The organism is Tenacibaculum bernardetii (assembly GCF_029125915.1).
Taxonomy (GTDB): domain Bacteria; phylum Bacteroidota; class Bacteroidia; order Flavobacteriales; family Flavobacteriaceae; genus Polaribacter; species Polaribacter bernardetii.
In genome coordinates this window covers 1-115,343 of sequence record NZ_JAQJCU010000007.1, presented here as the reverse complement: position 1 = coordinate 115,343, position 115,343 = coordinate 1, and the positions used below count along the sequence as shown (strand labels likewise).

The 115,343-nt window shown below is 30.9% G+C and carries 112 protein-coding genes and 1 tRNA gene (1 of these 113 running past the window's edge); 41 read left to right on the top strand and 72 right to left on the bottom strand.

Going from position 1 to position 115,343, the window contains the following annotated elements:
* The 31 genes from atpA to P2G10_RS07695 all read right to left on the bottom strand — a co-directional run.
* Positions 1 to 213: the start of a F0F1 ATP synthase subunit alpha gene (gene atpA, locus P2G10_RS07845; protein WP_218771950.1), read on the bottom strand. Its footprint begins 1,368 nt before the window's first position; 213 of the gene's 1,581 nt are visible here — the first part of the coding sequence; its start codon is at positions 211 to 213; its stop codon lies off the left edge, out of view.
* A 19-nt stretch (positions 214 to 232) separates the two neighbouring features.
* Complete coding sequence (atpH, locus tag P2G10_RS07840) at positions 233 to 790, bottom strand: ATP synthase F1 subunit delta (protein WP_218771949.1); 558 nt, start codon at positions 788 to 790, stop codon at positions 233 to 235.
* Between the two features lie 7 nt (positions 791 to 797).
* A complete protein-coding gene (locus P2G10_RS07835) occupies positions 798 to 1,295 on the bottom strand; it encodes a F0F1 ATP synthase subunit B (RefSeq protein ID WP_218771948.1) in 498 nt (165 codons plus the stop codon).
* Between the two features lie 87 nt (positions 1,296 to 1,382).
* A complete protein-coding gene (locus P2G10_RS07830; RefSeq protein ID WP_218771947.1) occupies positions 1,383 to 1,571 on the bottom strand; it encodes a hypothetical protein in 189 nt (62 codons plus the stop codon).
* Positions 1,572 to 1,616: 45 nt separating this feature from the next.
* On the bottom strand, positions 1,617 to 2,738 hold the full coding sequence (gene atpB, locus P2G10_RS07825) for a F0F1 ATP synthase subunit A (RefSeq protein WP_218771946.1): 1,122 nt from the start codon (positions 2,736 to 2,738) through the stop codon (positions 1,617 to 1,619).
* Between the two features lie 139 nt (positions 2,739 to 2,877).
* Positions 2,878 to 3,258, bottom strand: a complete 381-nt coding sequence (locus tag P2G10_RS07820; protein WP_275316001.1) for a DUF6168 family protein — start codon at positions 3,256 to 3,258, stop codon at positions 2,878 to 2,880.
* Positions 3,251 to 3,481, bottom strand: coding sequence for an AtpZ/AtpI family protein (locus P2G10_RS07815; protein ID WP_218771944.1), 231 nt, complete (start codon positions 3,479 to 3,481; stop codon positions 3,251 to 3,253). Before P2G10_RS07815 ends, P2G10_RS07820 begins: the two co-directional genes overlap by 8 nt.
* Positions 3,450 to 3,857: a bactofilin family protein gene (locus P2G10_RS07810; RefSeq protein ID WP_218771943.1), complete on the bottom strand. Its 408-nt coding sequence runs from the start codon at positions 3,855 to 3,857 to the stop codon at positions 3,450 to 3,452. The genes P2G10_RS07815 and P2G10_RS07810 overlap by 32 nt, the downstream gene beginning before the upstream one ends.
* A gap of 19 nt (positions 3,858 to 3,876) precedes the next feature.
* Positions 3,877 to 6,105 carry a type IX secretion system periplasmic lipoprotein PorW/SprE gene (gene porW, locus P2G10_RS12800; protein WP_275316000.1) on the bottom strand — a complete coding sequence of 743 codons (2,229 nt, stop codon included), beginning with the start codon at positions 6,103 to 6,105 and terminating at the stop codon, positions 3,877 to 3,879.
* A gap of 177 nt (positions 6,106 to 6,282) precedes the next feature.
* Positions 6,283 to 6,978: an ABC transporter ATP-binding protein gene (locus tag P2G10_RS07800; protein WP_218771941.1), complete on the bottom strand. Its 696-nt coding sequence runs from the start codon at positions 6,976 to 6,978 to the stop codon at positions 6,283 to 6,285.
* A gap of 26 nt (positions 6,979 to 7,004) precedes the next feature.
* Positions 7,005 to 8,471 (bottom strand): DUF5687 family protein, encoded by a 1,467-nt coding sequence (locus P2G10_RS07795; RefSeq protein ID WP_275315999.1) that lies wholly within the window; start codon positions 8,469 to 8,471, stop codon positions 7,005 to 7,007.
* Between the two features lie 115 nt (positions 8,472 to 8,586).
* Positions 8,587 to 9,084: a DUF1761 domain-containing protein gene (locus P2G10_RS07790; protein WP_218771939.1), complete on the bottom strand. Its 498-nt coding sequence runs from the start codon at positions 9,082 to 9,084 to the stop codon at positions 8,587 to 8,589.
* Between the two features lie 91 nt (positions 9,085 to 9,175).
* Positions 9,176 to 10,168, bottom strand: a complete 993-nt coding sequence (locus tag P2G10_RS07785; RefSeq protein ID WP_218771938.1) for a DUF4837 family protein — start codon at positions 10,166 to 10,168, stop codon at positions 9,176 to 9,178.
* A 27-nt stretch (positions 10,169 to 10,195) separates the two neighbouring features.
* The gene (locus tag P2G10_RS07780) at positions 10,196 to 11,722 is read right to left on the bottom strand and encodes a lytic transglycosylase domain-containing protein (protein ID WP_275315998.1); all 1,527 of its coding nucleotides are present in this window, start codon (positions 11,720 to 11,722) and stop codon (positions 10,196 to 10,198) included.
* A gap of 9 nt (positions 11,723 to 11,731) precedes the next feature.
* On the bottom strand, positions 11,732 to 12,493 hold the full coding sequence (locus P2G10_RS07775) for an exodeoxyribonuclease III (RefSeq protein ID WP_275315997.1): 762 nt from the start codon (positions 12,491 to 12,493) through the stop codon (positions 11,732 to 11,734).
* Positions 12,493 to 12,723, bottom strand: a complete 231-nt coding sequence (locus P2G10_RS07770; protein ID WP_218771935.1) for a hypothetical protein — start codon at positions 12,721 to 12,723, stop codon at positions 12,493 to 12,495. Before P2G10_RS07770 ends, P2G10_RS07775 begins: the two co-directional genes overlap by 1 nt.
* Positions 12,724 to 12,951, bottom strand: a complete 228-nt coding sequence (locus tag P2G10_RS07765; RefSeq protein ID WP_218771934.1) for a hypothetical protein — start codon at positions 12,949 to 12,951, stop codon at positions 12,724 to 12,726.
* Between the two features lie 15 nt (positions 12,952 to 12,966).
* A complete protein-coding gene (locus P2G10_RS07760; protein ID WP_218771933.1) occupies positions 12,967 to 13,623 on the bottom strand; it encodes a CoA transferase subunit B in 657 nt (218 codons plus the stop codon).
* Between the two features lie 4 nt (positions 13,624 to 13,627).
* Positions 13,628 to 14,329: a CoA transferase subunit A gene (locus tag P2G10_RS07755; protein WP_275315996.1), complete on the bottom strand. Its 702-nt coding sequence runs from the start codon at positions 14,327 to 14,329 to the stop codon at positions 13,628 to 13,630.
* 60 nt (positions 14,330 to 14,389) lie between these two features.
* Positions 14,390 to 16,687 carry a transglycosylase domain-containing protein gene (locus tag P2G10_RS07750; RefSeq protein ID WP_275315995.1) on the bottom strand — a complete coding sequence of 766 codons (2,298 nt, stop codon included), beginning with the start codon at positions 16,685 to 16,687 and terminating at the stop codon, positions 14,390 to 14,392.
* Positions 16,687 to 17,175, bottom strand: coding sequence for a gliding motility lipoprotein GldH (locus tag P2G10_RS07745; protein WP_218771930.1), 489 nt, complete (start codon positions 17,173 to 17,175; stop codon positions 16,687 to 16,689). Before P2G10_RS07745 ends, P2G10_RS07750 begins: the two co-directional genes overlap by 1 nt.
* Positions 17,162 to 18,727 (bottom strand): regulatory iron-sulfur-containing complex subunit RicT, encoded by a 1,566-nt coding sequence (locus tag P2G10_RS07740; protein WP_275315994.1) that lies wholly within the window; start codon positions 18,725 to 18,727, stop codon positions 17,162 to 17,164. The genes P2G10_RS07745 and P2G10_RS07740 overlap by 14 nt, the downstream gene beginning before the upstream one ends.
* Before the next feature lie 224 nt (positions 18,728 to 18,951).
* Positions 18,952 to 20,640: a glutamine--tRNA ligase/YqeY domain fusion protein gene (locus P2G10_RS07735; protein ID WP_275315993.1), complete on the bottom strand. Its 1,689-nt coding sequence runs from the start codon at positions 20,638 to 20,640 to the stop codon at positions 18,952 to 18,954.
* Between the two features lie 325 nt (positions 20,641 to 20,965).
* Positions 20,966 to 22,813, bottom strand: coding sequence for a M1 family metallopeptidase (locus tag P2G10_RS07730; protein ID WP_275315992.1), 1,848 nt, complete (start codon positions 22,811 to 22,813; stop codon positions 20,966 to 20,968).
* Position 22,814: 1 nt separating this feature from the next.
* The gene (locus tag P2G10_RS07725) at positions 22,815 to 23,219 is read right to left on the bottom strand and encodes a DUF2101 family protein (protein WP_218771926.1); all 405 of its coding nucleotides are present in this window, start codon (positions 23,217 to 23,219) and stop codon (positions 22,815 to 22,817) included.
* 64 nt (positions 23,220 to 23,283) lie between these two features.
* Complete coding sequence (locus P2G10_RS07720) at positions 23,284 to 24,927, bottom strand: S8 family peptidase (RefSeq protein ID WP_275315991.1); 1,644 nt, start codon at positions 24,925 to 24,927, stop codon at positions 23,284 to 23,286.
* 10 nt (positions 24,928 to 24,937) lie between these two features.
* The gene (locus tag P2G10_RS07715) at positions 24,938 to 25,783 is read right to left on the bottom strand and encodes an MBL fold metallo-hydrolase (RefSeq protein ID WP_275315990.1); all 846 of its coding nucleotides are present in this window, start codon (positions 25,781 to 25,783) and stop codon (positions 24,938 to 24,940) included.
* 82 nt (positions 25,784 to 25,865) lie between these two features.
* Positions 25,866 to 25,936, bottom strand: a tRNA-Cys gene (locus P2G10_RS07710).
* Positions 25,937 to 25,991: 55 nt separating this feature from the next.
* On the bottom strand, positions 25,992 to 26,354 hold the full coding sequence (gene folB, locus P2G10_RS07705) for a dihydroneopterin aldolase (RefSeq protein WP_218771923.1): 363 nt from the start codon (positions 26,352 to 26,354) through the stop codon (positions 25,992 to 25,994).
* Between the two features lie 54 nt (positions 26,355 to 26,408).
* Complete coding sequence (locus tag P2G10_RS07700) at positions 26,409 to 26,621, bottom strand: zinc ribbon domain-containing protein (protein WP_218771922.1); 213 nt, start codon at positions 26,619 to 26,621, stop codon at positions 26,409 to 26,411.
* Positions 26,622 to 26,677: 56 nt separating this feature from the next.
* Positions 26,678 to 29,494 (bottom strand): VPS10 domain-containing protein, encoded by a 2,817-nt coding sequence (locus P2G10_RS07695; RefSeq protein ID WP_275315989.1) that lies wholly within the window; start codon positions 29,492 to 29,494, stop codon positions 26,678 to 26,680.
* 146 nt (positions 29,495 to 29,640) lie between these two features.
* Here P2G10_RS07695 and P2G10_RS07690 point away from each other — a divergent pair, with 146 nt between their 5' ends.
* The 10 genes from P2G10_RS07690 (at position 29,641) to P2G10_RS07645 (ending at position 37,155) form a co-directional block, all read left to right on the top strand.
* Positions 29,641 to 30,552, top strand: coding sequence for a RimK family alpha-L-glutamate ligase (locus tag P2G10_RS07690; RefSeq protein ID WP_218771920.1), 912 nt, complete (start codon positions 29,641 to 29,643; stop codon positions 30,550 to 30,552).
* Positions 30,533 to 30,814, top strand: a complete 282-nt coding sequence (locus tag P2G10_RS07685) for a succinylglutamate desuccinylase/aspartoacylase family protein (RefSeq protein ID WP_275315988.1) — start codon at positions 30,533 to 30,535, stop codon at positions 30,812 to 30,814. The genes P2G10_RS07690 and P2G10_RS07685 overlap by 20 nt, the downstream gene beginning before the upstream one ends.
* Before the next feature lie 44 nt (positions 30,815 to 30,858).
* On the top strand, positions 30,859 to 31,167 hold the full coding sequence (locus P2G10_RS07680; RefSeq protein ID WP_275315987.1) for a M14 family metallopeptidase: 309 nt from the start codon (positions 30,859 to 30,861) through the stop codon (positions 31,165 to 31,167).
* Positions 31,164 to 31,436, top strand: a complete 273-nt coding sequence (locus P2G10_RS07675; RefSeq protein ID WP_275315986.1) for a succinylglutamate desuccinylase/aspartoacylase family protein — start codon at positions 31,164 to 31,166, stop codon at positions 31,434 to 31,436. The genes P2G10_RS07680 and P2G10_RS07675 overlap by 4 nt, the downstream gene beginning before the upstream one ends.
* Positions 31,437 to 31,701: 265 nt before the next feature.
* Complete coding sequence (locus tag P2G10_RS07670; RefSeq protein WP_218771917.1) at positions 31,702 to 32,409, top strand: hypothetical protein; 708 nt, start codon at positions 31,702 to 31,704, stop codon at positions 32,407 to 32,409.
* A gap of 28 nt (positions 32,410 to 32,437) precedes the next feature.
* The gene (locus P2G10_RS07665) at positions 32,438 to 33,028 is read left to right on the top strand and encodes a porin family protein (RefSeq protein WP_275315985.1); all 591 of its coding nucleotides are present in this window, start codon (positions 32,438 to 32,440) and stop codon (positions 33,026 to 33,028) included.
* A 457-nt stretch (positions 33,029 to 33,485) separates the two neighbouring features.
* Positions 33,486 to 33,632, top strand: a complete 147-nt coding sequence (locus P2G10_RS07660) for a hypothetical protein (protein WP_255554376.1) — start codon at positions 33,486 to 33,488, stop codon at positions 33,630 to 33,632.
* Positions 33,633 to 33,907: 275 nt separating this feature from the next.
* On the top strand, positions 33,908 to 35,218 hold the full coding sequence (locus tag P2G10_RS07655) for a DEAD/DEAH box helicase (RefSeq protein ID WP_275315984.1): 1,311 nt from the start codon (positions 33,908 to 33,910) through the stop codon (positions 35,216 to 35,218).
* A gap of 7 nt (positions 35,219 to 35,225) precedes the next feature.
* On the top strand, positions 35,226 to 35,795 hold the full coding sequence (locus tag P2G10_RS07650; RefSeq protein WP_275315983.1) for a Crp/Fnr family transcriptional regulator: 570 nt from the start codon (positions 35,226 to 35,228) through the stop codon (positions 35,793 to 35,795).
* 67 nt (positions 35,796 to 35,862) lie between these two features.
* The gene (locus P2G10_RS07645) at positions 35,863 to 37,155 is read left to right on the top strand and encodes an aminopeptidase P family protein (RefSeq protein ID WP_275315982.1); all 1,293 of its coding nucleotides are present in this window, start codon (positions 35,863 to 35,865) and stop codon (positions 37,153 to 37,155) included.
* A gap of 74 nt (positions 37,156 to 37,229) precedes the next feature.
* On the opposite strand, the gene P2G10_RS07640 is transcribed toward P2G10_RS07645, so the two are convergent.
* The 3 genes from P2G10_RS07640 to P2G10_RS07630 form a co-directional block, all read right to left on the bottom strand.
* Positions 37,230 to 37,592 (bottom strand): cupredoxin domain-containing protein, encoded by a 363-nt coding sequence (locus tag P2G10_RS07640; RefSeq protein WP_275315981.1) that lies wholly within the window; start codon positions 37,590 to 37,592, stop codon positions 37,230 to 37,232.
* A gap of 38 nt (positions 37,593 to 37,630) precedes the next feature.
* The gene (locus P2G10_RS07635; protein ID WP_275315980.1) at positions 37,631 to 38,188 is read right to left on the bottom strand and encodes a carboxymuconolactone decarboxylase family protein; all 558 of its coding nucleotides are present in this window, start codon (positions 38,186 to 38,188) and stop codon (positions 37,631 to 37,633) included.
* A gap of 675 nt (positions 38,189 to 38,863) precedes the next feature.
* Positions 38,864 to 39,700, bottom strand: coding sequence for a helix-turn-helix domain-containing protein (locus tag P2G10_RS07630; RefSeq protein WP_275315979.1), 837 nt, complete (start codon positions 39,698 to 39,700; stop codon positions 38,864 to 38,866).
* A gap of 84 nt (positions 39,701 to 39,784) precedes the next feature.
* Here P2G10_RS07630 and P2G10_RS07625 point away from each other — a divergent pair, with 84 nt between their 5' ends.
* The 7 genes from P2G10_RS07625 to P2G10_RS07595 all read left to right on the top strand — a co-directional run bounded on the left by P2G10_RS07625 (position 39,785) and on the right by P2G10_RS07595 (position 46,297).
* A complete protein-coding gene (locus P2G10_RS07625; RefSeq protein ID WP_420833283.1) occupies positions 39,785 to 40,408 on the top strand; it encodes a DUF6973 domain-containing protein in 624 nt (207 codons plus the stop codon).
* Complete coding sequence (locus P2G10_RS07620; protein ID WP_275315977.1) at positions 40,408 to 41,094, top strand: alpha/beta fold hydrolase; 687 nt, start codon at positions 40,408 to 40,410, stop codon at positions 41,092 to 41,094. The genes P2G10_RS07625 and P2G10_RS07620 overlap by 1 nt, the downstream gene beginning before the upstream one ends.
* 92 nt (positions 41,095 to 41,186) lie before the next feature.
* Entirely contained in the window at positions 41,187 to 42,251 is a 1,065-nt protein-coding gene (gene corA, locus P2G10_RS07615) for a magnesium/cobalt transporter CorA (protein WP_275315976.1), read from the top strand.
* A gap of 21 nt (positions 42,252 to 42,272) precedes the next feature.
* Positions 42,273 to 42,680 carry an NUDIX hydrolase gene (locus tag P2G10_RS07610; protein ID WP_275315975.1) on the top strand — a complete coding sequence of 136 codons (408 nt, stop codon included), beginning with the start codon at positions 42,273 to 42,275 and terminating at the stop codon, positions 42,678 to 42,680.
* A 143-nt stretch (positions 42,681 to 42,823) separates the two neighbouring features.
* Positions 42,824 to 43,516, top strand: a complete 693-nt coding sequence (locus tag P2G10_RS07605; RefSeq protein WP_218773521.1) for a succinate dehydrogenase cytochrome b subunit — start codon at positions 42,824 to 42,826, stop codon at positions 43,514 to 43,516.
* Positions 43,517 to 43,528: 12 nt separating this feature from the next.
* Entirely contained in the window at positions 43,529 to 45,541 is a 2,013-nt protein-coding gene (locus P2G10_RS07600) for a fumarate reductase/succinate dehydrogenase flavoprotein subunit (protein ID WP_275315974.1), read from the top strand.
* A gap of 9 nt (positions 45,542 to 45,550) precedes the next feature.
* Positions 45,551 to 46,297 carry a succinate dehydrogenase/fumarate reductase iron-sulfur subunit gene (locus P2G10_RS07595; protein WP_218771903.1) on the top strand — a complete coding sequence of 249 codons (747 nt, stop codon included), beginning with the start codon at positions 45,551 to 45,553 and terminating at the stop codon, positions 46,295 to 46,297.
* Between the two features lie 52 nt (positions 46,298 to 46,349).
* On the opposite strand, the gene P2G10_RS07590 is transcribed toward P2G10_RS07595, so the two are convergent.
* Positions 46,350 to 46,733 (bottom strand): DUF1573 domain-containing protein, encoded by a 384-nt coding sequence (locus tag P2G10_RS07590; protein WP_275315973.1) that lies wholly within the window; start codon positions 46,731 to 46,733, stop codon positions 46,350 to 46,352.
* Between the two features lie 110 nt (positions 46,734 to 46,843).
* Complete coding sequence (locus tag P2G10_RS07585; protein WP_275315972.1) at positions 46,844 to 47,728, bottom strand: thioredoxin domain-containing protein; 885 nt, start codon at positions 47,726 to 47,728, stop codon at positions 46,844 to 46,846.
* 575 nt (positions 47,729 to 48,303) lie between these two features.
* Between P2G10_RS07585 and P2G10_RS07580 the strand changes: the two genes are divergently transcribed.
* Both P2G10_RS07580 and P2G10_RS07575 read left to right on the top strand, forming a co-directional pair.
* Entirely contained in the window at positions 48,304 to 48,888 is a 585-nt protein-coding gene (locus P2G10_RS07580) for a sensor histidine kinase (RefSeq protein WP_275315971.1), read from the top strand.
* Positions 48,885 to 49,571, top strand: coding sequence for a LytR/AlgR family response regulator transcription factor (locus P2G10_RS07575; RefSeq protein ID WP_275315970.1), 687 nt, complete (start codon positions 48,885 to 48,887; stop codon positions 49,569 to 49,571). The genes P2G10_RS07580 and P2G10_RS07575 overlap by 4 nt, the downstream gene beginning before the upstream one ends.
* A gap of 30 nt (positions 49,572 to 49,601) precedes the next feature.
* Here P2G10_RS07575 and P2G10_RS07570 read toward each other — a convergent pair whose 3' ends face one another.
* From P2G10_RS07570 to P2G10_RS07560, 3 genes are read right to left on the bottom strand one after another with little or no spacing between them, the layout of a single operon-like run.
* Positions 49,602 to 50,960, bottom strand: coding sequence for an endonuclease (locus P2G10_RS07570; RefSeq protein WP_275315969.1), 1,359 nt, complete (start codon positions 50,958 to 50,960; stop codon positions 49,602 to 49,604).
* Between the two features lie 16 nt (positions 50,961 to 50,976).
* Complete coding sequence (locus P2G10_RS07565) at positions 50,977 to 51,591, bottom strand: NAD(P)/FAD-dependent oxidoreductase (protein WP_218771898.1); 615 nt, start codon at positions 51,589 to 51,591, stop codon at positions 50,977 to 50,979.
* Positions 51,592 to 52,173, bottom strand: a complete 582-nt coding sequence (locus P2G10_RS07560) for a MarC family protein (protein ID WP_218771897.1) — start codon at positions 52,171 to 52,173, stop codon at positions 51,592 to 51,594. It abuts the gene before it with no gap.
* Positions 52,174 to 52,283: 110 nt separating this feature from the next.
* Between P2G10_RS07560 and P2G10_RS07555 the strand changes: the two genes are divergently transcribed.
* Positions 52,284 to 52,853, top strand: a complete 570-nt coding sequence (locus tag P2G10_RS07555) for a DUF3109 family protein (RefSeq protein ID WP_275315968.1) — start codon at positions 52,284 to 52,286, stop codon at positions 52,851 to 52,853.
* A 73-nt stretch (positions 52,854 to 52,926) separates the two neighbouring features.
* Here P2G10_RS07555 and P2G10_RS07550 read toward each other — a convergent pair whose 3' ends face one another.
* From P2G10_RS07550 to trxA, 7 genes are all read right to left on the bottom strand, one after another.
* Entirely contained in the window at positions 52,927 to 53,634 is a 708-nt protein-coding gene (locus P2G10_RS07550) for a fibronectin type III domain-containing protein (RefSeq protein ID WP_275315967.1), read from the bottom strand.
* The gene (locus tag P2G10_RS07545) at positions 53,631 to 57,863 is read right to left on the bottom strand and encodes a thrombospondin type 3 repeat-containing protein (RefSeq protein WP_275315966.1); all 4,233 of its coding nucleotides are present in this window, start codon (positions 57,861 to 57,863) and stop codon (positions 53,631 to 53,633) included. The genes P2G10_RS07550 and P2G10_RS07545 overlap by 4 nt, the downstream gene beginning before the upstream one ends.
* Positions 57,864 to 57,974: 111 nt before the next feature.
* Positions 57,975 to 59,312, bottom strand: a complete 1,338-nt coding sequence (locus tag P2G10_RS07540; RefSeq protein WP_218773520.1) for a deoxyguanosinetriphosphate triphosphohydrolase — start codon at positions 59,310 to 59,312, stop codon at positions 57,975 to 57,977.
* A gap of 11 nt (positions 59,313 to 59,323) precedes the next feature.
* Entirely contained in the window at positions 59,324 to 60,061 is a 738-nt protein-coding gene (locus tag P2G10_RS07535) for a hypothetical protein (RefSeq protein ID WP_218771893.1), read from the bottom strand.
* Positions 60,062 to 60,778: 717 nt separating this feature from the next.
* A complete protein-coding gene (locus P2G10_RS07530; RefSeq protein ID WP_275315965.1) occupies positions 60,779 to 63,178 on the bottom strand; it encodes a ribonucleoside-diphosphate reductase subunit alpha in 2,400 nt (799 codons plus the stop codon).
* 177 nt (positions 63,179 to 63,355) lie between these two features.
* The gene (locus tag P2G10_RS07525; RefSeq protein ID WP_218771890.1) at positions 63,356 to 64,327 is read right to left on the bottom strand and encodes a ribonucleotide-diphosphate reductase subunit beta; all 972 of its coding nucleotides are present in this window, start codon (positions 64,325 to 64,327) and stop codon (positions 63,356 to 63,358) included.
* A gap of 295 nt (positions 64,328 to 64,622) precedes the next feature.
* Positions 64,623 to 64,982 carry a thioredoxin gene (trxA, locus tag P2G10_RS07520; protein WP_260587305.1) on the bottom strand — a complete coding sequence of 120 codons (360 nt, stop codon included), beginning with the start codon at positions 64,980 to 64,982 and terminating at the stop codon, positions 64,623 to 64,625.
* Positions 64,983 to 65,146: 164 nt separating this feature from the next.
* On the opposite strand from trxA, the gene P2G10_RS07515 reads away from it, so the two are divergent.
* From P2G10_RS07515 to glpQ, 3 genes are all read left to right on the top strand, one after another.
* The gene (locus P2G10_RS07515) at positions 65,147 to 67,303 is read left to right on the top strand and encodes a prolyl oligopeptidase family serine peptidase (protein ID WP_275315961.1); all 2,157 of its coding nucleotides are present in this window, start codon (positions 65,147 to 65,149) and stop codon (positions 67,301 to 67,303) included.
* 60 nt (positions 67,304 to 67,363) lie between these two features.
* On the top strand, positions 67,364 to 69,445 hold the full coding sequence (locus P2G10_RS07510) for a M13 family metallopeptidase (RefSeq protein ID WP_218771887.1): 2,082 nt from the start codon (positions 67,364 to 67,366) through the stop codon (positions 69,443 to 69,445).
* 70 nt (positions 69,446 to 69,515) lie between these two features.
* On the top strand, positions 69,516 to 70,544 hold the full coding sequence (gene glpQ / locus P2G10_RS07505) for a glycerophosphodiester phosphodiesterase (RefSeq protein ID WP_338056310.1): 1,029 nt from the start codon (positions 69,516 to 69,518) through the stop codon (positions 70,542 to 70,544).
* Here glpQ and P2G10_RS07500 read toward each other — a convergent pair.
* The 6 genes from P2G10_RS07500 to aspS form a co-directional block, all read right to left on the bottom strand.
* Positions 70,534 to 72,309, bottom strand: coding sequence for a chloride channel protein (locus P2G10_RS07500; protein ID WP_275315958.1), 1,776 nt, complete (start codon positions 72,307 to 72,309; stop codon positions 70,534 to 70,536). The genes glpQ and P2G10_RS07500 overlap by 11 nt on opposite strands.
* A 31-nt stretch (positions 72,310 to 72,340) precedes the next feature.
* Positions 72,341 to 73,579 carry a hypothetical protein gene (locus P2G10_RS07495; RefSeq protein WP_275315956.1) on the bottom strand — a complete coding sequence of 413 codons (1,239 nt, stop codon included), beginning with the start codon at positions 73,577 to 73,579 and terminating at the stop codon, positions 72,341 to 72,343.
* Positions 73,566 to 76,040, bottom strand: coding sequence for a DUF2339 domain-containing protein (locus tag P2G10_RS07490; RefSeq protein WP_275315954.1), 2,475 nt, complete (start codon positions 76,038 to 76,040; stop codon positions 73,566 to 73,568). Before P2G10_RS07490 ends, P2G10_RS07495 begins: the two co-directional genes overlap by 14 nt.
* Positions 76,041 to 76,179: 139 nt before the next feature.
* Positions 76,180 to 77,001: a tetratricopeptide repeat protein gene (locus P2G10_RS07485; protein ID WP_275315953.1), complete on the bottom strand. Its 822-nt coding sequence runs from the start codon at positions 76,999 to 77,001 to the stop codon at positions 76,180 to 76,182.
* Positions 76,973 to 77,527: a hypothetical protein gene (locus tag P2G10_RS07480; protein WP_275315951.1), complete on the bottom strand. Its 555-nt coding sequence runs from the start codon at positions 77,525 to 77,527 to the stop codon at positions 76,973 to 76,975. The genes P2G10_RS07485 and P2G10_RS07480 overlap by 29 nt, the downstream gene beginning before the upstream one ends.
* A gap of 134 nt (positions 77,528 to 77,661) precedes the next feature.
* Positions 77,662 to 79,416: an aspartate--tRNA ligase gene (gene aspS / locus P2G10_RS07475; RefSeq protein ID WP_275315949.1), complete on the bottom strand. Its 1,755-nt coding sequence runs from the start codon at positions 79,414 to 79,416 to the stop codon at positions 77,662 to 77,664.
* A 156-nt stretch (positions 79,417 to 79,572) separates the two neighbouring features.
* Here aspS and P2G10_RS07470 point away from each other — a divergent pair, with 156 nt between their 5' ends.
* From P2G10_RS07470 to P2G10_RS07460, 3 genes are all read left to right on the top strand, one after another.
* Positions 79,573 to 81,324, top strand: coding sequence for a M28 family peptidase (locus P2G10_RS07470; protein WP_275315948.1), 1,752 nt, complete (start codon positions 79,573 to 79,575; stop codon positions 81,322 to 81,324).
* Between the two features lie 4 nt (positions 81,325 to 81,328).
* Positions 81,329 to 81,676 (top strand): HopJ type III effector protein, encoded by a 348-nt coding sequence (locus P2G10_RS07465; RefSeq protein ID WP_275315947.1) that lies wholly within the window; start codon positions 81,329 to 81,331, stop codon positions 81,674 to 81,676.
* Between the two features lie 244 nt (positions 81,677 to 81,920).
* The gene (locus P2G10_RS07460) at positions 81,921 to 82,853 is read left to right on the top strand and encodes an ABC transporter ATP-binding protein (protein WP_275315946.1); all 933 of its coding nucleotides are present in this window, start codon (positions 81,921 to 81,923) and stop codon (positions 82,851 to 82,853) included.
* 185 nt (positions 82,854 to 83,038) lie between these two features.
* Here the strand turns inward: P2G10_RS07460 and P2G10_RS07455 are convergent, their stop codons facing one another.
* The 10 genes from P2G10_RS07455 to P2G10_RS07410 are packed head-to-tail and all read right to left on the bottom strand — an operon-like array spanning position 83,039 to position 90,754.
* Entirely contained in the window at positions 83,039 to 83,488 is a 450-nt protein-coding gene (locus tag P2G10_RS07455; protein ID WP_275315945.1) for a 3-oxoacyl-ACP synthase, read from the bottom strand.
* Positions 83,478 to 84,050: a 4'-phosphopantetheinyl transferase family protein gene (locus tag P2G10_RS07450; RefSeq protein WP_275315944.1), complete on the bottom strand. Its 573-nt coding sequence runs from the start codon at positions 84,048 to 84,050 to the stop codon at positions 83,478 to 83,480. The genes P2G10_RS07455 and P2G10_RS07450 overlap by 11 nt, the downstream gene beginning before the upstream one ends.
* Complete coding sequence (locus P2G10_RS07445) at positions 84,043 to 84,294, bottom strand: acyl carrier protein (RefSeq protein ID WP_218771874.1); 252 nt, start codon at positions 84,292 to 84,294, stop codon at positions 84,043 to 84,045. Before P2G10_RS07445 ends, P2G10_RS07450 begins: the two co-directional genes overlap by 8 nt.
* 1 nt (position 84,295) lies before the next feature.
* The gene (locus P2G10_RS07440) at positions 84,296 to 85,570 is read right to left on the bottom strand and encodes a beta-ketoacyl-[acyl-carrier-protein] synthase family protein (RefSeq protein ID WP_275315942.1); all 1,275 of its coding nucleotides are present in this window, start codon (positions 85,568 to 85,570) and stop codon (positions 84,296 to 84,298) included.
* Between the two features lies 1 nt (position 85,571).
* The gene (locus P2G10_RS07435) at positions 85,572 to 86,015 is read right to left on the bottom strand and encodes a 3-hydroxyacyl-ACP dehydratase FabZ family protein (protein ID WP_275315941.1); all 444 of its coding nucleotides are present in this window, start codon (positions 86,013 to 86,015) and stop codon (positions 85,572 to 85,574) included.
* Between the two features lies 1 nt (position 86,016).
* A complete protein-coding gene (locus tag P2G10_RS07430) occupies positions 86,017 to 86,688 on the bottom strand; it encodes a hypothetical protein (protein WP_275315939.1) in 672 nt (223 codons plus the stop codon).
* 29 nt (positions 86,689 to 86,717) lie between these two features.
* A complete protein-coding gene (locus P2G10_RS07425; RefSeq protein ID WP_275315938.1) occupies positions 86,718 to 87,770 on the bottom strand; it encodes a type III polyketide synthase in 1,053 nt (350 codons plus the stop codon).
* Positions 87,771 to 88,481 (bottom strand): methyltransferase domain-containing protein, encoded by a 711-nt coding sequence (locus tag P2G10_RS07420; RefSeq protein WP_275315936.1) that lies wholly within the window; start codon positions 88,479 to 88,481, stop codon positions 87,771 to 87,773.
* On the bottom strand, positions 88,478 to 89,644 hold the full coding sequence (locus P2G10_RS07415) for an NAD(P)/FAD-dependent oxidoreductase (RefSeq protein WP_275315935.1): 1,167 nt from the start codon (positions 89,642 to 89,644) through the stop codon (positions 88,478 to 88,480). The genes P2G10_RS07420 and P2G10_RS07415 overlap by 4 nt, the downstream gene beginning before the upstream one ends.
* A complete protein-coding gene (locus tag P2G10_RS07410) occupies positions 89,645 to 90,754 on the bottom strand; it encodes an NAD(P)/FAD-dependent oxidoreductase (RefSeq protein ID WP_275316031.1) in 1,110 nt (369 codons plus the stop codon).
* A gap of 130 nt (positions 90,755 to 90,884) precedes the next feature.
* Here P2G10_RS07410 and P2G10_RS07405 point away from each other — a divergent pair, with 130 nt between their 5' ends.
* The 4 genes from P2G10_RS07405 to P2G10_RS07390 all read left to right on the top strand — a co-directional run bounded on the left by P2G10_RS07405 (position 90,885) and on the right by P2G10_RS07390 (position 94,334).
* Positions 90,885 to 91,316 carry a hypothetical protein gene (locus P2G10_RS07405; RefSeq protein ID WP_275315933.1) on the top strand — a complete coding sequence of 144 codons (432 nt, stop codon included), beginning with the start codon at positions 90,885 to 90,887 and terminating at the stop codon, positions 91,314 to 91,316.
* Positions 91,317 to 91,399: 83 nt separating this feature from the next.
* Positions 91,400 to 92,305 (top strand): hypothetical protein, encoded by a 906-nt coding sequence (locus P2G10_RS07400; protein ID WP_275315932.1) that lies wholly within the window; start codon positions 91,400 to 91,402, stop codon positions 92,303 to 92,305.
* A gap of 130 nt (positions 92,306 to 92,435) precedes the next feature.
* Positions 92,436 to 93,191: an SDR family NAD(P)-dependent oxidoreductase gene (locus P2G10_RS07395; RefSeq protein WP_275315931.1), complete on the top strand. Its 756-nt coding sequence runs from the start codon at positions 92,436 to 92,438 to the stop codon at positions 93,189 to 93,191.
* A gap of 3 nt (positions 93,192 to 93,194) precedes the next feature.
* Positions 93,195 to 94,334 carry an ATP-binding protein gene (locus tag P2G10_RS07390; RefSeq protein WP_275315930.1) on the top strand — a complete coding sequence of 380 codons (1,140 nt, stop codon included), beginning with the start codon at positions 93,195 to 93,197 and terminating at the stop codon, positions 94,332 to 94,334.
* Here P2G10_RS07390 and P2G10_RS07385 read toward each other — a convergent pair.
* The 3 genes from P2G10_RS07385 to P2G10_RS07375 form a co-directional block, all read right to left on the bottom strand.
* Entirely contained in the window at positions 94,331 to 95,560 is a 1,230-nt protein-coding gene (locus P2G10_RS07385) for a type II toxin-antitoxin system HipA family toxin (protein ID WP_275315929.1), read from the bottom strand. The two genes, P2G10_RS07390 and P2G10_RS07385, sit on opposite strands and share 4 nt — an antisense overlap.
* 2 nt (positions 95,561 to 95,562) lie before the next feature.
* Complete coding sequence (locus P2G10_RS07380) at positions 95,563 to 95,838, bottom strand: helix-turn-helix domain-containing protein (RefSeq protein WP_218771863.1); 276 nt, start codon at positions 95,836 to 95,838, stop codon at positions 95,563 to 95,565.
* Positions 95,839 to 95,994: 156 nt separating this feature from the next.
* Positions 95,995 to 98,313, bottom strand: coding sequence for a GH92 family glycosyl hydrolase (locus tag P2G10_RS07375; RefSeq protein WP_275315927.1), 2,319 nt, complete (start codon positions 98,311 to 98,313; stop codon positions 95,995 to 95,997).
* A gap of 228 nt (positions 98,314 to 98,541) precedes the next feature.
* Between P2G10_RS07375 and P2G10_RS07370 the strand changes: the two genes are divergently transcribed.
* From P2G10_RS07370 to P2G10_RS07350, 5 genes are all read left to right on the top strand, one after another.
* Entirely contained in the window at positions 98,542 to 100,401 is a 1,860-nt protein-coding gene (locus P2G10_RS07370; protein WP_275315926.1) for a B12-binding domain-containing radical SAM protein, read from the top strand.
* Positions 100,402 to 100,554: 153 nt separating this feature from the next.
* On the top strand, positions 100,555 to 101,103 hold the full coding sequence (locus P2G10_RS07365; protein WP_275315925.1) for an RNA polymerase sigma factor: 549 nt from the start codon (positions 100,555 to 100,557) through the stop codon (positions 101,101 to 101,103).
* Positions 101,087 to 101,611, top strand: coding sequence for a hypothetical protein (locus P2G10_RS07360; RefSeq protein ID WP_275315924.1), 525 nt, complete (start codon positions 101,087 to 101,089; stop codon positions 101,609 to 101,611). The genes P2G10_RS07365 and P2G10_RS07360 overlap by 17 nt, the downstream gene beginning before the upstream one ends.
* On the top strand, positions 101,592 to 102,722 hold the full coding sequence (locus P2G10_RS07355; protein ID WP_275315923.1) for a hypothetical protein: 1,131 nt from the start codon (positions 101,592 to 101,594) through the stop codon (positions 102,720 to 102,722). The genes P2G10_RS07360 and P2G10_RS07355 overlap by 20 nt, the downstream gene beginning before the upstream one ends.
* Before the next feature lie 211 nt (positions 102,723 to 102,933).
* The gene (locus tag P2G10_RS07350; RefSeq protein WP_275315922.1) at positions 102,934 to 103,317 is read left to right on the top strand and encodes an ankyrin repeat domain-containing protein; all 384 of its coding nucleotides are present in this window, start codon (positions 102,934 to 102,936) and stop codon (positions 103,315 to 103,317) included.
* Between the two features lie 77 nt (positions 103,318 to 103,394).
* Here P2G10_RS07350 and amaB read toward each other — a convergent pair whose 3' ends face one another.
* Positions 103,395 to 104,936 carry an L-piperidine-6-carboxylate dehydrogenase gene (gene amaB / locus P2G10_RS07345; protein WP_275315920.1) on the bottom strand — a complete coding sequence of 514 codons (1,542 nt, stop codon included), beginning with the start codon at positions 104,934 to 104,936 and terminating at the stop codon, positions 103,395 to 103,397.
* Positions 104,937 to 105,117: 181 nt separating this feature from the next.
* Here amaB and P2G10_RS07340 point away from each other — a divergent pair, with 181 nt between their 5' ends.
* The 4 genes from P2G10_RS07340 to P2G10_RS07325 all read left to right on the top strand — a co-directional run bounded on the left by P2G10_RS07340 (position 105,118) and on the right by P2G10_RS07325 (position 109,023).
* Positions 105,118 to 106,092, top strand: coding sequence for a LuxE/PaaK family acyltransferase (locus tag P2G10_RS07340; RefSeq protein WP_275315918.1), 975 nt, complete (start codon positions 105,118 to 105,120; stop codon positions 106,090 to 106,092).
* A 141-nt stretch (positions 106,093 to 106,233) separates the two neighbouring features.
* Positions 106,234 to 106,680 carry a YHS domain-containing (seleno)protein gene (locus P2G10_RS07335; RefSeq protein ID WP_275315917.1) on the top strand — a complete coding sequence of 149 codons (447 nt, stop codon included), beginning with the start codon at positions 106,234 to 106,236 and terminating at the stop codon, positions 106,678 to 106,680.
* A gap of 109 nt (positions 106,681 to 106,789) precedes the next feature.
* Positions 106,790 to 108,436: a glycerol-3-phosphate dehydrogenase/oxidase gene (locus P2G10_RS07330; protein ID WP_275315916.1), complete on the top strand. Its 1,647-nt coding sequence runs from the start codon at positions 106,790 to 106,792 to the stop codon at positions 108,434 to 108,436.
* Positions 108,437 to 108,516: 80 nt separating this feature from the next.
* Positions 108,517 to 109,023 carry a hypothetical protein gene (locus P2G10_RS07325; RefSeq protein ID WP_218771856.1) on the top strand — a complete coding sequence of 169 codons (507 nt, stop codon included), beginning with the start codon at positions 108,517 to 108,519 and terminating at the stop codon, positions 109,021 to 109,023.
* Here the strand turns inward: P2G10_RS07325 and P2G10_RS07320 are convergent, their stop codons facing one another.
* Complete coding sequence (locus P2G10_RS07320) at positions 109,024 to 109,728, bottom strand: TIGR04283 family arsenosugar biosynthesis glycosyltransferase (protein ID WP_275315915.1); 705 nt, start codon at positions 109,726 to 109,728, stop codon at positions 109,024 to 109,026. It lies immediately after the preceding gene.
* A gap of 20 nt (positions 109,729 to 109,748) precedes the next feature.
* Here P2G10_RS07320 and P2G10_RS07315 point away from each other — a divergent pair, with 20 nt between their 5' ends.
* Entirely contained in the window at positions 109,749 to 110,519 is a 771-nt protein-coding gene (locus tag P2G10_RS07315) for a DUF547 domain-containing protein (protein WP_275315914.1), read from the top strand.
* On the opposite strand, the gene P2G10_RS07310 is transcribed toward P2G10_RS07315, so the two are convergent.
* From P2G10_RS07310 to P2G10_RS07300, 3 genes are all read right to left on the bottom strand, one after another.
* Positions 110,516 to 111,784 (bottom strand): MFS transporter, encoded by a 1,269-nt coding sequence (locus P2G10_RS07310; RefSeq protein ID WP_275315913.1) that lies wholly within the window; start codon positions 111,782 to 111,784, stop codon positions 110,516 to 110,518. The genes P2G10_RS07315 and P2G10_RS07310 overlap by 4 nt on opposite strands.
* A gap of 4 nt (positions 111,785 to 111,788) precedes the next feature.
* Positions 111,789 to 112,448 carry a hypothetical protein gene (locus P2G10_RS07305; protein WP_218771852.1) on the bottom strand — a complete coding sequence of 220 codons (660 nt, stop codon included), beginning with the start codon at positions 112,446 to 112,448 and terminating at the stop codon, positions 111,789 to 111,791.
* A gap of 210 nt (positions 112,449 to 112,658) precedes the next feature.
* The gene (locus P2G10_RS07300; RefSeq protein ID WP_275315912.1) at positions 112,659 to 113,654 is read right to left on the bottom strand and encodes an NAD(P)H-dependent glycerol-3-phosphate dehydrogenase; all 996 of its coding nucleotides are present in this window, start codon (positions 113,652 to 113,654) and stop codon (positions 112,659 to 112,661) included.
* A 93-nt stretch (positions 113,655 to 113,747) separates the two neighbouring features.
* Between P2G10_RS07300 and dut the strand changes: the two genes are divergently transcribed.
* Positions 113,748 to 114,179: a dUTP diphosphatase gene (gene dut / locus P2G10_RS07295; protein ID WP_275315911.1), complete on the top strand. Its 432-nt coding sequence runs from the start codon at positions 113,748 to 113,750 to the stop codon at positions 114,177 to 114,179.
* Here the strand turns inward: dut and P2G10_RS07290 are convergent.
* Together P2G10_RS07290 and P2G10_RS07285 are read right to left on the bottom strand one after the other, a co-directional pair.
* Positions 114,176 to 114,715, bottom strand: coding sequence for a GNAT family N-acetyltransferase (locus P2G10_RS07290; RefSeq protein WP_275315910.1), 540 nt, complete (start codon positions 114,713 to 114,715; stop codon positions 114,176 to 114,178). The two genes, dut and P2G10_RS07290, sit on opposite strands and share 4 nt — an antisense overlap.
* Before the next feature lie 2 nt (positions 114,716 to 114,717).
* A complete protein-coding gene (locus P2G10_RS07285; RefSeq protein ID WP_275316030.1) occupies positions 114,718 to 115,278 on the bottom strand; it encodes an amidohydrolase family protein in 561 nt (186 codons plus the stop codon).
* Positions 115,279 to 115,343: the final 65 nt, after the last annotated feature.

Here is a 115,343-nt window from a genome sequence, read left to right as displayed (position 1 = left end):
ATTATCATCTTCTAAGTTTAATACGATACCTTCTAATCCGCCATCGAATTCTACTAATTCACCGTATTCTACATTAGATAAACCGTAAACACGAGCAATACCATCACCTACTTGTAATACTGTACCTACTTCGTTTAACGTTGCTTTCGCTTCGAAATTTGTTAATTGTTCCTTTAAAATTGCTGAAACTTCAGCTGGTTTAATTGCCGCCATCTTTTATAATTTGATGTAATTAAATTTGTGGAATATAATGACTATTGTCAAATTCTCTTCTTAACTCGTTGAATTGATTAGAAATACTTGCATCATACTGCACATCTCCAACACGTAAAATAAATCCTCCTATAATATTCGGATTTACTATATTTTCTATACCTGCGCTATTTCCTGTAATTTCTACAATCTTTGCTTGTATTTTATCTTCTAATTCTTTTGTTAAAACTACTGCTGTAGTAACTTTAGCTACTTGTATTTTATTATCCTGATCATAAATAAGAGCATATTGCTTTGCAATAGATTCTAACATGATCATACGTTTATTTTCTTCTAACAAGTTAAATAAACCCTTAACAATAGTATTTACTTTATCACCAAAAAGCGCTAGTAAAACCTTATGTTTCTCTGTAGCTTTAACCACAGGGCTTTTAAGCATTCTTTTTAAATCATTACTATCTGCAATAGTACCTGCGATAAACTTCATATTATCGTTTACTAAAGAATCACTATTAGTTTCTTTAGCAAGGTTTAATATTGCTTTTGCGTAACGTAATGCTGGTCTTGCTCCTTTCATCGATTGCTTAGTTTAAAGTAACCTCTTTTAACATTCCTTCAACAAGCTTTAATTGCTCGTCATTAGAAGCTAATTCTTTTCTTACTAATTGCTGAGCGATATCTATAGACAAATTTGCTACATTTTTCTTTAATTCAGCGATTGCAGCTTGTTGTTCTTGTTTTATTGTTGCTTTAGCATTTTCTATCATGATAGAAGTTTGGCCTTCTGCTTCTTCTTTCGCTTCTGCAAGAATACTTTCTTTAATATCACGAGCATCTTTCATCATTGCATCTCTTTCTGCACGTGCTTCTTTGATCATTCTTTCATTATCTGCTTGCAAGTTTTGTATTTCCTTACGAGCATTGTCTGCTTGATCTAATGCAGTTTGAATACCTTCTTCTCTATCATTTAATGCAGATAGAATAGGTTTCCAAGCAAATTTCATCATCAAAAAAATCAAGATTAATAAGATAAAAGCTTGCATTGCAAACAACCCTATTGAAAAATCATTAAAAATTTCCATACTACTTAATTTTGTATTTTTTTATTGTTTAATAAAACACTTCTGCAACCAACCGTTGCAGAAAGTGTTTGTTTTTAATTTTTCGGATTATTTCCCTAAAAGTAAAGCACCAAATGCTAAACCTTCTAATAATGCTCCGATAATAATCATTGCAGTTTGAATTTTATTAGCTGCTTCAGGTTGACGAGCAATAGCTTCCATTGCGCTACCACCAATTTTTCCTAAACCTAAACCACCTCCAATTACGATTAAACCTGCTCCTATTAAATTGTACATACTAATTGATTTATATTAAATTAAACAAAATTTTTATTCTACTTCTTAATGGTGCTCATGCTCTTCTACAGCCATACCAATAAACAATGACGATAGCATTGTAAAAATATACGCTTGTAAGAACGCTACCAAAACTTCAATTAACGTTAAGAACAGTGTTAAGAATACAGAAACTCCTGTAGCTCCTGCTGTTCCAAACTGTGCTTTTAATGTAATCATTAAAGCTGCAATACCCATAACTACTGCATGCCCTGCGGTAATGTTCGCAAATAAACGAACAAATAACGAAAATGGTTTTGTTAACATACCTAATACTTCAATAGGTGCTAAAACAATTTTCATTAATACTGGTACACCTGGCATCCAAAAAATATGTTTCCAATAATCTTTATTTCCTGAAAACTGCACTATTATAAAGGTAAATAATGCTAAACATACTGTTACAGCTAATTGACCTGTAATATTAAAACCTAACGGAGTTAACCCTAATATGTTAGATACCCAGATAAAAAAGAAAACAGTAAGTAAAAAACTCATAAACTTACGATAATGCTTCTCACCTATATTTGGTCTTGCTATTTCATCTCTAACATATAAAACCAAAGGCTCTAAAACTCTAGAAAAACCAGTTGGTATTGCTCCTTTTTTATATCCTTTTGCTAATGACCTAAACCCGAAGATCATTAATAAACCTACTAGTAGCATTCCAAAAACACTTTTTGTTATAGAAAAATCTAATAACTTATGCGCTTTTACTGGATGATGCTCTTCATCAAAAGAAACTACGGTAGCTCCTTCTTCTAATTCGTAAATCTTACTATGTACTTTAGCTAATTTAACACCTCCTGCATCTACAACAACTTTTCCATCATCATTATGATGAAATGCTGAAGACATAAAAGTCTTTAACCCTTTACTTGTCCATACAATTACTGGCAAAGGAAAACCGATGTGTACTCTCTCATTTGCATCATTTGTATATGAAAACAATGAAAAATCATGCGAATCTGCTAAGTGATGCTTCTTATAAGCTTCTATCTCTTCCTTTGTATTTACACGACCACCATCTTGCGAAGGGTCATCTTTTTCATTACCAAATATTGAAAAAGAAGTAAAAACTAAAACAAGTATTGTTAAAAAATTGATAGATTTTTTTGCTATCATCATATCTTTAATTTGAATATACGATTAAGGTCTGTAAATTTCCGTGCAAAGGTACATATTGTAATTAAAACTACAAACCGTTTTTTTATTTAGTTTTTCTATTGTTATTTCGTCTTGTTATTTTCATCAAAAAACGACGAAACTATTTACTACTCAGCAGTTTCGAAACGGCAATAGCTTCTGAAATTAAAAATATAAACAACGGAATTACCAATGAAAACCTTTCTGGCTGTGTAAGTTCTTCGTTTGCAAAAACCGAAACCTTGAAAATCAAGACAAAAAATCCGATTTTTAAAAATACAGAGGCTAAATATGCATATCCTGCTTGATTAATTAATTTAGAGGCTACTAGCTCTACAATCGCATACACAATCACCGTAGCGATAAGATGAAACAGGTATATTGAAAACAATGAATATGAGAGAGAAATTTCTTTAGACTGTAAAATATAATCGTGAGGAAAATAACTTACTGCGAATACTATAAAAATAGCAGTAAGGAAAAACAAAATTCTTTTAATCATTATCTTTTGAAATTTTTGTTACTTGACGTATTACCGAGAACATTGCTAAAAAGACTGCCGCAAGTGTGCATATTTTAGAATATAATTCTCCATTGTTAGGATATTGTACATCTAACCACTTACCTAGTAAATTACCTAAGTAAATCGTCAAACCCATTTGAAGAGCAATACTGGTAAACCGAATGTATTTATTAAGCGGTTTTACCTTTGGTTTTTTGCTCATCTTTATTTAGTTCTTTTACAGCTCCTTTCATAGCACATGTTGCATTAAATGAGGCACCTGGCTCTACAGAAAGCTTACCAATAACTACATCTCCATTAATATTTGCTGATGTTTTTACTGTTAATGTGTTCGAAACAACTAATTCTCCAGAAAACTTACCCTCTACATCAGCGTTTGCACATTCAATCTTTCCTTTTACAAAACCAGATTCACCAATAATAACTCTACCGTTGGTTTTAATTGTTCCTTCTAAAGTTCCATCAATTCTAAAATCTCCTTCAGAAATAATATCTCCTGTTATTTGCGTGTTTTTACCAACAATGTTTCTTTCTGAAACTTTATTGTCACTTGTTTTTTTATTTTCTTTACTAAACATGATTCGGGGAATTAGTGTGTTATTTGTTTAATTGATCTAAAATTTCCTTTGCTTTTACACCTTCTTCTTTTGTTGCATAACCAATAGCTACAAATTCTAGTGCTTTCTTATAAACCTCTTTACTATTATACTTACCTATAGACAAGGCTTTTAAGAGCGCAAATTTAGGAATTAATTCTGAATTACTTATTGTTGGTAAAAAAGCGGTCACCTCTTTTACAACCTCTTCAAATTTATTCTCTTTAAAAATATAATAAATTTCTTTATACTTATCTAAAACAGCATCTTCTTTTTTACCTCCTTTTAATTTTTCCTCTGGATTTAATATTATTTGAGCAAATGTTGTTTCGGGATACTTATTTAAAATAACGTCTTTATATCGGTTTGATTTTTCTTGATCACCAATACTTTTATAAACTTGATATAAATGATAACTAATCGGCAACTCCAATTCTTTATTTGTTTGCTCTTTTTGTACGCGTTCTAAATTTTTAATAGCAAGATCTGTGTTTTTAAATTGCTCTTTATAAATTAATCCTAATTTATATAAAGCATCATTACGATCTTCAGTTAAAGTGGTTATTACTTTTTTATCAGTAGGAATTTCGTTTAAATAAGTTGCTAATACATATCGCTTATTTACAATTGGTTCTGATGATGTTTCTTCAACATCATTCGTTGCAATGGTAGATTTATCAGACAAACGCCAGTTATCTTCTAAAGGACGCGTACCCCACACTCTCTGAAATTCTGATTCACCAAAGCCTAATGCCTGAGTATTATAAAAATACCATTTTCCTTTATTACTCGAATTGTTTACTGACGATCCTCCACCAAAAGAACTTCCGAAGTTTTGTGCATTTAACAGCTGTTGCTTGTTCTCTTCGTCTTCTTTTTTAATTTTTGCTATATAATTTTCAAAAAATACGGTTCTTTCATCTGTCGTCATTGCTACTAACTTAAGAATGCTATCGTTATTTTTAACAACCTCTTCATATTTTCTTAAAGTTGTTAGTCCTTTGTTTTTTCTTCGGATTCTTCTAATTCTCTTTTCTTGATCAAATTCTTTTGAAGTAACCTGTAAAACACTATCGTAATACGAACCTGCTAATACATAGTTTTCTTTATCAAATGCAATATTTCCTAAACCTTCGTAGGCATATGTTTTTTGATAATTATTATTAGTCTTTGCGGCTATTGATTCTTTAAAATAGTCAATAGCATTTACTGTTTTATTTCTTCCTACTTCTAAAACACCTGCCTGATAATAAAGCGCATTTAAAAATTTACGGTTATCAGAATTTCTAATTAATTTTTTTAATCTAGCTAAAACAACTATCGATGCTGAATCATTTTCAGTGTTTTTAGCCATTTCAATATTTGCGCGTATACGGTATTTGTAAGGTGCCTTTTTTGCTTCAGCTAATTTATTAAACACCACTCGCGCTGAGTCTCTGTGATTTAATTCGCTGTAAATTTGCCCTAAAACAAACATATTACGAGCAGATTGCTCTTTGTTTTTAAATATTTTAGAAGCTGCTGTTAAATGTTCTATAACTTTTTGAATCGTATCTGTTTTTTGATACGCCATTGCCATTGCAGTATGTGCTTGTTCTCTTATAGCATCAGGAAGTTCTTCTTCGTTTTCTTCAACTTCTAATAAGAACTTTAAAGATTCTATGGCTAGTTTTTCATTATCTAAACGAATATTTGTTTTTGCTCTCCAAATTTTCGTCTCATTAATTAAATTAGCATTCGGATAATTTACTATGATGTAATTAAAAGATTCTATCGCAGGAATAAAACGCTGTGTGTAATATCTAGATTTTCCTAAAAGTAGATAAGCATCATCAATTTGACGGTTTTTTTCATAACCGTTTATATTCATCGTGTGCTTTTGAATAGCCTTTACAGCTTTTTCTTCTGCTTTATCAAAAGACGTTAAGTTTTCAACCTCTTCTTCTTCGTTTTCATTAAAACCAGTACCAGGCTGCAAAACAGGAACTACTATTTTATTCTCATCAAAACTAATTGGTTCTATTTGTAAACGTTTCCAAAAATTATCTTCGTGCTTGCTTTCAATCTCTTCTAGCCCTTTTAAATAAGCTTGCTCTCCGTTAAAAAGAATATTATATTTAGTGGTAAGTGCGTGAAAATTTCTATTTATAAAAGCATCTTTTTTTACACTACACGAATATATTAGTGCTAAAAAAAGGGTAAAAACTAAAAGTTTGGATAGTTTATTCATATAGTTATACTTTTACTGTACAACAACTATATTCGTTAGTTTATTGTATGTAAAAACGTAAAAATAACAATAATAAAATAATTTTAGTGCTCGTAATGCTATTTAAAATAAATCTTAGAGGTTAATTAAAATCGTATACATTTTAGTTAACCTCTTTTTATTGATTTATTTTATTAATTATACAGAAAAATAGCTTTCTAATTCTTGCAACGTTTCTGGTGATGTATTTATATCTTTTACCACATTTCCTTTATCTAAAACAACTATTCGCTCACATACTTCAGTAACGTGACTTAAGTCGTGACTAGATACTAACACGGTAACTTCTTCATTTTCTGTTAAACTCTTTAGTATTTTTTTAAGTCTGATTTGAGTTGTTGGGTCTAAATTCGCAAAAGGCTCATCTAAAATTACTACTTGTGGATTTCCCATTAAAGCGGCTATAATTCCTGCTTTTTTCTGATTTCCTTTACTTAAATCGCGTAAATATTTTTTCTTGCCTAGAATTTCATCATTAAAAAACTCTTTAAAAGGTGCTAAAAATGCTATAACATCCGCTTTATTCATTCCTCGTAAATCTCCAATAAAGTCGAAATATTCTTCGGGAGTTAAATATCCTATTAAAAAAGATTCATCAATAAAAGATCCTGTAAAAGTTTTCCAATCTTCACTTTTATTTACAACTACATCGTTGTTTGTAATTTCTCCTGTTGTTGGTCTTATCAAATCTAGTAAAATATTAAATAACGTAGTTTTTCCGGCGCCATTATTACCAACCAAACCAAAGCTTTGTCCGCTAGGAATTTCTATTTTATCAACATTTAAAACCTCTGCTTGTCCGTATTTTTTTGAAACTGTATCTATTGTAATCATACTATTTTCTTTAAATTTTGTTTTGTTTATGCTTCTTTTCCGAAAGCGTTAATCATAGCGTATTTGTCTTTGATATATTTTTTTTCTATCAAATTCATAAAGTAATTCTTAAAAACTAAGCCAAGTACTCCCAATAAAGCAACTAAAATATACCCTGAGTTATAACCAACAAAACTGTTAAATATCCAAAATATAGCCATTGGTAATAACATTAATGGTATAATAATAAGAAACTGCGTTGCGCTTGTTCCTTGTGTGTTTCCGAAACCACCCTTTGTTAAATCGATTCGTTTTCTATTAAAAGATCCTGCATATAACAAAAACAGTGAATTAAAACCGATATTAAAAATAGCCCCCACTGTAATCATTAAAAATATTTTTGTTCCGAAATATAAATAAGGAAAACTTAGACAGTATAAAACTGTAGTCATCGCAACCATTAAAAACCACTTAGAATCTAAGAATTTACGATATCTAAAACTCTGACTCATTAGCATTTTATAATGTGCACTATCCCAAGCCGGAATAAACTGACCGTAATTTAATGTAAAACCTCCTGTTACAAACAAGCCCGCAAACATTAACATGGCAGGCATTTTTTGATAGGTTTCTTGCGTAAAGAAAATCAATCCATAAAAAAGGAATAAGAACGACATTAAAAAAACAGTTTTTGTTCTTTTGTTTCGCCAAATTAATCGGATATCATTTTTTATAAATGGTGCGATATCTCCTAATTTTTCTGTCCACGATAAATCTGCTGTGTTCGCTTCTTCTGTTTTAACTGCAACTAAATCATCTAAATAAACTCTTGCTCTTAATAGTTTAAAATTTACATAATATAACACTACTGCAATAACAAAGGGAACTAATGCTAAAATTGGATTTACTACAATTGCATCAAATATTTGTTGACTATATAGTGAAACATTAAAGCTAGTAAACTTTTGCAATGCCAATAAAGCAACTAGTAATGTAGCAATAAATGCAAATACACTATTATTCTTATTGATTAAAAAGTTTAAAAAATTAGTTGCTTGAATGATAAAAAACATAGCAGTTAACCAACCTAAGACTCCACCCACATTATAATCTTGACTAATTAAAACCACACTAAAAGGAATATAAAAAAACAAAGACATGAAATTGAATCCTGAAAATGCCGATTTACCTAAAACATAGTGTACTAATTTTTCTTTCTTTATAGGAAGTATTAATAGAGGTTTAATATTCATTACTGGTAATTTTTGCATTAAATAGCGGAAAATTAAATCTCCCAGTATAGCAAAAACTAACATTGAGTTTACAATTTGTAACGGATCTTGTTCTGGATACATTTTCTTTAAAAGAAAAAAACCTCCAATACCAATTCCTAAAAAAACAGCTAAAATATATAGGATAAAAAAGCCCATTATAATTTTTAACGCAATTCCTTTTTGCCAATATGAAGAACGAAAATATTGTTTCCATTCTAATTTTAAAAAATGTGCAATCATTTGGTTTGATTTTTAATTGATTGATAATAAGAGTCTATTATGTACTATTTGTTACATAAAAAAAGCATCAATTTTAAAAATTGATGCTTCTTGGTGTTTTTTACCTTTATAAAAATTAAACCCATTTACATAATACACCTCCCATAATAGCTAAACTTACTACCCAATAACCTACGTTAATTGCAATATATTTAAAACTTTTTCTTTCAAATAATCCGTTAATTGTAATTATAGATCCTGCTAATAATAAGCCAATCATGGTTCCGTGTAAAGCACCGTGACCAAAAGTTCTAAATCGATCACCAAAATTTGACATGAATTCTTGAAAATAGGTAGATGCTCCTCCTGATCCTTCTGTAAAACCTGGTTCTCCCATTAAAGTAGAAAAAGCTCCCCATTGGTGAATAACCAACGTTTGTAATACAAATGCTATTAAAAAACTGCACACATACGATAATCCGAAAATTTTAAGCATATTACCACCTTTTAAACTTTCTTCTGTGAAACCCATTTCTTTCATCCATGCTTTTCCAAAAAGTGGTCCATACCAAACAAATCCTATTATCATTGGTACTAATGCTGCTAGTGCGCATATTAAAAAATTAAATTTCATAAATATAAAGTTTTGGTTTATAGTCAAATATAACAAAAAAGCATCAAATATAAATTTGATGCTTTTTTGTTATTTATCGTTAAAATAAATTTTATTTTATTTTCATTGATTTAGCAATTGCTTCCAATTCAAACAAAAAATCACGTTTATTTACCGATGGTGCATACGTAAAACCTTCAAAAACCACTAAGCGATTATTTTTCTTATCAATTATCGTGTAGTTTATAAATGGTCCTGCCATAAAATCGTTTTTAACTTCCCATTTACCACGAGTTTCATATGCTTTTTTACCATCTATAACAGCATCAAAAGTAAACGGAGTGTATGCTTGTTCGGTAATCATATACATACCCTCTTTACTACCTGGTATGTATTTTTTACCAATTGTATCTCGTACTGCTGTAATATTATCGGCAACAGTTGTTTCATCTTCTAAAGGAACCGTGTATATTAATACATTATTAGTCCCGTCTCCTCGTGCTATACCACTAGATAAATGCTGACGAAACCAAATAAAATTACCCGCATCTTCAACCAATTTATATCTCTTAGGAATATCTATTGTTAAACCTATATTTTTAATCGTTTTAAACTTCGTTTCATCAATACGTTCTTTTTTAAAAATACGTTGTGAAAACTTAATATCTTCATCTTTAAACAACTTGATAATCTCTTTTCCTCGAGTATCTAAAAGGTTTATAATCCCAGCTTTATTCTTTGCAGTTGCATGTACAATAATTTGAGGTGCTGCATACTTGTTTTTTTCAACAGTAATACTTTCTTCTTTACCTTCTTTAATCATTAAAACCGCTTTTCCATGTCGCATGAAACTACCAAAACCCACAGGATCTATTTGGCTAACCGATAACAAGGTTTCTGGTTGAGGCAAACCTACTTGATGCTCACCAAAAACTTTACGTATTTGATCTCCAACTTTTCCTTCCCAATCTATTCCTTTAACAACCACCATTATTTTATTGGTGTTACCATTAGATGTTGGCAAAACATAACTGTCTTTTCCATTACCTGTATTGCATGATATCGCTAAGAATATCGAAAAAAGTAAGATTATTGTTTTTTTCATAGTTTGTAGTTTTTAGTAGTGTATTTTTTAACCTTTAAAAATTTTAAGCTTCATTCCTGGCTTTAGACTTTTAGCACTCCAAATATTGTTCCACTTTTTTATTTGCTCAATAGAAACTGATGGATATTTTTTAGAGATTGTCCATAATGAATCTCCATTTTGCACTACATAAATATCGTGCTTGCCGGTCGGAACCTTATACTTCTTTTTAGACACCTTCTTAGTAACACCTATTTTCTTCGGATAAATACTTAAACGTTGCCCTATTTTTAAACGATGATTACGCATACCGTTCCATCGTTTTATATCGCTAACTCTTACGCCAAACTTATTTGCTATTTTCCCTAAATAATCGCCGCTACGTACTTTATAACGAATGCGTTTATCCATTTCAAAATACTTAGGCAAAGGTTTTTCTCTTTTACCTTCATCTTCTTTTGCCAAAACATAAATCTCTTTCTCCTTATCAAGAAAATCTATCATGTTTTTTCGAGGCAAACGAACTGCGTAATTTTTGTTTTTTATATATGGAATAATATCTAATTTATACGCCGGGTTTAAGAAAGACAGCAACTCAGTATCGATCTTCGTTTTCTCTGAAATTTGATCGAAAGTGATTGTTCTTTTTACGCGAACTGTATCGGTTTCGAAATGGAAGATATTTGGTGGCTCAGGGTAAATCCCGTGTTCTTCGGCATATTCAAAAATATACATCGTTGCATAAAATGCAGGAACATAACCCGCAGTTTCACGTGGTAAAAACGGACGAATATTCCAGTAATTACGATATCCTCCAGAGCGTTTTATTGCTTTCGAAACATTTCCTGGTCCCGAATTATAAGCGGCCAATGCCAAATCCCAATCTCCAAAAATTTTATATAACTGACTTAAATATTTACAAGCTGCAATAGTTGCTTTTACCGGGTCTTGACGTTCATCTACATACGAACTTACCTTTAAGTTAAACTGCACTCCTGTACCATACATAAACTGCCACAAACCTGTTGCACCAACTCTAGAACGAGCTGCAGGGCGCAAAGCAGATTCTACAATAGCCAAATATTTCATTTCTAACGGAACATCGAACTGATCTAAATACTGCTCGAACATCGGAAAATAATATTGTGCCTTTGCCATTAACGCCGGATAATATTTTTTTCGGTATTTTAAATAACTATTAATCACCTTTTCTAATGCAGGGTTGTATGCTAAATGAAATGGTGTTTGTAAATCTAAATCTGTTAACCGTTTTTTTAATAAATCCGAAGAAAGTATGGTTGTTGTATTACCAATAATATCTTTATCATTAATTACATACTGAATACTATCAAATAATGATGAATTAAACTTTTCTTCAATCAATAAACTATCAATAATTTTTAAATCTGCATCAGAATATAAATCTTCCAACTGTTTTATTTTGATAGTGTCTATTGCTATTAAAGTAGAATCACTTATTATTTGTACACTTTTTTCGGGCACCAAAAGGCTATCAACAGGTTGTTGCGCAAAAATTGATGTTGAAAAAAAAAGTAGTATTAGTAGGTTTCGCATATTTTTATTTTAAATATCTAATTCAACCACAATCGGGCAGTGATCTGAATGTTTTGCTTCAGGTAAAATATAGGCTCTTGAAATTTTTTCTTTTAACGGCTCAGAAACCATCGCATAATCTAAACGCCAACCTTTGTTATTGGCTCTAGAATTTGCGCGATAACTCCACCAAGAATATTCTTGCCTTTCTGGATTTAAATAACGAAAACTATCTGTAAAACCGCTATCAATAAATTTAGTTAACCACTCACGTTCTTCTGGTAAAAATCCAGAAACTCCTTTCATTTTTGGGTTATGAATATCAATGGCTTCGTGACAAATGTTATAATCTCCACAAATTACTAAATTCGGAATCGTTTTTCTCAAATCAGCGGCATATGCTAAGATTTCATCCATATAGTTGAACTTGTGATCTAATCTAGCAGCATTTGTGCCCGAAGGTAAATACATGCTCATAACCGAAACCTCATCAAAATCTACACGTAAATTCCTTCCTTCAAAATCCATCGTTTCAATTCCCGTTCCGTATTCGATATGCTTGGGTTTTTCTTTACAAAAAACAGCTACTGATGAGTAGCCTTTTTTTTCTGCCGAAAACCAATAATGATATGGATAACCCGCGTTTTCGAACTCCGCTACATCTAACTGTTCTTTATGTGCTTTGGTTTCTTGAATACAAATCACATCCGGATTTGCAGCTTCTAACCAATCGATGAATCCTTTTTTTAATGCGGCACGAATTCCGTTTACGTTGTATGAGATTATTTTCATTAATCTAAAAAAATTGGTTTTTTAAGAAAAATCCAGGTTAACTGTTTCTTTTCTCCTGTTTGCGTTTGTATTATTTTTTTTCTTGGTGATAAAAAATACCCTAAAGCAATTGCTACCGCAATTCGTAGCCAATCTGGCTCTACATGAAATACTTTATCTAAAATCAGTAAAAAAAAGATTGCTAAAAGAGGATAAATAATTCTGTGGATTTTCTTTATTAATTGTATCATTTAATCTAAAATAATAGGCTTTTTTAGAAAAAACCAAGTAATTTGAGTTTTCTCTCCAGACTGAGTTTGTATTTTCTTTTTTCTTGGCATAATGAAAAGTAATATTATAAAAACAATTCCTAACCGTATCCAAGAATTATCTATTCCAAGTCCTTTGTCTAAAACAAAGTGCAAAGCAACAACTAAAATTAAGGTGAGTATAAAACTATTTTTAGCTATAAATTTCATCTTTGTAATTATCTTTTAAATATTCATTTCAGGAACTTCTCCGTTTACAATTAAAGTTCCTGCTGTAGCTGTTTGAATTTCTTCAACAGAAACTCCAGGAGCTCTTTCTAATAAATGAAATGCACCTTCTTTAACTTCTAATACGGCTAAATTAGTAACCACTTTAGTTACGCAACCAACACCTGTTAAAGGCAATGAACATTCTTTTAATATTTTAGATTCGCCACGCTTATTGGTATGCATCATCGCAACAATAATATTATCTGCTGATGCAACTAAATCCATCGCGCCACCCATTCCTTTTACCATTTTTCCTGGAATTTTCCAGTTAGCGATATCTCCGTTCTGAGCAACTTCCATCGCTCCTAAAACAGTTAACTGAACGTGTTTACCACGAATCATAGAAAAACTTGTTGCTGAATCGAAAATAGAACCACCATCTAAAACAGTAACCGTTTGTTTACCTGCGTTTATTAAATCGGCATCTTCTGTTCCTTCAACAGGAAAAGGTCCCATACCTAATAATCCGTTTTCAGATTGAAACTCAACCTCAATGCCTTCAGGAATATAATTAGCTACTAAAGTCGGAATTCCGATACCTAAATTAACGTACCATTTATCTTGTAATTCTTTCGCTATTCTCTGTGCTATTTGTTGTTTTGATAAAGCCATTTTCTTACAATTTTGGGGTTACAGTACGTTGCTCAATTCTCTTTTCATATTTTTCTCCTTGAAAAATACGTTGTACGAAAATTCCTGGAATATGAATTTGATTAGGATCTAATGTTCCTGCTGGCACTAATTCTTCTACCTCAGCAACTGTTATGGTTGCAGCACCACACATATTCGGGTTAAAATTACGTGCTGTTCCTTTAAAAATTAAATTCCCTGCAGTATCTCCTTTCCATGCTTTAACAAAAGCAAAATCTGCTTTAAAAGCTGGTTCTAAAACATACATTTTTCCGTCGAATTCACGTGTTTCTTTTCCTTCTGCAACTTCTGTTCCGTAACCTGCCGGCGTATAAAATGCAGGAAAACCTGCTTGTGCAGCTCTACACTTTTCTGCTAAAGTTCCTTGTGGAGTTAATTCTACATCCAACTCACCAGATAACATCTGGCGTTCAAACTCATCATTCTCTCCTACATAAGAAGAAATCATTTTTTTAATCTGTTTATTTTGAAGTAATAAACCTAATCCGAAATCATCTACACCTGCATTATTAGAAATACAGGTAACATCTCTTACATTTAATTTTACTAACTCTGCAATAGCGTTTTCTGGTATTCCGCACAAACCGAAACCTCCTAACATAAAAGTCATAGAGTCTTTTACACCAGCTACGGCTTCTTGTACGTTATTTACTTTTTTATTTATCATTGTAGTTGTTTGTTTTATATTAAAAAAGCTTCTTTGATTCTCATCATCAAAACAAATTCATTAAAAATCAGTATCGTCTTCTTCTACCTTTATTTCCTCACCTTCTTTAACATCTTCCTCTTTTACCTCATCACAATTAACATTGATAGAAAGCGCTTCTGAAGGTTTTTCAAAATCTTCCTGACTTATATTTAAACTTTCATCAGCATAACATTTTTTCATAAATAATGCCCATGTTGGCAAAGACATTGCTGCTCCTTGTCCTTTTGCTATTCCTGCAAAATGTGTTGCTCTATCTTCACCTCCTGTCCAAACACCTGTAACTAAATTAGGTACGATTCCCATAAACCATCCATCAGACTGGTTTTGAGTTGTTCCTGTTTTTCCTGCAATAGGATTTGTAAAGTTATATGGATGTCCTGTAATATAATCTGGATATTTATATGGCAAGCGTAAACGGATACCTGAACCGCCTGTTGTTACACCTTTCATTAAATCAAGAATAACATATGATGATTCTTCACTTAAAACCTCTTTTGTTTCTGGCACAAACTCTTCTAAAACTGTTCCGTTTTTATCTTCTATACGAGTAATCATCATGGGACTTACACGTAAGCCTTTATTTGCAAAAGTAGAATAGGCACTTACCATTTCGATTAACGATAAATCAACTGCTCCTAAAGCAATTGATGGATTGGCATCAACTTTTGATGTTATTCCTGCTGATTCTGCTAAACGCGCTACATTTACAGGAGAGACTTTATCTATTAATTGTGCTGAGATAACATTTACTGATCCTGCCAAACCTTTTTTTAATGTTAATTCACCACCATATTCATTACTAGCATTTTTAGGTGTCCAGTCTTCTGGCATTCCATATTTTTCCTTCGGAATTGTATACAATACATTAGGCAATTTATCGCAAGGAGACATTTTTAATTGATTAATAGCAGTTGCATATACAAATGGTTTAAAAGTAGAACCTACTTGTCTTTTTTGTTGCTCTACAGCATCGTATTTAAAATATTTATTACTAATACCTCCTACCCAAGCTTTAATATGACCTGTTTGCGGCTCGATAGATACTAAACCTGAACGCAAGAAGTGTTTATAATAACGTATAGAATCATATGGTGTCATTACCGTATCACGATCTCCTTTCCAAGAAAATACGCGCATATCAACATCTGTATTAAAAGATTTTTCAATTTCTTTTTCTGATTTCCCATTAATTTTCATGCGTTTATAACGAACAGATCTTCGCTTAGCACGTTTCATATTATTTAAAATCTCTTTTTTATCTAGATCATAAAAAGGTGCTGTTTTATTTCTTTTTTGCTCCTCAAAGAAATAAGATTGCAAATTAGACATATGCTCTCTACTTGCCTCTTCGGCATATTTCTGCATACGAGAATCTATAGTAACATATACTTTTAATCCGTCTTTATAAATATTATAAGCCTCGCCATTGTCTTTCGGGTTTTCTTTAGCCCATTTTTTTAAGCGTTGTTTTAGGTTTTCTCTAAAATAAGTAGCTAACCCGTCGCTATGACTTTCTGGAGTGAAATTTATTCTTAAAGGTGTTTTTTGTAGCGAATCTTTTTCTTCTTCGGTTATAACTCCATTTTTTTCCATTTGAGAAAACACCGTATTTCTGCGTCCTAATGATTTCTCTTTAGAGCGTTCTCTATGCGGATTGTATTGCCTCGGATTTTTTAACATTGCAACTAAAATAGCGGCCTCTTGCACATCTAACTCTCTAGGTTCTTTGCCAAAATAAATACGTGCCGCAGAACGAATACCTGTTGCATTAAAAAGAAAACCCTGTGTGTTTAAATACATGGTTGCTATTTCTTCTTTAGTGTATTGACGCTCTAATTTTACCGCAACTACCCATTCTTTTAATTTTTGAGTAAGTCTTACTAACTTATTACTTGTACCTCCTTGATTAAATAGGTTTTTAGCCAACTGTTGGGTAATTGTACTTGCACCTCCTTCGGTTCCTAATTTAGATACTGCTCTTGCCAATCCTCTAAAATCAATACCTGAATGTTCATAAAAACGTTCATCTTCGGTAGCTATTAAAGCTTTCAATAAAATTGGAGGTAAATCTTTATATTTTATAGGTGTTCTGTTTGCTTTAACATAATACTTTCCTAATGTTTTTCCGTCAGCTGAAATAACTTCTGTTGCTAAATCACTTTTAGGGTTTTCTAATTCTGCAAAAGATGGTAAATCTCCAAAAACACCCCAAGAAGCTAATAAAAACAATAGACATATAAAAAGGAACCCTCCTAATATAATGCCCCAAAACCATTTGATATATGTACTAAAATTAATTGTTTTTTTCTTTGTCATTACTGTGTTTTTTCAATTCTAAATCCTACTTGAGATATTCCTTCAAGTTCTTCAATCCCTTCAATATTGCCATTTTTTCTCATGGCTTGTTTAACTTTAAATATATAATCTCCTGTATTAGGAAATATTATATTTTCTTTATAAAAAAGTTTATTTTCTTTAATTGTAGAAAATCCTTCTCCCAAAAACTTACCGGAAACATCTGCCATATCATACTCTAACGTATCTATAATTATTTGACCGTCTGGAAAGTTAATTTGAGCAATTAAAAACAAATTACTGTAATTATATTCATTATTATTTCTAAGGTTTATAAAAAGATTTTTCTTGTTTATAGAATCTTTTACCGAGAAATTAAAAGTAACAGCATTGCTCTTATTCCACGAACTTTCAGGCAACGTTATATACTCATCATATATTCTATCTGAATCACATGATACAATTGTAAAAACTGTTAAAAAAAGTATTAGTAAACTATTCTTTTTCATTTTTATTGTCCGTGTTTTCGTTAGGCTTCTTTCTTCTTTGATTATTGCTTCGTCTTTTCGGAGCGTTTGGCTTCTTATTTTCTGGCTTAATATTTTTATCGCCTTGTACTTTTTCTGTTTTTGACTTATTGCTTCTAGGATTATTTCTTGGTTTTGGTTTCCTATTATCAATCCCCTCTTTATCTGCGCTCTTATTCGCTTCTTTATTTATCGGTCTCCTTTTTTGAGGTTTTCTATTTGGGCTAACTTCAGACGGTTTAGCTCCTTCAACTTTGTTTAATGGCTTCCTTTGAGGTTTTCTTCTAGGCCTAGGTGTAGCTGCAGAATTATCATCAGTTTTACTTACTGGTTTTCTCTGAGGTCTCCTTTTTGGTCCTGCATCAGCAGGTTTAACTGGCTCTTTTTTATTTAAAGGCTTTCTTGTTTTTCGTCTATTATTACGCGATTTCTTTGGCGCATCAAAACGAGTTAAACTATCTTGTCCTACAACATTTTCAAAATCAACAACAGTTTCTGTAACTATTTCTAATTCATATTCATCTAACGGTAAAGCCAGTTCATTATTTTTATTCAATTCAATAATTTCTTGAACTTGCTCTAATGATAATTGAAACCACTTAAAACTTTCATGCTTGTAAGTATACCAAAGTATTTTTTTAAAGATATCCATCTTAACAAAAACGGCATCTCCTTTTTCTGTTTTTAGTATTTTATCTTGCTTCGGAAAACTTTGTAAAGCATCTAAATACGTATCTAGCTCAAAGTTTAAACAACACTTTAATTTACCACATTGCCCTGCTAACTTTAACGGATTTAGTGATAACTGCTGATAACGTGCTGCCGCGGTATTTACTTTTCTAAAATCGGTTAACCAAGTAGAGCAACAAAGCTCTCTACCACATGAACCAACACCTCCTAAACGTGCTGCTTCTTGGCGCATACCAACTTGTTTCATTTCTACACGAATAGAAAAAGTTCCTGCTAAATCTCTAATTAACTGACGAAAATCTACACGTTCATCGGCTGTATAATAAAAAGTTGCTTTGGTTCCGTCTCCTTGATACTCTACATCTGAAAGTTTCATTTTTAAGCCTAAACGGCTAATAATCTCTCTTCCTTTTCGCTGAGTTTCTTGTTCTCTATCTCTGGCTGTATGCCAAATATCAATATCCTTTTGAGTAGCTTTTCTGTAAATCTTTTTAACATCTTCACTATTCTCAGAAACTTTTCGCTTCTTCATTTGAACTTTAACTAGCTCTCCTGCCAACGCAACAATACCAATATCGTGACCAGATGATCCTTCAACTGCCACAACATCACCCATCGAAACTGTTAATTTCTCGGTGTTTTTATAAAAATGCTTTCGTCCGTTTTTAAATCGAACTTCAAAAATATTAAATGGAGCTTCACCTGTAGGTAAAGTCATATTCGACAGCCAATCAAAAACGGCCAATTTATTTCCACTTCCACAGGTACCAGAGGCACAATTTCCATTGCTTTTGCATCCGTTTGGTACGCCGTCTTTACTGGTTGAACAACTGTTACAACTCATAATATAGTATATTTTTACAAGCGTTTTTTAAATCTGAATTATCCCAGTATCAAAAAACACTTTTTATTATTGATTTTCAGCTAGATAAACTTTTTTATTCTAACCTCCCTTAATCAGTAAAGATACATATTCTATCGAAAATTAAAAATGGATTTGACTTATAAAAAAACACCTCGAAGTTTTATGAAACTTTGAGGTGTTTTAATTAAAAATATTATTTCTATTTAGTTCTTTTTTGCCCAGTTATCTCGTAAACCAACTGTTTTATTAAATACTAAATTTTCGGTAGTAGAATCATCATCTACATTAAAATATCCTAAACGTTGAAACTGAAATTGTTGCCCTATTTTTGCTGTTTGTAAACTTGGTTCTACAAAAGCAGTAATTTTTTCTAATGAATTAGGATTCACAAATTCCATAAAATCTTTGTCTTTATGGTTATCTGGAGCTTCATCTAAAAACAAACGATCGTATGCTCTTACCTCAGCTTTTACAGCGTGTTTTACAGATACCCAATGTAAGGTTCCTTTTACTTTTCGCTTGCTTTCTTCTGTATCACTTCCCGATTTTGTTTTCGGGTCATATGTACAGTGAATTACCGTAATTTCTCCGTTTTCATCTTTTTCACAACTTGTTGCTGTAATGAAATAAGCGTTTTTTAAACGAACTTCTTTTCCTAATTTTAATCTAAAAAACTTCTTATTTGCTTCCTCTCTAAAATCTTCTCTTTCGATATAAATTTCTCTTGCGAAAGGAATAATTCTTGTGCCAGAGTTTTCATCCTCAGGATTGTTTTCTGCAATTAAAATCTCTTCTTTATCTTCAGGATAATTATCAATAATTACTTTTACAGGATCTAAAACTCCCATAACTCTGTTTGCTGTTTTGTTTAAATCTTCACGGATTTTAAACTCTAACAGCGAAACATCAATAATATTTTCTCTTTTTGATACTCCAACAGTTTCTATAAAATTACGGATTGATGCTGGTGTGTAACCACGTCTTCTTAATCCAGAAATTGTTGGCATTCTTGGATCATCCCATCCGTTTACGATTCCTTTTTCTACCAATGTTAACAACTTACGCTTACTCATAATAGTATAGCTTAAGTTTAAACGAGAAAACTCGCGTTGCTTTGGCGGATTTGGAAATTCGGCTTTACTGTATTCGTACACATTGTCGCGAAACCAGTTGTATAATTCTCTGTGAGGCTTAAACTCTAAAGAACATAAAGAATGTGAAATCTGCTCTAAATAATCACTCTCACCATGCGTCCAATCATACATTGGGTAAATAACCCAATCGTTTCCTGTTCTGTGGTGTGTTTTCTTTAAAATACGATACATTAACGGATCACGTAATAACATATTAGGCGATTCCATATCTATTTTAGCTCTTAAAACATGCGTTCCTTCTTCAAATTCACCAGCTTTCATTCGACTGAATAAATCTAAATTTTCTTCAACAGATCTGCTTCTAAAAGGACTATTTGTTCCAACCTTTGTTGGTGTTCCTTTTTGAGCGCGCATTTCTTCAGAAGATTGACTATCGACATACGCTTTACCATCTTTTATTAATAAAACAGCCCAATCGTATAATTGCTGAAAGTAATCAGATGAGTACAATTCATTTGCCCATTTATACCCTAACCAAGTAACATCTTCTTTAATGGCATCTACATACTCTTGCTCTTCTTTAGCAGGGTTTGTATCATCAAAACGTAAGTTTACTGGCGCATTGTATTTTTCACCTAAACCAAAGCTAATTCCGATAGCTTTTGTGTGACCGATATGTAAATATCCGTTAGGTTCTGGCGGAAAACGAAAACGTAAATTATCTTTTGGCAATCCGTTTGCAATATCCTCTTCAATAATTTGTTCTAAAAAATTCAATGATTTTTTTTCTTCTGACATCTTCTGTTGAAATTGAAGTGCAAAATTACGGAAAATTTTATCCAAAAAAAGAAAAGCGAAAACCCTTTATAGAGTTTTCGCTTTCAATCTAAATATCTTTCGTTAAATAACTATCAATCCGTATGATGTGATTCTGAAATAAATTTAGAATAACGTTAAAAATTACAATTCGTTAACCAGAATTTGTTATAGATTCTTATAACAAAACTGGTTCTCTATACAATTTTATTCCGTTAGCACTTCTTAAAATCACTCGAACTGACAGTTCGTAAATTTTAATACCTAAAAATAGGCAACAGGTTAAATTTACCTTTTGTACTACTTATTATTTTCCGAACGAGTTATTTTCTTGATTGATGTCTGCCATTAATTTTGACGGATCAATTTGTACAGATTTCACTTCTTTTGAAGTTGTAAATGTATATGTTGGGTGTGCAAACGTCCAATCTGCAATTTTAGTTGCCTTGGTTGGTTTTTCGCCACGCATCATACGTAAAGGAATATTAAACGCTTCTTTGCTTCCATCAACATAAGTAACCTCAACATCTATAGGCATTGGCATTTGACCAATTCTCTCTAAAGTAACAGCTTTACCAGAAACAGCTTTTACACCATAATCAATCGTATGTATGGTTTGTGTCCATTCGTTTAAATACCAATCTAAATGAATTCCTGAAACTTTTTCAGCAGTTCGTTTAATATCGTTTGGCGTTGGATGCTTAAAAGAGAAATCGTTAAAATATTTTTTTAATGTTTTAGCTACATTCTCTTCTCCGATAATATATTCTAATTGCGATAAGAAAATATTTCCTTTAGAGTAACTTGCTACTCCGTATGCTGTATTTGTATGATACCTATCTGCATGTGTAGTTAATGGCTCTTCTATGTTGTTTTTTACCACATAATTATAACCTCTGTAAGAACCTGCATGTGGATTTTCTATATTTTTACCAGAAATTTCATTTTCTGCTTTGTTAGAAATATACGATGTAAAACCTTCATCCATCCAAGGATGTTTACTTTCGTTTGTTGCTAATAAAAACTGAAACCAAGTATGTGCCATTTCATGAGAGGTAACACCAAATAAACTTCCCCAACTACGTTTTCCTGTAATTAAAGTACTCATAGCGTATTCCATTCCGCCATCACCTCCTTGAATAACTGAATACTGCTTGTATGGATATTGTCCAATATTTTCACTAAAATAAGTCATTAATTCAGCTGTTTTAGGCTGTAGCTTTTTCCAGCTTTCTAAATATTTAGCGTCTAATGTTTTCTTGTATAAGAAATGTAAATCGATACCGTTATCCATCGTTAACATATCGTGCTTATATTCTGGATCTGCAGCCCAAGTAAAATCGTGTACGTTTGGGGCTGTAAAATTCCAAGTTAACTTTTCTCCTGACGGAATATTTAAAGCTTCTTTTTTGTTTTCATAACCATGCCCTACTTCTTGTGCATTTTGTAAATATCCTGTACCACCAACTACGTAGTTTTTATCAATGTGTAAAGTAACTTCAAAATTACCCCAAACACCATGATATTCACGACCTAAGTAAGGTGGCGTATGCCATCCTTCAAAATCATATTCGGCCATTTTAGGATACCACTGCGCCATAGACAAAGCAACTCCTTCTGCATTATTACGCCCTGAACGACGAATTTGATTTGGTACCTGTGCATCAAAAATCATATCGAAAGTTACACTTTCTCCTGGTTGAATAGCTTTGCTTAAAGTAACTTCTAATATAGTACCAACAGTTTCATGCTTAACAACAGTTCCGTTTTGTTTTAATGAGTTTACCTTGATGTATCCTATTTCAGACGGAGATAATTTTACAATTTTATCTGCAATTTTACTACTCGGATCTTTAATATTTCTCGAACGAACATCCATTTGAGAATTTGGCTGAAAGGCATTAAAATACAAGTGATAAAACACTTTATCTAAAACATCAGGTGAATTGTTTGTATACACCAATTTCTGTGTTCCTTTATATTGAAATGTCTTTACATCCATATCAATATCCATTGTATAATCAACATGTTGTTGCCAATAATTTTGATTTGTTGATTTATTTACTGACGACTTTACTGTACTGTTGTTTGTTGTGCTAGTAGAAGCACAAGAAACTATCGATAATAATGAAAGTCCTAAAATTATTTTTTTCATATTAAATTGATTTAATTCCTATTGTGGTTAGGGTGTTTTTTAAGTTATTTAATTCGTTTTCATTTTTAAGTATCGTAAAGCTGCGTTTTTTTCCGTTGTGTAATTTTAAAAACACACGTTCTCTTCCTAAAACTTTCTTAACCTCTAACCCTTCAATTTCTGAAAGATTGTAATTGGTTTTCCAAGATCTTTTAAAGAGATAAAAAAACACTGCAACTACTGATACTATTGCCAATAAAAGCATCAAAATAAAAAGAAATTCGTTTTTATAATAACGCATCGAAAACAACTGAACACCCATATTAAGCGCATTAACTAACATTAATACGATTACTAATTTCGAATGAGATGGCACCTCATCTTTAATTTTTAACCGCTCTTTTTGTTTATCAAACTCTAACTGCATAGGTTGTTATTATAACAAAAAAAAAGCATCAAAATAATGCTCTTTTTTTAATAATATTCTGTTTTTATTTTCTTCCGTTTACCATTCTGTCAGCCATTCTAACTGCATTGTAAGCGTTTACAATACGACCAGAAACTGATAAATCTGCAAAAGGAACTAAATCTCCTGCTGGATTTGCTCTAGATGTAGATCCTGGTTTTGTAACCATTAAATCGATCTTTGTACCTGAGTTCATAATGATATGCTTTACCTGGCTTGCAGATAATTGTGGATAGTAAGAACGTATTAATGCCGCTACACCTGCTGTTGCTGGAGAAGCCATTGATGTTCCACTAATTTTTTGATATTTGTTATCAGGAAAAGTTGAGTGTATTTGAACTCCAGGAGCAAAAATATCTACATTTACTTTACCATAGTTTGAAAAACCTGCAGGTAATTTTTCATTATAATTAGCACTCATTGCACCAATCGTTAAGAAATTATCAGAAACCTCTGTTAATTGATCTGGAGCATCGTTTGGAAATGTTTTATCTACATCGATGTTTTCTCCTGAATTTCCTGCTGCGTTTACAATTAACACATCTTTAGAAGCTGCATATTTAATTGCATCGTAAACCCATTCTTTATTTGGTGAAAAAGCTTTACCAAAACTAGTGTTAATTACTTTTGCACCATTATCAACCGCATAACGAATACCTAAAGCAACATCTTTATCATATTCATCTCCGTCTGATACCGAACGTACAGCCATCATTTTTACATTAGTAGCAACACCGTTCATACCTTTATCATTGTTACGAGTTGCACCAATAATACCTGTTACGTGCGTACCGTGGATTTCTCCTTCTTCAGAGTGTCCAGTATTTGCATCTCCATAACCAGGTTTATCGTTAATATCGTATGCGTTATCGCCTACAACTGTACGGTAATCTGTTTTTAAATTAGCTCCACTAACTACATCTGAAGCCGTTTTAACTAATTTACTTAATTGCTCTTTTGCTTCACTTAAAGAACCAATTCCGAAACCATACATTTGCTTAGCTCCTGTTACTGCTTGGTTTAAACCTGCATCTGTTGTTTTAATTGCTAAAACTTCTTCTTTTGTATAATCTGATTTTCCGAAGTGTTTTGCTAAAGCATCATCTGCCATTGTTACTCCAGCTAACATTTGTCCGTAACGCGCTTCATTCTTTTTTGCTGCCTCCACTTTTGTTTCTTGTAAAGCTTTTACCGCTTTTAAAGTTTCTGCATCTGCAATTGATGGATTCATTAAAATACGTTCATATTCTAAATGCTCTTTATACGATTTTCCTAAAAAGTTCCATCCGTTAATATCATCAACGTATCCGTTTTTGTCATCATCAATTCCGTTTCCTGCAATTTCTTTAGTGTTTATCCAAGCAACGTCTACTAAATCTTCATGTTTTAAATCACTACCAGAATCTACAACTCCAACAACAACTTCAACACCTTTTTTACCTTTTAAGAATTCGTATGCTTTATCAACACTCATTCCTGGAATAGAATCGGTTGCTAAATCTAAATGATGCCAGTTATCTTTTTCATACGCTGTTAATTCAGCTTTCTTCTCTGACATAGTAACTACTGTGTTACTTCCGGTTGGCACTACCTTTTTACTTACTGATGAACAACCTACTAAAGAGGTAATTGCAATTGCTGAGTAAAATACGGGTTTTAAAATTCTCATAATGTTTCTCTTAATTAAATATATCTGTAAAATTATAACTCTCATTTAAACGCACTCCTTTTTCGGTGTGCTTTACTGTTATTAACTCGTTGTAAGCATCGTGCTCTAAAAACAAGTAAAATTCTTTGTCTGCAGCCTCTTTTAAAAAGATTTCTTTTTCCTGTAAAGTTAATAACGGTCGTGTATCATAACCCATTACGTATGGTAAAGGAATATGACCTGCGGTTGGTAATAAATCGGCCATAAAAACAACTGTTTTCCCTTGATATTTAATTTTAGGTAACATTTGTTTTTCGGTATGACCATCCATAAACAATACATCAAAACCTACTTGATTCTGGCTATTTTTATTGATGAAATTTAGCTGTCCGTTTTCTTTTATAGGCTGTATGTTTTCTTTTAAAAAAGATGCTTTTTCACGTGCGTTAGGCTCAATTGCCCATTGCCAATGATTTTCATTACTCCAAACTTTCGCATTTTTAAAGGCAGGCATAAAACCCGTTTTATCGTTATTCCATTGAATAACACCTCCGCAATGATCAAAATGTAAGTGTGTTAAAAACACATCTGTAATATCATCTCTATGAAAACCATATTTAGCAAGTGATACATCTAGTGAAAAATCACCAAACATGTAATAATATCCAAAAAATTTATCTGATTGTTTGTTTCCTATTCCGGTATCTATCAACGTAAGTCTATCTCCATCTTCAATAAGCATACAGCGCATACCCATTGAAATCATGTTTTTATCGTCTGCCGGATTTGTTTTTTGCCAAATCGCTTTTGGTACCACGCCAAACATAGCGCCACCGTCTAATTTAAAGTTTCCTGTTTCTATTGGATAAATTCGCATAGCTACAAAGATGCAGATTTTTAACGAATTTTTTTGTTAAGAAAAACAAAAAAGCGCATCTTAAAAAGATACGCTTTTGTTGAGGTGTCTAGCGGATTCGAACCGCTGTACATGGTTTTGCAAACCATTGCCTAGCCACTCGGCCAAGACACCTTTTATTAATTAGGACTGCAAATTTACAGTTTTTATTTTTTAACGCAAGCTTTTTTTAACTTTTACGCACATCTTTTAATACAATTACTACCTCAGCAACATTACCACCAATTGGCGGATTGATTTTAGCTACGCTAACTTCCGCCTCTTCAACCAGTTGTATCTCATTAAAAATTCTATCAATAATTCTCTGAGCAACATGTTCTAATAATTTAGATCGGATTGCCATTTCTTCTTTTACAATATGATTTAAATGTACATAATCAACAGTATCAACCAATTCATCTGTTTTTGCCGATTTTTGCAAATCTGCTTTCACCTCTATATCTACTCTATATTCCGAGCCTATCTTAGCTTCTTCTTCTAAACATCCGTGGTTTGTAAATAATCGGATGTTGTTTACACGTATAATTCCCATAGCCACAAAAGTACCAATGTTTCTTAATTAATCAACTATCTTATGTCAGTTGCTTTAACTTGTAAAAAAGTCAAAAACATTACTTAACGCACTCGTACTAGCTTTATAAAACTCAGTATAACTACATCGTTGGCATGTTACGCTTGTAAATTTTTTATTCTGAATATCAAAAATTTTAGACAACGTACCTCCTGTTGCTCTCATTTCGCTTACTTCATAGGTGTGGTTACTGCATTTCGGGCAAGTATAATTTAATGGCTTACTCATCTGTTTTATTTTATGTTTATACTTATTAGAGTATTAAAACAAACAAATGTTACAATTTACTTTATTTCAAAAGCTTGTTCTTTATCGTTTATTACCGCCTTATATTTTCCTTTAGGTAAATAATAAACACCGTTTTTAGCTTTTTTAATGACATTATCTTCATGTTTTTTAAGATATGTTTTTCTTCCTTTTTTAGAGAAGGAAGCATCATAAACCACTTCATTAAATCCTTTTTCTGCTTGTATTTTAATGGTATTTACTAAAATAGTTTCTGAAAATAATTTTACTGAAACTTCTTTACTTTCTGATGAGTAAAACGGAATCGTAATTTCTGGAGTATTCGGTTTTAACCACTTACTCCATGAGCTTCCCCAAGAACTTCTTTTTCTAATATTTTTGATTGAAAACACCGTTGCTTCATTTTTAAAATCTTGCAACGAAGTAATATCAGCTTTATATAAACTTCGACCATGCGTAGCTACAATTAAATGTTTTGCTGTTGGCTGAATTACTAAATCGTGTACAGCTACGTTTGGTAATCCGTTTTTAAAAGGTTGCCATTGTGCACCATTATCAAAAGAAACATACAAACCATTATCGGTTCCTAAGTATAAAATATTTTCTTTCTTCGTATCTTCTTTTATCACATTTACTGGTGATGTTGGCAAAGATTCTCCAATATTTTTCCAGGTTTTACCAAAATCATCAGACATATACACATAGCTTGTAAAATCATCAAATCGATATCCGTTTAAGGTTACATACACTCTTTCTTTTTTATGTTTTGAGGCAATTACACGACTTACCCATAAATTTTGTGGTAATGTATTTGATGTTTTTTCCCAACTTCCGCCTCCGTTTTTGCTAACATGCACCAATCCGTCATCAGAACCAACATATAACAATCCGAATTGAAACGGACTTTCAGATATTGATGTTAATGTTCCGTATGCAACATTCCCTTTTTTTCCGCCCTGTGTTAAATCACCCGAAATTGCTTCCCAAGTATCTCCTTTATCTAATGATCTGTGTAATTTATTTCCTCCTAAATATAAAATATCTTGATTATGTTTTGATAACTGAATTGGGGTTTGCCAGTTAAAACGATACGGAGTTTCACCCAACGTATGTTTTGGTTGAATATATTTCTGACTTCCTGATGCTCTATCAATACGGTAATAATTTCCGAACTGATAACCCGTATAAACAATATTCGGATTGCGATCATCAACCGCAACTTGCATTCCGTCTCCACCCATTATACTTTCGTACGGATTTTTACCTGATTGCTTCCAACCTTTATCAATTTTTGCATTGTGGTTTGCTACCCAAACCCCATTATCTTGCAAACCACCATATACTTTATAGTTTTTTTGATTATCAGCATACACCGTATAAAACTGTCCTACTGCTGGTTCATTTGCTTTTATCCAACTTTCACCATCATCATAAGAAATATTTAAACCACCGTCATTTCCTTCTACTAAATGTCCTTGTTTATTAGGATTTACCCACAACGCCTGATGATCGGCATGTACGTTTTCTTTGCTGATTGAGGTAAATGTTTTTCCGCCATCTTTCGATTTTAAAATTGGTACTCCTAATACGTAAATTCCGTTTTCGTCCTGCGGATCTACTCTAATTTCACCAAAATAATATCCGTAAGAATAATATAAATCATCTAAATAACCATAGTGTGTTTTTTTCCATGATTTTCCGCCATTGGTCGTTTTAAAAACCTCAGCTCCAATAACAGGTGTGTCAAATAATAAGGTGTTTGCATCTTCTAAATACTTGGCTAAATCGATTGGTTTTACAGAGCCTGCACGCACCATTTGTTTTACATTTTCGGCACGGTATTTTTCTTGAAAACCATTCATTTTTAAATAACTGTTCAGCTTTTTATCCTTCAACATTAAAAACGCATCCACAGTCATGGTTTTAAAATCTTCTTTAGTTAAAGCATTTGAACTTTGTTCTTTCTTGGCTGTTTTTTCTCTTCGAAATTGACTGTCATGAAACGCATACACCGTATTTTCATTAAAAACCGCTAAACCAATTCTTCCGACACCTTCTCCTTTCGGAAAACCATTATTATCAGAAATCTTGACCCAAGAATTTCCTAAATCGATAGATTTGTAGATTGCAGAGTTTTTTCCGTTTCCATCAAAATTCCACGCTTTACGTTCGCGTTCCCAAGCAGCGGCATATAAAATATTAAAATTATTTGGTGCCGGTTGCACGTCTATAATTCCTGTGTTTTCGTTGATGAATAAGGTTTTATTCCATGTTTTACCTCCATCGGTGGTTTTAAAAATTCCACGTTCATTATTTGATGAATATAAATGACCGATTACTCCAATTATTACCTCTTCCGGATTTTTAGGGTTGATTACTATTCTACCGATATGATGTGAATCTGTCAACCCAACATTTTTCCAGGTTTTACCTTTATCCGTAGATTTTAAAATTCCGATTCCTGCATAACTAGAACGAGAAGAATTATTTTCTCCTGTTCCTACCCAAAGTGTTCCGTTTTTCCAATCAACAGCAATATCACCTATGTTTTGTGTTGGCGAACTATCTAAAACAGGTGTAAATGTTGTTCCGTTATTGTTCGTATACCACAATCCTCCAGAGGCGTAACCCACATAAAATTCAGTAGTATTTTCTGGATTTACATCAATATCAACCACACGACCACTCATTACCGTTGGTCCGATATTTTTAAAAGCAATATTTTTAACAATAGATGTTTTTGTTAAAGCTTCTTTTTTGATTAATGCTTGTTGTGTTTGTTGCGCCTTGGTAGGCTGTTGTGCTACTGTAGCCAATGTAAAAAGGACTACAAAAACGGTAAAAACGGTTTTCATTTATTGTTTGTTTAGATGTGATGAAATTACTGCAAGTAAATGCGAAATCAAAAAAATTAACAAAATATTGATTTTTAGCCTTTTTAAAATTCCCTTTTTTCACTCAAAAAAAAGAGTAGCTTTGTAATGTTAAGAACATCAATGCTATGACTATTTTTATTCTTTCTGTTAGCGATCAAATATATTCTACGCAAAGAATATATAAAGAAGCTAGTCGCCGTGGACATAATGTTAGGGTTATAAATCATTTAAAATGTGCTATAAAACTAACAAACGGGAAACCTGAAATAATTTATAACGGAGAAAACATTATTGACATTCCTGATGTAATAATTCCAAGAATTGGAGCTTCTTCTACACGTCATGGTGCAGCAGTTGTTAAGGAATTTGAACTAAACGGCGTATATAGTACAGCTACATCTTTAGGTATTTTACAATCTCAAAATAAGGTTCGCACATTACAGATCATGAACCGAAAAAACATTCCGATTCCTGACACGTTGTTTTCTGTAAACCCAGAAAATATAGCTGAACAAATAGATTTGTTAGGAGGTGCGCCAATAATCATAAAACTACAAGAAGGTACGCATGGCGCTGGTGTTATTTTAGCTGAAAGTAAAAAATCAGCAAAATCGATTATTGACACGATGTATAGTACTAATGCAAACATTTTGCTACAAGAATTTATACAAGAAAGTAATAGCGAAGATATTCGCGCATTTGTGGTTGGCAATAAAGTAGTTTCATCTATGAAGCGAAAAGGCTTAGAAGATGATTTTCGCTCGAATATTCACCAAGGCGGAAGCGGTTTTAAAGTAACTTTATCTGAAGAAGAAAAAGAAATAGCTGTAAAAGCTGCACAATATTTAAGCTTACCAGTTACGGGAGTTGATTTAATTCGTTCAAAAAGAGGTTCTTTACTAATTGAAGTAAATTCAACGCCAGGTTTGCAAGGAATTGAAGCATATACTAAAGATAATATCGCTAAAGCCATTATTAAATTTCTAGAAGAAAATTGTTCGGACAAGAGGTCAAAAAATGAGTTTAGGAAAATCTAAACTCATTAAAATACCAGTTGATAGACTACCTACGGAAACTCAGATTGAAATTCCTATTTATATATTAAATGGTAATGAAGCTGGACCTACTATTTTATCACAAGGAAGTTTACATAGTAATGAAATTAATAGTGCTGAATTGGTTAGTAGAATGCTAATTGATAAGTCTTATAAAACACATCGAGGTTCTGTTATTGTAACTCCTTTACTAAACGTTTTTGGTTTTTTTATTTATCACGTGATATGCATGGTAAAGGTGTAAACAGAAGCTTTCCTCGATCAAAAAAAGGTTCGCTGACAAGCAGAATGGCGTATTACTTAATGAAAGAATTTCTTAATAATGTAGATTTAGCAATCGACTTTCATACTGGTGGTTCACAACGAAATAATTTCCCGAAAATTAGATATAAACCTGAAGATGCAAGAGGTTTTGAATTAGCAAAAATATTTAATACTCCTTTAATTTTTAACTCAAAATTGATACCGAAATCTTTTAAAAATCAATGTTATAAAAATAACATTCTTGTTATTGTTTACGAAGGTGGAGAATCTTTACGTTTAGAAGAAAATGTTACTCAACTAGGAATAAATGGTAAGCCTCGTATTTTAAAATGATCAATAAGGATATTAATACTCCTGAGAGCTCTAAATCAATTCATTTATATAAAAGAAAATGGATACGAGCTACAGTAGCTGGTCTTTTTAATTGTACAGTAAAAAATGGTTCTAATATTAAAAAAGGTCAAATTTTAGGGCATATTATGGGCACTTACGGAGAAATTAATTTTACTGTAAAAACACCTACAAATGGATATATAATTGTAAAAAATAATTTTCCAATTATAAATATGGGAGATGCTTTACTTCATACAGGAAGAACTTAAGTAGCTGATTTAATTTTTGTTAAGAAATATTTGCATATATATATATTTACTGTATATTTATAAAAATTAATCAATTATATATATCACTAGCTAGTGAAAGAGAAGGAAATTTTGTAAAAATTGCTTACACTTTTTCTTAATTTTAATGACCATAACACTTATTGTTTAATAAGTGATGTTACTTTTTACTTAAAAAGTATATTTAAACCACAAAATTACTTTTGAGGTTGGTTATCAACACAAAAATTTAAATAAATTAAAAATTATGAAAACAAAAATTAGTTTAATACTTGCTTTATTCTTATTGAGTTTTTCAAACTGTACTTCTGAAAATGAAAAAGTTAGTAATGAAGAAATTAATTATGCGAAAAAATCTAAAATTAATGCCAATAAAATTCTATCCAGCTACCAATTTAACTCCTTTATAAATGGAAAAGATTTTTTATCAAAAAATGAAAATTCTGAATATATTATTACTCAAGACAAGTTAAAAGAGCTTCTTGATTTAACAAATTTTTCTGAAGAAGAAAAAGCTAAAGTGACAGTAGAATTTACTAATAACATTATAAAAACTATTGTAGAAGCAAAGAAAAACGGAGGGTTAACTAAAGATTTTATATCTTCTTTTCCTATCTCCGAGCCTTCAGAAAAAGCAATCATTCAAATGTTAGATGAAAATAAAATACAAAAAGTAGAAAGTCTTATTCCTTTTAATACAATTTCAGTAAAAGAACAGGGTATGTTAAGTGTTGTAAATGATTTTAGAAACGATTATTTAACTGAAAACAAGAATAGATTAGAGCATAGAGATTGTTTTATGTCTGGACCTACAGGTAGTGGATATATGAGTTGTGGTACTGCTGGTGGTATAATTGGCGGACTTATAGGGGGTAGTTGTTGTGGTGTAGTAGGTCTTGGAGTAGGTGCTGGAGTAGGCTATTTGGTTGGTAAATTAATAGGTGATGTAAGCTAAATATATCTTCCCATAAAAAAAATTAACAATGAAAAAATTATTTATTTTATCAATAGTATTATTTAATCCTTTTTTAATTTTTTCTCAAAAAACTAAAAAAGACATCAACCATATTTCTATTACATTTCAAAGCGGTATAGGGTATAGTAAAATACAACAAAATAATTCAATTCTTTATGGTTTTTCTAAACGTGATGCCGTTCATATAAATTATAATTTAAAGAATGGTTTAAAACTTATTACAGGTATTGGTTTTAACAACTATAATTCTAACACTTCTGTAAAACAAATTTCTTATGTTGATATTCCTTTAAAAGTTGGTTTTAATTTAGGGTTTAATGGAGATTTAACATCAAAAGTTTACTTATTAGCTGCTTTGGGTTTTAATTATAATATTTTCTCTGATATAATCCTTGAGAATCAAACAATAAATTTTAACAAAAACAATTTTGGGTTAGTTGGAGATTTAGGTGTGAATTTTCCGCTTTCTAAAAAAATGTTTTTGAATTTATTTTTTAGTTTTTCAAATAATTTAACTAAAGCTAAACTAACCAATAACGATGATTTTAAAATAAAAGATGATAAGAAAGTTAATATTTCTATTGGTTATTCTTTTTAGTGGTTATTTTATTGTTATTCATTTTCATACAATATCCCTCAAACTATATTTAAATAAGGTTGAAGAGTATGAAAATGGTGTTTATCTCTTTATAACAGGAGTAAACAACAAAATTTCTAATAGGATTAAACAAAATTTTAATTATGCTAAAAAATCAAAATATAATCATATAGGTTTACTATTTGTCAAAAAAGAAGAACTGTTTTTAGTAGATGTACAACCCTCGAAAATTATAAAAAATTCGTTTCTAAAAAAGCAAAACATATATGACTATATAAGTTTTTTAAAAAAAGATTTAAACCATATAGCTATTTGGAAAGTAAAAAATGTTTCAGTAAAATCTGTTTTAAGCAAAATAAACTTTAGAGAAAAAATATACTATGATTATAATTTTGACAATTCTACTGATTCAGAATTATATTGCTCAGAGTTTGTTTTTAAAACTTTAAATAAAAGTATGAAAAATCAACACTTTATTTCTTTAGAAAAAGAACTTACTTTTGGTGAAAAGCTGTTTATAAATAAAGATATTATTAAATATTATCCAGTAGATTTTTTTATAGAAAACAAAAACTTTTCTCAAATAAGTGAATGGAGTAAGTAACTGATTTTATTTACTTTATTAATTAATTTTCACTTCCTTTAGAATCAATTAACTAATTAAAACTAAAAATTTATGGAATTACTTATTTAGTGGTGGTGTTTTAATGGTTATTATCGGACTTGTTAAAAGTGCTATGAAAAAATAAACGCATAAATTATTTAAAAAAACGTCTTTTAAAGGGCGTTTTTTTTATTTACAAAACTTCCTAATAAATTAGCAGTACCTTTGCGGGTTCAAAGAGATGCTTATTTTAGAGTGTTTCTAAAATAACATATATGACATTTAAATCTTTAGGATTATCTGATGCTTTATTAAAGGCCATCAGCGAAAAAGGATACGATACTCCATCACCAATTCAAGCAAAAGCAATACCACCTATTTTAGAAGGAAAAGACGTATTGGCTTCTGCACAAACAGGAACAGGAAAAACAGCAGGTTTTACACTACCTGTTTTACAACGTTTAGCAGATTCAAAACACCCAAAATACCGTCCTGTAAGAGCGTTAGTATTAACACCAACAAGAGAACTTGCTGCTCAGGTACATGATAATGTAAGAGAATATAGTAAGTATTTAGATATTAGATCGGCCGTAGTTTTTGGAGGTGTAAAAGCTGCCAGTCAAATAAAAACGTTAAGACAAGGAGTTGATATATTAGTAGCCACTCCTGGTAGATTATTAGATTTACACGATCAAAAAGCAGTATCTTTTAACAGAATAGATGTACTTATTTTAGATGAAGCAGACCGTATGTTAGACATGGGTTTTGTTAGAGATATTAACAAAATTATTAGTTACATGCCTACAAAGCGTCAAAATTTACTATTTTCTGCTACATTTTCATCAGAAATTAAAAGATTAGCTTCAGGTATTTTAAGAAATCCTATTTCTGTAGAAGCTGCTCCGCAAAACTCAACGGCTGATAAGGTTTCTCAAAAAGTATATACTGTTGATAAAGGTAAAAAGACGGAGGTTGTTATTAACTTAATTAAAGATGGTAACTGGAGTCAGGTTTTAATTTTTACAAGAACCAAGCACGGAGCCAATAAATTAACTGAAAAACTAGTAAAAGCAGGAGTTTCTGCTGCTGCAATTCACGGTAATAAAAGTCAGGGTGCACGTACAAAAGCATTGGCTAACTTTAAGAGTAATTCTATTCGTGTTTTAGTGGCAACTGATATTGCTGCTCGCGGTATTGATATTCCGTTATTACCACACGTTATAAACTTTGAGTTACCAAACGTACCAGAAGATTATGTACACAGAATTGGTAGAACCGGTAGAGCAGGTGCAAAAGGAGAAGCTATTTCTTTAGTTTGTAGTGAAGAAACTGAATACCAAAAAGAAATAGAAAAAATACTAAAGCAAAAATTAAAGACAGAAGTTATTGAAGGTTACGAACCTAAAGACACTGCTGGTCCTAAAAGAGCTGCAACACAAAAGAAAAAATCTGGAAACGGAAAGAAAAAAGGTGTAGGCGCAACGCACAGAGGTGCTGCAGAAGGAACTAGAAAACCAAAAAGAGAACGTCCTAGCGATCCTTCAAGAAGAAGCGATGGAGCTCCAAGGAAAAATAGAAGAAGATAATATTTAAATGAATTTTTCTTCTTACATAAAGAATATATTAAAATCTCAGGAACTTGATAGTCAAGTTTCTGAGATTTTGAGTTTTTTTACACCACTAACATTAACTAAAAACAGTTTTTTGGTTGAAAAAGATACTATTTGCAAATACTTTTGTTTTATTGAAAGCGGAATTCTACAGCACGCTATTAATATATTAGAAGAAGAAAAAACAACGTATTTAGCGTTAAAAAACTCGTGTACATCTGCCTTAAAAAGCTTCTTACAAGAAACCCCTTCGCGTAAAAACATTAAGGCATTAAGTGATTGTAATTTACAAGTGATTTTAGTAAAAGATTTTAAATACCTGTTAGAAAACAACACTGCTTTTCATCGATTTTATTACACTTTAATTGAAAAACAAATTTTTTTAATTGATGATTATCGTATCGATTTACTTACGCTTAGTGCAGAAGAACGTTACACAAAACTACTTACAAACGAAGCTGAACTGCTACAAGAAGTTCCGCTACACTACCTGGCTTCTTTTTTAGGAATTTCTAATAGGCATATGAGTAGAATTCGAAAAAACATAAAATAGTGCCAAATGGCTAGGCAATTAAATATTTCTTTTATTTATTTTTGAGAACATTTTAATTGTTAGCATTATGAAATACAACCCAATAAACCGTGACCTTTTTATAAAAAACCGCAAAAACTTTATGGCGCAAATGAAGCCAAATAGTTTAGCTGTTTTTAACTCTAATGATGTATATCCGGTAAGTGCAGATAGTACACTTCCGTTCGAGCAACATCGCGATATATTTTTCTTAAGTGGTGTTGATCAAGAAGAAAGTATTTTAATACTATTTCCTAATTGCCCTAAAGAAAATTTACGTGAAGTATTATTTTTACGTGAAACAAATGAACATATTGCTGTTTGGGAAGGTGAAAAATTAACCAAAGAAAAAGCATTAACAACAACAGGTATTAAATCTGTTTTTTGGTTACAAGATTTAGAAAAAGTAGTTGCAGAAATGATGGCGCTTGCCGAAACTGTTTATATAAATACCAATGAGCATTATCGTGCTGCTATAGAAACCGAAACTCGCGAAGCCCGCTTTACGAAATGGTTACTAGCAAAATACCCAGCACATTCTGTTGCTAAAAGTAATCCTATATTACAACGCTTACGTTCACTTAAAGATCCGATAGAACTAGATTTAATGCAGCAAGCCTGCGATATTACCGAAAAAGGTTTTAGACGTGTGTTAGACTTCGTAAAACCTAGTGTTTGGGAATATGAGATTGAAGCTGAGTTTATTCATGAATTCTTAAGAAATCGTTCTAAAAAATTCGCTTACACTCCAATTATCGCTTCAGGAAACAATGCAAACGTATTACATTATATCGAAAACAATCAACAGTGTAAGGCAGGTGATTTAATTTTGATGGATGTTGGTGCCGAATATGCAAATTATTCTGCAGATATGTCGAGAACTGTTCCTGTTTCAGGTCGTTTTTCTGATCGTCAAAAAGAAGTATATAATGCTGTAAATCGTGTAAAAAATGATGCAACAAAATTATTAGTTCCTGGTACTATTTGGGCAGATTACCATGTTGAAGTTGGTAAATTAATGACTTCTGAATTATTAGGTTTAGGTTTATTAGATAAAGCCGATGTGCAAAATGAAGATAAAAACTGGCCAGCATATAAAAAATACTTTATGCACGGTACTTCTCACCATATAGGACTAGACACCCATGATTACGGATTATTACACCAACCTATGGAAGCTAATATGGTATTTACCGTAGAGCCTGGTATATACATACCTAACGAAGGTTTTGGTATTCGTTTAGAAGATGACTTAGTAATTCAAGAAAAAGGAGAGCCTTTTAACTTAATGGGCAACATACCTATTGAAGCTGACGAAATTGAAGATATTATGAATTCTTAATTCGTTTCAAATAAACATAAAAAAAGCCTCTGAAGTTTTCAGAGGCTTTTCTTTTACTAACAATTAAATAAAAATTATTCAACCGTTAAAGTATATTGTGGTGTAGGGTTTAAAGGGCAAAAATATACATATTCTCCTTTTTTTAAGACCACTTCTTTAGTTGTAGATTTTGTATTGTTTTTTACTAAAGAGGTTACATAAGCTTCTTTAATATGATGTTCTGCCTCTATCTTTCCTTTTTCAGTTAAAACAAAACCAACATCATGACCTACATTTTTATTTGCTATTTCAAAAATATAAGTACCTTCTTTTAAGGTTATTTTCTTTTGAGTAAATTCACCTTTAGTTTGTTCTAAAGATATTGTTTTAACTTCTTGTGCATTTGCATTTAATGCAAAACCTAATAAAATTGCTACTACTGCTATTACTTTTTTCATGATTTAATTTTTAAAATTTGTCAATTATCTTTTTATGTTTATGAATTTGTTGTGAATTCTCCTGCTTTTACACTCGGAAAATCAACCTCTGTTTGTGCAATATGATTTACATAATTTGTTAATGTATTAGAAACAACATTTAAAACAATTTCTAAAATATCACCGTCGTTGTATCCTGCTACTTTTGCTGCAGCTATCTCATCCGAACTTACTTTTCCTTTATTTTTAGTAACACTTTGTGCAAAATTTAAACCTGCCTGTACTTTTTCATCAGAAGCTAAACCTTTTCTATTTTGTTCTGTTTCAGCATCTGTTAAGCCATTCAGTTTACCGATTGCTGTATGTGCAGATAAACAATAGTCACACTCGTTTTCTTCGGCAATTGCCAATGCTAACTGTTCTCTAAATTTATTAGAGAAATTTCCACTTGCAGTTAATTCACCTAAACTTAAATAGGTTTGTAAGGTTGCTGGTGAATTACCAAATACCTTAATTAGATTGGGAATAAAGCCCAACTTTTTTTGTACTGCATCAAATAATTCTTTTGATTTTCCTGTGGTTATTTCTGGATTTAAGGTTTTAATTCTTGTACTCATTTCTATTATTTTTAAAATTATTTATTTTCATTATTACAATTACAGTTTTCTCTTTCTGAAAATTGTTCATTATACTCTTGATACCCCCAGCAGTTAGGGCATTGATATGCTTCGTTTGTTTTCATTACATTGATATTTGTAAACTAAAAAGTGTTAGTTTTAATTATACTACAAAGATGCGGAGGAAGTACTCTTTTAAAAATGGACAAAAGTTCCTTAAACTTGGACTTTAATTATTTTCTTAACATAGGTTAAGAAAATAATTAATAAATGTGTTATATATTTGCATTGTTATTATCTGTAAGATATCCCCAATATATTACAGCCCCCTAAGTAATAACAATCCCTTAAAAAAATACCCCTAACTCGTGGCCCTTGTGTGTTACGAGTTTTTTTATGTCCTTTTTTATATAAAAAAATAACGATTATTCTTTTTGAAATTATTTTAGAAATTGACCTGTTGCTTTGATAAAAAACAGTTTAATTCACTTATTAACATAGGTTAATTAACTATTAATAAATGTGTTATATATTTGTAGTGTTATTATGTATAGCGTATCCCCAATATGTTATAATCCCCTAAGTAATAGCATCCCCTTAAAAAACAACCCCCAACTCGTGGCCCTTGTGTGTTACGAGTTTTTTTATGCACTTTTTTATACAACAAAATCACTATTATTCTTTTTGAAATTGTTTTGGAGATTGCCCTGTTGCTTTGGTAAAAAAACGAGAAAAATAAGCAGGATCATTAAATCCTAAATCAAAAGCTATATGTTTTACAGCCTTTGTTGAGTATAGTAACTGACGCTTTGCTTCGATTATTATCCTATTCTTAATAAAATCACTTGGTGTTTTATTGTTTGTTTTTTTTAAATGCTTTGTTAGTGATTTAGAAGAAATACCCAAACGATTGGCATAATCACTTACACTGTGTAATTTCTTAAAATTTAATTCTACTAATAAACTAAAGTCTTTAAACAACTTTGTTTCTGCATCTTCTTTAACTATAAAATCTTCTTTTTTAATCCGAACTGAATGAATGATAAATTGTTTTAAATAGGCCTGTAACATATCATATTGTGCTGTCTGATTATTTTCAAATTCATCTATTAAGCTCTCAATAATAAAACTCAACTTTTTAACATCTTTCTCTTTAGGCTTAACAAAGGGTGTTTCATATATATTGTTAAATAAAACGCCGTTACAAGCAACTTCAGTGTCATGAGTTTGTATACAGTAAAAATCTTGAATGAAATTTAATTGATAAGCTACTTTTATTTCTTCTGAATCTACAGAAAAAACTTGTCCTGGTGATAAAAAAAACAAAACACCGTCGTTAAAAGAATAACTTTCAAAATCGATATGATAAGTACCGCTACCTTCTTTTATCCAAAAAATCTTATAGGTATTTATTTGTTCTGGTTTATTAACTACACAAGCTTTTTCGAATTTTACTTCTTCTAATTTAAAAACATCTTTATACTTATACGTTTTTATTTCTTGAATAGCCATTGTTTTATTTCATTTTATTCTTGGTCGAAAAAATATGATTAGCTAACAAAACAAGGCTATCTTTGGTATAAAATTAAAGTTATATTGTGTAAGAATTATTTATATATCGTTTTGCTGTTTTTTAGCTTTTCTTTATTCTCACAATCTAAGTGGAAAAAATTCAAGGAACTTTCTCCTCCAAAGAAAACCTGGGTTATATTACATCCTTTAAAAGCTAAAAAAGCTTTGCTAATCTCTGAAAAAGCTCACCAAATAGCCGATTCAATTAAAAAAACGCCCTTGCTAGATGGTGATGCCTCAGGAGGACAAGTAGATGCCTTTCGCCATGCTTTTTGGATGGCTAGTTTACGCCAAGAAATAGGGGGAAATGCGGCGCGTTCTTTAGGTAAATCACACGAAAAAGAAAACTATAAAACTTATAAGAAACGTAAACTAGAAGACGGCGTTGTTCCTGATAAAATAGCAACTACCATGGATTTATTCAACAATGAAGTAGGTCTTTCTCTTACCCGAAAAGGAGGTCAAATCCCTGAGAAAAGTTTAATGTATCGTGTTATAAATGAAATTTATTTTGGCAGACTAAAGGTCATAAAAAAAGATAGTGTTGGTAATTTTTTAACATGTAATAACAAACCTATTTCACTAAAGTCTTTAAAAGGTAAATGGGAGAATAATAAATGTTTGGTAAATTCTAATTATAAAAAATAATGCAAAAAGTATATTTTATTTCTGGTACTATGTGTACAATTGATTTATGGCAATTTGTGTTTCCTAAATTAGAAAACATAGTACCTATTTATATAGATATTACTTCGGCAACTTGTTTTGATGAAATTAATAAAATAATAGTACCTAAGATTGAAGCTCCTGCCTTAATTGTTGGGTTTTCTTTAGGTGGATTTTCAGCTTTAAACTTTGCTGTTCATTATCCACAAAAAGTAAAAAAATTAGTAATAATTGCAGCAAATACAAACGGATTAAATGAAAAAGAAATAGCGCTAAGAAAAAGTACTATTTCTTTTTTAGAAGAACATAAATATAACGGAATTTCAAAAGCAAGGATTCAACAATTTTTACATTCTGATAATCATCAAAATAAAGAAATCACTGCTATAATTAAAAAAATGGATGCCGATTTAGGTAAAGATGTTTTAATTCGCCAGTTAAAAGCTACGTCTGTTAGATTAGATATCTCAAAACAAGTTTTAAAACTAAATATCCCGATAGTTTTTATTGCTGCTGAAAATGATAATTTAATTCCTGTTAAAAACATAAAGCTTCTTGTAAGTAAATTAAAAAAAGGCAGGTTTATTAGCATTAAAAACTGCGGACACATGATTACCTTAGAAAAACCAAAAGAATTATCTGAGGTAATAAATAGTGTTGTTTTTTAACTTATTTTCTAATAACTTCGCTATCACTTTACTCATAATCTTTAAATTAAATTTATATTATAAAAAACCACTTAAGTTAAGTGCATAAGAATATGACAAGATTTATTAAAAAACATAAAAAAGAAATTGGTCTTGCTCCTGATGATTTAATCTTTAGAGGAGAAAAAAAAACAGATTCAATTTCACTTAGAATTATTGATTTCGATTCTAAAAATTTAATTGAAAATACTGCCAAAGCAGTAAAGGAAATAAGTGAATTTCAGCATAAAGAAACTGTTACTTGGATAAATGTAGATGGACTTCATAACACCTCTATAATGCAAGAAATAACAACTGCTTTTAAGCTAGATACTTTAGTTCTACCTGAAGTTTTAAATACAGAAGCAAGACCTAGAGTTATAGAGTATGACAATTGTACATTAATAACAATTAAAATGTTAATGTTAGATGAAAGCCAAGGTAAAACTATTGTTGAAAACTTAAGTTTAATTCTTACTAAAACGGTGTTAATGTCTTTTCAGGAGCAAAAAGGAGATGTGTTTGAACCTGTAAGAGAAAGAATACGAAAACAGAAAAAAAGAATACGAACCGGAGGAACCGATTATTTAACCTTTGCCTTATTAGATATTGTAGTTGATAACTACCTATATGTAATTAGTGTTTTAGGTGAAAAAATAGAAACTTTAGAAGAAAACCTACTATTAAACCCTAGCAAGGATACTATTAGAGAAATAAATAATTATAAACGTGAACTAAACTTCTTAAGAAAAAACATAAAACCAGCGAAAGAAATGATTTTTTCTTTGGCAAAAACTGATTCTGATTTTATTACCGAAAGCACTTATGTTCACTTTAAAGAGCTTGAAGATAATATTAGCCAAGCAAATGATGCTACAGACAGTTACCGTGAAATTTTATCTGACCAATTAAATGTATATCACACCACAATTAGTAGTAAGCTAAACGATATCATGAAATTTTTAACGGTGTTTTCTGTAATTTTTATTCCGTTAACTTTTATCGCAGGTATTTATGGTACAAATTTCGAATATGTACCAGAACTTACTTACAAATACAGTTATTTTATCATGTGGTTTGTCATGATAATAATTGCTGTTGCTATGCTTATATTTTTCAAGAAAAAGAAATGGTTTTAATCCATTTATAGTTTTTTTACGATGAAAAACAACAAAGAAATAGATAAAATAGCCTTTATTGAAATTAAAGACGGGAAGATTTTAAGCACACTATCTAAAGGTAAAACTAAATATTACATACCTGGCGGCAAACGTGAAAGTGGTGAAAGTGATAAACAAACTCTTGTTAGAGAAGTATTTGAAGAATTAAGTGTTAAAATATTACCAGATACTGCAGAATACATAGGTACTTTTTCGGCACAATCAGACGGAGAAAAAGAAGGAATAACTGTAATAATGACGTGTTATAGAGCTAAATATTCTGGAGAATTAAAAGCGAGTAGTGAAATTGAGGAAATAAGGTGGTTAAATTTTAAAGATCTTCAAATTATTTCTGCCGTTGATAAAAAGATATTCACTTTTCTTAATCAAAAAGGAGAGTTGATGTAAAATGAAAACAACTTAATTAAACATCAAAAAAAGATACATTTTATTTAAACACATTCTAAATGTGCCACAAAAAAAATAAGATAGTTTGTTCGGCTAAGAGTTATAGCTTAAATTTGTGTTATATTTTTTAATCAATAAATAAAATAATGGGATTATTAAAATCTTCTATTGGAAGAAAATTTGCCATGGCACTTTCGGCGTTCTTCTTGATGTTCTTTTTATTACAACATTTTGCAATAAACATCACTTCAATTTTTCCGGACGACGGAGCAACATTTAACAAGTTATCTCATTTTATGGGAACCAACCCGTTAATTCAATATGTAATGCAACCTGTCTTAATTTTTGGTGTAGTTTTTCACTTTGTAATGGGGTTCGTCTTAGAATTAAAGAACAACAGTGCTCGTAAAGTAAGTTATGCGAAAAATAACGGAGGTGCAAATTCTACTTGGATGAGTAGAAACATGATTTGGTCTGGTATTGCAATTTTAGCATTTGTAGTATTACACTTTATCGATTTCTGGTTTCCTGAATTGAATACAAAATTCATTAAAGGAGACATGTCTGGTCTTATCAACCCTGATGTTGCTGATAGCGGACTTAGATACTTTGAGGAATTACAGCACAAATTTGTAAACCCTATTAGAGTAGGAGCTTACGTATTAGCGTTTGTATTTTTAGCAATGCACTTATTACATGGTTTTACTTCAGCTTTCCAATCGGTTGGAGCAAACAACAAATACACTAAAGGATTGAAAACATTCTGTAAAATTTATGCAATTGGTTTACCTGTAGGATTTATCATTATTGCATTATTTCACCATTTCAATCATTAATACGAAACAAGTATGGCTTTAGATTCAAAAATACCAAAAGGTCCATTAAAAGATAAATGGACAGATTATAAAAATCATATCGATTTAGTAAATCCAGCTAACAAACGTAACATTGATGTTATTGTAGTTGGTACAGGATTAGCAGGTGGTTCTGCTTCAGCAACTTTAGCTGAATTAGGCTACAACGTAAAAGCATTTGCTTATCAAGATTCTCCTCGTAGAGCGCATTCAATTGCAGCACAAGGTGGAATTAATGCAGCAAAAAATTACCAAGGTGATGGAGATTCTTTTTACAGATTATTTTACGATACTGTAAAAGGAGGAGATTACCGTTCTCGTGAAGCAAACGTACACCGTTTGGCAGAGGTTTCGGCAAATATTATTGATCAATGTGTAGCACAAGGAGTTCCTTTTGCACGTGATTATGGTGGTTTGTTAGATAACCGTTCGTTTGGTGGAGTATTAGTTTCTCGTACTTTTTATGCGAAAGGACAAACGGGGCAACAATTATTATTAGGTGCTTATTCTGCAATGAACCGTCAAATTGCTCGTGGTAAGATTGAAATGTTCAATCGTCATGAAATGTTAGATGTTGTTTTAGTTGATGGGAAAGCTCGTGGAATTATCGCCCGTAACTTAGTTACTGGTGAAATAGAACGTCACTCGGCACATGCTGTTGTTATTGCTTCTGGTGGATACGGAAATGTATATTTCTTATCAACTAACGCAATGGGATCTAACGCAACTGCAGCTTGGAAAATACATAAAAAAGGAGCGTATTTCGCAAATCCTTGTTATACACAAATTCACCCAACATGTATTCCTCGTTCGGGAGATTACCAATCGAAACTGACCTTAATGTCAGAATCATTACGTAATGATGGTCGAATTTGGGTTCCTAAAAATATGGAAGATGTATTGGCTATTAGAGAAGGTCGTAAAAAACCAACTCAATTAACCGAAGACGAAAGAGATTATTATTTAGAAAGACGTTATCCTGCGTTTGGTAACTTAGTACCACGTGATGTTGCCTCTAGAGCAGCTAAAGAACGTTGTGATGCTGGTTACGGAGTAAATGCAACAGGTGAAGCAGTTTATTTAGATTTTGCTTCTGCTATACAGCGTTATGGTGCTGAACAAGCAAAAATTCAAAATATTGTAAACCCATCTGATGCAAAAGTATATGAATTAGGGAAAGCAATTGTTGAAGCTAAATATGGTAACTTATTTCAGATGTACAATAAAATTGTAGATCAAGACCCATATAAAACCCCAATGATGATTTACCCTGCAGTGCACTACACAATGGGTGGTGTTTGGGTTGATTATAACTTAATGACTACTGTTGACGGATTATACTGTTTAGGAGAGGCCAACTTCTCTGATCATGGTGCAAATCGTTTAGGAGCTTCTGCTTTAATGCAAGGTTTATCAGATGGTTATTTTGTATTACCTTATACTATTGGAGATTATTTATCTGGAGATATTAGAACAGGTAAAATACCAACAGATACAAAAGAATTTGATGAGGCTGTAAAGGAAGTTACAGACCGTATTAATACATTTATTAACAATAAAGGAGAACATTCAGTAGATTATTACCACAAAAAATTAGGTAAAATTATGTGGGAAAAATGCGGAATGTCTCGTAACGAAAAAGGGTTAAAAGAAGCTATGGCAGAAATTAAAGCTTTACGTGAAGATTTTTGGAAAAATGTAAATGTACCAGGTAATGCTAATGAAATGAATCCTGAATTAGAAAAAGCAGGTCGTGTAGCAGATTTCTTAGAGTTAGGTGAATTATTTGCTAAAGATGCATTAGATAGAAATGAATCATGTGGTGGTCACTTTAGAGAAGAGTCTGTTGAGTTAGATGGTTTACAAAAAGGAGAAGCTAAACGTAACGATAAAGATTACGCTTATGTTGCTGCTTGGGAGTACAGAGGAGAACCTGCAGATGCAGTTTTACATAAAGAAGAATTAGAGTTTAACGATATTGAATTAAAACAACGTTCATACAAATAAGAGGATATTATGAATTTAACACTTAAAATTTGGCGTCAAAAAAACGCAAGTGATAAAGGGAAAATGGTCGATTATAAAGTAACCGATATCTCTGAACACATGTCTTTCTTAGAAATGATGGATGTTTTAAACGAGCAGATTATTAATAAAGGTGAAGAACCTGTTGCTTTTGATCATGATTGTCGTGAAGGAATTTGCGGTATGTGTTCTATGTATATTAATGGTGAGGCACATGGTCCTGATCGTGGTGTTACTACTTGTCAGTTACATATGCGTATGTTTAAAGATGGAGATACTATAACTATAGAGCCATTTAGAGCTGCTGCATTTCCAGTAATTAAAGATTTAACGGTAGACAGATCAGCATTTGATAGAATTCAACATGCGGGTGGATATATTTCAGTAAACACTTCTGGTAATACACAAGATGCAAACTCAATTCCTATCTCTAAAGAAGCTGCAGATAAAGCAATGGATGCAGCAACTTGTATTGGTTGTGGTGCGTGTGTTGCAACTTGTAAAAATTCTTCTGCAATGTTATTTGTTGGAGCTAAAGTATCGCAATATGCTTTATTACCACAAGGGCAAGTAGAAGCTACAGATCGTGTTTTAAACATGGTAGCCCAAATGGATGCTGAAGGTTTTGGTAACTGTACAAATACAGGAGCTTGTGAAGTTGAATGTCCGAAAGGAATTTCATTAGAAAACATTGCTCGTATGAATACTGAGTTTATGAAAGCTAGCTTAAAAGGATAAAACCTTTTTTATATATAAAATTAAAATCCCGAGTTTACACTCGGGATTTTTTTTATTTAGAAGCAATTACATTTTTTTCTGTAACAAACCCTTTAATTTTTATTCGTGTTCGTTTTATTTTTGCATTTGATATGATGGTAAACATTTTAGAAAAACCACCTATTCTATTCGTATCATAAGTAACCTCTATACTTCCATTTTTACCTGGCATAATTGGCTTTTCTGGTTTCTTTGGCACAGCACAACCACAAGTGGATGCAACTTGTTTTATGATTAAAGGAGCGTTACCAATATTAGTAAACTCAAAAACTCGTTTCTTTTCTGAACCTTGTGTTATTTTGCCATAATTTATGGTATTATTTACAAATTTAAACTCTTGGGCATTGGCAGCCATTGTTACTAAACAAACGGCAATTAATGTTAAAATTGATTTCATCTATTTTAGTTTTTAGTATTATATTCTTTTTTAAAAATTCTATTTTTATATGGGATTATTCTTGAGTGTCATTCCGAATTTATTTCGGAATCTCATCTGATAGAAAACGATTAAATTACTTTATTAATTTTCTCAATCATTGATAGCGCATTGGCATCATTTGGTTTTAATTGTAAAACCTTATTATAATTCTTTAATGACTCCTTATAATTTTTAATAGTAAAATAAGCTTCTCCCATACTATCATAAACAGGATATTTGTATGGATACATTTTAGTATTTAGTTGAAAAACAAACAATGCTTTTTCTGTGTTTTTAGATCTAAGTAATTTATAACCATATGTATTTAATTCTCTACTTCCTTTAGTAAATTCAGCAAACGAAATCACTAAGTTATTTTCTTCTTTTTGTAGTTCTTTTATGGTTTTCACTTTCATTAAAGCATGTAATCGCTCAACAATAATATAATTAGGTGTGTAATTTTTACCGTTAATAATAGTAAGTATATCACGTTCGAAATCTTGTTTTGGTGATTCAACAATTCTACCAATTTCTTTATCATTTTTATAAAAAATAAAAGTAGGAACTCGGTGAATGTTCAACCCTTTTTCTTCTCCGTTTGGTGATGCTTTATAAGCTTCTGGTTTTTTATCAACAGCAATCATAAACAATTTCTTGGTATCAAAACCAACTTCATCTATCACTTTATAAAATTTAGGGATTTCTCTTTTACTATCGCCACACCAGCTTCCGTAAAAAGCTTTAATTGTATAATTGTTAAGAGGTTTTTTTAATAGACTAACTACTTTATCTTTCGTTAAATATTGATTGTAATTTTCTTGAAACCAAGAAAAATCATCAGTATTAAAAGCTTTTTTATCAGTTCTACCTAATAACATAAGTGTGCCTTTACTGTCTTTTGTTGTATTATTAATCTGTTGTCCGAAAGCAATACTGTTAATTAACAAGCATAGTAATATGGTTGATTTTTTCATTTATTTATGTTTTACTCGAAAGTCCATATTTCTTACATTAAAAAAAAATCAGAAGTATATACATCAAAAAAAAAGGTATCAACTGCAATAGCGCATTAAAAAGCGGCAGTATGTACTTTCTAAATAACCTTTGGTACCTATTATTTTGCCGAATGGCTTAATTTTAGTTACTTACAATCACTATGATTAAACTAAGTAGAAAGCACAGCGCAGAACTCTTAATACACGTACTTTTTTGGGTGTTATTTGTATTTGTATCACTATTTGTTTTTACGCCTTATTATTGGGCTGAAAATCCGTTTTTACAGTATTTTTTTATCCTAGTTGTTATTGTTTATGTGAACAATCAAGTTTTACTACCTTTTTTCGTGAAAAAGAAATGGTATCTATTCTATGCCCTCATTTTTACATTCATATCGTTTTTAGCCACACAATTGTATTGTTATGTTTTTGCACGCTGCGGATGCACAATCATGAAATGCTTAAGTGATTATTTGTGGCAGACTTTAACTCCACTTTTATTTTTCTCTTTTATATGGATGTTATTTCGATACATCGATCAATCAGAAAAAGTATTGAAAATAGAACAGGAAAGAACTGAAATGGAATTAAAGTTCCTAAAATCACAAATTAATCCACATTTATTGTTTAACAATTTAAACACCATTTATTCGTATGCGATTGAGAAACCAGACAAAGCACCCGATTTAATTTTAAGATTATCAGACAATTTAAAACATGTGTTGTACGAGAGCAATACCGAAAAAGTAAATCTTGATAAGGAAATTCAGTTTATAGATAATTACATAGCATTTCATAAAATCAGAACTGAAGGAGTTAAACAAATTAATTACCAAACCTCAACAGACAATAATCTTTATGAGATTGCACCATTGTTATTAATAACAATTATAGAAAACGCCTTTAAACACTGTGTTTTTAATAGTGTTATTGATATAAATATTAAGGCAGAACAAAATAAATTAACCTGTATTTGTGAAAACCATTACAATGAAAAATTAATAAAAAGTACAGACGCAATTGGCTTAGATAATCTTAAAAAACGTTTAGATTTATTATACAAAAACAAGTATGAATTAAATATTAATAATACTAGCACTTTTAGAGTATCGTTAGTGGTAAATATTAATTATATATGAATTGTATTATTATAGAAGACGAGCTTCCGGCACAAAATATTGTGAAGAATTATATACGTAAAATTCCCGATTTAGAATTAATAGCTGCTTTTCAAACAGCAACTAGTGCGAATGAGTTTTTAAAAAGCAATACAGTAGATATTATTTTTTTAGATATTAATTTACCTGATATACCTGGATTAGATTTTATAAAAACAATTAGAAATCCGCCGAAAATAATTATTACAACTGCCTATCCTGATTATGCAGTTTCTAGTTTCGAATTGGATACAATTGTAGATTATTTAGTAAAACCTTTTTCTTTTGATCGCTTTTTAAAAGCAGTAACAAAAGCAGAAAATCAAGTAAATAATATAAAAATTAAAAATAAGGAAGTAATTTACTTAAATATAGATAAAACCATCCATAAAGTATATTTAGAAGAAATATTGTATTTAGAATCTGATAGAAATTATGTCACTTTTTTTACTATTGATAGAAAACTAACAATTATAGATTCTTTAAAAAATTGGAAAGATACTTTAGACACCCGTTTATTTGTACAAATTCACAAGTCGTATGTTGTAAATGTAAAAAGAGTTGAGAAGTTTACAGGAACTAACTTATGTATTAAAAACAAAATTCTGCCAATTGGCAGAACATATAAAAAAGAACTATTGGCTAGCTTAAAAGCTAACAAATAGTTCTTTTTTATCATTATAAGAATTAAAAACTTATTCCCAAGTATTAATTGCTGCATCTCCTCCCCAAGTTATAGTAACTAAGTAAGGATTATCTATAAAAGGGTTTCTGTTTCCTTGTACATCATAAATTACATTATTTCTTTGTCTTTCAAAATCAGAAACAGGATCTTCTTTATTCCACTTTAAGAATAACTCCTTAGAACCAACCTTTTCAAAAGTTTCACCATATCTTACATTTAAATAAAATACCATTCTAGCGATATCTCCTTTCCATTCATCTCCAGGAAACCAAGTACTACCTTCCTTTTTATATGTTCCTGTTCCATCTATAAAAGGAAAATTAGACCTTTGTGTGTTAATAGCATCATCACATGAACGTAAATGGTGCAAATCTGTAACAGCATCCTCAGCTGATAATTTAGATTGTGGATAAACGTGTTCTGTATTAAATGTTTGTGTAGGATATGTATTAGATCCAGACGTATACTCTCTTTCATCTCTACTTTCACTTGTGTACATTAAAATAACGTTATCTACATTACTTAAATCTTCATCTGCGTTGTATAAATAATTATGTCTTTCACCATAAGTTAATATGTTGCTATGAGATTTGGTAACTAAATCTATTAACGTATTGTAGTTGGTGTTTTGATCGTCTATGAAAGATACGCCATTATAATAAGCTGCTAAGTCGGCAGGTATATTAAATGATATTACTTCTACAACGTTTATTGTTATTGTTGCTGTTGCGCAAGTTGCTGTTGCGTCGTTATCACATAATGTATATGTAAAATTATCTTGTCCCGTAAAGTCTGCAACTGGTGTGTACGTTATTGTTCCGTCGCTATTTAAAGTTACAGTACCATTTGTACTTGTATCATCTAAAGAATCAACTTTAGCACCATCTATAATGGTATCATTATCTAGGTGGCTACTAATATTAATTGTAGAATTAATACCTACATTATAACTATCGTTAACAGCTTCTGGACTGCCTTTATCTGCAACATTAATTGTAACAGTAGCTGTAGAACAAATTTCAGGTGATACTTTACTACAAATAGTATAGTTAAAAGTATCTTCGCCAGAAAAATTATTTGATGGGGTGTATGTGTATGTAATACGGTCTACTTCAATAGTACCTCCATTAGCTGTTGCATCATCAAAGGTAATAGTAATTCCTGTAGATGGGTATTCATCGTTAGTTAAAAAACTAGGTAGCTCTAAAAAAGTACCTTCATTAGCTTCAAAAACATCATCTTTTGCTATTATTACTATTTCTTCATCTATTGGATCAGGAGTAGGATCTGGTTTTACAACATCTGATTCATTTCCTCCACAATTGATAAGTAACAAGGTTAAAAAACCAAGAAATAATACTTTTTTCATCATTTTACTCTTTAAGTTATTGTTTTATTATTTTATCATGTACTTTGGTTGGAATATTATCATTCCACACTGTTAATATATCTGTAGCTACACTTGCTCCGCTACCTGCTGCTATAGCAAACTGACTGCGTATACCTGATAAAGTACCGCAAACATACAAACCTTTTTTAATTAAGTAGTTAAAATTGCGCAATTGTACTCTGTCTTTCATCACATTAGCTCTCATATGAGGCTCAATATACTGCTCTAGTCCTGCTATTTCAAATGGTTTAGAGTAATTTAAGGCTATAACTACCTTTTTACTGTAATATTCATTTTTGTTAGTTATAACTTTATAACCTTCTTCACTATCTAAAACCGATAATACTTTTTCATTTTCAATTTGAGAAACATGTGGATATTGATTAGACAATTGTTCTTTACCTTGCTCTAAAATATCACTACCTAAAGTACCAACAGGTAATCCTAAAACATTATTAAACAAAGCATTTTGTAAATGAGATATTCGTTGATGCATTAAAATACCAACTTTTTTATTTTTTGCATATTCTTTTTTATAAGCAGAGCCTATAACTAGTGCGCATTGCATACCAGAAACTCCTCCTCCTATAATTAAGCAATCAAAACTCATTTATGCTAATAATACTTTTATGTTCTCTGCAAATAATCTTACTGCAATAGCTAGTAAGATTACTCCAAAAATCTTTCTAATAATTTTAATTCCGTTATTACCTATAATTTTTTCTATTCTAGATGATGTTTTTAATACAATGTAAATAACTATTACGTTTAATAAAACGGCAATAATTATATTTGATATATGGAACTCTGCTCGCAAAGATAAAAGAGTTGTTAAACTACCCGGCCCTGCTATTAAAGGAAATGCTAACGGAAAAACAGTTGCTGTTAATGTTTCATCCTCATCATCTTTATATAAAGTGATTCCTAAAATCATTTCTAAAGCGATAAAAAATAAAATAAATGCACCTGCAACGGCGAAAGAATGTACATCTACACCTATAACTCCTAATAATTCTTTACCTACAAATAAAAACAGAATCATTATAGCCCCAGCAATAACAGATGCTTTTTCAGACTGTATATGCCCAACCTTTTTACGTAAGTCGATAATAATAGGAATGTTACCTATAATATCAATTACTGCAAACAACACCATAAACGCAGTAAAAACTTCTTTTATGCTAAAATCCATAATATCTTTTTTTTCAGCTGCAAAATTATATAAGTAATGTCACAATCTAGTATTTTTGCACCTAAATTTTATGTGAAGTTATTGTTAACTTGCACTTTTAAATATATTTTATGTTTCAATTAGGAAAAACTATCGTTTCAGAAGATCTTATCGATAAAGATTTTGTTTGTAATTTATCTGCCTGTAAAGGAGCTTGTTGTATTGACGGAGATGCTGGCGCACCTTTAGAAAAAGAGGAAACAAAGATTTTAGAAGATATATATCCTAAAATTAAACCCTTCCTCCGTAAAGAAGGTATTGAGGCTATTGAGAAACAAGGTGTATGGATTACTAGTGACTTTGGTGAACTAGAAACTCCTTTAATAAATAATGCCGATTGTGCTTATGTTATTTTTGATGATAAAAACACTGCATTATGTGCTATAGAAGAGGCTTACAACCAAGGTATTGTAGATTGGAAAAAACCTGTTTCTTGTCACCTTTATCCTGTTAGAGTGAAGGATTACAGTGAGTTTTCTGCTGTTAATTATGATAAGTGGGAAATTTGTGATGATGCTTGTTCTTTAGGTAAAGAATTACAAGTACCAGTTTATAAATTTGTAAAACAAGCACTAGTTAGAAAGTTTGGGCAAAATTGGTATGATGAATTAGAACAAATTGCAGAAAAAAGAAATAGATAATCTAATATATTATTATAATAAAAAAACGACGCTAAATAGCGTCGTTTTTTATTATTTTCAAAGTATTATTATTCTAATTAACACTAAAACTCCAAACTTGCCCTATAGACTTTGCTCCTGAGTTATCAATCGTATTAACTTTCCAGTAATATGTTTTACCTGTTGCAACAGTTACATTAAATAATTCTTCATCTTGAGAACTTGTTACATCTGTTAAGTCTGCATCTTGGCCAAAGAAAACCTCATATGATAATGTGTCATCTGTATTAGAATCTGCGCCCGTCCATTTTAAATCAACAGATACAGTTGATGCATCTAATGCTGATTCAGCGGCTGGACTAATTAATTCTGCTGTAAAAGGAGCATTATTTGCTTCTCCTGTTCCTTTCGTATAAAATGCAAATACTGAAGATGCTTCTCCCGATAAGCCTTTACTGTCGGTAGCGGTTACTCTCCAATAATATGCAACGCCCTTGTCTAAATTAATAGATTTAGTGGAAGAACTTGCTGTTTCTGTTTTAATTATAGTAGCCATGTCACGGCTATTAGAAAATTCAACTTTATAACTAATAGCATCGTTATTAGCATCTGTAGCATCGCTCCAATCAAAAGCAATTGTATTATTTATACATAATAAATCTTGTGTTGGGTATGCTAAACTAACTTTACTTGGAGCTTCGTTAACCACCTCTGGTTCTCCTCCGCCTTTACTACTTCCACCTCCACAGGCAACAAATAATGGAAGTGAAAATAATGCGATTGTTTTTATTGCTTTTCTCATTTTTTTAAGATTTTAAAAGTATTAGTCTTATCGTTTCCTAATTTCAGTATATAAATACCTGCTTTATAACTATTGAATGGAATTGATAATTCGTTTCCTTGTCTTTCTATTGTTTTATCTAAAACAACTTTACCTGTTACATCAAACACAATAACTTTAACATTATTTGATGTATCAACCGGTAATAATAATTCGATAGATTCTGTTACTGGATTGTTTCTTAAGAAAACATTATCAATAACTGTTTTAAATTTACCTTCACATGCTTTTGCTGTAGTTACCTCTAAAACACCTTTTCCTTCAACCTTAACGTTAAATGTTGATTGCTCGAATGTATTAATTAAATCGCCATTTAAAAACACTTTATAAGGTGCCGTTCCTGAACTTACATTTACGGTGTAATCTCTAGATTGGTTGTTTTTAGCCACTCTTAATGAAAAAGCTTCAGCTGCTTTTATATTTATTTCAAAACATTGCTTATAATCTTTACCGTCAATCTCTACACAAATTTCATAGATACCAGGAGTTAAATTTTCGAAAGTAAACGATGTAGATGTCAATGCTGTGGTTTCTTCTTTACCCTCTCCTTTTAATGTTACCGTATAGTTTACAAAAATTTGCTGAACATTAATGGTAATTTTACCATCGCTTTCACCTGCACAAGTTTCTGAAATAGACTCAATTTTAATGTTATCTGTATCTAAATAACTAGTATCACAAACATCTCCTACTCCGTTTCCGTTAGTATCTGTTTGATCTGAGTTTGCAGTATTTATACAGTTATCAACATCATCCATAATACCATCGTCATCGGTATCTTGACAAGCATCTCCAACTCCATTTCCATCTGTATCTTTTTGATCTGGGTTTGCTGCATTAACACAATTATCTACACTATCTAAAATACCATCTTCATCTGTATCTTGACAAACATCTCCTACACCATTTCCATCAGTATCTAATTGATCAGGGTTTGCAGTACCTGGACAGTTATCAACATCATCCATAATACCATCTTCATCGGTATCCTGACAAGCATCTCCGATTCCGTCGTTGTTAAAATCTTTTTGATCTGCATTTTTAGTATCTATACAATTATCAACATCGTCCATAATACCATCTTCATCGGTATCCTGACAAGCATCTCCTAAACCATCTCCGTCAGTATCTAATTGATCAGGATTTGCAGTATTTATACAATTATCTACGTCATCCATAACACCATCTTCATCGCTATCTTCACAAGCGTCTCCGATTCCATTTTCATTTGCATCCAATTGATCAGCATTAGCTGTGCTTGGGCAATTATCTACCCCATTTAATACCCCATCACCATCATCATCTCCTGTTGGGTCTGATATAAATTTACCTGAAAAAACCCCTCTTCCATAAGTTGCTGCAAAAACAGTATTATCATCACGCAAATCTAAATCTAAAACAGGAACATTGCTCATTCCGTTATATGACTGTGTCCAACTAGGTGAAACTGCATTAAAGTTTTTTGTTTTCCATACACCTAAATCAGTTCCTATAATTACTTCATTTGTACTAATTGGATTTTGTAATATTGATTTTACTGGTAAGTCTGGCAAATCCCCTTCTTTATTAGCCCAGTTAATTCCTCCATCTGCAGAGTACCAAATATTTACAACACCATAATTATGCATTGTTACAAAAATTTCATCTTCATTTTCTCCTAATTCAATATCTGATACCGTTCCTACAAAATCAGCCCCGGTAATTTCAGACCAAATACTACTGTCTGTATCTGCATTTTCTATTTTTAATACCTTTCCGTTTTTTAAACCTGCAAAAAGTAGACTTGATGTTGTTGTATAAGTAGATATTTTCAGAGTAGATGGCGCTGAATCCATTAACGAATTTGAAAGTGTACCTTTCTGAGGAACTATTGTTAATATATCTGAGTATCTTCTAATAGAAATACCTGTAGAACCTGAATAGTTTGAATATAGAATATTAAGATTTGAATCTAATTCCTCTTGATTAATAAAATCTCCATTAGATGAATCTTCATCATTAATCGTATAAGATTGTTCCGTTTTATAATCATACAAAACAATACTTTGATTATAAACATAATTAGATATAAAGTATTGATCATTTCCGTCAGTATCAAAGAAACTAGCAGCTCCATCACCTCCTGCAGCTCTTATAGAACTATTAATTCCTGCTCTAGCTGTTTCTACTAGTTGAGTTCCGTTGTCTTGAGCTCCTGCAATGAAATACTCTTCACCTGCAAATGCTGTTGATGGTGCTACACCTACGGTATAAAATTGTAATGTATTATAGTTATTATTTCTTGCCGAAATAATACTTCCTGCATTATTTGAAAAATATACTCCACCGTCGTTACCAAAAACCATTCTTGACGAAGAGGCAAAGGCTAAACCATGCTGATCTGCATGCACATTTTGAGAACCAAAACCTCCATACCAATGTGAGCGTTGATCCCAGGTTTGACCTGCATCTGTAGATTTAAATAAATCTATACCTCCAACATAAAGAATATTTTCATTATTTGGATCTACTTTTAGTAATAAATCATAAAAAGCTTGACCTCTCGTAAAATCATTTGCAGGAATACCTGTGTCTTTATCATCTGGTAATGGTAATTCATTTACTGTCGCAAAATCATCAGTTGTTTTAAACATTTTAACTGGTGTTACAGAACTATTTATTTGAGACAAAACATAAACTGTACCTGCATTAGATGGTGAAACAGCTATTTCTGTTCTTGACCCTGTTTCTACGGAATATATTAAATTAAAAGTATCACCATTAACTGATTTTAAAATAGCTCCGCCTCCATCTCCATAAGTATAACTAGAAGTTGTACTTAAATAGATAGAATTATCAGCACCTAATTCAAAATTATTCGGCTCATATTCATTTCCTGCACTTGTTTTTGGCATGTTTAATTTAGAGAAGTTTACACCGTCTGTAGATTTATAAACACCATAACTGTCTCCCCCTAATGAAACACCCCCTAAGTAGCCAGATTCACCTGCTGCTATATAAACTTCTGAAACTCCTGAATTATTTCTTATAACAATATCATTAATATGTTGTATTCCAGGAACAACTAATACATTTGTTGCATTACTTCTACCTTTGGTTAAAGTAATATTAACCGCTTCAGTTGATAGAGCGTTTATTATTGCATTACCGGCTGTTCTGGTTGTCATAACTGCTGGTATTGTGACTGAAGCATCATCCCCTCCCATTGGTATTGGATTTCCATCAACATTATTTACCATAACAACTGCTATAGCACCCGCAGTTTCCGCTTGCTTAACTTTTAAATCAAAATTACAACTACCTCTCCTTATTACTGCTATTTTACCATCTAACTCACTTGCGTTAGTCAATTCCTCACAACCATTATCAAATGGTGCTGTTATATCATTAACTAAAACTACGTCTCCAGTAACTGAAGCTCTTAAATCTCCACCAAAGGCAGTAGCCAAGGTTGATATATATTCTCCTGAAATACTTGCTGGACTATTAACCGTAACCTTTGAGTTTGCATCTAAGAAAGAAGCTCCATCAATACCTCCAAAAATATTAGACCATGTAACTCCACCATCGGTAGATTTCCATAAACCATCTCCGTTTACATCTCCGCTTACATAAGATTCTCCAGTACCTACATAAAATATATTTGGATTATTTGGATCAGCTGCAATACAAGATACTGCTAGATTTTCAGGGATTCCTACACGAATCCATTTAGAGTTTACATCTGATATTTTAGTGTTTTTCCATAAACCGCCACTAACTCCTCCGGCAAAAACAGTTTCATCTGTAGTATCATTTGGATCAAATAAAAGTGCTCGTGTTCTTCCTCCTACATTATCAGGACCTCTTTCTTCCCAAGCATTAGTAGCTTCACCAGGAACTTTTTGACCTGCTCTTAGCTTACTCAACTCCTTTTGAAGTCTTAAAACATCTTTCTTATAAGTTCTTCCTGTATTAGGGTTTATTTCACTTAAATATTTTTGTTCGAAATAAGCATTTGGAGGTAATCCTTGTGCTTTTCTTTCTTTTTTAGGAAGTTTTCCTATTTTCTGAAAAGGGTGATTTTTCAAAAATTCTGCGTGTTGACTTCTCAATTTGTCGGCAGCTGTCTCTTTAGTGCCTATTGAATTAAAGACAACACCACCTACAGCTAAAACAAGTAAGCCAACAAATAGTATTTTTTTATTCATGGTAAAGTTATTTATGATATATAACAGTTAGTGTTAAAATTACCCTAACTTTTTTAACAAAAAGCTAAAATATAGATTATATTTACTAATAAAGCTTAATTTAATAATTAATTACGCAATATTTCCTTTTGTTTTTTTAAATAATCGTATTGCAAAACTATCCGACAAACCAGATACATAACTACAAATTTGCATAACCCTATCATAAAGTGCGGCTTTTTCTTGCTGATATTCATCAGGAAGTAAATTCAACACCAGTGTATCGTAGTTAGATTGTGTTCCGTTATACTTATTGTTTAACGCTGTTACAAAAACATCTAATAGGTCTGCAATAATCTTATACCCAGCAACTTCTTTTTCGATGACATCTTTACTACGGTATATTTTTTCTATACTTATTTTAATGATATCGTTAATTTGTGCTTCGTATATACATTTATCTAGTAATGATTTTTCGAAACTACCGTTTAAAATAGCTGTTTCATTTTCTAAAAAGATATCAACTGCTTCGTTAATTAACACACCTATTGCTAAAGCTCGTAAATAACTAATACGGTCTTTTGTGTATTTTAACGAATGATATTTTTTACTATCAATCGTGTTTTTAACCAACTTAATCATATACTCTAAAGCATAATCTTCATCGATTAGCCCTAAATTAATTCCGTCTTCAAAATCGATAATTGTATAACAAATATCATCTGCAGCTTCTACTAAATATGCTAATGGATGACGATAATAGGATATACCGTCACTTTCTTTTTTCTGTAAACCTAAATCGTTCGCAACATCTAAAAAACCTGCTGTTTCCGACTGAAAAAAGCCATATTTTTTATCGACTATATGTTTTGTTGGTTTCTTCGGAAGTGATTCTTTAGGGTATTTCATAAATGCTCCTAAAGTTGCATAACTTAAACGCAAACCTCCTTCGCTACCTGGCTTATTTTCGGTTAAAATCTTGAATCCGTTTGCATTTCCTTCAAAATCTATTAAATCTTGATATTCTTTTTCGGTAAGTTGCTCTTTATATTTTAATCCGTTACCGGTTTTAAAATACTCTCCGATGGCTTTTTCACCTGAATGCCCAAAAGGCGGATTCCCAATATCATGTGTTACGGATGCCGCAGCAACAATCGCTCCGAAATCATTAAAAGTGTAGCCTAAATCTACTAAATTCGGGTGGCGTTCTAACAATACTTTACCAACACGTCTTCCTAAGGTTCTACCAACTACCGACACTTCTAAACTGTGTGTTAATCGGGTGTGTACAAAGTCGGTTTTTGATAACGGAATTACCTGTGTTTTATCTTGTAAACTACGAAAGGCTGATGAAAATATAATTCTATCAAAATCTACTTCAAAGCCTAAACGGGTTTCGTCTTGTAATATGCGTTCACGTTTTTGTGTATCACCAAAACGTTTTAAAGAAAGGAGTTGTTCCCAGTTCATTGGTTTCATTTTTATAATAAATCTAAATCTATTAACATATTAAATGCTTTTGCATTTCCTTTTTTATGGGCTTTTTTAAGGTAAGTTATTCCTTGTTCCCTTTTATTAATTGAAATATAATAGGCTCCTAAATGTGCATATGCATCATAATTTCCTAAAAAAAATGCTTTTTTTGCGTAGTTAACTAGCTTAGTGTTAATTTTAGTATTTTTCTTTAATAGTTTTTCTAGGTTACTAATACCTTCTTCTCTTTTTAAAAGCAACATGCAAGACTCTACCACATTGCGCTTGCATAAATTATTGTATTTACTTACTGTATTTTTAGTGTATACTAAAAGACTTGTTTTAGAATGAGTTTTTTGCAAATCGTAAAATGAACTTAGTAATTGGGCTCGGGTACTTGCTTTTTTATTATTTTTTCTGTTGTTTTTAACAGTTTTACCACTGCTATTAACCCATAAAACATCTTTTGTCCATTTACCAACTCCTTTAAGAGTTTTGTTATTTACAATTTTAAATATTAAAATTCCTTTATCTGGAAAAACAAACAAGCTATCGTTTCTATGAAAATAATTTGCCTTAATTTTAGTAAATGGCGCTATGGCTACTTTTCCGTTAGCATCAAATGTAAATGATGTATACATTGATTTACCTACTACCTTAAAATTTCCATATAAATTATTATTACAATTTTGAGCCTTTGCAGCTAGTGTAAAAAGTAATAATGTTATTATAATACTGTTTTTCATGCTTCAAATTTACAAAAAAAGAGAAGCCTTTCGACTTCTCTTTGGTAAACTCTACAACTTCTTTAAAAAAGGTCTTGAAGATTTAAGAATTCATATAATTTAAAGAATCCTAAAATATTAATTAGATAATATATTCCCTTCAATAATTTATCTAAATTAAAAGAAATTCTATTATCTATTTTTGAAATATTTTGAATTACTGTTATATTATTAACTATTATAATTGTACTTTTAAAATTCTCTTTATTTCCTATTTTAGTAATTAATTTATCTTTGCTATATATCATTTAACTATTGTTTTAGGCTATCAACAATTTATTTTTTTTGTTAATAACAATTTAACGTAGCTCCCTAGTTGTTTTTAAAAGGGGTATGCTACTTACAATTTATTTTATAAATATTTAACTTGATAGAAAGAGCATTGTTTTGTACTTTTGTAAAACAAATGGAGACGAGGTAATCTCTTCTTCTCTAATTTTGTAATATTATTGGGCGGCAATCCAAAAAATATTTAAAAAAAATCAAGAGGGATATTTAATTATGTTCCTTTTTTTTATGCTTTTTATTTACTACCTCAGCAAATGACTTTAATGATTCATAAAAAAAGAGAAGTCAAAAGACTTCTCTTTTTTCACTTTTAATCTAATTTATGTCATTACAAACAAGAAAATCTAATTAACAGATTGCTTCACTTTGCTCGCAATGACCTATTATCTTCTAAGACCCACACATTAAACAATCGTCGTCTGGAGCTCCGTTTTTAGATGCATCAACCATGGCTTTAAATTCTGTAGCGCTCATTGGTTTTTCTTCTTCAACTATAGCTTCTTTCTTTTCGATATTTAACGTAAACTGTTTTGCGTTTACTGCCGATTTTGTACGTAAATAGTACATTCCTGTTTTTAAACCACTTTTCCAAGCATAAAAATGCATTGAAGTTAGTTTTGCATAATCAGGATCTTTCATAAATAAGTTTAACGACTGAGATTGATCGATAAAATAACCTCTATGGCGCGCCATATCGATAATATCTTTCATACTCATTTCCCAAACTGTTTTGTATAAATCTTTTAAGTCTTGCGGAATAGTAGCAATATGTTGGATAGATCCGTTTGCACGCATAATATCTTCTTTCATATTATTATCCCATAAATTTAACTCTACTAAATCTTCTAATAAGTGCTTGTTTACTACAATAAACTCACCAGATAATACTCTACGAGTATAAATATTAGAAGTATATGGTTCGAAAGCTTCGTTATTTCCTAAAATTTGTGAAGTAGATGCTGTTGGCATTGGCGCCACTAATAACGAGTTACGAACACCGTGTTCCATCACTTTTTTACGCAAAGCATTCCAGTCCCAACGACCACTTAAATCGTCTTCTTTAATTCCCCACATATTGTGCTGAAATTCTCCTTGAGACATTGGCGAACCTTTAAATGTTGAATATGGCTCTTTTGCTTTTGCAATTTCCATAGATGAAGTTACAGATGCAAAATACAAGGTTTCGAATATTTCTTGGTTTAACTTCTTAGCTTCATCTGATGTAAACGGTAAACGCAACATGATAAACGCATCTGCTAATCCTTGAATACCTAATCCTACCGGACGGTGACGAACGTTAGAGTTTTCTGCTTCAATAACCGGATAATAGTTACGATCAATAACGGTATCTAAGTTTCTAATTACTTTTTTAGTTACTTTAAATAGCTTTTTATGATCAAAAAACTTATTTCCGTTTTCATCTTCACCAACAAACATTGGTATTGCTATGGATGCTAAATTACATACTGCTACCTCATCTTTGGCAGTATATTCCATAATTTCAGTACATAAATTTGAAGAACGAATGGTTCCTAAATTTTTCTGATTTGATTTACGGTTAGCAGCATCTTTATATAACATGTACGGTGTACCTGTTTCTATTTGCGACTCTAAGATTTTCTCCCATAAATCACGTGCTTTTATTGTTTTTCTACCTTTACCAGCAGCTTCATAGCTTGTATATAAACGCTCGAACTCTTCTCCATAAGTATCAAATAAATGCGGACATTCATGAGGACACATCAACGTCCAGTCTGCATCTTTTTGTACACGCTCCATAAATAAATCAGAAATCCACATTGCATAAAACAAATCACGCGCTCTCATTTCTTCTTTACCATGATTTTTCTTTAAATCAAGAAAATCATAAATATCAGCATGCCAAGGCTCTAAATACATTGCGAAAGAACCTTTACGTTTTCCTCCTCCTTGATCTACATAACGTGCTGTATCGTTAAATACTTTTAACATTGGTACAATTCCGTTTGATGTACCATTGGTACCGGCAATATAACTTCCTGTTGCACGAATATTATGTAAAGACAAACCAATACCTCCTGCAGATTGCGAAATCTTAGCAGTTTGTTTTAGTGTATCGTAAATACCTTCTATACTATCATCTTGCATTTGTAATAAAAAACAAGACGACATTTGTGGTTTTGGTGTACCTGCGTTGAATAATGTTGGCGTAGCATGGGTAAAATATTTTTTACTCATTAACTCGTATGTAGCGATTGCTTCGTCAATATCTTCTTTATGAATACCTATAGATACACGCATTAACATGTGCTGTGGACGCTCAACAATATTACCGTTTAACTTTAATAAATAAGAACGCTCTAAGGTTTTAAATCCAAAATAATCGTAGTTAAAATCACGACTATAAATAATAGTAGAGTCTAATTTATCAGCATTTTTCATGATAATGTCATACACATCATCTGCTAATAAAGGAGATTTTTTTTCTGTACGAGGGTTTACGTATTCGTACAAATCAACCATCGTTTCTGAAAACGACTTTTTAGTGTTTTTATGTAAATTAGATACGGCAATTCTTGCAGCTAATTTTGCATAATCAGGGTGTGCAGTTGTTAATGTTGCAGCAACCTCAGCAGCTAAATTATCTAATTCAGATGTTGTTACACCGTCATATAAACCTTCAATAACACGCATTGCAACTTTTACGGGGTCAACAATCTTGTTTAATCCGTAACACATTTTTCTAACCCTCGCTGTGATCTTATCAAACATCACAAGCTCTCTTTTACCGTCTCTTTTTGCTACATACATATTATTACTCTTGTTTTTAATTTGGTTATAAGAATCACACAGGTTTTACTCTAAGAGCGACTCTTACATGTTAAAATATTTTTGTTTCTTTTTTGAAACTATATTTAGCTTAAACGCCTTCGTGTTTTTAGCTAAACTTTACCGCATGTAGGGGTTAGCAGTAGTGTTATTCTTTTTTTAAAAATCAGCATCGAAACTAATGTCTCCTGTACCACCTGATGATACTCCTGCTTTTTGATATTCTGAAACTCTTTTTTCGAAGAAGTTCGTTTTTCCTTCTAATGAAATCATTTCCATAAAGTCAAACGGGTTTGTAGCTTCATACTCTTTATCACATCCAAACTCTAGTAATAACCTATCGGTTACATACTCTAAGTATTGTGTCATTAACTTAGCATTCATACCAATTAAACTTACCGGTAAAGATTCTGTAATAAATTCTCTTTCGATAGTAAGTGCATCTAAAATAATTTCGCGAATACGATCTTTAGGCACTTTATTTACCATGTGATGGTTGTGTAAATGAACTGCAAAGTCACAGTGCATTCCTTCATCACGAGAAATTAATTCGTTAGAAAATGCCAATCCTGGCAACAAACCTCTTTTCTTTAACCAAAAAATAGAACAAAAAGATCCTGAAAAGAAAATACCTTCAACAGCTGCAAAAGCAATTAATCTTTCTGCAAACGAATCAGACTCTATCCATTTTAATGCCCAATCGGCTTTCTTTTTAATCGCTGGAAAAATTTCTATTGCCTTAAACAATTTATCTTTTTCTGCATCATTCTTTACATAAGTATCTATTAATAATGAATACGTTTCAGAATGCACGTTTTCCATCATTATTTGAAAACCATAAAAGAATTTTGCTTCAGAATATTGTACTTCGTTTACGAAGTTTTCTGCTAAATTTTCATTTACAATTCCGTCAGAAGCTGCAAAAAAAGCTAAAACATGCTTAATGAAATAACGTTCATCGTCAGTTAACTTTGTTTCCCAATCGATAACATCTACTGATAAATCGATTTCTTCGGCGGTCCAAAAACAAGCTTGTTGTTTTTTATACCATTCCCATAAATCGTCATGTTGAATTGGAAAAATTACAAATCTATCTTTGTTTTCTTGTAAAATTGGTTCGATGAAAGCCATTATATATTTGTGCTAAATTTTAATGTTATTTTTATTTTCTAGAGGGGTTAACAAAGATTCAAAAAATTACTAAAAACTGAAAGCCTTACTTATTCACAAATCCCTTGAAGTTTTCAACAAATTGAAAAAAAAACACAAAAGAGCGTCATTTCAACAAAAGCACAACTTATTTAAAAACAAGTATTTAAAATTAAAAAACAAGCTTGAGTAGTGATAATCACTGAGTTTCCTATTTTGGTTTTTTTGCATAAAAAAAGTGATGTTTTCACATCACTTTTTCACTTTATTTTTAGACCTATTTCTCTACCTTTAAAACATCTTTTATAATTTCTTCTATTTGTTTTTTTGGTAATGCTCCGTTTGCCATTTGAGGCTGTTCACCTGCTTTGCAAAATAACATTGAAGGAATACTACGAATTCCGAAAGCAGCAGATAATTCTTGTTCTGCTTCTGTATCAATTTTATAAATATCAATTTTACCTTCATACTCTTTACTCAACTCTTCTAAAATCGGAGCCAAAGTTTTACATGGTCCACACCAATCTGCATAAAAATCAATTAATGCTGGTTTATCTCCTTCAAACTTCCACTCTTTGTTCTCTTCAAAATTAAATACTTTTTCTAAAAAAGTTGCCTTTGTTAAATTTTCTGTCATGCTGTTTTTATTAATTATTTACTTGAAAATTTTCAAGCTTAAAGGTAGTCGTTTTTATTTCTTAAAGATTACAAGAACACTATTTAGTGTTAAAAACGTCATAAAAAATAGGATTCTCATACTTTTTTCTGCTAACTTTGAAAGAATTAACTAATTTTTAAACCATGAAAAAAATCCTTTTTTCGATTCTTTGTGCGAGTACTATTTTAGTGTCTTGCAAACAAGAAAATCAACCTAAAAATACAATTACTGTGAAGTATCCAGAAACTGCTAAAAAAGCTGTTATAGACACCTTATTCGGAACTGCTGTCACCGATAACTATCGTTGGTTAGAAGATGATAGAAGCAAAGAAACTGAAAATTGGGTTAAAGCTGAGAATGAAGTAACCTTTGATTATTTAAGTAAAATACCATATCGCGAGCAGCTAAAAAATCGTTTATCTGAATTATGGAACTATGAAAAAATAGGGACTCCTTTTAAAGAAGGCGAATACACCTACTTTTATAAAAACAACGGATTACAAAATCAGTATGTTTTATATAGGAAAGACAAAGAAGGTAAAGAAGAAGTTTTCTTAGATCCAAATACGTTCTCTGAAGACGCAACAACATCATTAGGTTCTGTTAGTTTTTCTAAAAACAGCGAAACAGTTGCCTATTCAATTTCTGAAGGAGGTAGCGATTGGCGTAAAATAATCGTTATGAATGCCAAGAGCAAAGAAATTATTGGTGATACTTTAATTGATGTAAAGTTCTCTGGAATTTCTTGGTACAAAAATGAAGGTTTCTATTATTCTAGTTACGATAAGCCAAAAGGAAGTGAATTATCTGCAAAAACAGATCAACATAAATTATACTACCATAAATTAGGAACGGCACAAAAAGAAGATACTGTTGTTTTTGGAGCAACTCCTCAAGAAAAACATCGTTACGTTGGTGGTAGTGTTACTGAAGATAATAATTACCTTGTAATTACAGCAAGCGTATCAACATCAGGAAATAAATTATTTTTTAAAGATCTTTCTAAGCCTGATAGTTCTTTAATAACAATTTTAGATCATACAGATAGTGATACCTACCCGATAGATAATATTGGCTCTAAAATATACTTGGTAACCAACCTTAATGCGCCTAATAAAAAAGTAGTTACTGTAGATATTTCTAATCCAACTACTGAAAATTGGAAAGATTTTATTCCTGAAACAAAGAATGTTTTAAATGCATCAACAGGTGCCGGTTATTTCTTTGCAGAATATATGGTTGATGCGGTTTCTAAAGTAATACAATATGATTATGACGGAAAATTAATTCGTGAAGTAAAATTACCTGGCGTAGGATCTGCCGGTGGTTTTGGCGGAAAAGCAACTGCTAAAGAATTGTATTTTTCATTTACAAACTACAACACACCTAGTTCATCTTATAAATTCGATCCGAAAGAAGGAACGTATGCTGTTTATTGGAAACCTGCAATTTCTTTTAATGGGGATGCTTATGAAAGTAAGCAAATATTTTATTCTTCGAAAGACGGAACAAAAGTTCCGATGATTATCACCTATAAAAAGGGATTAGAATTAAATGGTAAAAACCCAACTATTTTATACGGTTATGGCGGATTCAATGTTAGTTTAACTCCAAGTTTTAGTATTGCAAATGCCGTTTGGATGGAACAAGGTGGTGTTTACGCCGTACCAAACTTGCGTGGTGGAGGTGAATACGGTAAAAAATGGCACGATGCCGGAACACAATTAAAAAAGCAAAATGTATTTGACGATTTTATTGCTGCAGCCGAATATTTAATCAACCAAAAATATACCTCATCAGATTTTCTTGCCATTCGTGGTGGATCTAATGGTGGTTTATTAGTGGGAGCAACCATGACGCAACGACCAGATTTAATGAAAGTAGCATTACCAGCTGTTGGGGTTTTAGATATGTTACGCTATCATACATTTACTGCAGGAGCAGGTTGGGCGTACGATTACGGAACCGCAGAGCAGAGTAAAGAGATGTTCGATTATTTAAAAGGCTATTCACCTGTACATAATGTTAAAAACGTTGCGTATCCAGCAACAATGGTAACTACTGGTGATCATGATGATCGTGTGGTACCAGCGCATAGTTTTAAGTTTGCTGCCGAGTTACAAGACAAACAACAAGGAGAAAATCCGGTATTAATTCGCATCGAAACAAATGCAGGTCACGGTGCTGGAACACCAGTTGCAAAAACAATAGAACAGTATGCTGATATTTTCGGATTCACCTTATTTAATATGGGGTTTGATCAGTTACCAAATCCACCAAAATCTAAAATTAAGAGTTAAAATTTGTAACAGCTTAAAAATTACAGATACTAATACATAAATCAATCTAAATTAAACACAATGAAAACCATTCACAAAATGCTGTTTACTACTGCAGTCGCTTCCATAGCAATTGCTTCGTGTAAAACAGAAAGTAAGCCTGAAGAAAAAAAATCTCAGGGAATTATTATTGAAAACATGGATACTTCTGTTAAACCAACAGATGATTTCTTTAGATACGTAAACGGAACTTGGATGGATAAAACCGAGATTCCTGCTGACAGAACTTCTTGGGGTGGTTTTGGTGAATTACGTAAAAAAACGGATGCTGATGTATTGGTTATTTTAAATGATGCTATTCAAGAAAGAGATTTTCCGAAGGTAAAAGACGCTGAAGGAAATGAAATAGATTCTGATCAAGAAAAAGCAGTAAACTATTACGAAACTATAATGGATACTGTTGCTAGAAACAAGCAAGGTACCGAGCCAATTAAGCCTTTTTTAGCTAAAATTGAAGAAATTAAAACTAAAAAAGATGTAGAAAACTATATTACAAACATGGCACCTTATGGTGGTGGTGGTTTTTATGGTTTTGGCGTTTATAACGATTTAAAAAACAGTAGCCAATACGCAGGTTATATGGGCGCTGGTGGTTTAGGTTTATCTCGTGATTATTATATGGATGTTAAAGTTGCCGATAAATTAGCTAAATATCAAGAGTTTGTTGCTAAAACATTAATGACTTTTGGTGATGATGAAGCTACTGCTAAAAAGAATGCAGCTACTATTGTTGCTTTCGAAAAAAGTTTAGCAGCACCAATGATGACCAAAGAAGAGCGTAGAGATACACGTAAAATGTATAACCCTATGACGGTTGCCGAATTAACTGAATTAGCTCCTGCAATTGATTGGGCAGCACATTTAGAAGGAATTGGTGTTACTGATCTTGATAAAATAATTGTTACCGATCTTGGATACTTTAAAGCATTAAGCGGAATTTTAGATGCTCGTTCTGTAGAAGATATTAAATTGTTATTCCGTTGGAATACAATTAACAATTCACTTGGTTTATTATCTACCGATTTAGAAACTGCTAATTGGGAGTTTTACAGCAAAGAAATGCGCGGTGCAAAGCAACAACGTCCAAGAAACGAACGTGCTTTAGGTAATTTAAATGGTGCTGTTGGTGAAGCTTTAGGTAAGTTGTATGTTGATAAAATGTTTCCACCAGAAGCAAAAGCAAAAGCGAAAGAAATGATCGACAATGTAATGTTAGGTTTCGAAAAGCGTATTGCTGGTTTAGAGTGGATGAGTGAAGAAACTAAAACTAAAGCATTAGAAAAGTTACATAAGTTAACTGTTAAAATCGCCTATCCTGATGTTTGGAAAGACTATTCTGAATTACAAGTAAAAGGATTAACAGAAGGTGGTTCTTACTTCGAAAACGCTAAAAACGTTACTAAGTGGAATTATAACAAGAACATGGAAAAATTAGGAAAAGCTGTAGACAGAACAGAATGGGGAATGTCTCCTCAAACTGTAAATGCTTACTTTAATCCTGTAAACAACGAAATCGTTTTTCCTGCTGCAATTTTACAACCTCCTTTTTATGATTACAAAGCTGATGAAGCTGTAAATTATGGTGGTATCGGAGCCGTAATTGGTCACGAAATTTCTCATAGTTTCGATGATTCTGGTGCTCGTTTTGATGGCGATGGAAACCTTAAAAACTGGTGGACTGAACAAGATTCTGAAAAATTTGCTGTAATTGGTAAGCAATTGGTAAAACAATATAGCGACATTATTGCTATCGATAGTATGCACTTAAACGGTGAATTTACTTTAGGTGAAAATATTGGTGATTTAGGTGGTGTACAAGCTGCTTACGAAGGTTTACAAATTTTCTTAGAAAAGAACGGAAAACCTGCTGATATTGATGGTTATACTGCAAACCAACGTTTTTTCCTTTCTTGGGGAACAATCTGGAGAACAAAAATGCGTGATGAAGCTTTAAAGAACTTAATTATGACAAACACACACGCTCCAGGTCAATATAGAGCGTATATGCCACTTAAAAACGTTGATGCTTTCTATGAAGCTTTTGATGTTAAAGAAGGTGATAAAATGTATTTAAAACCAGAAGAAAGAGTTAGAATTTGGTAAGATCACAGACCTTTTTGATATGATTCTCTTTATGAAAGTCATAAAATAAAATGATAAAACCGATACAGAAATGTATCGGTTTATTTATTTTTATAAAATGAATTATCTTAAAATAATCACAGCAGTAATATTACTTTTAGCAACATTATTTTTGCTAGTAAGTTGTAACCAAGAGAAGCTAAACAATAAAATGAATTCAAGGAAAATAGTAATTGCACATCGTGGCGCATCCGCATATTTACCAGAACATACTATGGAGGCAAAAGCAATGGCTTATGCTATGAATCCTGATTATATTGAGCAAGATTTAGTGTTAAGCAAAGACAATGTTCCTGTAGTAATTCATGATATTTACCTAGATGATGTTACCAATGTTACTGAGGTTTTTCCTGATAAAAAAAGAAAAGACAATCGTTATTATGTAATTGATTTTACATTTGATGAGTTGCAGCTGTTACAAGTTACAGAACGTTTTAACCCAAAAACAGGAAAACAGTTTTATCCAACGCGTTTTCCCAAAAATAAAGGAAATTTTAAATTACATTCTTTTGAGCAAGAGATAGAATTGATTCAGGGATTAAATTATAGTACAGGGAAAAATATCGGAATTTATCCAGAAATTAAAAATCCGGAATTTCATTATGAAAACGGAAAAGACATTGCTAAAATTACCCTAGATATTCTTTCAGATTACGGATATAAAACAAAAAACGACAACTGTATTTTTCAATGTTTTGACGCCAAAGAATTAGAAAGAGTTAGAACAGAATTAAAATCTGATTTATTTTTAGTGCAATTGATGGAGTTTCCTGAGGAAACAAAAAAACTACAACATTTTGCAACATATGCAGACGGAATTGGACCTTGGTACAAGCAAATTATTGATAAAAAAGAAAACGGAAAATGGTTGTTTACTTCTTTCGTTTCAGATGCTCATAAACTCGGATTAAAAGTACATCCATATACTTTTAGAGCCGATCAATTAGGCGAGTTTTCTTCTTTTAATGAGATGCTACAAGTGTTATTTTTTGAAGCAAATATTGACGGTGGTTTTACCGATTTCCCCGATAAAATAGTTGAATTTTTAGCTAAGAAGTAACTTCAATCAGTTTTGATCGATAAGCAGATAGTAATTTAGATTTAGAGATAAAGCCAAGGTATTTTCCGTTTTTGATAACAGGTAAATTCCAAACACCACTTTCTTTAAATTTCTGCATTACTTTTTCAACAGAATCCGTGTGCTGAATAATCGATGGCGCACTTCTCATAAAAGTTTCTACAGTAACTTTATCGTACATTTCGGTATCAAACATAATGGGCCTAATATCATCTAACAAAACAATTCCTAAAAACTGTTTGTCCTTTTCAGTTACAGGGAAAATATTTCTGTTAGAATTAGAAACCGCTTTTTTAAGCATGTCACCTAAAAGCATTTCTGGATGAACAGCTTTAAAATTTGTTTCTATCAATTTGTTAATCTTCATCATCATTAGCACATTTTTATCTTTGTTATGTGTAATGAGTTCGCCTCGTTCAGCTAATTCTACCGTGTAAATAGAGTTGGATATAAAGTATTTTGTAACCGCAAAAGAAATTGCGGCAACCAACATTAAAGGAACAAATAGATTATAACCACCAGTAATTTCTGCAATTAAAAAAATAGCGGTTAAAGGGGCATGTAATACGCCTGCCATTAAACCAGTCATACCTATTAAAGTAAAGTTAGATTCTGATACATTACCGCCTAATTGATTAATCATTTTTGCAGATACATTCCCTAAAGCACTTCCCATAACTAAGGTAGGAATAAAGATTCCGCCAACACCACCAGCAGCAAATGTCGTAGTCATGGCTATGGCTTTAAATAGCGTAATTAGTAATAAGAAACCGATAACAATCCAAACATTTTCGAAATCTACATTATACGGAATGTCTTTTAAGGCAGCCAAAGCGTTTCTTTCTAATAAATTATTAATTAATCCGTAACCTTCACCATATAAAGGCGGAATTAAATACAACATTACTCCAATTGCAATTCCGCCAATAATAAATTTATGGATTGGTTTTTTAATCCGTTTAAAGAAATTGGTAATACTAAAATAAATTTTCGAAAAATACACAGAAGCTAATCCGGTAACAAAACCCAACAACACATAATAAAAAATATCTTTTATTTTAAAAGCATCTATCAATTTGAAACCTAATAAAGCATCTTTTTCAAAAAAGAAATAAGAAGTTATAACAGCAGAAACTGACGCCAATAATAAAGGAACCAATGAGGCAAAAGCTAAATCTAAACTAAAAATTTCGATAGCAAATATTATCGCAGCAACAGGCGCTTTAAACATAGATGACATTGCACCGGCCGTTGCACAACCAATTAAAAGCATTCTTGTTTTTTGATTCATATGAAACAACTGAGAAACCGTTGATCCTAATGCGGCACCAGTACTTACAGCCGGACCTTGTAAACCAACAGAACCACCAAAACCAACAGTAATTGGTGCGGTAATTAGAGAGGCATAAATTTTATATCTCTCTATGATTCCGCTACGTTTAGAAATAGCATGAAGTGTTGTAGAGATACCATGACCAATCTCTTTTTTAATGAATCTTTTTTTAATGTAATACACTAAAGCGAGCCCTATAATTGGAAAAATAAAATAAAGAGAATGATGAATATCCTTAATAAACTTACCTTCTAAAATAGTTTGAAAAAAAGAAGTCATATTCTTTAGAATAAGCGTTCCAATTCCGGCTAAAAAACCCACAAAAACACTTAATACATATACAAATTGTCGTTCAGAAATATTTTTATATCTCCAAATTAATATTTTTTTGAATATGTTTCTAGATTTTGGCATTCATCAATTATAATAAGAGCTTTGTATTAAATTACGACTTTTCTTGAGTGCTGATATCTTTTATCAAACCAAAGGCAAAATAAACAACTAAGAATCCACCAAAAACAATACAAAGCCACATAAAAATTTTAGTTTCCCAAAAAGGAGTGGTTTTTATTTTTATTGCTTCTTGTTTAACTTTCGAGAAGTTTAAAACGCTTGCTTCTTTTAAGGCAATTGTTTTGTTAGATATAAAATTACCTAGGTCGTACGAAGGTTTAATAAGTATAGTATCAATTACTATGGTGTATTTTTCTTGCTGCTTTAAATTAGCGATTACGTATACTGGTTTTTGTAATAATTGTACGTTTTCTATCGCCAAAGGCGGATTGTCTTTGTTTTCGATTTCGATACTAAATTCTTTTTCATTTAAATTGTTAAGAACAAACGTATTTTTGTTTTTAGAGTTCAATTGAAATCTAGCAATTACCTGATCATAAGTTTCAAAACGTTTTTTAATTTTACGAGTTCTCTTTACGATAACCTTTGCGTTGCGCAGAAAAAAATCAGTAGTAATATTAAACGAAATAGTATTTATTTTATGCGCATTTTCTGACGAAAATTTAAGTTGAGTTACCTTTTTATCTTTTAAAGTAACCGTTTTTTGTTTGTAGTTAAAAACCTCTAAAGGTGCTTGTGTAAAAAACTTACTTTCATAAACACCAGCTTCTAAAATATTGATAGGTAATGAGTTTTTATCGTTAAAGTTAATACGTAAAAAAGCATAGGTGTTTAGCGGGAAATCTATCGTTTTTTCTAAAAACACTTTTCCGGATGTCGTTTTACTAGGAATATTTATATACGATAGTTTTTTGTCTGAAACCAAACCAAACCAATCTTTGCCGTTATCACTACCATACACATTATAGCTTTTTCTGATTTTAGTATTTGCTATTTTGAATATAATATAATCTTGCTTTTTACCACTTTCATTTTTTATAATAATAGAAGTAACAGAATCTTTAATTACTTTTTTAGAAGCTATTTTAATCGTTTTAAAAGTAGAAAAATTCCTGTCGTTATTATAAATTAAAACATACGGAACCTCATTTTTTTCAGCATCTTTAATTCGTAAAAAATTAAAATTATCATTACCTGAAGCACGTATCTTTTGAGATAGCATTATCTTATGTAAACCATATTCTTTAATTGTATCTAAAGATCCTTTGTAGCTTTGGCTAAAACCAGTAATTGCAATAAATAAGGCTGCTAATAAACTATATTTTTTCATTGTTGTCTTCTTTTTCTGAGGTTTCATCAACTACTAATTTTTTAATTTTTTGATACACAAAAGAAATCACTAGTATTAAAATTCCTAATAAAATAAAAGCAATTATTTTTCCGGTTTCTGATACGTTTTTAATATCGTACATAAACAATTTAACAATCGTTAAACCCAATAATGAAAGTGCAATTACTCGCAATGTTTTCCATTGTCTTCGTATTCCTATAATTAAAAATATAAAAGAGAAAACACCCCAGAGTATCGGATATCCTATTTTTATAATTTGTGTTTTAGTTTCTTGTACTTGGGTGTTTACAAAATTGCTTTTTAAATATTGATTATCTTCAGTATTGGGAAATTTTTCGGCTAACTCAACTGTATCAATCGTATTAGAAATATATAAACCGTGGGTCATTATTTCATTGCTTAACACATAAACAATCGCAAAAGTAAATAACCATGGCAACCATTTGCTTTTCGTTGCATTAATATTAAAAAGAGGTGGTGTTTTTTTAAATAGTTGATATCCGAAATAAACCAAACATGCTACAACAATATAATGAAAGTAAAAGGCATATTTAGTATTGGTGTTACCAATAAAATTTTGAGCCATTTCGTTTGCCGAAAACTTATAAAAAGAAAGAATATAAAATAAGATAGAAAAACCACTTATTAACAATACGAACTTCGAAAATGCTTTGTTTTTGAATATTACTGTTAAGTATAATAAAACAGCCACAAAAACAAAATGATAAACTAGTGGGAAAGATAACACTGAAAAAGTGTTTTCTAAAAATTGATCTGCTTGATAAAAGATTTCTAAAATCCCCGTGAAATAACTTACAAGAATGGCAAGTATTAAAACCAATTTTTTGTAAAAATTAATATTCAGTACAAAAACTTTAGCAACAACTTCCTTTTCTTTTTGTAATAACCAATACGTTAAAAACAACGAAACACTTACCGTAAAACCAGCAATAAATAACGGATTAAAGACCACTGATAATTCTTCGGATGAACCATAACGATCCCAATCTATTAATAAACTAAAAAGCGTTAGCGTTTGTACAATTACGGCACCTATTTTAAAAGAATTAATTTTCGATTTTTGAGACAACCAAAATAACAACACCGCTTCTGCAGCCCAAAATAAGGTAATATGATTTCCTTCAAATTGAATTGGTATTGTAAGTGTAACAAAAGTAAGCGCTAAGCCAATTAAGAGATATATTGCGTTTTTATCTAATCCGAATTTTTTATATAAAACTGTGGCATAGCCTAAATTATAAACCGCTAATAACAATGTAAATAATCCAGTAAGATTAGAGTCTAAATCATTTAGTATTAACATTCCCGTTCCGAAAAATACAAACGTATTCGCAACCAAAATAAGATATTCTATAGCAGAGAAAACGCCTTTATTTTTAAGGTTGTTTAAAACAATGGTAATACTAAATATAAAATAAAAGATAGTTGCAAAAGTTAAAGCACCTGTATGTGAAAATGATGGTTCTCCTATTTTTAAGGCGCACCAGCTAGTAAATAATATGGTAGTAAAAATGTAGGCTAAAATGGTAGAAACTTTCCATTTTTTAAAATAAGAAATCCCTAATATACCAATGTTTAAAATGGCAATATAAGTGAACAATATAATGTAATTACCTTCACCAGTACTCACCATAAAAGGTGCCGCAAATCCACCAATTAATGATAAAACAGCTAGTTCTTGACGGTTGTAAGAAACAGAAACTAAACTACTAAAGGCAGTAATCACTGCCATTATACTAAAAGCAACGGTTTGACTAAATAGTTGGTATTCGTTAAACGCAATATAAATAGTAAAATAAAAGATACTAATTGCTCCGGCTACTAAAACCGAGCTAAAAGAGGCGTAATTTTTCTTTAGTTTATGAGCAATAGCCATAACAAGCGAACCGCATAAAATACCAATACCAACTCTTGCCGGTTCGTTTATCCAATCTTTATCAATCGCATATTTAACGAAGAAACTAATTCCCAATACTAAAATTAAGATTCCGAGTTTATTAATTAAGTTTTCACCTATAAATTTTTCTAAATCAGGGTTTTTCTCCTTGAATGATTTTAACCAAGATTTTTTTGGAACTGTTTTAACTTTTTGCTGTACAACTTGTTTTTGAGTTTTCGTTAGCGTTGGTTTTTGTGGAATACCAACAACTGGTTGTATTGTTTTTTCGATGCTTTTTTCAGGGACAATAGTAGTAGCTTTTACTACTTTAATAGGTTCATTCTTTACAGGTTCTTTGGCTACAACAACTGTTTCTTTTGTTTCGGAAGCTGTTCTTTTTGAAAGAATTTCATTTTGAAGAAAACGAAGTCTGGTTTTTAAATCTTCAATAGTTAGGTTTTGTTCTTTAAACTTGTTGTTTATATTTCTGTTAAGAAAATAGAAACATAAAATGAGTGTTATAAATAAAAAACCTTCCATAGAATCTCTTTTTGAATTTCAATATCAAATGTAAACTTTTAAAATGATAACGATTGTTGTAATAATTAAAATGAAAAAGTAACTTTAATACATAGAGCTTCTATTGGAAATTAATCATTAAAAATATTCAGTTTATAGTTTATTTGTTAGGTAGGAATTTTTGCAACTCTTCATAATCGCCTAAATATAATTGACGTAAAGCTTCTACATAGGGTCTTTGATTATAGTAGCCGTCATTAAAATCTTTTATAGCAGCATCTAGCAGCTTAGTCGCTTTTTCAATTTCACCTTGTTCTTTAAATATAAAGGCTTTGTAGTATTTTGCATCAGCGCTAAAACCGTACGAGTTTTTAATAACACGATCAAAGCAAAGTTGTGCTTCTGTATAGTTTTCTAACTCGAGATATGCGATACCTTTGTATAAAAAGGCAGTAACATCTACAGAGCTTTCACTAAAATCTTCAATTTCTTTATCGATATATTTATCAAAATAAAAAATAGCTTTTTTATAATCGTTTAGGCCTAAATAAGCAATTCCTCGCCAACAATCTACACTTAAACCTTGCGGAGCATCAATAAAATTAGGTGTTAAAATATCGCTCTTATCAAAATCTGCAATTGCTTTTTTGTAGTCTCTATAAAACCATAAATACAAGTATCCACGCCAAGGAATTCGGTTTACAGAATCTAGTTTTAAAGCCTTGTCATATTGCGGTTTCCATTTATTTGGCATTCCTCTTTTTAAATGCGCAACTGATAACTCATAGATAGCTTGTTCGTATGTAGGATCTATTTTTAAGGCTTCTACAATTCCGTTTTGAAAAGGTGTTGAACCTTGTGTAAAAAACACGGCTTTTTTATATCTTTTTTCAGCTAAAGTTCTTTTGCTTTCTTCATTTTTACAAGACAGAAAACTAATAATAAATATAAGGCTAAGGGATAATTTGAGTAACTTTTCCATTTTCTATTCTATAAGATATGTACATGTAATAATTTTGCGGTGTGTTATCATAAGAAATAACATTCCAATTTGCTGGTTTTGAGGTAAAGGTCAATAACTCATCTACCATTTTAGGATTTAGAGATTTTTCTTTTAAATCTAAATCCATTTCAATAATTTCAAACCAACCAGCATTTCCTTCACAGTTTACTAAAAACCGATAATTTAAATAACCAGATTCTGTATAATTATTTGTGTTAAACTGCGTGTTTACTGCATCTCTAAATTTCTTTTTAGAGCCTTTGTAAGCTTTTAAACTAGCACTGCTATAGGTGTGATAAATACCACCGTCATTACATAGTTGGTATTTATCGTTTAAAAGTGCTTTACTTTGGTCGATATAGCCAACATAATGTTTAAAAGGTTTGTTTTCGGTATCATATGCTTGGTTAATATAAAAGTAGCCGAAGAGAAGTAGCGAACCAATAAGAACTAAAATAGTAGTAATAACTATTAAAACAATTTTTAGAATTTTCTTTTTTTTCATGATTTAAAAGTAATAAAAAAATCCCGTTCTAAATTTAGAACGGGACTTATATATTTTCTGTCATTGCGAATGATAATGAAGCAATCTCTTAATTTATAAACAGATTACTTCGTCAGTTTTCCTCGTAATAACGTTTATTCTTTTAAATCTAATTTTATACTTAATTCTGATAATTGCGCATCGTTTAAAGCAGCCGGAGCATCAATCATTACATCACGACCAGAGTTGTTTTTAGGGAATGCAATAAAGTCACGAATTGTTTCTTGTCCGCCTAAAATAGCAACCAATCTATCTAACCCGAAAGCTAAACCACCGTGTGGTGGCGCACCATATTCAAAAGCATCCATTAAGAAACCAAATTGCTCTTTAGCTTCTGCTTCTGTAAAACCTAAATGCTTAAACATAATAGCTTGCGTTTCTTTGTCATGAATTCTGATAGAACCTCCACCGATTTCATTTCCGTTCAACACTAAATCGTAAGCATTTGCTTTTACATCGCCAGGATTGGTATCTAATAATTCTAACTGACCTGGTTTTGGTGACGTAAACGGGTGGTGCATTGCGTGGTAATTGCCAGTTTCTTCGTCTAATTCTAATAAAGGGAAATCAATTACCCATAACGGAGCAAATACCTTCGGATCTCTTAAACCTAAACGTTCTGCCATTTCCATACGTAAAGCAGATAATTGTGCACGTACTTTTGTAGTGTTACCTGATAAAATACAGATTAAATCACCAGCTTTAGCACCTGTTTTTTCTGCCCATTTAGCTAAATCTTCTTGGTCGTAAAATTTATCTACAGATGATTTAAAAGTACCATCTTCGTTACATTTAACATACACCATTCCTAAAGCACCAACTTGTGGACGACGTACCCAATCTATTAATTTATCTATTTCTTTTCTTGTATATTTTGCTCCCCCAGGAACTGCAATTCCTACAACTAGCTCAGCATCGTTAAATACTTTAAATTCTTTTTGTTGTGCAACATCGTTTAATTCTCCAAACTCCATTCCGAAACGGATATCTGGTTTGTCATTTCCATATAAACGCATGGCGTCATCAAACAACATTCTAGGGAACTTATCTACTTCAACGTTGTTAATTTCCTTTAGTAAGTGACGTGTTAGGCCTTCAAAAATATTTAAAATATCTTCTTGATCTACAAAAGCCATTTCACAGTCAATTTGTGTGAATTCTGGCTGACGATCGGCACGTAAATCTTCATCTCTAAAACACTTTACAATCTGAAAGTATTTATCCATTCCACCAACCATTAATAGTTGTTTGAATGTTTGAGGCGATTGTGGTAATGCGTAAAACTGACCTGCATTCATTCTTGAAGGCACTAAGAAATCACGTGCTCCTTCTGGAGTTGACTTGATTAAATAAGGCGTTTCTACTTCTATAAACTCTTGGTCAGATAAATATTTACGTACTTCCATTGATACTTTCGATCTAAAGATTAAACTATCTTTTACAGGGTTACGACGAATATCTAAATAACGATATTTCATTCTGATATCTTCACCACCATCCGTTTTATCTTCAATAGTAAAAGGCGGAGTTTTAGCTTCGTTTAATATCTCTAAACTAGTCACTAACAATTCAACCTCACCAGTAGGAATATTTTTATTTTTCGATTCTCGTTCGATAACAGTTCCGCTAACTTGAATAACAAATTCACGTCCTAAAGTTTTGGCTTTTTCCATTAAATCTTTAGAGGTACGCGCTTCGTCAAAAATTAACTGTGTAATTCCGTAACGATCACGTAAATCTACCCAAATCATAAAACCTTTATCACGAGATTTTTGTACCCAACCAGATAAGGTAACTTCAGTATTTATGTGTGAGGCTCTTAATTCGCCACAAGTTTGCGTTCTGTACATTTCTTGAATTTTAAAAGTGCAAAATTACGTAAATAAAAAGGAGGATTAAAAGTAGTTAGAATAAAAATGAACACTAAATGACTAGCTTTATAACTTTATAGTTAAATATGTTTCTCAACATAAAAAAATAGTACTTTTAAACTTCAAATAACCGCCATGTTTAAAAATATACTTTTAGTAACAGTACTTGTTGTAACTTTTGTTAGTTGTAAGAAGGAAAAAGAGATTCAAGTTTTAAATTCTTCAAATTATTTTGATCTTCTTAATAAAGAATTTACAGGCGATTTAGCTTTTGAAACCACTTCGTTTGTTGAAAAATATTGGAGAGTTGTAGGAAATACAGGTTTTAATAAGAGCGTGTACAGAATTGCTGATGAGCTTGAGAAATCAGGATTTGTAAAAGAAGATGTTGCTACGAATACTGACTTTTTAACCTACAGAATTGAAAAAAGACCACTTGAAAAACCAACATGGGAATCTGTTAATGCTGAGGTGAAAATAGTTGGTGAAGAAACTCCTTTGTTACAACATAGTACCAATAGAAACATGATTGCTTTAAATTCGTACAGTACGCCCAAGGAAGGTGTTACTACCGAAGTAGTTTATGTGAAAGATATACAGAAACTGAAAACTTTAAATATTAAAGGTAAAATTGTTTTTGCAGAAACAAGCCCTAGTAGAATATTTAAGCAAGCTATTGTAGAAGGCGGAGCGGCAGGATTGATTACTTATAGCAATCCGAAATATTTACAGCCTAAAAAAAATAAAACATCAATTCAGTTTAGAGCTATTCCTTTAAATGAAGATATAAAAGCATGGGCAATTGCAATGTCTTATGAAGCTAAAGAGAAATTGAAAGCGAAGTTATTAAAAGGGAAAGTTGTTTTAAATGTGAATATAGAAACGAACATTTATCCGTCAGAAGAATTAACAATTATTGCGGATGTAAAAGGAGCTAAATTACCTAAAGAGCGTTTGGTTTTTAGTGCTCACATACAAGAACCTGGTGCAAATGATAATGCAACAGGAGTAGGAGTGGCTTTAGAAATGGCAACTCTTACTGCGAAATTTATAAAAGAGAAGCGATTTTCACCAAACAGAACATTAACTTTTTTATGGGGTGATGAAATTATTTCTACAAACCGATATGTTAAAGAAGATAGCATTAGAGCTAAAGATATAAAGTGGGGAATTTCATTAGACATGGTTGGTGAAGACACCAAAAAAACTGGCGGTACTTTTTTAATTGAAAAAATGCCAGATCCAAGTGCTATTTGGACACGCGGAAAAGATAAACATACAGAATGGGGAGGTAGAAAAATGAAATTAAGTGAAATGAAACCTCATTATTTAAATGATTTTTTAATTGATAAATTTAAAGAGCAAGGTAAACGCGCAAATTGGGTAGTTAGTACAAATCCTTTTGAAGGAGGAAGTGATCATGTTCCGTTTTTAAAGGCAGATATTCCGAGTGTTTTATTTTGGCATTTTACAGATCAGTTTTACCATACTGATAATGACAGAATAGATAAAGTATCTAAAACTACTTTAAAAAATGTAGGTGTTACTTCGTTAACATCTGCTTTTACATTATTAAATGCTGATAAAAAAACCGCTAAATCAATTTTAATGAATATCGAAAAAGTGGCTATTTCTAGACTTAAAGAAGAGCAATATCAAAGTGAAATTTCCTTGAGTAAAGGAGATTCTTTAGAAACTCAAATAGCGATTATCTCTGCATGGAATAATTGGTATTCTAAAACGGCATTAACGACAATAGATATTGTAAAAGATAGTACAACTTTTAAAAAGGAAATTAAAAAATCTCAAAAATTAATTGATTCAATGTCTTTAAAGGTTATAAAAGAGCTGGGTAAAAAGAACTCACTTAAAACGTTAGAAAATTAGAACAATGACTATAAATAATTTTAAAAATAAATTAAGAAATACTCCAAAAGATATTAATTTTTCAGAAACGATTAGCGTTATTAAAGAGAACTATGTTTTTACCCCATCTGCATTTAAAAATGGAGATTTACAAAACAGTAGCGCAGAAAATTTAGGTTCGTGTAAAGTGTTTTCTTTTGCTTTAAAACAACAGTTAACCAAAGAAGAAACACTAGCTTCTTTTGCACAATATTACTTTATTGATGTTCTAGAGAATCCGAATGGTAGTGATCATCAAAATATTAGAAACTTTATGAATACTGGTTTTGAGGGATTGATTTTTGATAATGAAACCTTAGTGGAGAAAATTTAATTCATTAAATAAGCATAGCTCTAATTGTAATATTTGCTTGAGCTCTCTGGCTTTTTTATGAGAGAAGCGAGTGTTAAAACCTTGGCTATTCTGATTTCCTTACATAAAATTATAACAAGAAGTTGGGCGTTACCATAAATGGTCGCGCTTTTACTACTCGCTTTTTTTTCATTCTTCAAAAAAGAGCTCAAACAAACCGTTCAATCGCTAACGCAACAAATCATAAAAACATATTTTTGCAAGTATGCTACAAGTAAACAATATTTCGTTTTCTTATACTAAAGAAAAAACAACCCTTACAAACATTAATTTCTCTTTGCAAAAAGGAGAACATGTATGTATAATGGGAAAAAGTGGTTGCGGAAAATCAACTTTATTAAAAGTCATTTACGGCTTGTTAGATCTTGACAAAGGAGACATCTATTGGAATGATTTTCAAATCTTAGGACCTGCACATTATTTAGTTCCCGGTACCGATATTTTTAAATACGTTGCGCAAGATTTCGATTTAATGCCATATACTTCCGTAAGTGAAAACATTAAAAAATTTCTATCTCGTTTTTATCCCGAAGAAGCAAAGCAAAGAACAAATGAGTTATTAGAGGTAATAGAAATGACAGAGTTTGCCAATATAAAGATTAAAAACTTAAGCGGAGGGCAACAACAACGCGTGGCAATTGCTCGTGCCTTAGCTAAAGAACCTGAATTATTGTTACTAGATGAGCCTTTCGGACAAATAGATAATTTTAAAAAGAATTCGCTTAGTAGAAACTTATTTACCTACCTAAAGGACAAAAATATTGCTTGTATTATAGCCACTCACGATGGCAATGACGCGCTTTCGTTTGCTGATAAAATGATTGTTATTAAAGACCATCAAATAATTGCGAATGATATACCAGTGAACTTATATAAAAACCCTAAGTTAAAATATGTAGCCACTTTATTTGATGATGTAAATGAAGTTCTCGTCAATAATAAAAAAGTATTATTATATCCACATCAAATAAAAATTGTTGAAAAATCGGAATTTAAAGCTATAGTTCTGAAGACTTATTTTAAAGGTTATTGTTGGCTTATTGAAGCTGAATATAACCTGCAAACTATTTTTTTAAACCATTCAAAATCTATTGAAATAAAAAAAGCAGTTTCATTAGAATTTAATGAAACTGCTTAAACCAATAATAACTATCTCTTAATTAATTATTACTCAACTATTTTAATATGTTTTTAATTTGGCTAAAAAATACACTCTTATCTAAAAAAAGATAAAAGTGTATTGTAATACTTCTTTTTCTATGAAGGGATAGCAACCTTTCCTATATTAAAAACAAGTAAGTTTTATTTTACCCTACTTTATTTCTAAAAAATTTCTTTTATTTTTTGTTCAACCTTGTTAAATATAAAAATATCTCCTACTTTTTTACCTAGTAACATGGCTCCTATTGGTGAAGAAACCGAAATAGCAAAATAAGTTTTACCCTTAATTATAAGTTGTCCAGCGCTAATACTTATAAAAAAAAAAGCTTTATTTGTTTTAACTACACTACCTAAATGTGCAATTTCAGAAACTTTTTCAATATTAATTTTAGATAGCGTTTCTTTCATTTTTATGACTCCGCTAAGCTGTTGGCCCGCTTTTTCCATCTCTAACTGCAACATTGCTCTACCTGTTTCATGTTTATCTCCTACCGAACTTTTGGTTTCTGATTGTAATGCGTTTTGGTTAGATGAAATTATTTCTTCTACCGTTTGTAAGCGTTTATTTACAAACGCTTCACATTGTATAAAAAGTTGGTGTTTAATATTCATTTTTTAAGGTAAATGCATATGCTTCATAATTTCCATGATGAGAAATTGAACATGAATTAGTAAGTAATTTTTCTTTGTAAAAATACAAAGGAGCACCAACAACTGTTTTTCTTTTTTCTATCTCTTTAAATAAATATGATGTTTTCTTTTCAAGTGTTTTTCTGATCACATTATTTACTGTGTTTGGTAAACAAATAGCTGATGTAATTTTACCTCCATTCTTTACTTCATCAGCAATTGTATGAATATAAAAAGTGTTTAAAAAAATAGTTGTATAATATTTTATGCCTTCAAAAACAACAACACCTTCTTCTTTTGAAGTTAGTGTACATTGAAATTTTTTGGGAGCAAAAAAACGTTTTTTAACCTTTTGTGTATAACATTTATAGGCGGCTTCTTTCATGCTCCAAAACACCCAAACTTTTAAAAACGGATTTTCAGAGGCTAAAATTTCACCTTGCTCTTTTTGGGTAAATTGCTTCTCTAAAAAACCTTTTCGTTGCCAGTTACTTTGAATTTTAGCTAAGCCTAAATCAACAATATCATTGCCAATATTATGCATTCATTTTTGTTTGAATAATTACAACGGTTTCTTTTACAGAAAGCATTTTTTCCATAGAATCGTTATCTATTTCAATATTAAACTCATCTTCTACATCTAAAATAATATCTACCAAATTTGCCGAATTTATTTCTAAATCCTTAATAAAATCGGTGTTTTCATTAATATTCTTAAAGCCTTTTTCATTTTGAACATAAGGCTTTACAATCGTTGTTAACTTTACTATAATTTCTTCTTTTTTCATTTTATTTTGAATATTTTTTAAAGATAGCACAAGCGTTTACATCACCAAAACCAAAACTTGCTTTTGCGAGTATATTTATATCTTTATATATAATTTTTGTTGGTATTTTTTCTTTAGAAATAAGTGTTGAAATTTCTGGATGCACATCTTCGCAATTAATATTAGGAAACACAAATTGTTCCTTAATTTGCAAAACAGCTGCTACAATTTCTATTGCACCAGAAGCCGCTAAACAATGACCAACCATCGACTTTAAAGAATTTATGTAAGGAAACTCAGTTCCTTTTCTTTGTAAAGCTTTGCTCCAGTTTTCTATTTCTAAACTATCTTTTGATGTTGCTGTTAAATGGCCGTTTATAACATCAATTTTATCAGATGTTATATTCGACTCTAACAAAGCATCCGTAATACATTTCTGAACAGCTTCGGCATTTGGGGCTGTTAAAGTTCCGCCATTTCGTTGTCCGCCAGAATTTATATTTCCGCCTAAAACTTCTGCATAAATGGTTGCATTTCTCGCTAAAGCACTTTCTAAAGATTCTAAAACCAAGGCTCCTGCTCCACTTCCTGGCACAAAACCTGCTGCAGTTTCACTCATTGGTCTCGAACCTTTTTCTGGCGTTTCATTATGCTTGTAAGACATTACTCGCATTGCATCAAATCCGCCCCAAGTATACAAACTACTATCACTTGAACTACCAACCAACATTCGTTTTGCTTTTCCGTTTTTAATGCGCTCAAAACCCAATAACAAAGCCTCTGTGCCTGTTGTACACGCAGACGAATTTGTAGTAACCTGATTTCCTAAACCAAGAATTCCGCCTAAATATGCAGAAATTCCACTTGCCATTGTTTGTACCACAGAAGTACTTCCTAATCTCCTTACTTTCTGATCATCAATTTTATAGATTGCTTCTCTAAATTTTTCAATTCCCGATGTTCCTGTTCCGAAAATTAAACCCGAATCATAATCTAAATTTGAGTTTTCATCCACAGAAAAACCAGCATCTTTCCAAGCATCAATTCCTGCCATACATCCATATAAAATAGAAGTACTATTAAAGCCGCGTAATTGCAAAGCTGTTAAATATGTTGCTTTTTTTTCTTCAGAAACTGTAGGAATTCCACCAATACAACAAGAAAAACCTTTGTCTTTTAAATGTTGATGAAATGTAATTCCAGATTTTCCCTTTTTTATTGCGCTCGAGAATTCTTGCAAACCAACTCCATTGGGTGCAACAACTCCTAAACCTGTAATTACAACTCTGTTTTTCATGTTATTCTGCGATTATCATTCCCGAAATAGTTCCTCTACAAACCAATTCTTTTTTCTCATTTATCATTTTTACAGCACATTTTAGTTTGTTGAATCTAAAGTATTGTTTATCGGAAATTACGGTTACTTTTTCGTTTGGTAACACTGGTAAATAAAAATCGACTTGATTAGAAGTTAATGCTATTTGTGGATTTTTATCTGTTGTTAAAATTTCATTTTTCAATAAATAAATACCTAAACAAACAACACCAATTTGTGCCATTGTTTCCGTTAAAATAACACCAGGCGTAATTGGATTATTTTTAAAATGTCCTTCGTAAAAAAACTCGTCTTCTTTAAATCTATAATTTCCAGTAACTCCGTTTTCTGAAACCTCTGTAAGTAAATCAACAAACAAAAAGGGTTCTCGGTATGGTAGGTTTTTTATGATTTCTGTAGGATTCATTTTATATCATATTTAATTTACTTACTAGGTTTTTAGTTTTGATAGAACCTTTAGAGTATCTATTCTCTATGATTTTTTCAGCTACTAATTTCAAGTAAAAATTGGTTAATTCATTAAATTTTTCAATGCAATTAAATATGTTATACTGTTTAAACTCATTCACTTCATTAATAACAGTTAAATAATTGAAATCCTTTACAGAACCTCTATCAAGTTTATAAGATTCTAATGAGTTTCCATTATTTTTAAAATCTATTGGATGAGCCGAAACTATATGTCTCAAAAATATAATATCAAGTTTTTCAAAGTCTTTATATAACTTTTTTTCATTTTTTAACTTTACGATTTTAGCAATAGTTTTTATCGATTTGTATTGAATATATACTGCTGAAAAGACTCCATAAATCATTAAATATGCTTCACCATTATCCTTAACCTGAATATTTTTACTTTCTAAAAATTTATTAATTGCAAATTGCGAATCTCCAATAACATCTAAAGACGAAGTTAAAAACTTCCAAGAATTGTCATTTTCAAATTTGAATAATTCTTTCACTTTCGTTAAAAATGTTTTATTTTCCTTTTCTAACTTATCCCAATCAATACAAGTTTTTCCATTATTGATTACATCCCTAATAAATACTTCTATTTCTCGAGTTTTAATTTGTTTCATTTTATTTCTTGGGGTTTATTGACAGGAAATTACCATTCTAACAATATTCTTTGTGCAGAAAAACCCGGACCAAAACTTAACATTAAGCCTCTTTCTCCTTTTGCTGGGTTTCTATCCATAAAACGCTCCAAAACATACAAAACTGTTGCGCTAGACATGTTGCCATACAAACGTAAAACCTCTTTAGTATCGTCTATATTTTTACCTAAAACACCAAATAAATCTTCTACTGTTTGTACGATTTTTTTTCCTCCAGGATGAAAAATCAAATGATTTACATCTTCAATTGTTAAATTATTTCTTTCTAAAAACGGATGAATTATTGCAGGAAAATGATCTGAAATTTTCTTTGGAACCTCCTTGTCTAAAATCATTTGTAAGCCTGTATTTACCAAATTAAAACCCATCATTTGGGTAGCGTCATAAAAATGATACATCGCTTCGTCTACAATTTTTGGACCTTTATCTTCATCATAAGAAGACAAAATAACTGCCGAAGCTCCATCACCAAAAATAGCCGCACTTACAATATTCGTCATCGAATAATCGTCTAACTGAAAAGTTGCTGTAGGTGCTTCAACAGCAATTACAACAGCTCTTTTATTAGGATTTGCCTTTAAAAAATTCTTAGCATATATAATTCCAGATACTCCTGCTGCACAACCCATTTCTGTAACTGGCAAACGCACAATATCTTGTTTCATTTGCAAAGAATTAATCAAATATGCATCCATAGACGGAATCATAATTCCTGTACAACTTACCGTAATTATGTAATCGATATCGGTTGCTTGTAAATTTGCTTTTTGTAATGATTTTTTAAGTGATTGCTCGGCTAGTTTTACTACTTCTCTTGCGTAAATAGCATTTTTTTCTTCGAAAGAAGTTGCTATAAAAACCTCTTCGGGGTTCATGATTGAATACCGTTTATCTACTGCTGCTCCTTCGAAAAGTTTAATTACTTTTCGCTGAAAACGTGTATCCTGATCTTGCATCCACGTTTTTACAAACGGAATAATATCTTTTGTTTCTCTATAATATTGTGGCAATTGTTTTGCTACAGATGTTATTTTTACTGCCATTTATTTTTGTATTATCCATTGAAAACGGAATGCCCATTTCCAAGAAATTTGTGGTTTTCCATTTATTTTTTCTGAGATTCTAATCAAATCTTTTCGTTTGAACCCCCTTAAAACAGAAATTAATCCATCGTTGATTATCATTTTATTTTTGATAAAAATTGATAATAATAAAAACAAATAATAAGCCAATTTATGACGATGTAAATCGTTTACAATTATTGCTTTTTTAGTATGTTTTAAAGTGTCTGATAAGAAAGAAATCAATTGCGGTTCTTTAAAATGATGCAAAAACAACGTTGCTAAAACAATATCGAATTCTCTGTTTTTAAAATCATCAGAAAAAATATCTTCAGTTTTAAAAACCAACTCTGGATATTCTGTTGACAATTCATTCGCATATGCTATTGCGGTAGCATTTGCATCTACACCAATCAATTTCATTTTATAGCCATTTTTTCTTCCGAATTTGGCTACATCACGTAAAATATCTCCATGTCCACAACCAATATCAGCGATAACGATTTCTATATTTTTAGGATGCTTTTTTAATACTTTTTTTAATGCATTAACCGTTACCAAGTTTCCGCCTAACCAACGATTTATATTTTCTAATTTATCTAAAACATCGCGCAATAAATCGCCACCAATAGAAAAATCATCCATCATTTCTTCTTGATCTGTTCTGTATTTTGTGCTGATGAAAAAACTCATTCTATTTTTATTGGTTTACCATGTGTTTGCTTAATTATAATTGGTAATAAAAAAGGTAATTTCTTTAACGTTTTAAGTAAAATTTCTGCAACCTTATCTTTTCTAAATAACCACGCAATAAAATGACCCGTTTTTAAGCGCATTTTAAAGTTTTTATTCCATTCTCTAATGTATTGTTTTTCAAGATCATTTCTTGACGAAAGTTTACCATTTAAGTAATTTAGAGTGAGTTTAGATGCAATTTGTGCACTCTGAATTGCCATACTCATACCATTACCGCATAAAGGGTGAATCATTCCCGCAGAATCGCCACACATAATAAGGTGATTTTCTATTGGTTTTTTGGTTTCAAATGAAACCTGACTAATCGTTAATGGTTTTTCAAAAATTGGTGTTGTTGCTTTAAAGATCTCTTTTAAATATTGATTTTTAAAAACAACTTGTTCTTGAAAATCTTCTATACTTTTATATTTTTTAAAAGATGAAAAACTAGTGATATAACACAAATTAATTATATCATTTTCTACTTTAGAAACGCCACAGTAACCACCTTTAAAATTATGAAGCGCTACTAAATTTTCTTCACAGTTTCCTTTTACGTGAATTTTAACGCCTAAATAAGGTGATTTTTTCTGAATAAAATCACGTTCCATTTTTACATCTAATAAAGAACGTTTTCCGAAAGCACCAATAGCAATTTTTGAGGTAAGCGTTTTATTTTCTTTTGTTGCTACATGAAAAATATCTTCAGAAAAATTGACACTTAATACTTGGTCTTGTAAAATTATAACACCGTTTTCTTTGGCTTTTTCTGATAAAATAAAATCGAATTGATAACGTGAAATTCCGAATCCTCCTAAAGGTAATTTAGCCGAAATAACTCTATTATTTATAGTTGATAGCTTAAAATTTGTAATATTAACAGCACCAAAATCAAACGGATTTATACCTAAAAACTCTAAATACGGCAAAACTTCGTTAGAAATATATTCGCCACAAACTTTATGTTTTAGATACTTATTTTTTTCAATCAATAAAACTTTTTTACCAAATTTAGATAAATGTATTGCGTTGCATAAACCCGCTAAACCTCCGCCAATAATAATTACATCTGCAGTTACGTTACTTTTTTTGTGATTAAAATGGTTGTTGGTTTTTTTCATTTATTCTATTAATTCTGCTAATTCTTTTCCTACCAAACTACCAATAGCAATTCCCATACCGCCTAAACGAACTCCGCAAAAAACATTATTTGATAGCTGTTTTACAATTGCTTTTTTCTGATTTCCAACGCCCATAATTCCGCTCCATCGATGTTCAATTTCGAAATTAGTATTGGGTAAGATGGTTGTTTTTAAAATTTCTTCTAATTGATTCTGAATAAGAGCTGTTTCTCCAAATTCAGCAGTTTCTTCCGTTTTAAAATCGAGATTTCTTCCACCACCAAACAAAATTCTATCATCAATATTTCTGAAATAGTAATACCCTTTATCTAAATGAAAAGTTCCTTTAATATGTAGGTTTTTTATAGGTTTTGTAATTAAAACTTGTGCTCTTGCAGGTTGTACATTTTCATTGAATAATTGATTTGCAAATCCGTTTGTGGCAATCAATAACTTATTGGTGGAAAAGCTAATTTGATTGGTTTGTATAGCTACTTTATTCCCATTTTCCTCAAAACTTTTAACGGTAATATTATTTAAAATTTTTATATCACTTTGCTGAATTACTTGAAGTAACTGCGCTACCATTTTACCGGTATCAATTTGCCCTTCAAACTGATTGGTTATATAATTTTCATGAACATTCTTAAACTCAAAAAAATTGTTATCAACCTTAAAAACATCCGAAGAAAAAAGTGGTTTTAATAATTGGTTAATTTTATTTTTTTCAGCCAAGCACTCTTCATAAAAATCGGAATCATTAAATAACTCATAACCTTTATTTTGCTGAAAATCGATCGCGGCATCACCCAAAGTTTTTCGTAATAATTGTAAACCTTTCCATCGTTTTTTTACCAAATTAAAAACCTCTTCTTCACTGTGTGTTTTTAAATCATCAATCAATTCCGATAAACTACCAAAACACGCAAAACCGGCATTTTTAGTACTTGCTCCTTGTGGCAACATGCCTTTTTCTAAAATTATTATTTTAGCATTCGGATGTGCTTTTTTTAATGTCAATGCACAATTTAAACCTACAATTCCGCTACCAACAATGGTAAAATCTACATTTGTAAACCATTCTTTTAACTCCCAATAACTGTAATTCAACATCTTAATATTTATATATATTTGTACCTTGGCACACTACTTGAATATTTAAATTTAAACAATAAAAAGTAATATTATGAAGTTATTCGGAATCTTAATTTTGGCACTAAGCTTTACACAGTGTGCAAGCATGAAACTAGAATCAAATCCTCCTTTTACGGTTAACACCGCATCTTACGCTCATATTACTGGTGGTTTACCAGGCAACAACACGCTTAATTTAATGATTGAGTTTACAGCAAATAAAACTATCGATTTTCAAAAAGTATACTTTCAAGATAGAATTGTAAGTGCTGTAATTGAACAAAAACAAGATAAAAATTACATTGCTGCTCGTTATAAAACCTCAACAGGTGAAGATAAAAAAGACTTAGTTTTAAATGTTGATCCTGAAAAAGAATATGGAAATACCGCAAAAACTAAAGAGGAGATTCCTTTTAAACTAAAAGAAAATGAAGCCGTAGTTAGCTACAAAATCGGTGATAAAATTCATTATTATAAAATCGAAAATATTAAAAAAGAGAAAAGGGTTTTTATGCCCTCAGCAAAACCTCAAAACTAACAAAAAACACCTCAAATGAGGTGTTTTTTGTTTTTGGCACGTAATTTGAAAACTACATAAGTATAATATTAAAACATACGCTTATGAAACGTCTAAAATTACTCTTCCTATTTATTGCCACAGGTGTAACGTTAACATCTTGTACAGTACAGGATACTGATTTTTCGTTAAACGAATATGTATCTAGTTACGATTTATGGTATATCGATTATCATAGAACAACTGGTACAGGCGATGTTCCTTTTTTATCAAAAGCCTTTACAGTTTCTTTTTTAAACGGAACTATGTATGCAAATAATAATATTGCTGACATTGGTAAAACCGGAAATGGGCTTGGAATTGCTGTTGGAAATTATGGCACTTACAGAACCATTTTAGAAACCGATCACGATCTTGATGGACGTTATAATTTTGATGTCGTTCAACTTTCAGAAGATGAAATTAGAATTGATGATTTATCGCAAAACGTAAGTTATTATTTAATTGGTTATCAAAGAAATAATTTTAATTACGATAAGTTGTTTTATGAAAACATAGAATACTTTTTGCAAGAATATGTAGCATGGGAAAGAACTGCTTCTTCTGGTGGTGTATCAAATACATTTGATGATGAACATTTCTTACAGTTTACGCCAGAAAACGACGTAACTTTCTACGCATCTCACGATTCATTTGGCACGAATATTGATTATATAAAATGGGACTATGTAGGTGGTTATAAAGTAGCCAATATAGCAGGTTATAGCGACTTAAAACTTTTAACACTTAATTATGATGGTGGCGATACTGAAAGGTTTGAATTAAGCGTTATAAATGATGAAAGGATACAATTATTTCACCTAAGTTCTAAAACAACGTACACTTTTTCTGGTAGAGGATTTGTACAGTATTTAAAAAATGAAAAAACAATAAAACCAACTGTAAGGAATAGCGGTAGAAAACGTACTAAAGTACAACGTGAAACAGTTGATAGAAAATATTTAAAATAAAGTTTGGTTAGTTGATTTTTGGTTGGGGTAGTAGCCAACTAAAAGAAACCGCTCTAGAGGTAGAGCGGTTTTTCTTTGTTTAAAATATTCGTTTTACCTAAAATATTTTACCTTTATAAAAAACAAAAACATGCAACAAACCGCTTTAATTACAGGAGCAACTTCTGGTATTGGTAAAGCAACCGCTATACTATTTGCTAAAAACAACATAAACCTCATTATTTGTGGAAGACGTGCTGAGAAACTTAAAGAACTTCAACACCAATTATCAACCTTCACAAAAGTACATACGCTACAATTTGATGTTCGTTATAAAGACGAAGTACAAAAAGCCATTGGTAGTTTACCTGATGAATTTAAACATATTGATGTTTTAATTAACAATGCAGGTAATGCACACGGGTTAAGTAGTATTCAGGAAGGAAGTATTGATGATTGGGATGCCATGATTGATGGAAACGTAAAAGGTTTATTATATGTTTCGAAAGCTATAATTCCGCAAATGGTAGATAGAAATAACGGTTTTATCCTTAATATTGGTTCTATTGCTAGTAAAGAAGTGTATCCGAACGGAAATGTATATTGTGCTTCAAAATCTGCCGTAGATGCTTTAAATAAAGGAATGCGTATTGATTTAAACAAACACAATGTTCGTGTTTCGGCAATTCATCCTGGTTTGGTAGAAACTGAATTTTCAGACGTGCGTTTTAAAGGAGATCTCGATAGAGCAAAAACGGTATATCAAGGCTATAAAGCTTTACAGCCCGAAGATATTGCCGATATTATTTACTTTGTTATTAGCAGACCTTACCATGTAAATATTGAAGATTTAGTGGTATATCCTACCGCACAAGCAACCGCATCAATTATAAATAAAAATGTATAAGCTGTGATTAACAAACGTCTTTTAATTAAAAACTTACTTTCTCATAACGACGAGAATAGTTTTTTTGATAAAAAGCAAAAATTATCGCTACATCATAAAGAAGGTAAAGCTAAGTTTATAAAACATATTTGTGCGCTTTCAAACTCTAACCCTAATAATAATTCTTATATAGTTATTGGGGTTGAAGATGAAGAAAATAAAATTTTGGGAGTCGATTTTTACGATGATAGTAAAATTCAGAATTTAATAAACGCTTACTTAAACAATCCTCCAAAAATAGAATATGAAAATGTTCCTTTTCCACGTTTGCCACGTCATAAAGTAATAGGTTTAGTAACTATTTATCCTAATAATAAAATTACATCACTTTTAAAAAATATCTGGAAATACCGTAGAAACACTATTTTTTTTCGCAGAGGAAGTAACTCAATGCCTTCTGAAGGTAATTTTACCTTAAATGATGCAAATGCTACTATTGTTGCAGCTATCGAAAAAAATGCAAGTAATAATATAAAACTAACGCTCGATGGAGTTTTCGATTTTATTAACAATCATAAACCTACATACAATCCGCAATACAAAGTATTTAACGAACAATTTGTGGTGTGTTGGGCTGGTAAAAAAAAGGTGATTAATAATGAAGAATTTTATACTCGGGTTGATATTGAATTAATAAACGAGCAGGTTCGTTTATTTTTTTCTGCCCTAGATGATGTTCAAATTAGCCATAACGAAAAATCGTTTATTATTACCGAATATATTGTTTTAGGTATTGATAAAAGGAAAAAACATTATCCGTTAGAAAAAACAATTATTCATTTTAAAGAGAACGGAAAGCATGATATTGCCACCCAATTTTTATTTGAAGCTCCTCAATACGATAAAACTATTTTACATGATATTTATAACAATAACAATGCTATTGTTACCAAAATTGAGAGTAATAAACACCTTTCGATAACTGAATCTGAAAACGTTTACAAACTACCTACCTCCTATTTAATATGCTATTTAAACGGATTTTTAGACGCACCTCAACAGCTAAAAAAAATAAAAAATTATATAAAAAACTTAGAAGATAAAACTACTTATATAAAATACAAAGAAGCAATGCGGGTATTACGAAAAGTACGCTATAATTAAAACCTTGTACGAATAGTTTTTAAACTAGTTTCAATGGTTTTTGTTGAAGTTTCTGAAACTCCATACATCGTAGCATATCGTTTCCATTGATTGGTAATCTCTTTAATTTCATCTATAATTGTCTTTGCTTTTTTTATTGACAATGCACTTGCCAACTCTAATAATTCTTTCTTTCCTGGGTCTACATAATTTCTAGCACATGAGGTACTATGATATCCTTGTGATGAAGATGAAAAAGTTAAATCGTAAGCAGGCGCTAATGACCATTCTCCTTCAGGATTCATTAAAAAAGCAAAATTTTTAGAATGATCGTCTCGGTTATGTACTAAAATATTAAAAACAGCCCTACGGAACATTTGTTCAGCAACTTGTGCGTTATTTGTTAGCTTCTTTGCTTGGTAAATTAAATTTCCATAATCAAGGGTACTGTGCTCGTAATCATCATGAAAAAGTCCTGCAGCTGATAACATATGCAGCTTATCATTCCCTACACGGTCAAATCGTTTGGTTCCGAAATAACTATTTCCTGTATCACTATTAAACACTCTACATTCAGACATTTCAATTCCTGAAGCTAAAGCCATCTTATAATAAGCTAGCTCTATATTGGCAATATCTTTCGAATCTACATCCGCAGCAAATTTAATAATCCAATGCTCATATTCTTCCGGAAGATTGGCGACACCACTAATTAGTGAATCTGTCTTCGGATTATATCCTGCATAAATTTTTGGTCGTGCTCCACCAGGGCTACCTCCTCTTCCGAACATATCATCAATTACAGTGCTACTCTCTCCACTGAGGACTTCAGAAATATTATTATTTAGTTTATCTAGATTAATTTCTATAGCCTCGTGCTCTAATGCTACACTCGGTCTGTATTGTAGTGCACCCATACTGTTCTTCCCTGCAAATGTTAAATGATCTAACATATTAAGAGATTCAATAGCAATTCGATCAGTGCTAAGGCGTTTCTTTATTAACAAATATCCCCAAGCGTCTGGTAAAGAATCAGCAAACACGCCAAAAAGACCATTAAATGGTTTTTCTTTGGTTGTTTGAGGAATATCATCAAACGTTAATTGATTTGGAGACAGGTTTGTTCCTGTTTCTAAATAAGTATCGCTATATTTAAATAATATATCTCTACCATCTAAAACAAGTTGACCTATAAGTTCTTCTTCTTTAGAAAACTGTATATATACATCGAGTTTAGTTGTTGCCATAATTAATAATTAAACAACTCTTTTTTCCGTTTCATATCACTTGGCAGTAATATTGATTCAAAATCTGTTAAACGTTTAAGAGCTTCACAAATTTTTAAAAGTGATTCTAGAGAAATGACACCTGTTGATTCAAATTTTCGAACACTAGCGTAAGATACTCCTGATCTTTCTGATAATTCCTTCTGAGACATTTTTTCTTGTTTCCTTAAAACTCTGGTTCTTTTTGATAAAAGAATCATTATTTCCTTAGGCGATTTTTCATCTCCATATCCCCACATATCGTACTCTTAGTTTAGAATACTAATATAATAATTATACTTTAAAAATTGCTACTATAATACCTTTTTTTAATGATACATGGCTAAAATTACTACTATGGTAGCAATTAATTTATTTTTCTATAACCGTTTGTGCAAAATAATTTCGCTTTATTACTATTTACTCATTTCAAAAATTAGTTCTCCTCCGTTTATAATATCAGCATGAGAAAGTACATTATCTGTTATTTTCTTACCGTTTATTGTTATACTTTTTACAAATACGTTTTCTTTACTTTGATTTTGAGCCGTAATTTTTAAGGTTTTTCCATTTTCTAAATAAATAGTAGCTGCTTTAATATTCGGACTTCCTAGTGCATAATTTGGCGATCCTGGCGTTACAGGATAAAACCCTAAACTACTAAATATATACCAAGCACTCATTTGACCTGCATCGTCATTACCACACAAACCATCAACAGTATCTCCGTACATGGTATCCATAATCATACGGACTCTTTGCTGTGTTTTTTTAGGGTGTCCGGTCCAATTATATAAATACGGAATGTGATGTCCAGGCTCGTTACCATGCACATAATTCCCTATAATTCCGTCGCGAGTAATATCTTCATGGTTTGCTATGTATTTATCAGCTATTTCTGTGGTAAATAATTCATCTAGTTGCTTACTAAATTTTTCTTTACCTCCCATCATTTCAATCATTTCATCAATGTTCTGAGGAACATATAATCCATAATTCCATGCATTTCCTTCAATAAAACCTTGCCCGTGCGTATCCATTGGGTCAAAGTGTTTTCTAAAAGTACCATCAGATAATTTAGGACGCATAAATCCAATTGTTGGATCATAAACGTTTTTATAATAGGTTGATCTTGTTAAATACTCTTTTTCTACATCAGCTTTTCCAACTTTTTTTGCAATTTGAGCAATACACCAATCGTTGTAAGCATATTCTAATGTTTTTGATACTGATGAATGGCTTTTGTCTTCTGGAACATATTTATAATCAATATAATCTCCAATACCATCAAAATAACGAACAGTGGCTGTGTTTGTTGATGCTTTAAGTGCGTGATTCACATCAAAATCTCCCACATTTTTTGCTAACGCATCTGCAATAACTGAAGTAGCATGATACCCAATCATACACCAATTTTCATTAGCATAATGACTCCAAATTGGTAACATATTATGTACACTTTGATCGTGATGTGCTAACATCGATTTTATCATATCGTTGTTTCGCTTTGGTTGTGTTATGTTGTATAATGGGTGTAATGCACGATAAGTATCCCAAAGAGAAAATATGGTGTAATTGGTAAAACCATCAGAGGTATGTATATTTTGATCTAGTCCTCGGTATTTCCCATCAACATCTTCATACAAAATAGGTGATAAATTAGTGTGATATAAAGCGGTATAAAAAGTAGTTTTCTCTTTTTCAGAAATTGTTTCTACATCAATTTTTCCCAATTCTTTATTCCATTTATCTTTAGTTTCTTGTTTTGTTTTATCAAAATTCCAATGCGGAATTTCTTGTTTTAAATTATTTAAAGCTCCGTTAGTACTTACTGGTGATAAGGCAAATTTTACATTTATTTTTTCACCTTCTTCTGTATCAAAATTAAAATAAGCTCTTATATCTTTTCCTGCCATTTCAGGAAAATTTTCATTTTGTTTAAAACGTCTGTAAAATCCATCATACGTTTCTTTATTGTATTTTTTATGACCATAACTTTTAAATGGTTTAGAAAATTTCATCGCAAAAAACACTTTTTTTGTTCTTGCCCATCCTTTTGTTTGTCTATAACCTGTTATTAAACTATCATTTTCAACACGAATAAATGTCCATACATTTTTATTATCATGATGATAGATATTGTACACTAAATCTAAAATAATATGTGCATCGTTAGATTTTGGAAATGTGTATTGATGAAAACCTACACGCTCACTAGCTGTTAATTCGGCTTTTATATTGTAACTATCTAAGTTTACTTTGTAATAACCAGGAGACGCTTTTTCGGTATCATGTGAAAACGTTGAATAAAATCCTTTAGTACCTTCTTTTGTTTTTAACGGATCTAATGTTAGTTTTCCTGTAGTTGGCATTACTAAAAAATCCCCTAAATCAGCATGCCCTGTTCCGCTAAAATTAGTGTGAGCAAAACCTATAATTGTTGAGTCTTTATGTTGATAACCCGCACAATATTCATATGTTGTACTGTTGTAGCTACCATTTTCATTAAACATAACCTCAAAATTAGTTTGAGGACTTAACTGTACCATTCCAAAAGGAGCAGTTGCTCCAGGAAAAACATGTCCCATTTTACTAGTTCCAATTAAAGGATTTACATTTTTTGTAAAATCTTTTTTATGCCTTTGATCTACGACACTTTCTTTTAACTCTTGTTTACAGTTTACCACAAATAAACACAAACTAAAGATCACTAAAAATGATAAATATTTTTTCATATTATTAACTAAAACAGGTTTAAAGTGCTAATAAAGCAAAATGAAAACAAATAAACACCTTAAAAATGCTATAAAACCAAATAAATATAAATAAAAACAATTTAACTAAAAGTGTTTAAATTTAAACACGTTGTTTAAAAAGATCCTTTTATAAACGTTAAAACTGTTTTAATAAATCAGCTAAAAAGTACTGCCTTAAAAAGTATCTTTGTGTTTTATTTATTATATATGTCTATAAACACACTTTTAGTAACACCTCCTTTTACACAATTAAATACTGCGTATCCTGCTACCGCATACATTAAAGGTTTTTTAGAGTCTAAAGATGTAAAAGCAACGCAAATGGATTTAAGTATCGAGCTGTTTACTGCGGTGTTTACCAAAGAATTTATAGAGGCTATTTTTAAGCAAGCAGAAATGCTTGGTAATAGTGATTTTCCTTTAGTTGATAAACAAAAAGAAGAATACATAAATAAAGTAGATTCTGTTATGGATTATTTGCGCGTACAAGAAGTTACAGCAGCGTATCAGATGGTACATAAAGATTTTTTACCACACGGACATAGGCGTGTTAAACTAAATAAAGATTTAACTACCGAATTCGGAAAACTAGGAATTTTAGACAAAGCCAAACACATTGCAACACTCTTTGTAGAAGAATTAGGCGATTATATAAACGCCAATGTCGATGAGTTTTTCTCTTTTACACGCTATGCAGAACAACTAGGAAGATCTGCCTCTAGTTTCGATACTATTAACGAGTTTTTACAATATGAAACTACCTTAATAGAAGATGAAATGTTGTATTTATTAGAAGAAAAACTGCAACAAGATAATTATGATTTAGTTTGTTTTACAGTGCCTTTTCCTGGTAATTTATTTTCTGCTTTACGTTGTGCACAATTTATAAAACAAAAATATCCTACCATTAAAATAGGTATGGGTGGCGGTTATTGTAACACTGAGTTAAGACGTTTGTCTGACCCAAGAATTTTTGATTTTATAGATTTTATTACTTTAGATGATGGTGAGGGTCCGTTATTAAAAATCACAGAGTTTTTAGATGGTAAAATAAAAGAAGATGGTTTAGAAAGAACTTTTATCTGTAAAAACAATAAAGTTATTTACGCTGATAAAATACCAAACACCATATTTCATCATAAAAATTTACCTGCGCCTAGTTATCTAGGCCTTCCAACAAATAAGTATTTATCGTTTTTAGATGTCATGAATCCGATGCACAGAATGTGGTCTGATGGAAAGTGGAATAAATTAACCATTTCTCACGGATGTTATTGGAAACAGTGTTCTTTTTGTGATGTTACATTAGATTATATAGGGAATTATCAAAATACAACTGCTGATGATTTAGTGAGTAAAATTGAAAAAATAATCTCTGAAACAGGTATTACAGGTTTTCATTTTGTTGATGAAGCTGCGCCGCCAAAAATGCTAAGAGCATTGGCAAATAAACTACTAGAAAGAAAAGTTTATATTACTTGGTGGACCAACATTCGATTCGAAAAAACATTTACGCCAGAATTGTGTGCTTTACTTTCTAAATCGGGATGTATTGCCGTTACCGGTGGTTTAGAAGTTGCTTCGGATAGGTTATTAGCTAAAATGAAAAAAGGGGTAGATATTGGACAAGTTGCTAGAGTAACCAAAGCTTTTTCTGATGAAAATATTATGGTGCATGCTTATTTAATGTTCGGTTTTCCTACAGAAACAGCACAAGAAACCATTGATTCTTTAGAAGTTGTGCGTCAGTTATTTCAAAACAATTGTATTCAATCTGCTTTTTGGCACATGTTTGCTTGTACAAGTCATAGCCCCGTTGGTAAAAATCCGGATGAATTTAAAATTAACATTACTGGGCCAGAATTTAAAGGTTTTGCTGAAAATGATTTGTATCACGAAGACCCCACAGGTGCAGAACATCACTTATATAGTCAAGGCTTAAATACGGCTTTAAACAATTATTTAAATTATAAAGGATTTGATTTTCCTTTACATAAATACTTCGATTTTAAAACACCAAAAACAACTCAACATAGTGGTTTAATAAAAGAGTTCTTAAAAGCATAAATCGTTTCTGTATATTTTGTTCAAAAAGCCCTTACAAACTGATAAACAAAAATTATTTTATTTATAAGATTTTAATTGATTTTTAAAAAAATTATGCTTTTTGAAACCCTATTAAAAAAAAATCGTTTTTAATAATAGAACGAAACACAATAAATGTCTGAAGAGATTAATCTATTAATTAAACATTGTAAAAAGGGAAATCCAAAAGCTCAAATGCAGGTATATACTTTGTATTCTGAAGCCATGTTTTTCATTGCTTTTAGATATCTAAAAAATGAAGAAGAGGCTAAAGATACTATGCAAGAAAGTTTTTTAAAGGCTTTTTCAAAATTAGACTCGTATACAGAAAAAACAACTTTTGGAGCATGGTTAAAACGCATTGTAATCAATCATTGTATAGATGAGTTAAAAAAGAAACGATTAGAGACGATTTCTATAGAGAGTTATCCTTTAGAAATTATTGATGATGATAATTGGGACTTTGAAGTTGAAATCACAGAGAATATGATTTTATCGACCATAGAAAAGTTGAATCAAAAACATCAATTCGTTGTCAAATTATATTTAATTGAAGGATATGATCATTCTGAAATCTCAGAAATACTCAAGATACCCATAAAAACATCTAGAACACGTTTACGAAGAGGGAAATTACAATTACAAGAACTTTTAAAAAAACAAAAAGATGAAGCAAGATATTAGAGAAATATTTAAAAAAGATGTACTTCCTAAAAAGAAATTGCCCGATTTTCATGAAGATGAATTTTTAGGGAAATTAGAAAATTTCAATAAAAAAGAAAAATCAAAACTGCTTATGCAAATATTTAAAATAGCAGCCTCAATTTTGTTACTTGTTTCCTGTGGATATATTTTCAAGAACACTTATTCTAATCCCACAAAAACTGCATCTGAAATTCAAATTATAGCCTTTGAAAAAGAATATTTAAATAGTATAAATAAAGAATGGAATACCTTTACTGAAATAACAAATGATACCATTTTAATAAGAAAATATAAAAATAAATTAAAAGCTGCAGATGTAGATTATAAAAAAATAACTAAACAATTAAAAGAACTTCCAAATAACATAAATGTTTTAGAATCATTAATAGATAATTTGCAAAGACGTTTGCAATTAATCAAAGATATTAATGAGCATATTAATGAGTTAAACCAAAAAAACACAAGTAATGAAACCATATATTTATAGTATTATATTTTTATTAAGTATCAATTTTTCTTTTTCTCAAACAAAAGAAACAGTTTTTAAAAAATCATATAAAACAGATGCAAATACTATTTTAAATTTAAATTTAAAGTATGCGGGTGTTATTATTGAAGAATCTCCTAATGATAGTATTTATTTTAATTACGATATGGTTTTTGGTAGGTATTCTAAAGGAGCTAGAAGAAATATAAAGAACCAACCTAAAATTAAAGAATCTCAAAAAGAAAACCTAATCAATTTTGAGATGAAAAATTCTAACTTTTTAGGTTCACAACACTTCTTTACTTTCGATGATGTTTCTGAAAAGTTGAATTGGTTTATAAAAGATATTACAAAAAAACCAACTATTTCATCTTTAAAATACAAAACAATTGAAAACATTGTTGATGAAATTAAAAACAGTCAAATAAATATTTTAAACAATTATCGTAAAAAACAGTACACAGAATCTCTAAATACAAAATCAGTTAAACTAAAAAAAACTGTAATTCAATATTTTATAATTAAAGTTCCTAAACATATAAAAATTCGTTTAAAAGCATTTGATTCTAATATCAACATTAATTATAATATGACTTCAAGTTTTGTTTTAAATAGTTTTAAAAGCATCCTTAAATTTAAAGAATTGTCAGGTTTAAATAATCGAATAATTGCATCAAAAGGAGTTATTGAAGCTCAAGAAATAGCGCATGCTAGATTAGAGCTTATAGACTTAGAACGAACTAAAATAGGTACAATTAAAAATACTGATTTTATAACAGAAACATCAAGAATTGAAATTGGCGAAGTAGGTGAAAATGTAAAATTTACAGATTTTAATAGTAAAATGCATCTATTTAATTTTACAGAGAGTTTTTCTGATTTCAATTTTAAAGGAGATTATTCTGAATTGAATTTTTACAACGTAAAAGAACAAAATTACTCTATGGATGTTTTTGGATTTAATACAACTTTAAATTTAAATAAGGTTAAAACTACTTTTACTGTATCTGAAGGTAAAAAAACTACTAAAATTCTTGAAAAGAAACCTAAAAAAAACTCTTTAAATAAAATTGATATTAAATTAAAAAATGGAATATTAAATATCAAATAATTTTAAGAAACAAATCTATAAATTATAAAAATCTCAGTTTTAAAATTCAATACTGAGATTTTTAATTTAAAATTGTTACACTCTTTTTTCACTTTTAAGAAATCTTTGTGAAATACTCTTAAATACTTGTTAAGTCTTTCTTTTTAATGAAACATTTTTTTTTAATCGTCGTCTTTTTAGCTATAAACCGAATCTTAAAAAACATAATATCATGAAAAAATTTGTATTTACAGTATTAGCAATCGCATTATCTTTTGGAACTGTTTCAGCTTCAGAAATAAACAAAACAACCTTAAAAACTACTACCGAATATTATAAAATTAATACTTTTTGTAAGTTAATTACAGCTGGTAATTACGAGGCTGTTAAAGCAATGATTGAAAACGGAACAAATATTAACAGAAAATCTACTGGGTTAACTCCGTTAATGTTTGCTGCTAGATATAACAAAGTAGCAATCGTTAAATTATTAATTAAGAAAGGTGCTAAACTAAATTCAAAATCGGATAAAGGAAATTTTACAGCCTTAGATTATGCAAAAATGTCTAAAGCACATGCAGCTTATAAAGTAATTGCTACTGCCTTAGAAAAATAAAGTACCCCGAATTTTAAATAAAAAAGGCTTCACAATTTATGAAGCCTTTTCAATATAATTAAATGTCTATTATCGACTTATAAATCAAACTTAATTCCTTGCGCTAAAGGCAATTCATCAGAATAATTTACAGTATTTGTTTGTCTTCTCATGTACACTTTCCAAGCATCAGATCCAGACTCACGTCCACCACCAGTTTCTTTTTCACCACCAAAAGCACCACCAATTTCAGCACCAGATGTTCCGATGTTTACATTTGCAATACCACAATCAGATCCTGCATATGATAAGAACTTTTCAGCTTCTTTCATTTCATTCGTCATAATTGCTGACGATAATCCTTGTGCAACACCGTTTTGTTTTGCGATTGCATTTTCTACTTCTCCTGAATATTTCATTAAATATAAAATCGGAGCAAAAGTTTCATGCTGTACAATTTCAAAATGATTCTCAGCTTCAATAATAGCTGGTTTTACGTAGCATCCGCTTTCGTAACCTTCACCTTTTAAAACACCACCTTCAACTAAAACATTACCACCTTCAGCTTTTGCCTTTTCAATGGCAGCTAAATAAGTATTTACAGAATCGTGATCGATTAACGGCCCAATATGATTTTTTTCATCTAAAGGATTTCCAATAGTTAACTGCCCGTAAGCACCAACAATTGCATCTCTTACTTTATCATATACAGATTCGTGAATAATTAATCTTCTTGTTGAAGTACAACGTTGACCACAAGTTCCAACTGCACCAAATACTGCACCAGGAACTACCACTTTTAAATCGGCAGTAGGTGTAATAATAATTGCGTTGTTTCCTCCTAACTCTAATAAAGATTTTCCGAAACGCTGCGCAACAGTTGCACCAACGATTCTTCCCATTCTTGTAGATCCTGTAGCAGAAACTAAAGGAATACGAGTATCGGTAGTCATCATTTCACCAACTTTGTAATCTCCATTAATGATAGAAGAAATACCTTCTGGTAAGTTATTTTCTTTTAAAACATCAGCAATAATATTTTGACAAGCGATAGAACATAAAGGTGCTTTTTCAGAACCTTTCCATACACATACATCACCACAAATCCATGCTAAAGCTGTATTCCAAGCCCAAACTGCAACAGGAAAGTTAAATGCAGAGATAATACCAACAACACCAATTGGGTGCCATTGTTCTCTCATTACGTGTCCTGGACGTTCAGACGGAATTGTTTGTCCGTTTAACTGACGTGATAAACCAACAGCAAAATCACAGATATCGATCATTTCCTGAACTTCACCGTAACCCTCTTGTAAAGATTTACCCATTTCGTAAGAAACTAACTTACCTAATGGCTCTTTTAATTCTCTTAATTTATTACCAAACTGACGAACAATTTCTCCCCTTTGTGGAGCAGGCATATTTCTAAAAGACAAAAATGCCTCTGTAGCCGTTTCCATTACTTTATCATAATCTTCTCTTGTTGTAGATTTTACTTTACCGATTAGTTTCCCATCAACTGGTGAGTAACTTTCAATAATTTCTCCGTTAGAAAAGTTATTAGAACCTGTAGAGGTTCCTTCGTTAATATCTTTTACTCCTAATTGAGCTAAAGCTTCTTTGATACCAAAATCTGCCATTATATATTGTAATTTTAGGTGTTTAAAATAAAAAAACAAAACTACGAATAATTTCACACTTCTATAAATTAAACATTTTTATCTGTTTTGTTTAAAATCAAACAAAATATGTTATTTTAAAATATATTATGGGTAAATTTAAAAAGTAATATCATTTATAACACTATTTTTGTAGCCCTTTATGAAAGAGCAAGTTTTTAACATACAGTCTGAAGAAGAGTTTACCAAAGTAGCTTTACGTGTTTTTAAACATCAGTTTACTAATAATAAAGTATATCGTTCTTTTTGTGATTTATTATATGTTCATCCAAGTGATGTTACTTCTATAGAACAGATTCCTTTTTTACCAATTGAGTTTTTTAAAACTAAAAAAATACTTTCATCTACTGATAAAGTTCAAGAAACGTTTTCAAGTTCTGGTACCACAGGTAGTATAACAAGTAAGCATTTAGTTACAGATTTATCGTGGTATGAAGAAAGTTACTTAAATGGTTTTAAGCATTTTTACGGCAATATAGAAGAGTACGTAGTTTTAGCTTTATTACCTAATTATTTAGAACGTAAAGGATCTTCATTAGTATATATGGCTAATGATTTGATAAAAAAATCAAAACAAGCAGAAAGTGGATTTTATCTTGATAATTTAGATGAATTAACCAAAAAACTGATAGATTTAGATAAAAAAGGTCAAAAAATATTACTTATTGGCGTTTCTTTTGCATTGTTAGATTTAATTGAAAAGCATACTTTTAATCTTAAAAACACCATTATTATGGAAACTGGTGGCATGAAAGGGAGAAGAAAAGAACTCGTTCGTCACGAGCTGCATACTATACTTTCTAAGGGATTTGGTGTAAAAAAAATACATTCTGAATATGGTATGACAGAGTTGTTAAGTCAAGGATATTCTAAAGGAAATGGTATTTTTAATTGTCCGCCTTGGATGCGCTTTTTAACTCGAGACACCGAAGATTCATTAACAATTTTACCAAAAGAAAAATCGGGCGGTATTAACGTTATTGATTTAGCAAATTATAATTCTTGTTCCTTTATTGCTACGCAAGATTTAGGTAAAATACATACCGATAATAGTTTTGAAATTATTGGTCGATTCGATAATTCTGATATTAGAGGTTGCAACCTAATGGTTTTATAGACTTTAATTTTTTCTTTTAAAGTTAATTTTTAAAACTGTTACCTATTACTTCAATTTATGTTTTCTATAATTGAAAATCTTTTTTTTAAAAGCTGTAAGTTAGTTAAGAACTTATCGACTACAGCATCAAATTCATTTTTTTTGAAACAATTTATAACTCTTTTTTTACTAGTAGTTTCTACTGTGTTAGTAGCTCAAAAAACAGACTATAACACAACAAGTGGATATGTTGCTGAAGGTTACGATGTTGTTTCTTACTTTACAAGTAAAAAACCTTTAGAAGGTAAAAAGAAACTTACTACTACCTTCGATGGTATTAAATTTAAGTTTTCTTCAGAAAAAAATCTCAAGATATTTAAAGAAAATCCTACAAAATACATTCCTCAATATGGTGGCTATTGTGCATATGCAATGGGGAAAAAGAGCGAAAAAGTAGCTATTGATCCTGAAAATTTTGAAATAAGAGATGGCAAACTCTACTTGTTTTATAATTCGTGGATAAACAATACCTTAAAATCTTGGCAACAAGAAGGCGCAGAAAAATTAAAAAAACAAGCAGATATAAATTGGTTAAGGGTAAATCAGTAATTGATTTATTCGTTGCAGGGGCAACTATAAAGGGCTGAATTTATTCAGCCTTTTTTTTTGTGTTTTTTACTTTATTTTATTCTTACTTTTGTTAAATAAAAAGCTAGCTATGAACCACTTTTCTTTTTTCAATCGAAAAAACATTCAACAAGAATTACAAGAAACCGAATTTGATATTTTAATTATTGGTGGAGGAATTACCGGTGCAGGAATTGCACTAGATGCAGCATCTAGAGGTATGAAAGTTGCTTTAATTGAAAAAAATGATTTTGCTTCTGGTACTTCAAGTAAATCAACAAAACTAATTCACGGTGGTTTACGTTACCTAAAACAATTCGATTTTTGGTTGGTAAAAGAAGTGGGTACCGAACGAGCAATTGTTCATAAAATAGCACCTCATTTAGTAATTCCCGAAAAAATGATTCTTCCTTTAATTGATGGAGGAACTTATGGATCTTGGTTAACCTCTATCGGATTAAAAGTGTACGATGTTTTGGCCTCTGTAGAAGGTGATGATAAACGTAAAATGCTCGATAAAAAGGAAGCTCTTGATAAAGAACCTCTTTTACCTAAAAACATATTAAGAGGTGCTGGTTATTATGCAGAGTATCGTACAGATGATGCACGTTTAACAATAGAAGTACTAAAAACAGCTAGCCAATACAACGCACAAATACTTAATTATACCAAAGCCAATGAGTTTATTTATGAAAATAAACGTGTAGTTGGCGCAAAGGTTTCTGATATTTTTTCAAACCAAGAATACGAAATTAAAGCAAAATATGTAGTTAATTCTGCAGGACCATGGGTAGATGAATTACGACAAATTAACAACTCTAAAATTGGTAAAAGACTACATTTAACAAAAGGAGTTCATTTAGTTGTTGCTCATGAAAAATTACCTATAAAACAATCCGTTTATTTTGATGTTCCTGATGGCAGAATGATGTTTGCAATACCGCGTGGTAAAGTAACTTATTTTGGTACCACAGATACTAATTTTCAACAAGATAAAAACACGGTAGAAACTAATATTATAGATGCTACCTATTTAATTGAAGCCGTAAATAATATGTTTACTGGTATCGAATTAACTTTAGATGATATTCAATCTTCATGGGCAGGTTTACGACCATTAATTCATGAGGAAGGTAAATCTGCATCAGAATTATCTCGTAAAGATGAAATTTTTGTTTCTGATACCAAGCTAATTTCTATTGCCGGGGGTAAATTAACCGGTTATCGTAAAATGGCTGAGCGTATTGTTGATTTAGTTGCTAAGAAAATGGTTAGACGTTTTAATGTTGAATTTGATACCATACAAACTGAAGATATTATTTTAGCCGGTGGTCCTTTTCAAAACTACAAATCGGTAGACTTATACATAAATCAAGTATATAAAAATTTAAAAAATAAAAGTTTTACAAAAACTGAAGCTGCTTATTTGGTGCACAATTACGGAAAACAAACAGCCATAATTATAGATAAATTTGATGAGTTAAAAGAAAGTAATGTAGAACTTCGTTTATTAAAAGCTGAAATTTGGTTTACCATTCAACATGAAATGACTTGTACTCCCACCGATTTTTTTATGCGTAGAACTGGCCGCTTATTTTTTGATAAACCTAGTGTAGATAGTTATAAAAATGATGTTTTAAATGAATTTACTACATATTTTAATTGGTCTGAATTAGAAAAAAGTAAACATCAAGAAGAATTAGAAAGTAAAATAAAATTAGCCGTAAATTTTAACTAGTCATTTTACACACTGTAATTGCTCACAACAAAAAGTGTTATATCTTTGGCGTGCTTAAAATTTTTATATTCCCCTAAAAAATGAAAAAAAAATTATTTGTATTTATATTTCTAATCAGTAGTTTTATTGCTAAAAGTCAAACAACTAATATTGTAAAATCTTCAGAATTTGAAGGTATTAAAATAAACAATACCACATTAAACGACCTTAAAAAAACTAAAGGAAAACAAGCTGCTGTAGAAAACTTATTAGGCGCAGTAACTTCTTATAATGTTGATGAAAATGAAAACTATTATTATTTTGTTTTTAAAGGACTTAAAGTAGATTTCTCTACTTTAGGAAGAAGTAAACCTTATATAGAATCTTTTGAAATTAATAGCAGTGAATCGTCTTTAAATATAAAAAATATTGCGGTTACTGTTGGAGATAATATTAGTAAACTAGGTACTGTTGTTTTTAGTGTTGGACGAAATGGTTCTAAGAGTATTTTATATTCAGTTTGTGAAGATTGTGATAGTTTTGTATATATAGAATTCGATCAAGCAACTAATATTATTACTAAGATTAGTTATATGGATATGGGGTAACTACACCGTTTCCCTTAATAAATTCTGATATTTTTTTCTTAGTATTAATGGTTTCACGCCAAATTTATATAACATAAAAACATATCCATTTATTAAATTTACCTTTAACCACGAATTATTATCGTACTTTCTGGCGCTTACCGTTGCTTTAGATTGAATAACGGTATATTTAATATTCTTATCTCTTATTCTATCTATCATTTCAAAATCTTCCATAATACAGTAATCTTCATTAAATCCATTTAGCTCGTTAAAAGTTGTTTTTAAAAAGAACTGACATTGATCGCCACCGCCAGCAAGTAGACTATCTTTTTTTGTGAAATAACTATTTATATTTAACAAAAAAGACGATCTATCAAAATTATAAGAAAAAAATCCGGCCTTATAATTATTATTAATTGCTTGTATTATTTCTTCATAAAAATTAGTTGGTAACTGAACATCAGCATGTAAAAAAACAACAATTTCACCCGTTGCTTTAGCTGCACCATAATTCATTTGTGCAGCCCTACCCTTTTTAGGACTGTTATAAAATAATACATTCTCGAATTTTTTGCATATATTAATCGTACAATCTGTAGTTTCGGGCGAATTTGAAATAATGATTTCAATAGGTTTCTGGTAAGCTATTTCACTTAAAAACGACAATCTTTTTAACAAATTTATTTCTTCATTATAAACAGGAATAATAATGCTTATTAGCATAAATACATTAATTTAAAATTATGAAAAACTATTTCTTTAGTATTTTTTTGTTTCTTACTTATGCACTTACAGCTCAGAATAACGTAGACTATATAAAAACATCACAAGACTTGTTAACTCGCATCGTAAATGGTGAATCGTATGAGGAAGAAATTTCTATACTCGAAAAAAGTACGTTAACCAATTTGCTAACTCAACTTCCTAAAGATAAGCATAAAAAAGCTTTTTGGATTAACATATATAACGCTTTTATTCAAATACATTTAAATAAAAACCCTAGTTTATTTGATGATAAAGGATCTTTTTTTAAAACTAAAAGAATTAAAATTGCTGGTGAAATATTATCTTTTGATGATGTAGAGCACGGTATTCTTAGAAAATCGAGATGTAAAATTAGTTTAGGTTATTTAAGAAAACCTTTTAGAGCTAAATGGGAAAGAAAATTAAGGGTTGATGATATTGATTGGAGAATTCACTTTGTATTAAACTGTGGTGCCAAAAGTTGTCCGCCAGTTGCTATTTTTTCTTTAAATAACTTAAATGATGAACTAGATTATATGGTTACCAATTATTTAAAACAACATACTACTTTTAATAAAGAAAATGAAACCGCTAGTTCTTCGGCATTAATTTCTTGGTTTAGAGGTGATTTTGGTGGTAAATCTGGCGCTCGTGAAATTTTAAAAAACTACGGAATAACGCCAACCAAACCAAAAAAACTTAAGTTTAATGATTATGATTGGACGTTGTATTTAAATAATTTTAAAGAACTACCTAAAAATCTTAATTAATTAGATTTTTCGTGCGCTTCTAAATCTTTCGTTAAATCTAACTTTCGCAATGTTGGGTTTATAATACCTGTGGTTACAACCGTAATTAATGTCATTGTTCCACCAAAAACAACAGCAGTTACAGTTCCCATTAATTTTGCCGTTACGCCGCTTTCAAAAGCTCCTAATTCATTTGATGAACCTACGAACATAGAATTTACAGATGCTACTCTACCTCGCATATGATCGGGAGTTTTTAATTGTAAAATTGTTTGACGAATAACCATTGAAACTCCGTCGGTAACACCACTAAAAAATAACGCTACCATTGATATCCAAAAAACGGAAGATAATCCGAATACTATAATACAAACTCCAAAGCCAAAAATAGCCGCTAACAACTTCATTCCGGCATTTTTACTAATAGGTATGTAAGCTGTTATTAACATTGTTAAAAAAGCACCTATTGCCGGTGCAGCACGTAAAGCACCAAACCCTTCTGGCCCTACTTTTAAAATATCTTGTGCATAAATAGGTAATAAAGCAATAGCACCACCAAAAAGTACTGAAATCATATCTAAAGTAATGGCTCCTAAAATAGCCTTGGTTTTAAATACAAAATTGATTCCTTCTTTTAAACTCTTTAATACTGGCTCCCCAATTTTCGGATTCATAATTGGTTTTTTCTTTACAAAAAACACCATCAAAAATGAAAATAGTACCAAGCCAAAAACAATACAAAGTGACCAATGAACTCCTAACCAAGAAATAGTAAACCCTGCAAAGGCAGGACCTAATACTGAAGCCATTTGCCAAGTAGAGCTACTCCAAGTTGCTGCATTGGGATATAATTTTTTAGGCACTATTAAAGCTATCAAAGAAAATATTGTGGGTCCGAAGAACGAACGTAAAAGTCCGCCAAAAAATACCAATCCATAAATTGCATATAATACCGTGTTTGTTTCCCAACCTTTAATAAAACTTGGTAAGGTTAAAAAAAACAAGCCTAAACTTATTAATGAAAAAGCACCTATACAAAGTGCTAATAAATTTCTTTTTTCTTTTTGATCAACAATATGTCCTGCAAATAAAGCCATAGATACTGCCGGAATTACTTCCATCAAACCAATAATACCGAGTGATAACGGATTTTTTGTAATACTGTATACTTGCCATTCTATAATAATAAATTGCATAGACCAAGCAAATACTAAGGCAAAACGCACTAAAAGAAATAAATTAAATTCTTTAATTCTTAAAGAAGCATACGGGTCTTTCTTTTCCATTTTATTAATTCAATTTTAAATCCATTAAAAGAGCAAAAGTTTCATTTACATCTTCTTCTTTTACAACAATTGTCATTTCATTTGTTGTAGATATTACTTCTTGTACAGCAATATTTGCCCAAGCAAATTGCTTTAAAATAAAATAATATATTCCCGATTGCTCTAAATTACCCTTTGGAAGTTTAATTGTTATTGAAGCCAAATCGTTTACATTATTTATTAATGTTTCGAGTTTAAAAATTTCTTCAACATAAGGTCTTAAATTTTTACTCGTAACAATATTAGTTTCAAAAATTCCTTGAGAAACTGTTAAAAAATAATCATTACTATCGGCAGATTTACTTAAAACTTTAGCAATTTCTTTTAATAATGAAGTAGTGTTTTTAAAGGTAAAGTCGCATAAATCAGATCGTACAATTACATCTCCTAAGTTAAGTGCTAATTTTTTAATGTTTTTGCGTACTCTAATTTCATTTGCTGGTGAAAGTCTATTTATAGCCATCATAACTGCACCTACTTTTACTTCTTTTTTAAGTAATTTACTTACTTCTGGTAAGATAACTCTAGCTAAAGATGATACGTTAATTAACTTTTCATTTAAAGCCTCTTCAATAAAAGGTGTTTTTCTTATTGTAATTTCTACAGCTTCCTGAATTGTTTTCATTTTGTTTAATTTTAAACAAAAATACTTAAAACTAAACTATATGTAAGATAATTTATACTATTAATTAGTACTTTTTTTATGAAAAAGTTTGTGAATCAGATTTTTAAATTAAATTTGTTTCGATTTCATTTTTATTGAATGTAATCTTAGAAGCGATTGGTGGGTTGACTTCTTTTTATTAAGAAGGATTATTTGTGCAAATGCAAACAACTAATCTAATCTATTTGTTAACTTTAAAAACTCATCTTTCGCTTCTTTTTTATCGTATAACACATTATAAACAGCATCGATAATAGGCGTTTTTGCACCATTTTTTTGATTAATTTCATAAGCACTTTTTGCAGCATAATATCCTTCAGCAACCATACTCATTTCCATTTGTGCAGATTTTACAGTATAACCTTTACCAATCATGTTACCAAACATTCTATTTCTACTAAAAACAGAGTATCCTGTAACTAATAAATCACCTAAATAAGCCGAATTATTAATATTACGTTTCATTTTATGCACCTTTTTAATGAAGCGTTTCATTTCACGAATACCGTTACTCATTAACACTGCCTGAAAATTATCTCCATATCCTAATCCGTGAGAAATTCCAGCTGCAATCGCATAAATATTTTTTAACATCGCTGCATATTCTGTACCAATAATATCATCAGATATTTTTGTTTTTATATAACGACCAGCAATATATTTACTTAAATCTTTGGCTTTTTCAGCATCCTGACAAGCTAACGTTAAATATGATAAACGTTCCATCGCTACTTCTTCAGCATGACATGGACCAGTAAGTACACCAATATTTTCCATCGGAATATTAAATTTCTGATGAAAGTGTTCCCCAATAATTAAACCTGTTTCTGGTACAATTCCTTTAATTGCCGAAAAAATGATTTTACCTTCTAATGAAGTTGTTAACTTTTCTAATTCCGTATTTATAAAAGCTGAAGGAATAGCAAAAATAAGCACATCATAATTATCAACAATATAATTCATATCGTCAGACAAATCTAACTGCTCTGGATGTAACTCTGCAGAACTTAAATAACTAGGATTATGCTTGTTACGTTTTATATGTTCGATAGCATATACACTTCGCATATACCAACCAATGTTTTCAAGATTTTCAGATAACATTTTTACAATGGCAGTAGCCCAACTTCCTCCACCTAAAACCGCTATTTTAGTTTGCTTACTCATATCGTTGTTTGTTTAGTATGCTAAATTAATAAATCTATAGGCTTCTTCTAAAAGTTAAGGGTATTATATTTGAATTTTGAAAAACCAAACATCATGAACGTACAAATAATAAACAAATCGAAACACCAAACTCCTGCATATGAAACCGAAGGTTCTGCCGGAATGGATTTACGTGCTAATTTAAATGAACCTGTAGTTTTAAAACCTTTAGAAAGAGCAATTATAAAAACTGGATTATTTATTGCTTTACCTAATGGTTTTGAGGCACAAGTTCGTCCGCGAAGCGGATTGGCAGCTAAAAAAGGAATTACTGTATTAAATGCTCCTGGAACTGTTGATGCTGATTATCGTGGTGAAATTGGGGTAATTTTAGTAAACCTGTCTAACGAAGATTTTATTGTAAATGATGGTGAGCGTATTGCACAATTAGTAATTGCAAAACACGAACGTGTAAACTGGCAAGAAGTTACTGTTTTAAATGAAACGGAACGTGGTGCTGGTGGTTTTGGTAGTACTGGAGTTTAAGTTATTTTTTTATAAAGTTGACTCATTTTACGAATCTCACCGTACAATAATTCAAAGTCTAAAAAACAATGTGAATGATATTTGTATTCGAGTTTTTTATAAAATTCGAAAGCTTGTGGTTGCGCATCCATAGCATCTAACCAAATGAGATCATATTGTTTTTTAATGGCTTGAGTTTCTAACCAATTCAATAATTTTTTACCAATTCCGTTTCCTTGTGTTTTTGGATGCAAATAAACGCGGTGTAATTTTACACTCTTTTGGTCAGCAAAACCTGCTAATTGTTCATTCCAAACAATTCTGAAATTACCTATTATTTCATTTTTAAATAATACCAAGTAATTCTGAGAATTTATGTTTAAAAGTTCAGTACTTAATTTTTCTTTAGAATATTGCGTATTCACATACCAATCTCCACCATCTTTCCAAAAATGACTATAAGCCGGCGGATAAATTTCTTTCATTAATGTAAAAAGAGCTTCTAAATCAGTATTTAAAATTTCTTTTAATTGGATGTTATCAGATATGTTTATCAAACTTATTTTTTATAAATTTCTTCTCCATCAAAAATAGTTAAAACTATTTTGGTTTGCTTTATTTGAGTTCTTGGAATTGTAAAAATATCATTATCTAAAACTACAAAATCAGCTAATTTACCTACTTCTAAAGAACCTACTTTATCTTCTTGTCTCATTACATAAGCTCCGTTTAAAGTATATGCTTTAATTGCTTCTTCTAATGAAATATTTTGTGGCGAACGTGTTACAGCATTTTGAATTCCTACAAACGGATTTAATGAACTTACATTCCAATCGCTACTTAATGTAATTCTTGCTCCTGCCTCTTTTAATGATTTAATAGGAACTTGATTATTTGCCAAATCACTACCTAATAAATGATCATTATCGTGCCAATATTCAGGTTGTGTAAATTCGCCACCAACTTGTGCATCTGCTGTTACGTTTAATGCTTTAAAACGATTAATATCGGCAGATGTAACCATTTCTACATGAGTTAAGCGGTGTCTTCCTTTTGGTGTTCCACTTTGTTGAATTGCATTTAAAGCTTCTGTTACACCACGATTTCCAATTGCATGAATATGAAAATCGTGCTGTTACGTTTAATGCTTTAAAACGATTAATATCGGCAGATGTAACCATTTCT

Coding starts and splice junctions, on each gene's coding strand:
- P2G10_RS07500 (WP_275315958.1), bottom strand. CDS start 72,309: ATGCCAAAATCTAGAAACATATTCAAAAAAATATTAATTTGGAGATAT.
- P2G10_RS07460 (WP_275315946.1), top strand. CDS start 81,921: ATGCTACAAGTAAACAATATTTCGTTTTCTTATACTAAAGAAAAAACA.
- P2G10_RS07835 (WP_218771948.1), bottom strand. CDS start 1,295: ATGGAAATTTTTAATGATTTTTCAATAGGGTTGTTTGCAATGCAAGCT.
- P2G10_RS07635 (WP_275315980.1), bottom strand. CDS start 38,188: ATGAGTACAAGAATTAAAACCTTAAATCCAGAAATAACCACAGGAAAA.
- P2G10_RS07670 (WP_218771917.1), top strand. CDS start 31,702: ATGAAAACAAAAATTAGTTTAATACTTGCTTTATTCTTATTGAGTTTT.
- P2G10_RS07480 (WP_275315951.1), bottom strand. CDS start 77,527: ATGAAAAAAAAGAAAATTCTAAAAATTGTTTTAATAGTTATTACTACT.
- P2G10_RS07455 (WP_275315945.1), bottom strand. CDS start 83,488: ATGAATATTAAACACCAACTTTTTATACAATGTGAAGCGTTTGTAAAT.
- P2G10_RS07740 (WP_275315994.1), bottom strand. CDS start 18,727: ATGAGTTGTAACAGTTGTTCAACCAGTAAAGACGGCGTACCAAACGGA.
- P2G10_RS07440 (WP_275315942.1), bottom strand. CDS start 85,570: ATGAAAAACAGAGTTGTAATTACAGGTTTAGGAGTTGTTGCACCCAAT.
- P2G10_RS07675 (WP_275315986.1), top strand. CDS start 31,164: ATGATCAATAAGGATATTAATACTCCTGAGAGCTCTAAATCAATTCAT.
- P2G10_RS07485 (WP_275315953.1), bottom strand. CDS start 77,001: ATGGAAAAGTTACTCAAATTATCCCTTAGCCTTATATTTATTATTAGT.
- P2G10_RS07550 (WP_275315967.1), bottom strand. CDS start 53,634: ATGAGAAAAGCAATAAAAACAATCGCATTATTTTCACTTCCATTATTT.
- P2G10_RS07450 (WP_275315944.1), bottom strand. CDS start 84,050: ATGCATAATATTGGCAATGATATTGTTGATTTAGGCTTAGCTAAAATT.
- P2G10_RS07420 (WP_275315936.1), bottom strand. CDS start 88,481: ATGAGTTTTTTCATCAGCACAAAATACAGAACAGATCAAGAAGAAATG.
- P2G10_RS07430 (WP_275315939.1), bottom strand. CDS start 86,688: ATGAAACAAATTAAAACTCGAGAAATAGAAGTATTTATTAGGGATGTA.
- P2G10_RS07595 (WP_218771903.1), top strand. CDS start 45,551: ATGAATTTAACACTTAAAATTTGGCGTCAAAAAAACGCAAGTGATAAA.
- P2G10_RS07665 (WP_275315985.1), top strand. CDS start 32,438: ATGAAAAAATTATTTATTTTATCAATAGTATTATTTAATCCTTTTTTA.
- P2G10_RS07750 (WP_275315995.1), bottom strand. CDS start 16,687: ATGACAAAGAAAAAAACAATTAATTTTAGTACATATATCAAATGGTTT.
- P2G10_RS07810 (WP_218771943.1), bottom strand. CDS start 3,857: ATGTTTAGTAAAGAAAATAAAAAAACAAGTGACAATAAAGTTTCAGAA.
- P2G10_RS07720 (WP_275315991.1), bottom strand. CDS start 24,927: ATGAGAATTTTAAAACCCGTATTTTACTCAGCAATTGCAATTACCTCT.
- P2G10_RS07425 (WP_275315938.1), bottom strand. CDS start 87,770: ATGGCAGTAAAAATAACATCTGTAGCAAAACAATTGCCACAATATTAT.
- P2G10_RS07560 (WP_218771897.1), bottom strand. CDS start 52,173: ATGGATTTTAGCATAAAAGAAGTTTTTACTGCGTTTATGGTGTTGTTT.
- P2G10_RS07310 (WP_275315913.1), bottom strand. CDS start 111,784: ATGGAAAAGAAAGACCCGTATGCTTCTTTAAGAATTAAAGAATTTAAT.
- P2G10_RS07760 (WP_218771933.1), bottom strand. CDS start 13,623: ATGGCTTTATCAAAACAACAAATAGCACAGAGAATAGCGAAAGAATTA.
- P2G10_RS07755 (WP_275315996.1), bottom strand. CDS start 14,329: ATGATAAATAAAAAAGTAAATAACGTACAAGAAGCCGTAGCTGGTGTA.
- P2G10_RS07730 (WP_275315992.1), bottom strand. CDS start 22,813: ATGAAAAAAATAATTTTAGGACTTTCATTATTATCGATAGTTTCTTGT.
- P2G10_RS07610 (WP_275315975.1), top strand. CDS start 42,273: ATGAAAAACAACAAAGAAATAGATAAAATAGCCTTTATTGAAATTAAA.
- P2G10_RS07650 (WP_275315983.1), top strand. CDS start 35,226: ATGAATTTTTCTTCTTACATAAAGAATATATTAAAATCTCAGGAACTT.
- P2G10_RS07685 (WP_275315988.1), top strand. CDS start 30,533: ATGAGTTTAGGAAAATCTAAACTCATTAAAATACCAGTTGATAGACTA.
- P2G10_RS07765 (WP_218771934.1), bottom strand. CDS start 12,951: ATGAAATTTATAGCTAAAAATAGTTTTATACTCACCTTAATTTTAGTT.
- folB (WP_218771923.1), bottom strand. CDS start 26,354: ATGGGAATTATACGTGTAAACAACATCCGATTATTTACAAACCACGGA.
- P2G10_RS07620 (WP_275315977.1), top strand. CDS start 40,408: ATGCAAAAAGTATATTTTATTTCTGGTACTATGTGTACAATTGATTTA.
- P2G10_RS07545 (WP_275315966.1), bottom strand. CDS start 57,863: ATGAATAAAAAAATACTATTTGTTGGCTTACTTGTTTTAGCTGTAGGT.
- P2G10_RS07470 (WP_275315948.1), top strand. CDS start 79,573: ATGTTTAAAAATATACTTTTAGTAACAGTACTTGTTGTAACTTTTGTT.
- P2G10_RS07535 (WP_218771893.1), bottom strand. CDS start 60,061: ATGAAAAACAGTATTATAATAACATTATTACTTTTTACACTAGCTGCA.
- P2G10_RS07830 (WP_218771947.1), bottom strand. CDS start 1,571: ATGTACAATTTAATAGGAGCAGGTTTAATCGTAATTGGAGGTGGTTTA.
- P2G10_RS07360 (WP_275315924.1), top strand. CDS start 101,087: ATGAAGCAAGATATTAGAGAAATATTTAAAAAAGATGTACTTCCTAAA.
- atpB (WP_218771946.1), bottom strand. CDS start 2,738: ATGATGATAGCAAAAAAATCTATCAATTTTTTAACAATACTTGTTTTA.
- P2G10_RS07330 (WP_275315916.1), top strand. CDS start 106,790: ATGAACCACTTTTCTTTTTTCAATCGAAAAAACATTCAACAAGAATTA.
- P2G10_RS07515 (WP_275315961.1), top strand. CDS start 65,147: ATGAAAAAAATCCTTTTTTCGATTCTTTGTGCGAGTACTATTTTAGTG.
- P2G10_RS07680 (WP_275315987.1), top strand. CDS start 30,859: ATGGCGTATTACTTAATGAAAGAATTTCTTAATAATGTAGATTTAGCA.
- P2G10_RS07350 (WP_275315922.1), top strand. CDS start 102,934: ATGAAAAAATTTGTATTTACAGTATTAGCAATCGCATTATCTTTTGGA.
- P2G10_RS07355 (WP_275315923.1), top strand. CDS start 101,592: ATGAAACCATATATTTATAGTATTATATTTTTATTAAGTATCAATTTT.
- P2G10_RS07815 (WP_218771944.1), bottom strand. CDS start 3,481: ATGAGCAAAAAACCAAAGGTAAAACCGCTTAATAAATACATTCGGTTT.
- trxA (WP_260587305.1), bottom strand. CDS start 64,982: ATGACAGAAAATTTAACAAAGGCAACTTTTTTAGAAAAAGTATTTAAT.
- P2G10_RS07300 (WP_275315912.1), bottom strand. CDS start 113,654: ATGAGTAAGCAAACTAAAATAGCGGTTTTAGGTGGAGGAAGTTGGGCT.
- P2G10_RS07465 (WP_275315947.1), top strand. CDS start 81,329: ATGACTATAAATAATTTTAAAAATAAATTAAGAAATACTCCAAAAGAT.
- P2G10_RS07780 (WP_275315998.1), bottom strand. CDS start 11,722: ATGCGAAACCTACTAATACTACTTTTTTTTTCAACATCAATTTTTGCG.
- P2G10_RS07375 (WP_275315927.1), bottom strand. CDS start 98,313: ATGAAAAAATATTTATCATTTTTAGTGATCTTTAGTTTGTGTTTATTT.
- P2G10_RS07715 (WP_275315990.1), bottom strand. CDS start 25,783: ATGCGAATTTATCCAATAGAAACAGGAAACTTTAAATTAGACGGTGGC.
- P2G10_RS07405 (WP_275315933.1), top strand. CDS start 90,885: ATGAAACTAGAATCAAATCCTCCTTTTACGGTTAACACCGCATCTTAC.
- P2G10_RS07565 (WP_218771898.1), bottom strand. CDS start 51,591: ATGAGTTTTGATTGCTTAATTATAGGAGGAGGAGTTTCTGGTATGCAA.
- P2G10_RS07600 (WP_275315974.1), top strand. CDS start 43,529: ATGGCTTTAGATTCAAAAATACCAAAAGGTCCATTAAAAGATAAATGG.
- P2G10_RS07655 (WP_275315984.1), top strand. CDS start 33,908: ATGACATTTAAATCTTTAGGATTATCTGATGCTTTATTAAAGGCCATC.
- P2G10_RS07400 (WP_275315932.1), top strand. CDS start 91,400: ATGAAACGTCTAAAATTACTCTTCCTATTTATTGCCACAGGTGTAACG.
- P2G10_RS07630 (WP_275315979.1), bottom strand. CDS start 39,700: ATGGCTATTCAAGAAATAAAAACGTATAAGTATAAAGATGTTTTTAAA.
- P2G10_RS07365 (WP_275315925.1), top strand. CDS start 100,555: ATGTCTGAAGAGATTAATCTATTAATTAAACATTGTAAAAAGGGAAAT.
- aspS (WP_275315949.1), bottom strand. CDS start 79,416: ATGTACAGAACGCAAACTTGTGGCGAATTAAGAGCCTCACACATAAAT.
- P2G10_RS07775 (WP_275315997.1), bottom strand. CDS start 12,493: ATGAAAATAATCTCATACAACGTAAACGGAATTCGTGCCGCATTAAAA.
- P2G10_RS07540 (WP_218773520.1), bottom strand. CDS start 59,312: ATGAACTGGGAACAACTCCTTTCTTTAAAACGTTTTGGTGATACACAA.
- P2G10_RS07415 (WP_275315935.1), bottom strand. CDS start 89,644: ATGAAAAAAACCAACAACCATTTTAATCACAAAAAAAGTAACGTAACT.
- amaB (WP_275315920.1), bottom strand. CDS start 104,936: ATGGCAGATTTTGGTATCAAAGAAGCTTTAGCTCAATTAGGAGTAAAA.
- glpQ (WP_338056310.1), top strand. CDS start 69,516: ATGTATCGGTTTATTTATTTTTATAAAATGAATTATCTTAAAATAATC.
- P2G10_RS07325 (WP_218771856.1), top strand. CDS start 108,517: ATGAAAAAAAAATTATTTGTATTTATATTTCTAATCAGTAGTTTTATT.
- P2G10_RS07385 (WP_275315929.1), bottom strand. CDS start 95,560: ATGGCAACAACTAAACTCGATGTATATATACAGTTTTCTAAAGAAGAA.
- P2G10_RS07395 (WP_275315931.1), top strand. CDS start 92,436: ATGCAACAAACCGCTTTAATTACAGGAGCAACTTCTGGTATTGGTAAA.
- P2G10_RS07795 (WP_275315999.1), bottom strand. CDS start 8,471: ATGATTGCACATTTTTTAAAATTAGAATGGAAACAATATTTTCGTTCT.
- P2G10_RS07525 (WP_218771890.1), bottom strand. CDS start 64,327: ATGGCTTTCATCGAACCAATTTTACAAGAAAACAAAGATAGATTTGTA.
- P2G10_RS07645 (WP_275315982.1), top strand. CDS start 35,863: ATGAAATACAACCCAATAAACCGTGACCTTTTTATAAAAAACCGCAAA.
- P2G10_RS07820 (WP_275316001.1), bottom strand. CDS start 3,258: ATGATTAAAAGAATTTTGTTTTTCCTTACTGCTATTTTTATAGTATTC.
- P2G10_RS07320 (WP_275315915.1), bottom strand. CDS start 109,728: ATGCTAATAAGCATTATTATTCCTGTTTATAATGAAGAAATAAATTTG.
- P2G10_RS07735 (WP_275315993.1), bottom strand. CDS start 20,640: ATGTCAGAAGAAAAAAAATCATTGAATTTTTTAGAACAAATTATTGAA.
- P2G10_RS07510 (WP_218771887.1), top strand. CDS start 67,364: ATGAAAACCATTCACAAAATGCTGTTTACTACTGCAGTCGCTTCCATA.
- P2G10_RS07445 (WP_218771874.1), bottom strand. CDS start 84,294: ATGAAAAAAGAAGAAATTATAGTAAAGTTAACAACGATTGTAAAGCCT.
- P2G10_RS07690 (WP_218771920.1), top strand. CDS start 29,641: ATGACTATTTTTATTCTTTCTGTTAGCGATCAAATATATTCTACGCAA.
- dut (WP_275315911.1), top strand. CDS start 113,748: ATGAACGTACAAATAATAAACAAATCGAAACACCAAACTCCTGCATAT.
- P2G10_RS07435 (WP_275315941.1), bottom strand. CDS start 86,015: ATGAATCCTACAGAAATCATAAAAAACCTACCATACCGAGAACCCTTT.
- P2G10_RS07700 (WP_218771922.1), bottom strand. CDS start 26,621: ATGAGTAAGCCATTAAATTATACTTGCCCGAAATGCAGTAACCACACC.
- porW (WP_275316000.1), bottom strand. CDS start 6,105: ATGAATAAACTATCCAAACTTTTAGTTTTTACCCTTTTTTTAGCACTA.
- P2G10_RS07380 (WP_218771863.1), bottom strand. CDS start 95,838: ATGTGGGGATATGGAGATGAAAAATCGCCTAAGGAAATAATGATTCTT.
- P2G10_RS07790 (WP_218771939.1), bottom strand. CDS start 9,084: ATGAAATTTAATTTTTTAATATGCGCACTAGCAGCATTAGTACCAATG.
- P2G10_RS07340 (WP_275315918.1), top strand. CDS start 105,118: ATGAAAGAGCAAGTTTTTAACATACAGTCTGAAGAAGAGTTTACCAAA.
- P2G10_RS07585 (WP_275315972.1), bottom strand. CDS start 47,728: ATGAAAAAATCAACCATATTACTATGCTTGTTAATTAACAGTATTGCT.
- P2G10_RS07590 (WP_275315973.1), bottom strand. CDS start 46,733: ATGAAATCAATTTTAACATTAATTGCCGTTTGTTTAGTAACAATGGCT.
- corA (WP_275315976.1), top strand. CDS start 41,187: ATGACAAGATTTATTAAAAAACATAAAAAAGAAATTGGTCTTGCTCCT.
- P2G10_RS07305 (WP_218771852.1), bottom strand. CDS start 112,448: ATGAAAACAATTCAGGAAGCTGTAGAAATTACAATAAGAAAAACACCT.
- P2G10_RS07555 (WP_275315968.1), top strand. CDS start 52,284: ATGTTTCAATTAGGAAAAACTATCGTTTCAGAAGATCTTATCGATAAA.
- P2G10_RS07770 (WP_218771935.1), bottom strand. CDS start 12,723: ATGATACAATTAATAAAGAAAATCCACAGAATTATTTATCCTCTTTTA.
- P2G10_RS07490 (WP_275315954.1), bottom strand. CDS start 76,040: ATGGAAGGTTTTTTATTTATAACACTCATTTTATGTTTCTATTTTCTT.
- P2G10_RS07660 (WP_255554376.1), top strand. CDS start 33,486: ATGAAAAATCAACACTTTATTTCTTTAGAAAAAGAACTTACTTTTGGT.
- P2G10_RS07785 (WP_218771938.1), bottom strand. CDS start 10,168: ATGAAAAAAACAATAATCTTACTTTTTTCGATATTCTTAGCGATATCA.
- P2G10_RS07315 (WP_275315914.1), top strand. CDS start 109,749: ATGAAAAACTATTTCTTTAGTATTTTTTTGTTTCTTACTTATGCACTT.
- P2G10_RS07495 (WP_275315956.1), bottom strand. CDS start 73,579: ATGAAAAAATATAGTTTATTAGCAGCCTTATTTATTGCAATTACTGGT.
- P2G10_RS07575 (WP_275315970.1), top strand. CDS start 48,885: ATGAATTGTATTATTATAGAAGACGAGCTTCCGGCACAAAATATTGTG.
- P2G10_RS07530 (WP_275315965.1), bottom strand. CDS start 63,178: ATGTATGTAGCAAAAAGAGACGGTAAAAGAGAGCTTGTGATGTTTGAT.
- P2G10_RS07725 (WP_218771926.1), bottom strand. CDS start 23,219: ATGCAGTTAGAGTTTGATAAACAAAAAGAGCGGTTAAAAATTAAAGAT.
- P2G10_RS07695 (WP_275315989.1), bottom strand. CDS start 29,494: ATGAAAACCGTTTTTACCGTTTTTGTAGTCCTTTTTACATTGGCTACA.
- atpH (WP_218771949.1), bottom strand. CDS start 790: ATGAAAGGAGCAAGACCAGCATTACGTTACGCAAAAGCAATATTAAAC.
- P2G10_RS07800 (WP_218771941.1), bottom strand. CDS start 6,978: ATGATTACAATAGATACAGTTTCAAAAAAATACGGACAAGCAGAGGTT.
- P2G10_RS07570 (WP_275315969.1), bottom strand. CDS start 50,960: ATGAAAAAAGTATTATTTCTTGGTTTTTTAACCTTGTTACTTATCAAT.
- P2G10_RS07370 (WP_275315926.1), top strand. CDS start 98,542: ATGTCTATAAACACACTTTTAGTAACACCTCCTTTTACACAATTAAAT.
- P2G10_RS07745 (WP_218771930.1), bottom strand. CDS start 17,175: ATGAAAAAGAATAGTTTACTAATACTTTTTTTAACAGTTTTTACAATT.
- P2G10_RS07640 (WP_275315981.1), bottom strand. CDS start 37,592: ATGAAAAAAGTAATAGCAGTAGTAGCAATTTTATTAGGTTTTGCATTA.